Here is a 111987-nt window from a genome sequence, read left to right as displayed (position 1 = left end):
ACTACTACCCGCACAAGAACTTCATCGGCACGCTCAAGCTTTTCGAGCGCATGAAGCGCGAGGGCCTCGTCGACTGGCTGGACATCACCGGCAACGGCGCGGCCGAAGTGAAAAGAATGGTCGCCGCCATGGGGCCCGAGATCAGCAGCTGCGTCCGGCACCGGGGGCTGGTCTCGCGCAAGAAACTGACCCAGCTCTACTGCGGCGCGGCGGCCTTCATTTCGCTCTCCGCGTTCGAGGGCTTCAATCTCTCGGCCGCCGAGGCCGCCACGCTCGGCGTGCCGCTCCTGCTCTCGGACATTCCGGTGCACCGGGAGCTGTTCGGTGGTTACGCTTTCTTCGTCGGCAGCGAGGCCTGCGATCTCGGCGAGCTGTCGCAGTACCTCGCCGACCACCGTGAGACGCAGCCGGCCTGGGTGCATGCCGAGGCCTGCGCGCCGGGCACCGTGGCCCGTCGCTATCTCACGCTGAAGCGAGAGGCCGTTGCGCTCGCCGGGGCCGTGCAATGACGAAAAAACGCGCGCACGTTCTTCGCCGGTTGCTCGCGACATGGCTGCTGCCGTGTTCGGTGCTGGCGGCGTCCGCGGCGTCGGCCGCCACGGCCGGTTTCGGCGTGATGGTGCACTACCTGCCTGACAAGCATTCGATTGCCGATGTCGCCCGCTTCGACGTCGATGCCTTTGCGGAATCGCTCGAGCAGATGCGGGCTTCCCACCTCATCCTGACGCTCGGGCAAAACAACGGCCAGTACATCGCTCCCAATGCCGCGCTGGAGAAGCTGTGCCCCCAAAGCGCAGCGAACCGGCCGCCGCGAGACCTGCCGCTCGAGATCGGCCGCGCGCTGCGCGCCCGCGGCATCGCGCTGGTGCTGTACCTGCCGTTCCGCGCGCCGCAGTCCGACCCATACCTGATGGAGTGCCTGGGCGACATCTCGGAACAACAGCCACCGCCGGCACCGTTCATCGGCCGATGGGCGGCGGTGATCCGCGACTGGTCGGAGCGCTACGGCACGCTGGCCAGCGGCTGGTGGTTCGACGGTGTCTACAACACCACGGGCGTGTCGGCGGAGGGCTGGAACGCGCTGTGCGGCGCTGCGCGCAGCGGTGCCGCAAAACGCTGGCTGGCCTTCAATGCCGGCGAAGGCCCCGAGCGATACAGCGTCAAGGCGGCGCCGTGCCAGAACCTCATGGCCGGCGAGTTCATGCAGCCTCCGGCGCAGCCCGCCGGAACAGAGGCTGGGTTGACCTTTCATGTGTTGACGCCGCTCGGTGCCTCATGGGGCCGGCCGACGCCGCCGCGCTTCACGGCCGACCAGGTGCGCGGCTGGATTGCCGTCGCCAATGCGCGCGGCGGGCTGTTCACGCTCGACCTCCCGCTGGACGCCGATTTCCGCTTTCTTCCCTCGCACGTGGCGTTGATCCGCAACGCCACGGCACCTCGCACCCGGGCCCTCGCATCCATCGCCCATTACAAGCCATGACCATGAACAAGGCCCTCGTCTTCATCGTGGTGGAAGACCGCCAGAACAAGACACTGTTGCTGTGCCGCGAGTCCGCGGCGCAGGCAGAAGAATCGCTCGTCGTGCTGTCCGGCACCGACGGCGGCTCCGGCTACGAGCGGCTGTGCAGCACCTATGTGCACCTGTCGAGCAATACGCCGGAGTTCGAGAAGGTCTGCTTCCGGCGCTACTTCCTACTGGCCGAACACCTCAAGGCCCATCCCGATTGCCAGGAGTTCGTGCTGATCGACAGCGACGTGCTGCTGTTCCGGGGCATCGGCGCGCACATCCGGCGCGTGGCCGGCAAGGCGGATTTCTGCGGCTCGCTCATGCAGCCGGGCGATGGCTGGGATCCGTGCCAGATCTCGCCCCACGTCAGCTACTGGACCGCGGCGGGCTTGCAGCGCTTCATCGCCTTCGTGCTCAACACGTATGCAACGCCAGCCGGCCGCAGGAAGCTGCGCGCCATCGCGGCGCGGTTTGCCAACCGTGGCGAGCGCGGCGGCGTGTCGGACATGACCCTGCTCCATCTCTGGGCGCAGGCCACCGGCAATGCGGCGCCCATCAACCGGGTGTTCGGCGGGCGCGTGATCGACCACAACATCAACGGCGGACGCAACTTCCAGTACAACGAGTTCCAGGTCCGCGGGGGCGCCAAGCGCCTCGAGTTCGTCGACGGACAGCCCTTCCTCATCACGGCCGGGGGCGAGATGGTGACCGCGCTGGCACTGCACTTCCAGGGCAGCGCGAAGATGGCGATGTCGCACGCGCTGCATGGCCGCATAAGGATGGTCGCGCTGCTCACGTATGCGCTGTGTGTGGCGCGCCGCCTCAAGAACTGGGCCTTCGGGCGCGGCTTGATCGCGCAGCGCACGCCGGACGGCGGCCGCCTCGCGGGCGCCTCGGCGCGAGCAACCGACGCACGGCCATGAACCCGCTCCACCGCACCTTCAGCGTCGCCGGAATGCGCACCGTGCAGCTTCGCGGCCTAGGGGCGCTGGCTTCGCGGCTCTACGTCTACCTGTCGGGCTTCCTGGCGGTCTTTCTGATGGCGGCATATGTCTCGCCCGCGGACTTCGGCCAATACTCGATCTACCAGTCGGTGCTGGAGATGGCGCTGGTGGTGGGAATGCTGGGCAGCGCGCTGCTGTTCTCGCGCAATGCGGCCACCGTGCCGCCGGGCGTGCGCCGCGGCGACGTGGTCCGCACGCTGGCCATCGGTCTTCCGCTGGCCGTGCTGCTGATTGCCGCCATCCTGACGCTCCAGCGCACGGGCGTGGGCGACGTGCACTTTGTGCTGATCGTGGCAACGCTCGCGCTCTTCGCGTTCATCAGCCTGCGCCTTTCGTACAGCCGCGGCCTTGGCCGTGCGGGCCTGCTCAACCTGGAGGCCGGTATCCGTTCGACCATCCTGGTGCTGGGGGTCGCGGCCTTCGCCGCGCTGGGCTTCGAGTTGCGCGTCACGCAACTGCTGCTCATCAACCTGCTGGCCTTCGTGGTGGTGGGAGCGGCCTGCATGCACACGGGCTGGGCCGCCGGGCCGCCGCGCGGAAGCGCCGCGCTCAGCCTGTCGTCGCAGGGCAGCGCCACCGTCTATTCGCTCTTGGTGTTCCTGCTTCGCAAGTCGGACCTGCTGGTGGTGGCCTTCTTCATGCCGCTCGGGTACGTGGGCGCATTCAAGATCGCCTTCCTGCTGGCGGAAGCGCCATCGCAGTTCGTGCAGGCCTTTCTCTACACGAAGACGCGCGCCATGCTGGGCAGCGATCCCGGCAATTCCAATCCCGACGGCTCGCAGCTGCAGCTGGCGAAGCACTCGTTCTTGCTGGGCTGCGTTCTGTTTGCGGCGCTCGGGGTGCTGATCACGGTTGCCGCGCCGCTGCTGAAGGTCGGCCCCGAGGCGCTCGAGATCTTCCTGTGCATTGCGCCCTACTTCCTGCTGCGCACTTACACGGTTCACCACGAGATGCTGCTCGCGCTCAAGATGCCGGTGAGCACGCTCGGGTACTGGGCGCTGGCCGAGATGGCGCTGCGGCTGCTGTCGTACGGCGTCGTCGTCGCGATCTTTCCCGGCAAGCCGCACTACGTGTTCTTCATTGCCACCGTCTCCGACCTCGTTCTCTACGAAGTGCGGATGCGTGCGTTGCTCGGCTTCTTTCCGCTCGTGCGGCTGATTCGCGGTTCTTCCACAAAGCAACCATGAAAATTCTTCTCTATTCCATGAACTTCACGCCCGAGCTGGTCGGCATCGGAAAGTATTCGGGTGAGATGGCGCAGTGGCTGCATGCCAAGGGGCACGATGTCCGCGTGATCGCGTCGCCGCCCTTCTTTCCGCACTGGGCGCCGTTCGAAGGACACTCTGCGTGGGCCTACCGCAAGACGGTCTGCGACGGCATCACTGTCTGGCGCGCGCCTACCTGGGTGCCGGCGCGGCCGCGTGCGCTGGCACGCATGGCCCATCTCTTCTCGTTCATGCTGTCGAGCATGCCGCTCCTCTTTGCGCAGATCCGCTGGAGGCCGGACCTGGTCTTCGTGGTCGAGCCGCCGCTCTTCTGCGCGCCGACCGTGCTCTTCTTCTCGCGCATGCTGGGCATCAAGTCGTGGCTGCACATCCAGGACTACGAGGTCGACGCCGCCTTTGGCCTGGGCCTGGTGCGAGGCGCGCGGGTGCGGCGTTTTGCGCTCTCGGTCGAGCGCTGGCTGCTGAGCCGCTTCAGCCGGGTCTCGACCATCTCCGCCGCCATGCTCGACCGAGCCAAGGACAAGGGCATCGACGAGACCCGGCTGGTGCTGCTTCCCAACTGGGTGGACGTGCGCTCGATCTACCCGCACCCGGCAGGCGCCTCGGATACGGGCGAGCCGGTGAACGCCTACCGCACCATGCTCGGCATTCCGGCCGACGCGGTGGTGGTGCTCTATGCGGGCAGCCTGGGCACCAAGCAGGGCATCGAGCTGTTGGCCGATGCGGCACGGCAACTGTCCACTGCCGGGCACATTCACTTCGTGCTCTGCGGCAACGGACCGAGCCGCGAGGCGCTGAAGACCGCCTGCGCCAACCTGGACCGCGTCCATTTTCTCGATCTTCAACCCGCCGAGCGGCTCAACGAATTGCTCGGCATGGCCGACATCCACGTGCTGCCGCAGCGCGCCGATGCGGCCGACCTGGTGATGCCGTCAAAGCTGGGCGGCATGCTCGCCAGCGGCAAGGCGGTGATCGTCACGGCCCACGAGGGCACCGAACTGAGCAACGTGGTGGCCGGCCGCGGACTGGTGGTGGCGCCCGGCGATCCGGATGCGCTTTCCGATGCCATTGCACGGCTCGCCGCGTCGCGCCCTCAACGCGAAGCCATGGGAGCGGCCGGCCGCTCCTTCGCCGAAACCGAGCTGGATCGAAACGCCATCCTGCTGCGCCTGGAGAAGGAGCTGCTGCGCTGTCTCGCGGACTGAGAGCGCACCGCCTCCACACCACACCCAATCGTCACGTCGCGACGCACACGCAACCCTCCCATAACTCCAACCTGGGTACTCACATGTCCGACACCACCTCGAATCCTTCCGGCGTTTCGGATTTCGGCCGTGCGCCCGAGCGGCGCACGAGCTACTCGACGGGCGTCTGTCCGCCGCCCGAGCCCCTGTGGCCGCACTTTCTGACCGGGCAGGAAGATGCGCCGGTGCGCGTGCTGCTCGTCGACGACGATGAGTTCATGCGCCGCGTGATTGCGCAGGAACTGCTGTCCGACCTGCGCATCCAGCTCGAGGGGCAAGCCGGCAGCGTCCGCGACGGCCGCCGCCTCTTGGCCACCCACGAATTCGATGTGCTGATGGTCGACTTGCGGCTGGGCGACGGGTCGGGTTTCGACCTGATCCGAGAGGCCCGCAAGCTGCAGCGCCACTGCGAAATCATCGTCATCTCGGCACTGGAGGACGACGCCCACGTGATTCACGCGCTGGAGCTCGGCGCCACGGGCTACCTGCTCAAGCACGCCTGGCTCCAGAGCTTTGCCCAGGCCGTGCTGCAAGTGGTCAACGGCGGCGCCGCCATCACGCCCAAGCTGGCGCGCCGGCTGCTGACGCGAATGAACCTGCAAAGCGGCGGCGAACCGCCGGCCATGGAGGCGCCGGTGCGCGAGGCGACGCTGACGGCGCGGGAGCGCGAGGTGCTACGCTGCGTGGCGCGCGGCTACGTGTCCAAGGAGATCAGCTTGAGGCTGGGCATCTCGGGGCAGACGGTCAACGCCCATATCAAGAACATCTACAAGAAGCTGCACGTGCATTCGCGCGCCCAGGCGGTGAGCCTGGCCACCCACACCGGGCAGCTCTGACCGGGCACATCGCTTGCAAAACAAGCAACGAAGAAGGAAGGACGGACACCGTGAACACACCCACCATCCATCCCGTGGTGCTCTGCGGCGGCAGCGGCACGCGCCTGTGGCCGCTTTCGCGCAAGACGCTGCCCAAGCAGTTCGCGCCGCTGATCGGCGACAAGAGCCTGCTGCAACTGACGCTGGAGCGCCTCGCCAGCCTGAACAGGAACATCACCTGCATTGCATCGGAAGATCATCGATTCCTGGTGCGCGAGGCGGTGGCCAAGGCCGGTGCCACAGGCCGGCAGATTCTCGAGCCGGTGGCGCGCAACACGGCGGCCGCCATGGCCGCGGCCGCGCTGCTCGCCGGCAAAGATGACCTGCTGCTGTTCGCCCCGGCCGACCATCACATTCCCGATACGGATCTGTTCGCAGAGACCATCCGCAGCGGCGTCGAGGCCGCGCTGGCCGGGCAGATCGTCACCTTCGGCGTGTCGCCCACGTTTGCCAGCACGGCCTACGGCTACATCGAGGTGGGCGCGGTGTCGGCCGACGGCCACAGCCGAGCCGTGGTGCGCTTCGTCGAGAAGCCGACGGCGGACGTGGCCGAAACGCTCATCCTGCACGGCGGCTACTGCTGGAACGCCGGCATCTTCCTGGCCAAGGCCAGCGTGTTCATTGCCGCGCTGCGCGCGCACGCACCCGACATCCTGCAGGCCTGCGAAGGCGCCACCGCCGCTCTTTCAAGCGACGGGAGCTTCGATCGCCTGGACCGCGAGGCCTTCGAGGGCTGCCGCAGCGACAGCATCGACTATGCGGTGCTCGAAAAGCACGAGGGCATCTCGGTCGTGAAGTTCAACGGCAACTGGAGCGACGTCGGCAGCTGGAACGCGGTGGCTGCGCTGCATCCGGCGGACGACACGGGCAACCGGCTGAGCGGCAGGGCCAGCACCCTGCGATCGAGAAATACCTTCATCCACGCGCCGTATCGGCCGGTGGTGGCGCTGGGCACCGACAACCTGATCATCGTGGACACGCCCGATGCCGTGCTGGTGGCCAGCGCCGATTGCGCCCAGCAGGTCGGCGACGTGGTGCGCATGCTCACGCTGGGAGGCCAGGTCGAAGCGACGGAACACAGGCGCGTGGTCAGGCCTTGGGGGGCCTACGACAGGCTCGACTTCGGCGACCGCTTCCAGGTGAAGCGGCTCACCGTCAATCCTGGCGGCAAGCTGTCGCTGCAGATGCACCACCACCGCGCCGAGCACTGGATCGTGGTGAAGGGAACGGCCAAGGCGACCTGCGACGGACAGGTCACCCTGGTGCGGGAGAACGAATCCATCTACCTGCCCCTGGGCGCCATCCACCGACTGGAAAATCCCGGCAAGACGATGCTGGAAGTGATCGAGGTGCAGACCGGCGGCTATCTCGGCGAGGACGACATCGTGCGCTTCGACGACACCTACGACCGCTGCCCCGGAATCAAGACACGCGTCGATGCGGAGCCGGTGCCGTTGCCGTCCATCGCCGCTGCAGCTGCCGGGGTCGGAGCTGGGGCCGAAGCCAAGCAGCCTGCGATAAACGGCACGCCCCATCGCCATCACGTAGCATCCGCGCCATGAGCTACACAGTGAACCTGATCGACTTTCCCGATGCACCGGCCGAAGTCATTTCCGCAGCGGAATCGCGCTTCCGGCGCGAACTCGACAAATTGCTGGGCGATGGCGTAAGGCCGGCCTTGAAAGCTTTCGAAAACGCCAGCGAGTCGAGCGCCAACGAACTCACCAAGGACGAAATCGCTCTGGCGGCAAGCCGGGCCAAGGCCTACGAAGCCGCCAAGACGGCCGGCTTTCGCGCCTTGGGCGAAGCCGACGAAGCGTATTTCGAAGTCCGGCTCGACTGACGGCCGAACGTCCCGCCCCCACCAGGCAGATCTCCATGACGAAGCTCTGGCCTGCCTTGCTGATTGCCGCCCTCCTGGGGGGCTGCACCGCACCGCCCACCACGACCACCACCGAGCCATCGGCCGCGGCGGCGCCACGCACGGGCACGGTGTACTGGCAGTACATGCGCTCGACTTCGTACGAGGCGCGGCAACCGGGACTGGGCATCAGCCATCGCTACGAAAGCCGGGTGGGCTGGGTCGACGTGTATGTGTACGACCTGAAGCAAAGCAACTGGATGCCGGGCGTGGACGACCCGCGCTTCGATGAGCATTTCAAGGCCAGCGTCAACGAGGTCCGGCTCGCCGGCACGAGCGGCGTCTATGCCAAGGTGGAAGTCGGCCCCGTGAGCGACGTGAGGATCGAGGAACAGACCCTTCGCCGCGTGAGCTTTCGCGTGCTGCACGCGGCCACCGGAAAGAGCTACGAGTCGTTCACGTATCTCACGGCGCGCAACGGCCGGCTGCTGAAATACCGCATGTCTTTTGCCACGCCGGCACCGGCCGACGTCGATGCCATTGCGCGCGAGTTCATCGCCCAAAACCTCCGCAGCGGACCCGACATGCCGAGGGCATCGCCACCCTTTCTCAACATCTGACCAGGGCGCAAATAGACTGTACGTTCATACAGTGTTTCCTCTAGAATGACTCGTCTCCAAGAGCAACATTCGAGGCGACACCATGACCACCGCCAGCCCGCCCGCGCCCTCCGCGCGGATCCTGTTTTTTTCGCCGTTGCGGTGTGCGCAACCGCGCCAGCATGCGGGCCGCATTTCGACCTGGCCCTTTCGCGTGGTTTCCGACAAAGACCGCGAGAGCAGCGACATCCGCCTTCAGGCGGCGCGCATCATCCGCACGACGGCCGGGGAATGGTGGCCGCCGGCCGATTGAGCGAAAGCCAAATCCGGCCTTCGGGTTACTGCAAACTCTCCGCCTCCAGCTCGCCGAGCATGTCCTGCGCATCGTCGTCGAAGCCCGCAATGGGCTGGGCCTTGGCAAGCGCCAGCCACACGCCGAACGGAATGCGCTCGAAGGCGCGGTGCACGGCGGCGCGTGCCACCACCAGCCGCTCGCCTTCGAGCACCAGTACGCCGCACTCCGGCGGAATTTCGTCGGGTGATGCAATGCATCGGCCGCGCGCATCGTTGCCCAGCACGTACCAGCACTCGCCGCCCAGGTCGAGATAGGCCGCGCGCTTGTCGGGCTTGCGCAGGTCGCCCAGCAGGTCGGCGCGGCTCACCTTCACCTCGTGCACGATCGGGTGCGCATAGGCTTCGACGCTGGTGTTGCGGATCGAGAACACGTCGGGCCTGGCCATGCACCAGCGCGCCTTGCCGCCTTCTTCGAGCGGCGGCAGGCGTGCCCGCAAGCCGAGGCCGCGCCAGGCGATGCGGCCGCCGCGCGTCATCTCGCGTGCCACGCGTTCGACCAGCGCTTCATGCGGCGAGAGCGCCGCGCGGTTGATGGTGAGCGTGGTGGCGATGCGTGCAATGCCGGCATCGGTCACGCGCAGGGTTTCGTGGCCATGCAAAGTGCGCACGCGTTCGAGGAACCCGCCCGCCAGCAGCTCGACTTCGATGGCGTCGCAGCAGGGCCAGCCTGCCGAGCGGTAGATTTCGCGCAGCCGACGCGCATGCGGCTTTCCGAACGGCACCGCGCCGGCCCGCTGCATGGGCGGCTCCACCACGGGCGGTGGAAAACCCGGGTCAGTGAACGGCGGCTCGACGGGCGGTGGATCGCCCTCGGGCGGAGGGCCGATCGGCGGCGGCGGCGGCATGGGAATCGGCACGTCGGGCGCGGGCGGCGGCGGACCGATCGGACCGGCGGCGACATGATCAACAAGGGCGAGTGCGGACATGGGAGAAACAGGTTAGCGAAAAGTCGTGGTATGCGCGAGACATGGAACGATCGGTTGCATTCGATCCAGTGCCTCAATGGAAGTCGCGGCTGGTGTTGCTCAGCGCCAGCCGCCCCATGAGCGGCGTCAGGTCCTTGAAGCCGGTGGCGATCAGGTGCTGCACCTTGCCGCCGCTGTCGTCGTCGCGCTGCCAGGTGCCTTGCACCGCGAGCAGGTGCGACTTGAGAAGCGGCTCGCGCCAGGCCTCGATGACATGGCTCCAGACAATGACGTTGACGTTGCCGGTCTCGTCCTCGAGCGTGACGAAGATGGTGCCGTTGGCGGTTCCCGGGCGCTGCCGTCCTTTGACGATGCCGCAGGCGCGCACGGTCTGGCCGCTGGGCTGCGCGCGCAACTCTTCAGCACTCATGAGGTTCATGCGCGCGAGGCGCGGGCGCAGCAGCGCGAGCGGATGGCGGCGCAGCGTAAGGCCGAGCGCGGCGTAGTCGCCGACGATCTCCTCGCCTTCGGGCGCGGCCGGCAGTTCCAGGGCCTCTTCGTTGATGGGCACGCCGCGCAGCAAGGCGGGCGCGCGGCGCTGCGCGGTGGCGTCCCACACCTGCTGGCGCCGATGGCCCGAGAGCGACATCAGCGCATCGGCCGCGGCCAGCGCCGCCATGTCCTTGCCGTCGAGCTCGGCGCGAAGGGCGAGGTCTTCGGTGCTGGTGAACGGCGCTTGTGCGCGCGCTTCGAGCAGGCGCTTCGCACCGGCTTCGCTGAGACTCGAAATCCGGCGCAGGCCGAGCCGCACCGCGGGCTGGTTCTCGCTGCCCAGGCGCTGTTCGGCATAGCGCGCATCGGTGCCGGGTGGCACGCGCGGCGCATCGGGGCTGCGGGCTTCGAGTGTGGTGTCCATCTCGCTGCACGTGACGTCGACCGGCCGCACCTCGACACCATGGCGGCGCGCGTCCTGCACCAGTTGCGAGGGGCTGTAGAAACCCATGGGCTGCGAGTCGAGCAGCGCCGCCAGGAAGCAGGCGGGCTCGTAGTTCTTGAGCCAGCTGCTCACGGTGACCAGCAAGGCAAAGCTTGCGGCGTGGCTTTCCGGAAAGCCGTAGTCGCCAAAGCCGAGGATCTGCTTGAAGATGGCTTCGGCGAACGACTCTTTGTAGCCCTTGTGGACCATGCCTTGCACGAGCTTGTCGTGGAACTTGTCGAGGCCGCCCTTGCGCTTCCATGCGGCCATGGCGCGGCGCAGCTGGTCGGCCTCGTCGGCAGTGAAATCGGCCGCGATCATTGCGATCTGCATCACCTGCTCCTGGAAGATCGGCACGCCCAGCGTGCGCTCCAGTGCGGGCCGCAGTTCTTCTTTCTCGTAGTGGATCGGCAAGCCCTTGTCCACGCGCTCGCGCTGCTTGAGATACGGATGCACCATGCCGCCCTGAATGGGCCCCGGCCGCACGATGGCGACCTCGATCACCAGGTCTTCGTAGCAGCGCGGCTTCAGGCGCGGCAGCATCGACATCTGCGCGCGGCTCTCGATCTGGAACACGCCGACGGTGTCGGCATCGCAGATCATGTCGAACACCTTCTGGTCGTCGTTGGGGATGTGGTGCATCTCCACCGCCGAGCCGCGCCAGCGGTTCATGTGGTCGAGCCCGCGGCGGATGGCGCTCAGCATGCCGAGCGCGAGCACGTCGACCTTGAGCATGCCCATGGCTTCGAGATCGTCTTTTTCCCACTGGATGACGGAGCGGTCTTTCATCGACGCCTTCTCGACCGGCACCAGCCGCGTGAGCCTGGTGTGCGTGAGCACGAAGCCACCCACGTGCTGGCTCAGGTGGCGCGGAAAGCCCTTGAGCCGCTGCGTCATCTCGATCCATTGCACCAGCTTGAGCTCGTCTTCTTCCACGCCCACGCGAGCGGCCGCCTTGAACAACTGTTCGCCCAGCACGGTGTCGTCGAACCAGTAGTGGTCCTTGGCGAATTCGTCGATCAGGCGTTCGTCGATGCCCATTGCCTTGCCCACGTCGCGCAATGCGCTGCGTGCGCGGTAGCAGATGACGACGGCCGCGATGGCCGCGCGCTCGCGGCCGTATTTCTGGTAGATGTACTGGATGACCTCCTCGCGCCGCTGGTGCTCGAAATCGACGTCGATGTCGGGCGGCTCGTGGCGGTGGCGGCTGAGGAAACGCTCGAACAGCAGGTGGCCTTTTTCGGGGTCGATGGCGGTGATGCCGAGGCAGAAGCAGACCGCCGAATTGGCCGAGGAGCCGCGGCCCTGGCAGAGGATGTGCTCTGAGCGCGCGAAGCGGACGATGTCTTCCACCGTGAGAAAGAACATCTCGTACTTGAGCTCCAGGATCAGGTCGAGCTCTTTCTGCACCTGCTCGCGCACCTTGGCGGGAACACCGCCCGGATAGCGCTCCTGCGCGCCCTCCCACGTCTTGCGCACCAGCGTCTGGGCCGGCGTCTCGTGGCTCCCCACGGTTTCGAGCGGGTACTGGTAGTTCTCGCGGATCACCTCCGGATCGAAGCTGCAGCGCGCGGCTACCACCAGCGTGTTCGACAGCATGCCGGGAAGATAGAGCTCGGCCAGCCGCACCCGCTGCCGCAGATGGCGCTCGGCATTGGACTGCAGCGCAAAGCCGCATTCGGCCACGGTCTTGCCTTCGCGCACGGCCGTGAGCACGTCGTGCAGCGGCTTGCTCGATCGCGCATGCATGTGCACGTCGCCGGCCGCCACCAGCGGCACGCCGGCCTGCTCGCCCGCTTGCATCAGCGCGGCAAACCACAGGTCGTCGTCGAGCTCGTTGAGCATCTCGACCGCGAGCCACAGGTTCTCTCCGTAGAGCGCCTTGGCGGTCAGCAGGTCTTCATGCAGCGTGGCGGCATCGATGGCGCCGCCTGGCGCCCGATGCGGCACGAAAAGAACCTGGCAGTCCTGCAGCGAAGCGACGTCGCTGCCCTCCCAGCTCACGCGGTATTCGCCCTTGGGCAGCTCGGTGTTGCGCGCGGCGGTGATGAACTCGCAAAGGTTGCCCCAGCCCTCGGTGCCGTTCGCGATCACCACGAGCCTGAAGCGCTCGAAGCGGAACTCGCTGCCGAACAGCAGCCTGAAGCCGGGGTTGCGCGGAATCGGCGGCTCCTCGGGGTGCTTGCGCTCGTATTCGTCGAGCTTGGCCGGCAGCTCGCGCAGGCAGACGTGCGCGCGCACGATGCCTGCCACCGAGCATTCGTCGGTGATGGCCAGGGCCGTGTAGCCGAGCTGGTAGGCGCGCTCGACCACCTCCTCGGGCGTCGAGGCGCCGCGCTGGAAGCTGAAGTTGGTGAGGCAATGCAGCTCCGCGTAGTCCGGCAGGCTTGGCAGCCCCGGTTTGGATCGAGCCCGCTGCGGCAGCGCATGCACCTCGGCAGAGTTGCGCCCGCGCAGCTGCTTTTCGCTCAGGTCAGGCATAGAGCCCCTGCAGGTACCAGCGCACTTCGCCTGGAGAAAACCGCGCGGAGGGCCGCTCGCGAAAGATCCACACCAGGCCGGCCTCGGGGCTTTCGGCGATGTAGTAGTCGCGCATCGCGGGCTGGCCGCCGTCTTGCTTGCCGCCCCACCAGCCTGCCTCGATGCGCTGCGGCCCGACCAGCTTGCTGAGCGGGCCTCGGTAGCAGGGGCGCTCGCCGTCCATCTCGAGCAGCAGGGGTTCGGGCAACAGCCATGGCGGGTAGAGGGCATCGGGCTGCGAAGCCGCGGCCTTCGCTCCCTTGCGGGTCTTGTCCGGCGGTGCCTTGTCCTTCTGCAGCGCGGGGCGCCAGGCCTGCTTGCGCTCGGGCCGGTGGTCGGCCTCGGCGGCGGGCACCACCACCTGCTGCGGTCCGAGCCGCACGCTGAGCCGCTCGACCATTTCGTGCAGCTTGTCGCCCTTGCGGTTGTCCTCTGGCAGGAAGCTGGTGCTGGCGCCGGCCCACGGATCGGTTTCGAGCGTGCGCAGCCGGAGCCAGCTGGCGGGCGCCGCAAGCGTGGTGAGAGCGAGCTTTTCGGACAGCAGCCGGCGCAGGTGCGCCATGTCCTGCGTGGGCTCGGCCGTGCGCACGGTGACCTGCTGGTGCGGCGGCAGGTTCACGCCGTTGAAGCGCTTGAGGTCGAGCGTCCATTGCAGCTCGAGCGCGCGGGCGCCACGCTGCCGCGCGCGCAGCCAGATCTGCAGCGCCGAGAGCAGGCGGTTGGCCGACCACATCAGCTCGGGTGCGGTCTCGGCCAGCGCGGGCAGTTCCAGCTTCTGCTCGAACACATCGGGCAGCGTGAGCCAGCTGTGGCTTTCGGGGCGCAGGCCCCAGGCGGTGTCGAGCGCTTCGCGCAGCACCGCGCCAAAGCGCCGCGTGAGGCCGCCGCGCGGCAGGGCCGCCACCTCGCCCCAGGTGCGGCAGCCGAGCCGCGCGAGCAGGTCGAGGTGATCGCGCGCGGCGCTCAAGGTGTCCAGCGGCAGGCCGGCCGGAATGTCCTTGGGCCGATCTTCGTTGCGCTCGAACAGGCGCAGCCGGGCCAGCGCGACCAGGCTCGTGGCACCCTGCGCGCCCAGCATGCGCACGTCGGGCGCGGGGTTGGAGGCGACAAGCTGGCGCATCAACTGAAGCCGCCCGCCCCACAGGCGCTCGCAGGCCGAGACCTCGAGCATCAGCGCTTCGTCCTGCCAAGCGACGTGCGGCGTGTATTGGAGCGCCCACCAGCCCAGTGCTTCGGGCGTGGGCAGGGCCGGCGCTTCAGGCGCGTCGGATTCAAGCGACCACCGCAATGCGATCCAGTGCATTCCCGTTTCCCTTCCATGCGTCGATGCGCACCACCGTGGCCGACGACGACGCTTCACCCACCGGCACCGTGCCCTGCTGCTGCAGTCGCAGCTTGCGGCGCAGCCGTGCGGCGGCCAGCAAGGCGGCCATGCGCTCGTTGCGCGCGGGCAACATCACCGGCGCGGCCAGCGGCGGGCCGCGGCGCTTCAGGATGCGCAGCTCGATCTGCGAGCTGTCGGCCGCGCAGCCTTCCACCTGAAGCCGCAGCCGGGCCGGCGAAGCGCCCTGCGCGGCCGATTCGGGCCGGCACACGAAAAGCAGCACCTCGTGCTGCGCCGCCGCCAGCTGCAGCCGCCGCAGTTCGCCGACCCGGGCCTGCGGCAGCCAGGCCAGCACGGCCGCCACGTCCGCGCAGCGCAGCGCCTGCTCGCAAGCCCACAGCCGCGCGGCCGCGGCCTCGCTCCGGACCCACATCAGCGCTTCCACCGGCAGGCCTTGCGCCGCCAGCGACGGCCCGCAAGGCTCATAGGGCGCACCGATCAGCACCACCGGCCCGCCGCGCGCCTGGACCGCCTGCCCCAAGGCGGGCAGCAGCAGCCGCCAGACATGCGCCTCGGGCGTGCCTTGCAGCAGTTCCGTCATGGCGCCCACCGGCCAGCCACCGCCCGGCAACTCCGCGTCCAGCGCGGCGTGGCCGGTGGCGACGACCTGCGCGTCGGCCAGGCCGAGCTCGTCGGCGTGCCAGACGCCACGGCCGGCGGCAGCGGAAAAGGAGTCGAGGAAAGGAAGGCCCATGATGCAACAGTTAACTGTACTTTTATACAGTATTTTGTGGGCCACAACAACGCAGAAACCAAATACCGGTTTACCTCATGGGCACCGGCCCCTTAAGATGAGTCATTAACAATTTGTGACTATGAAATACACAAAGATTCACCTGCTGGCTTCTGCCCTGGCCGCCTTCGTCCTCGGACTCTCGCCCGCCGCACAGGCGCAAACCAAACCGCTCGTGATCGGCCAGACCTACGTGCAGACCGGTCCGCTGGCGTCCCTCTCGCCCGAGCCCCTGATGGGCGTGCGCGCCATGCTCAACGCGCTGAATGCGAATGGCGGCGTCAACGGACGGCCGGTCGAACTGCGCCAGCTGGACGATGCCTACGACCCCGCCAAGGGCGCCGAAAACGTCAAGACCTTCGTGAAGGAAGGTGCTGTCGGCATCCTCATGCCCATCGGCACCTCGTCGTCGGTCGGGGCCCTGAAGGCTGCCAACGAACTGAAGATCCCGGTGATCGGCCCCTACACCGGCGCAGGCCCGGTGACCAAGTTTTCCGAATACAACTTCCCGGTACGCATCAGCTTCGACGAGGAGTACAGCCGCATCGTGAACCACCTGTTCACCATCGGCCTCTCGCGCATCGCCTTCGCGCACAACGACAACCCCGGCGCGCGTTCGGCGCTGGAAAGCACGCAGAAGTTCATCGCCGAACGCGGCGAGAAAATGGCGGGCAGCGTGGCCATCAAGAACGACGGCTCCGACGCCGCCGAACGCGCTGTTGAACTGGCCAAGCTCAAGCCCAAGGCGGTGGTGCTGGCGGTCACCAACGACGTGGCGGCCAAGTTCATCTCGGCCTACCGCGCCGCGGGCGGCGAAACGGCCTTCTATTCGTTCTCGTTCCTGAACGGGCAGAAGCTGTTCCAGGACATCAAGAAAGACGCGGCCGGCGTGGTCATTTCGCAGGTCGTGCCCTACCCCTGGAACAGCGCGATGCCGGTGATTGCCGAATACCAGGCGGCCATGAAGAAAATTGGCGCGACCGAGTTCAGCTATGCCAGCCTCGAGGGCTACGTGGCGGCCAAGGTCATGGTCGAGGGACTGAAGCGCGCGGGACCGAACCCCACGCCGGATTCGCTCCAGAAGGGCCTCGAGTCGTTCAAGACGCTCGACATCGGTGGCATTGCCGTGTCGTACCGGCCCGGCGAGCACCGCGGCCTCACGTTCTCCGAACTGTCGATGCTCAAGGCCGACGGGCGCTACCTGCGCTGAGGCCGCTCAGCGCCCGGGCGGCTGCACCGTGTGCGCCACCGCCCGCAGTGCCTGCGAGAACGCGCGGGCCGCGGGCGTGAGCGAGGCGCGGTCACGCATGAGCAGCGAGACATGCGCATTGGGCAGCTTGTCCGCCAGTCGCAGCGCGACCAGCCCCCAGCGCGTCGCCGACCGCGTGAACAGGGACGCCGAGGCGAGCGTCAGCGCATCGGCCTTGCGCACCAGCGTCGCGCCCAGTTGCCACGAATGGCAGATCACGATGTCGCGCGGCGGCGGCATTTCCAGGGCCGCAAAGTTTCTTTTCAGCAGCTCGGCGCCGTACGGCGGCACGACCCACATCGCCCCCTGAAGCCCGGCCATCGATCGCACCCGCGCCAGCGGATGGCCCGCGCGCGCGATGGCGGCCAGCGGAAAGCTGAGCAGCACCTCCCGGTCGAGACCGTCATCGGCCGCGGGCTCCAGCTCGCCGAGGATCGCGAAATCGAAATCGCCGCGGTCCCACAGCCCCTTCACGTCGGCGCCGCTGAGCTCCTGCAGTTCGAGCGCCACGCCCGGCCACTGCCGCCGGAAATCCAGCAGCGCCGTTGGCAGCAGCTGCTCGAGCGCGAACGAACTGAAGGCCACGCGCAGCAGGCCGCCCGCGCGGTCGCGCAGCTGGGCAATCTCTTCCTCGGCACGGCGCACCTCGTTGGACAGGAGGCGCGCCCGCCGCAGGAGCGCCTGCCCGATCTCGGTCGGCACCACGCCCTTGGCGCTGCGCACGAGCAGCTGCGCGCCCACGCTCTGCTCCAGCTCGCGGATGGCGTAGGTCATGGCAGGCTGCGTCAGCGTGGAATCGCGCGCCGCGGCGCGGATGCTGCCGGCCTCGGCCACCGCTTCGAAGATCTTCAGATGCCGCAGGTTCATGAAAAAAGCGTGGCGATCGAGTGATCAGGCATTTTGATCGCTCTGGAGTTTTCCGGATCTTTTCCTTCATCCCGGCTTTCGCTAAGGTGCGCCGCGGTCCTTTCACTTTTCCTTGCACGAGCCATCATGAACATCCGCTCCCCACTCGCCCTGCTGGTGCTGTCCGGCAGCCTGCTGAACACCGGCGCCTTCGCCCAGACCGCAGCGGACAACGGCAATGCCCTGGCCACGCGCGCGCTCGCCCTGGCGGATGCCTCCGAGGCGCAGGTGATCGAATGGCGCCGGCACATCCACCAGCACCCCGAGCTCTCCTACCAGGAGGTGCAGACCGCGGCCTACATCGCAGCCGCACTCGCGAAGATGCCTGGCATCGAGGTGCAGCCCGGCATCGCCAAGACCGGCATCAAGGCCGTGCTGCGCGGCGGCAAGCCGGGGCCGGTGGTCGCCCTGCGCGCCGACATGGACGCACTGCCGGTCGCCGAGCGCAACGAGCTGCCCTTCAGGTCGACCGCCAAGGCGCCCTGGCTCAACAGCGAGGTGCCGGTGTCGCACGCCTGCGGCCACGACACCCATGTCGCCATGCTGCTGGGGGCCGCACAGGCGTTCTCGAAGATGCGTGCGGAATTGCCCGGCACCGTTGTGTTCCTGTTCCAGCCCGCCGAGGAACAAGGCCCGGGCCCCGTGCCGAGCGGCGCGCCCGCCATGGTCAAGGCCGGCGTGCTCGACAACCCGAAGGTCGACATCGTGATGGGCCAGCACATCAACGCGCGCGCACCCTCGGGCACCATCAGCTACCGCCGCGGCGGCATCATGGCCAGCGGCGACGCCTTCAAGATCACGCTCAAGGGCAAGGGCGGCCACGGCTCGTCGCCGTGGACCGCCAAGGAGCCCATCCTTGCGGCTGCCGAGATCGTGCTGGCGCTGCAGAACATCGTGAGCCACCAGATCGACCCGCTCGACGGCCCCACGGTCGTGACGGTGGGGCTGCTGCAAAGCGGCAACCGCGTCAACATCCTGCCCGACACCGCGGAGATCGCCGGCACCGTGCGCTCGCTGTCGCAGAAGAACCAGAAGGTCGCGCACGACAGCATCCGCCTGAAGGCGCAGAAGATCGCCGAAAGCCACGGCCTGACCGCCGAGGTGACCATCGACACCGGCTACGAGGTGCTGGTGAGCGATCCCGCGGCCACGCAGGCGGTGGCGCAGGCGCTCGAAACCGCGGCCGGAGCGGGCAAGGCGCGCGAGTCGCAGCCCAGCATGGGCTCCGAAGACTTCGGCTCGTTCGGCAAGAACATTCCCGTGGTGTTCTGGCAACTCAACGCCTCGCCGTTCGGCGACAGGAGCGGCGCGCCCAACCACTCGCCCGAATTCGTGATCGACGAGTCCACGTTGCGGGTGGGCGTGCGCGCGCTGGTGGGCAGCACGCTCGCCTACATGAACCGGCCCGCCGCCAGCACTGGCGGCGGCAACTGAGTTCTCCGTACGCCCTGAAACGGCGAATCCGGCGGCGCGGTGATATGGTGAACGTTCCGTGCCGTCACCCCGGCGGCGCGGCCGTTCGATGACGTCCACCGGCCCGCCCCCTGCGCACCTCACCCGCGCCTTGTTCCTGCGGCTCCTCGCGGCGCTGCCGGCGGGCGCCGTTCTTCCATCCTTTGCGCAACAGCAGCCCGCCCAGCCCATGCAGCAGACGAAGATGAACACTCGCCCCATTCCCTCCACCCAGGAAGCCCTGCCCGTGATCGGCTGCGGCACCTGGATCGGCTTCGACCAGCGGCCCGGCACCGACGAATACCGGCGCCTGCCCGGCGTGCTCGACGCTCTCTTTGCCGCCGGCGGCAAGGTGATCGACAGCTCGCCGATGTATGGCCGATCCGAGGAAACTACCGGCGAACTGCTGGCCGCATTGAAGCAGCGCGAGAACAGGGAGGCCTTTCTCGCCACCAAGGTCTGGACCTCGGGCCGGGAAGCCGGCGTTGCGCAGATGGAGCAGTCGTTCGCACGGCTGCGCACCCAGCGCATCGACTTGATGCAGGTGCACAACCTCGTCGACTGGAAAACCCATCTCGCCACGCTGCGCGGCTGGAAGGACAAGGGCCGGGTGCGCTACATCGGCATCACGCACTACACCGCCTCGGCCTACGGCGAAGTGGAGGCGGTGCTGCGCGCCGAGAAGCTCGACTTTCTCCAGATCAACTATTCACTGGACGCGCGCGAAGCCGAGCAGCGACTGCTGCCGCTCGCAGCCGAACGCGGCGTGGCGGTGATCGTCAACATGCCCTTTGGCGGCGGCGGACTCCTGCGCCGGCTGCGGGACCAGCCGCTGCCCGCATGGGCCGGCGAGATCGGCTGCGCGAGCTGGGCGCAGGTGCTGCTGAAGTTCGTGCTGAGCCACCCGGCCGTGACCTGCACGATTCCCGGTACCAGCCGCGCCGAACACATGGCCGACAACGCCGCGGCGGGCGCGGGCTCGTTTCCGGATGCGGCATTCTGGCGCAGCCATGCGCCCTCGATCGGGCGCTGAGCCGCCGCTCCGGCTATTCGAACTTTACGTTGTGCTGCCGCACGGTGGCGCCGAAGGCCTCGTACTGCGCGCGGAAGAATTCAGCGAACTTCGCGGGGCTCATGCCGTAACCCTCGAAGCCCTGCTGCACCAGCTGCGCATGCACGTCGGGCCGCTTCAGTGTGTTCTGCAGTTCCTGCGAGAGCTTGTCGGTGATGGCCTGCGGCAGCCCCGGCGGCCCGAAGAAGCCTGCCCATGGCGTGATGGTGAGCTTGCCCAGGCCGAGCTCGCCGCCCGTGGGCACGTCGGGCAGCAAGGCACTGCGCTGCGGCAGCAGCGTGACCAGCGCGCGGATGCGCCCTTCCTTCACGAAGCTCGGCGCCAGGGTGCCGGTGGTGAACATCATGTGGATCTGCCCGCCCAGCAAGTCGGTCATGGCCTGCATGTCGCCCTTGTAGCGCGCGTTGACCACCTTGCGCTCGCCCAGCAGCTGCAGCATGGCCAGCTCCGAGGCGCTGTTGCTCGACGCCGAGTTGTAGGCGCCGGGCTTGGCCGCCACCATGGCCAGCAGCTCGTTCACGCTCTTCGCTGGCAGGCTGGCCGGCACCACCAGGAACATAGAGAACTGGCCGGCCGAGCTGATCGGCGTGAAGGCCTTGAACGGGTCGTAGGGCGGTGTCGGCCGCAGCGTGGGCGCGGCCACCATCGCGGTGTTGGTGCCCATCAGCAGCGTGTAGCCGTCCGGCTTTGCGGACGACGTGGCCTGCGCCGCCAGCACGCCATCGGCGCCGGGTCGGTTCTCCACGATCACCTGCTGGCCGAGCTGCTTCGACAGCCCCTCCGCGATGATGCGCGTGAGCGCGTCGGCGCCGCCGCCGGGTGCAAAGCCCACGATCAGGCGCAGCGGCTTGTCCGGATAGGTTTCGGCGCTCCAGGCCGCCGCGCCGGGCAGCGCTGCCAGCGTGCCGCCCGCCGCGAGGGCCGCCAGGGTGATGAGGTTTCTGCGTCGCATGTCGTTGCTCCTTCTCAAAAGAGATGCCGCACACCAAGCTCCCAGCCCGACGAGCGGCGCCCGCCTGCCGGTGCCACGCCGCCGCTGACGACGTAGCGCGCCTGACCGCTGTTCATGAGCCGCGCATAGGTGCCGTAGAGCGCGGTGCGCTTCGAGAGGTTGTGCACATAGCCGATGCCGAACTGGCGCGCATCGTCGCGGTTGCGCGGCATGCCGTTGGCGTTGCGCAGGCTCTCGTCGCTGCGGTCGTCGAGATAGGCGTAGCTCAACCGGATGCGGCCGACCTCGAAGGCCGGAATGTGTGCGCCGATCTCGGCGGTGTTCTTGCGCACCGTGCCGGCGGCGAGCTTCACGGTCACCTTGTTGTAGAGCGCGAAGAACTTCGCAAAGCCCGCATCCCACGTGCCGCCGATGTTGGCGTGCGTGTAGTTGCCGATGGTGGCGGCGGGGTTGAAATGCGAGCGCGTGACGGCCGCGGCGATGTCGAACGCGCCCGAGGCAAAACCGAAGCGCGCACCGGCAAAGTTGCCGTCGTCGCGGTTCAGCGCGGTGGAGTCGTTCTCCCCGGTGCCGATCATCGCCATGCCGTAGAAGCCGCCGAGCCGGGCCGGCAGCCAGTAGCTCACCGTGTTGCTGCCGGTGATGGCGGTGGGCAACGGCCCGGTGCCCGCGCCCGCGAACGTGAGGTTGCCCGCCCGCGCCACGCCGTTGGCGTTGAAGGGATCGAAGTAGATGCTGTTGTAGTGCGTCGGAATGAAGTCGCGGCCCAGCCGCACTTCGCCCAGGCTATCGGACGAGAGGCTGACGAAGGACATGCGATCGAAGGTGATCGGTCCCGCCGTGCCCGCGCCGCTCGCCTGGTTGTTGCTGTTGCTCGGCCGGCCAGTACCGGTGTCGGGGTTCAGGCTGCCCTCGAGCCAGAAGCCCGCGCGCAGGCCTCCGCCCAGGTCTTCGGTGCCGCGGAATCCGAGCCGGCTGGTCGAGAGTCCGCCGTTCGACAGCGCCTTGATCGAGCCGCCCCCAACGCCGTTCGTGTACTGGATGCCGAGGTCCATCACCCCGAACACGGTGACGCTGGACTGCGCGTGCGTGGCGCTGCCGCCGGCAAGCCCCAGCGCCAACCCCATCAATATTTTCTTCATGCTTTCTTGTCTCCTGCTTCTTCTCTTGGTTAAAAACTCGGGAACGCGCGCAGGGCTGCGCCACCGGGTGCGGACGGGAGTCCGCACCGGTTGGCGAAGGCCGGGGTGAAAAGGTCTTAGCCCGAAGGCTCGGGTCGTTCGGTGCGCACGAGCACGGCGCCCTTCGACAGCGGGCTCACGTTGCGCCGGTACTGCTGCAGCCAGCCGGTGTCGAAGGCCGGCGGCGGCGCCTGCCAGTCGGCGCGGCGCGCCTGGAGTTCGGCATCGGTCAGCGCAACGTCGAGGCGGCGCTGGTCGAGGTCGATGGTGATCACGTCGCCGTCGCGCACCAGCCCGAGCGGTCCGCCGAGCGCGGCTTCGGGCGACACCTCGGCCACCACCAGTCCCTTGCAGACCAGGCCCGAGAGGTGCCCATCGGTCAGGATCGCGACCTGGTCGCCCAGGCCCGCGCCGTCGACGGCAAACACCACGCGCGATGCGCCACCGCCCATGGCCGGGCCGCCACAGGCACCGGCGCCGCGCATCACGACCACCTGGCCCGGCACGATCTCGCCCTTCTTCAGCGCCGCGATGGCCGCGTCCGAGGTCCAGAAGCCGCCGGCCCCGTGAAGCTGCGCACCTTGCGCGGGGCGATGCCGGTCTTGATGAGGCCCGACTCGGGCGCGAGGTTGCCGCGCAGCAGCACGATGGCCGGATGCGGGGCCACCGGGCGGTCGATGGGCCGGATCACCTCGGCGTCGGCGACTTCGACGCCGCGCAGATTGTCGGCCACCGCGGCGCCCGTGACGGTGAGCGCGCCGGTGTCGAGCAAGGGCGCAAGCTGCTTCATGAGCGCGCGGCAACCGCCCGCCGCCTCGAAGGCTTCGATGCTGTGCTCGCCGATCGGCCGCACGCCGGCCAGCACCGGCGTCGTGGGGCCGAGGCTTTCGAACAGGCCGTACACGTCGACGCCGCACTCGCCTTCGGTCGACACCGCCTGCAGGTGCTTGGCCGTGTTGAGCGAGCCGCCGACGGACAGCACCACGCGCACCGCGTTGGCAAAGGCGCCGGGCGTGAGGATGTCGCGTGGCTTCAGGTCGTCCCACACCATCTGCACGATGCGCGTACCCGCGGCGCGCACGTCGGCCATCATCTTCGAGCTCAGCGCCGCGACCGGCGCGCTGCCGGGCAAGGCCATGCCAAGCGCTTCGCAGACGATGTGCATCGAGTTGGCCGTACCCAGGCCCGAACACACGCCCGGCCCGCGGATCGCCTCGCGGCTCATGCCCACGAGCTCTTCCACCGGCAGGTGGCCCGTGACCGCATGCATCGCGCCGATGAACACCTCTTCGATGTCCATGTGCTTGCCGCGGTACTCGCCGCTGGGCTGGTAGCCGCAGGGCACGAGAAGGGTCGGAATGTTGAGCCGCGCCGCCGCCATGAGCTGGCCCGGCACGGTCTTGTCGCACGAAGTGAGGCAGACCATGCCGTCGAGCTGCGCGCCTTCCACGGCCACCTCGATGTCGTTGGTCACCAGGTCGCGCGCACCCAGCATGTAGGCGCCGCGCGCACCCGCACCGGTGATGAAGTCGCTGGGCGCGGCGGTGCGGATTTCGAAAGGCACGCCGCCGGCGGCGCGGATCGCGGCCTTCACCTCCACCGCCACGCGGTCCAGGTGGCTGAAGCAGGCCGCGAGCTCAGAGGAGCTGTTGACGACGGCGATCTTCGGCTTCTCGCAGTCTTCTTCGGGAATGCCGAGTGCGCGCCAGTGTGCATTGCGCACCGACCAGAGATAGGAGCCGCGCGGGAAGTTGCTGCGCAGGGGGCGGGTCATGGGCGGTCTCCGGTTTTCTTCTTGGTGATTTCGATCACGCCGCGGTCGGCGTCCACGCGCACCCAGTCGCCGGTCTCTATGCATTCGAGCGGGTCGCGCTCGAAATCGGTCATCGATGGCGAGTGCGTGACCACGGCGCCGAGCGCCATCTTGGTCGTCATCTCGTTGAACAGAAATGCCGCGGGCGCCGAGTTCATGAGCCGCGTCATGTGGAACATGGCCGACCATCCCGACGAGCCCTTCGCCCCCGGAAACACCAGCACCTTGCCCGCGAAGCTCTGGCCACGCAGCTCGTGCCGCGTCTCGATGACGGTGCCGGTGCGCGGATCGATGCCGCCCCAGCCCGAGATGCGGTCGCGCGTGACCAGGGCCTCGCCCTCCGCGACGCCGCCCACGACCTTGCGGCCGTGGATGACCAGGGTGGATGTGTTGCGTGCAATCGCGCTCATGGTTTTGCTCCTTCCCCTTTCGGGGGAAGGTTGGGATGGGGGCAGGCAGGGCGCTCGATGGATGCGCCGCATGCCCCCACCCCTGCCCTCGCCCAGAGGGGGAGGGAGAAAGTCCGGAGAGCGAGCCTCATTGCATGCCCCCGTTCCACCGCCCGGTGCACGCCGCATCGACGCACTCGGCCGTGCTGCCGAACCAGGCCTGCACGCCGAGGATGGCGGGCAGGTAATGCGCCTGCTTGGCCGAATCGAGCGCGACAGTCTTCGTGCCCTTGGGCACGGCGCGGCTCATGGCCGAGCAGCTGTCGGTCATGAGGATGCCGCCCGCGTCCTCGATGATCTTCGTGTAGCCGTTGCGGTCGGCCAGCGACTTGATGGCGCGCGGCGTGAAGATCCACAGCTCGCAATCGGGGTGCACCTTGCGGCCCTCGATGAGCTGCGCGGCCTCCCAGATCTGCTCGATGGTGTAGTGCGGGCAGCCCAGCATCACGTACTGGACTTCGGCATCCTTGCCGGTGACGTTGATCTTCTCGTAGGTGGCGCGGCGCTCGGCCTCGCCGTAGCGCAGCACCTCGACGGGCGCCCTTCCGCCGAGCGCCTGCTCCAGCGTCAGCGCCTCGGGCGTGATGCCGGCGATGTGGTACATCTCCACGCCGCCCGACGACGAGGCCGCGGCGCCGAAGTGCTTGAGCCGCGGCAGGTTCGGCACGCGGCCGATGCCGCGCCGGCTGTGCACCACCGGCACGCGCTCCTGCACGTGCTCGCCGATGTAGTAGCCGAGCAGGCCCCAGTCCTGCACCGATTCCACTTCGACGTCGAGTTCGATCACATGCGTGGCATGGCGGTTCTCGTCGAGGTGGTAGCCCCAGTACGGAATGCGGCCGGTGAGCATGGCCGCGCCGGTGCTTTCACGGCCTTCGGTATTGGTGCGCGCACCGAGCACCGAGTTGCAATACACCACGGCCGACGATTCCATCCACGCACAGTGCTCGCCGCGCGTCGGGATATTGCCCACCTGATACGGCGTGCAGGTGTTCATGATCTGCGCGCCCAGGGCCGCCGCATGGCGCTCGCTCTTGTTGTAGAACTGCACGATCTCCTCGCTCACGCCCATGCGCTCGGGCTGGCCGGGGTCGAAGCCCAGCTGCAGGTGGCTCGTGAAGACCTTGAACTTCGGGATCTCGACGGTCTCCTGGCTGTCGAGGCTGAATTCGGAGAACACCGCGTCCATGCCGCCGCCCTTGGCGAGCGCGAAGTCGCGCTGGAAGGGCGTGGTCGAGGTGATGGTGGCGCAGACGTTGCGCGTCTCGACCAGGCGCTCGGCGCCCAGGGCTTCGCCGTAGCGCATCAGGAGGTCCATCGCCTTCTGCACGGCCGGCCCGTCGCGGCCGTCCATCATGGCTTTTTCTTCATCGCTCAGGTGCATGACCTGTGTCTCCGTTTTTCTGTTGTCGTGGGGGTTGGCCCCGGCCGGGCCTGCTAGCCCGGCAGGGGTGTCGGCACATGGCCGCCGATGTCGCGCGCAATGGTCAGTGCGATGTCGTGCAGGCGCGGTGCAAGTTCGTTGCGCAATCTGTCTTCTGTGAAGACGAAGGCGGCGCCGCCGCCGTTGAGCGCCATCACCTCGCCGTCCGGTCCGATGAGCGGCACCGACACCGAGTTGATCTCGCGGTGGAATTCGCCGATCGACAGGCAGTAGCCGAGCTTCCTGGCTTCGCCGATGGCGCGCGTCATGGGCGGCGCGATGCTGTCCCACTCGGGGCCGCGCAAGAGGCGCATCGAGTCGATCAACTGGTTGCGCTGGGCCTCGGGCAAGGCCGAGAGGTAGGCGCGGCCCAGGGCCGAATTCGGCAGCGGCGCGCGCGAGCCCACATCGAGCCGCGCGGAAAGCATCGACGAGCGCGGCCGGCAGGCCTCGATCAGCACCATCTCCATGCCGTCGCGCACCGCGAGGTAGACCGAGGCACCCACCTCCTCCGCCATCGCCTGCATGCTGGGTCGCGCGGCGGCCCGCACGTCGAGGCTGCCGAGGAACACGCGCGACAGCGACACCACGCCCGGCCCGAGCATGAAGCGGTCGGCCGCCTGCGCGGCCTTGAGCATGCCCATCGAGAGCAGCGTGGCGACGAGCCGGTTGACGGTCGGCCGCGGGATGCCGGTCATGCGCGCGATGTCGGCGTGGCCCAGCACGGGACGCTCTTCGCTGAAGCACCGCAGCACCGAGATGCCGCGCTCCAGCGCGCTGACGGTGTCGGAGCGTTCGCCGCGCGACTCGGCCGCTTCGGCCGCGGAAAGAGAGCTGTCGTTTTTGTCAGTGGACATGGAAGAACCCTTTGCAAGACTCTGCAATGTAGAGGCTGGCGAAACAGGGTCGGCCGGGTTCATCGCAGGGCATTCAGACGCCGGCTTCGGCCGTGGCGGGTGCCTTGGCGTCCTGCCCGGCACCGGCGCGCAGGTACACGCCCTGCGCCAGCAGCTCGGACTGCAGCGCGCCCACGTCGACGAAGCGCGGTTCGATACCGCCCTGCGATGCCAGGGCCGCCGCCACGCCAGCGGCCTGCCCGGTGATCCAGCATTGCGGGATCTCGCGCATGAAGCCGTGCGAGTTGCGGTCGCACGAGATGTGGCGCCCGCAGGCCAGGAGCCCGTCGAGCTGCTGCGGCACCAGCGCGCCGTAGGGAATGGAGATGTTCGGAAACTTGGGCGACACCGCGGGCGTCACGCCCACCTCGTCGGCCAGCGCCACGCCGTCGGGCCACTGGCTGCGCAGCACCGCGCCCACACCACTCAGGCGCCGCGCATGGCGCACGCCGATCTGCGGTGCGCTCAGCATCAGGTAGGCATCCTCGAAGCCCGGCGCATGCGCCTTGAAGTAGTCCAGGTGCGCAGCCATCGCGCGGTGCGAGCGCACCTCCACGGCCGTGAGGTCGTCCACGTCGAGCGCCGAATAGCCCGACTGCCGCGGCCCCATGAACAGCGCCACGTCGTTGCGCCACGAGACGAAGGGCCGCTCGAACAGGCCGCACACCTCGCGCCCGCGCGCCATGAAGGCGGTGAACGACTCGGGCTGGCCGGCCTTGAATTCGATCCAGCGGTTCATGTCCACCCCGCCGAACAGCCACGAGGTGTTCATGCAGTGGTGCACGTCGGCCTCCTCGATGTCGTTCACATAGGCGGCGCCGGCGCGGGCGAACAGGTCGCCGTCGCCGGTGGCGTCGACCACCACGTCGGCCATGATGGCCATGCGGCCTTCCTTGCTCTCGAACACCACGCCCTTCACGGCGCCGTCCTGCACGATCGGAATCGCGGCCCACGAGTGATAGATGAGCTTGACCTTGCGCTCCAGCACGATCTCTTGCGAGAGCAGCTTGAGCCGCTCGGGGTCGATGGTGGGCGACCAGGTGACCACGCCGTGATAGGCGGCCGTGCGCTGCGACCAGTGCGCGGCCTTGGCCGTGTCCTGCGAGCCCCAGTCTTCGCGCGCCGGGCCGGCGATGGCGTCGGCGGGCAGGCGATCGAACAGCTCTTCGGCAAAGCCCCGGATCACGAGCTTGCCTTCCCAGTCGGTCATGCGGTCGATCCAGATCACGAGGCCGCCGGTCGAAAGGCCACCCAGGTGGTTGTAGCGTTCGAGCAGCGCCACGTCGGCGCCCGCGCGGGCCGCGGCGGCCGCGGCCGCCGTGCCCGAAGGACCGCCGCCGACCACCAGCACGCCGCAACGGTGGTAAACCGGGATGTTCTTGCCGGGCTCGGCCCAGCTCCCGTGGTCAGGGCGCTTGACGCGGCCGTCGCGGTCGAAGATGTCGGAGGACAGGATGCGCTCGTCGGTGCGGACGACAGTTTTCATGGATGGGTGTCTTGGATGGGCTGTTTCGTCGTATTTTGATTTTCATGTTCATTTTGTCAAACACAAAAGCCGATAAATCTCATTTATTCAGGGTATTCCCTAGTCAATGTGGATTTTTATGACTTTCTAAATCAATATAAGAAGAACATTCCAACGGAGACATCGATGAAGAAACTTGACGGCAGGACCCGCCGTGCATTCGGCTCGGCCCTCGGCGCCGCCGCCTTGCTGGGCCTGGCGCCGCTGGCCTTTGCGCAGGACTTTCCGGCGCGCAGCAAACCGATCCGCATCGTCGTGGGCTTCACGGCCGGCGGCGGCACCGACGCGCAGGCGCGCATCGTGGCGCAGAAGCTCGGCGAGGTGCTGGGGACCAGCGTGATCGTCGACAACAAGCCCGGAGCCAGCACCATGCTCGCGGCCAGCGAGGTGGGGCGCGCGCTGCCCGACGGCTACACGCTGCTCTACGCGCCCTCCTCGACGATGGCGCAGAACCCGCACACCTTCTCGCAGGTGCCCTACGACCCGTTCAAAGACTTCACCGCGATCTCGATGGGCGGCCGCGGCCCGCTGGTGTTGTCGGTCAGCACCACCGTGCCCGCCAACAACGTGAAGGAGCTCGTGGCCTACGTGAAGGCGAACCCCGGCAAGGTGAGCTACGCCTCGTTCGGCGCGGGCACCTCGTCGCACATCTACGGCGAAGCCTTCGTGAAGAAGACCGGCGTCGATGCGGTGCACATTCCCTACAAGGGCGGCTCGGACGCGGCCAAGGACCTGATCGGCGGGCGCGTGCAGTACATGTTCGACTCGGCCTCGTCGGCGGTCATCACCTCGGCCTCGGGCAAGGTGAAGATCCTCGCGATCGCGGCGAATGCGCGCATCTCCGCGCTGCCCGACGTTCCCACCTTCGCCGAACAGGGCGTGACCGGGCTCGACCTGCCGAGCTGGCTCGGCTTCTACGGGCCGGCGCACATGCCCGCGCCGGTGGTCGCCAGGCTCAACGCGGCGCTCACGCAGGTGCTGGCCATGCCGCAGGTGCGCGAGTTCTACCGCACCGGTGGCTACGAAGCCGGCGCAACGACGCCGGAAGAATTCGCCAGCATCACGCGCTCAACCTACGAGCGCTGGGGTGCGATGGTGCAGCAGGTAGGCTTGGCCAAGCAATGAGCAGCGACGCCCCGTCCTTCATCATCTCCCGACGCCGCGCCGCCGCCTGGCTCGCACTCGGCGCGGCGGCCCTGTCGCTGTCTGCGCTCGCAGCCGAGCCTGCGCCCTTTCCCGAGAAGGGGCGCCCGATCCGCATCGTGCTCGGCCTCGCGGCGGGCGGCGCCTCGGATGCGCAGGCGCGCTTCGTCGCCAACAAGCTCGGCGAGGTGCTGCAGACGCCGGTGATCGTCGAGAACCGGCCGGGCGCGAGCTTCATCCTCGCAACGGAAGAAGTGATTCGCGCCGCGCCCGACGGCTACACCTTCATGTACGCGCCGTCGTCCGTGGTGGCGCAGAACCCGCAGACGCTGGCGCAGGTGCGATACGACCCGTTCAAGGACCTCACGCCCATCTCGCTCGGCGCGCGCGGGCCGCTCGTGCTGACGGTGCACGCCAGCGTGCCGGCGCGCAACGTGCAGGAGTTGGTGGCCTACATCAAGGCCAACCCCGGAAAGATGAGCTATGCCTCTTTCGGCACCGGCACCTCGTCGCACATCTACGGCGAAGCCTTTGCACGACAGGCAGGGCTGGACGTGGTGCACGTGCCGTACAAGGGCGGCGCCGATGCCGCGAAGGACTTTCTCGCGGGCCGCGTGCAGTACTACTTCGATGCGGCGCCCAACGCCATCCAGAACACCGCCACCGGCAAGGTCCGCATGCTGGCGGTGGCGGCGCCGAAACGCAGCGCGATGCTGCCCGAGGTGCCTACGATGACCGAGCAAGGCGTGACCGGGGTCGACATGGCGAGCTGGCTGGGCTTCTACGGACCGGCGCGCATGCCGGCGCCGGTGGTCGCCAGGCTCAACGGCGCGCTCGCGCAGGTGCTGGCGATGCCCGCCACGCGCGACTTCTTCCGCCAGGGCGCCTACGAGGCCGAATCGTCGACCCCACAGCAACTGGCCGACCTGACGCGCACGACCTACGACCAGTGGGCCGAAACCATCCGCAAGCTCGGCCTCACGAAGCAGTAGCTGCGAACGAAGTTCAGCCGAAGAACTTCAGCAGGTGCGCGTTGGCCTCGGCGGCGCGCTCGTACTGCACCCAGTGCCCCGCACCGTCGATCACCACGCCCTCGCGCTCCGGGCCTTCGCTCGCGAGCTGCGCAACAAGCGGACGCGGATCGGCCGTGACGTCGTACTCGCCCCAGAGCAGCAGCGTCGGCACGGCCAGCGTGTCGATCGCCTTCCGGAGCCCGCCGGCCTGAGACACCTCCTTGCTGCGAAAGCGCGTGCCATGGCAGGAGATGTCGTGGATCTCGAAGGCCAGCGCGTCGATGGCCGAGGTGTCGTGCAGCATCAGTGCGCCGAGGTTGTGCAGCAGTGCGGCGCGCTCGGCTTCGCGGTCGGGTGCGGAGCGCCAGTTGATCATCTTTGCCGTCATGCGGCGCAGCGTGCCGTGGCCACCGCTGCCCAGCAGCGCGAGCTTGCGCACCGCGCCACGCTGCACCGCAAACCGCGCTGCGGTGAGGCCGCCAAAGGAAAAACCGCCGAGGTCGATGGGCGTGCCCGCGCCGATCAACGTATCGAGCGTTCCGCCGAGCGCCTTCAGCAAGGGCGGCAGCGAATCTTCACCGGGCGCCACGCGCGGCAGCGCATCGGAATCGTGAAAGCCAGGCATGTCGGGTAGGAGCAGCGTGCGTTCGGCGGACAAGGCCTCGGCATTGCGCAGCCAGTGCATCCAACTGCCGTGGCCGCCGTGCAGCAGCACGATGGGCGGCTGCGTGGTGTCTGTGCCGAAGCGGCGCCAGCGCACGCGCACGCCGTCGTTCACCGGGTCGTGATGGGTCGCGAGCGCGTCGATGCGCTCGATCTCGCTGCGCGCCGCAAGCGCATCGGGGCTGTCGGGGGTCAGGGGCATCGCCCGATTTTGCCGCGGGACCCTTTCACGCTGCAGCGCGAGGGTCAGCCGAAGCGGTAGCTCGACACCACGAGCCCACCCATGAAGGCGTCCTCGTGGTAGACGCGCTCACCGGCCTCGGACTCGGCCGCGCCGACCGCGACCATCAGCGGAATCAGGTGCTCTTCGCGCGGATGCGCCATGCGCGCGGCTGGTGCGGCCTCCCAGTTCCGCAAGTGCGCGGCCCGCTCGCCGGGTGCGCCCTGTACCACAGCCGCGTCGAGCCAGTCGTCGAAAGCCTTCGACACCCCATGCGCCTGCGGCCCGAAGTTGCGCAGGTTGTGATAGCTCAGGCCGCTACCCACGATGAGCACGTTCTCGTCCCGCAGGGGCGCGAGCGCGCGGCCGAGCGCCAGGTGTTCCGCCGGATCGAGACCGCGCCTGAGCGACAGCTGCACCACCGGCACGTTCGCATCGGGATACATCGCCTTCATGGGCGAGAACATGCCGTGGTCGAAGCCGCGTTCGGCGTCGATGGTCGCGGGCAGCCCGGCGGCGGCAAGGAGCGACTGCACGCGCTGCGCCAGTTCGGGCGAGCCGGGCGCGTCGTAGCGCACTTCGTAGGTGTGGGCGGGAAAGCCGCCGTAGTCGTAGATCATGGGCGGGCGCGGATTGCCCTGCACCGTGAAGACCGGTGCCTCCCAATGGGCCGACACCATGAGGATGGCACCCGGTGTGCGGCCGATCTGGCGCGGCATGTCGGCCAGCGCCGCGGCCAGCTGGTCGTAGACGCCGCCCATCTCCTTCTTCATCCAGGGCCAGGGGCCGCCGCCGTGGGAGATGAAATACGTGGGCAGGCGCGCGGTGTTGTCGTCGTGGGTCAAGTCGATGCTCCTTGAAAGCGTTGCATCGACTGTAGACATTTCCCACCAGGAAATCGACAGGCTAGGATGCATCGATTCATTTCTCCACAGGAAAGCTTCCATGGACCGCCTGACCAGCCTGCGCGTGTTTCGAGAGGTCGTCGAATCAGGCAGCTTCGTGGCCGCGGCGGAGCGCCTGTCGATGTCGCCGCCGATGGCCAGCAAGCACGTGGCGCAGCTCGAAAAATCGCTGGGTGCGCGTTTGCTGCACCGCTCGAGCCGCCACTTGAGCCTGACCGAGGCCGGCACCGCCTGGTACGACCAGAGCCGGCGAGCGCTCGACCTGCTCGATGCCGCCGAGGCGGCCATCGGCCAGAAGAGCGAGGCGCCGCGCGGCCAGCTCAAGGTGAGCGCGCCGGTGTGGTGTGCCACGCCGCGCTTTGCGCGCGTGCTGGCCGACTACCGTGAGCGCTTCCCCGAAGTGCTGATCGACATCCACCTGGAGAACCGCAAAGTCGACCTCGCGGCGGACGGCTATGACCTGGCGCTGCGCGCCACCCAGGAGCCCTCCCCGGCGCTCATCGCGCGGCCGCTGTGCCGCGTGCCCTTTCATCTGGCGGGCACGCCCGCCTACCTGCGCCGCATGGGCAGCCCCACGCTGCCGGCCGACGTGGGACGGCTCGGCGCCATCGTGCCGAGCTACGTGAACCTCGACAACCTCTCGCTCAAGGGACCGGGCGGGCGGATGTTTCCGCTGCGGCTCACACCCGCGATGCGGTCGGACGACACCACGCTCACCCTGCATGCGGTGCGCGCGGACATGGGCATTGCCTTCTTGCCCGAATGGCTGATCGACGACGATCTGGCAGCGGGCCGGCTGGTGCGGCTGCTGCCCGACCACGCTCCGCATCCGGTCACGCTGTTTGCGGTGTACACCAGCCGCCAGTACATGGCGCCCAAGCTGCGCAGCTTCATCGACTTCCTCGGCGAGCGGCTGGGCGGCCAGCCTCCGGCCGCTGCGAAACGCACCCTTTCGGGGCAAGGACATGCCAGCCCGGGCTAAAGTCGCAAATCCGCCTGGAGACCGCCCGCCTTGTTCCGCTTCTTCGAAAAACTGCTTCATCCCTACCCGGCTGCCGAGCCGGCGCCGCCACCGACGGGGTTCTTCGCATTCCTGTGGGCCTGCACCCAGGGCCTGCGTCTCAAGATGGCCGCCATGGCGGCGCTCACGGCCGCCATCTCGACCTTCGAGGCGCTGCTGTTCGCGGTGCTCGGACGCATCGTCGACTGGCTAGGCGGCCAGGTGCCGTCGAAGCTGTGGGCGGAGCGCGGCGACACGCTGATGTGGCTGGCCGCACTGCTGGTGCTCAGCATCGGCGTGGTCGCACTGCAGACCATCGTCAAGCACCAGACGCTGGCGGTGAACCTGCCGATGCGCCTGCGCTGGAACTTTCACCGGGTGATGCTGGGCCAGAGCATGGCTTTCTACCAGGACGAGTTCGCGGGCCGCATCACGGCCAAGGTGATGCAGCCCGCGCTCGCGGTGCGCGACACCCTCTTCGTGCTGGCCGACGTGGTCGTGGCCATGGGCGTTTACGTGGCAACAATCATCGTGCTGGTGAGCGTTCTCGATGTCCAGCTTGTGCTGCCCTTCATCGTCTGGCTGGTGCTGTATGCCGCCTCGCTGATGTACTTCGTGCCGCGCCTGGGCAAGGTGGGCAAGGCGCAGGCCGATGCGCGCGCGCTGATGACCGGCCGCGTGACCGACGCCTACACCAACATCGCCACCGTCAAGCTGTTCTCGCACACGCAGCGCGAGGCCGGCTTTGCGCGCGAGGCGATGCGCGAGTTCATGTACACGGGCTACGGGCAGATGCGGCTGGTGAGCGCCTTCGAGATCGTCAACCACACGCTCAGCATGGGCCTGACCGCGGGCATGGCCGGCACCGCGCTGTGGCTCTGGTCGAACGGCACGGTGGGCGTGGGCGCGGTGGCCGCGGCCACCGCCATGGCGCTGCGCCTGCAGGGCATGTCGCACTGGATCATGTGGGAGATGACCAGCCTGTTCGAGAACATCGGCACCGTGCAGGACGGCATGAAGACGCTGTCGCGCCCGCGCACCGTGCTCGACGCGCCCGATGCCGGCGTGCTCGAGGTGCCGCGCGGCGAGGTGCGCTTCGAGCACGCGAGCTTCCGCTATGCGGATGCGGGCCGCCGCGTCATCGACGACCTGAACCTGGTGGTGCGGCCCGGGGAAAAGATCGGTCTGGTCGGCCGCTCGGGCGCGGGCAAGTCGACGCTGGTCAACCTGCTGCTGCGCTTTCATGACCTGGAGAGCGGCCGCATCCTGATCGATGGGCGCGACATCGCCCACGTGACGCAGGACTCGCTGCGCAGCCACATCGGCATGGTCACGCAGGACACCTCGCTCATGCACCGATCGGTGGCCGACAACATCGCCTACGGCCGGCCCGACGCCACGGCGGCGCAGATCGAAGCCGCCGCCAAACGCGCCGAAGCGCACGACTTCATCCAGACGCTGGGCGATGCCAGCGGCCGGCATGGCTACGAAGCGCATGTGGGCGAGCGCGGCGTCAAGCTCTCGGGCGGCCAGCGCCAGCGCGTGGCCATTGCGCGCGTGATGCTGAAGGACGCGCCGATCCTGCTGCTCGACGAGGCCACCAGCGCGCTCGACTCCGAGGTAGAAGCCGCCATCCAGCAGAGCCTCTACCGGCTGATGGAAGGCAAGACCGTGATTGCGATCGCGCACCGCCTGTCGACCATCGCCGCGATGGACCGGCTCATCGTGCTCGACGAAGGCCGCGTGGTGGAAGAAGGCGACCATCGTTCGCTGATGGCCCAAGGCGGGCTCTATGCGCGGCTGTGGGCGCACCAGAGCGGCGGCTTTCTGGGCGATTCGCTCGAAGAAGAAGACGAGGCGCTGCGGGCCTGAACGCGGCCTATTTGTCAGCAAGCGTTACGGCACCACGGCAAGCCGGCCCCCGTGCACGGGCACGGCGAAAGCGCTCGGACGGGTCTTCGCGAGTCCTACAGCACAGGCCGCCCCTCGCCGACAGCAACCCGCCCAGCCGGGCGCGATGCTGAAGCTGTCGTCAACAACGAGGAGTCCTCGCGTGAATTCCATCATCTACATCGTCGGTCTGATCGTGGTTGTCGTGGCCGTGCTTTCGTTCTTCGGCCTTCGCTGAGACCGGGCACGCGTTTTCGACTCGCACGCTGAACAAAAGCGGGGCCGTGTTTGCGGCCCCGTTTCTCATGGGGCCTTCGCAGCAGCGCGCCGGGCATAATTCGCGCGCCCCGCTACCGCGGAGCGCCACTTGCGAAGGGACCCTGTTGACCAACACCGCGTTGCGCGAATCTGCTTTTCCGGACGCGGTCATTACCGAGGCGATCCGATGGACCGAGGAGAAAGGTCCACTCGACGATGCACAAGCCATGCGCATCGCCGCCTCGCGCGCACCTGACGAACACACACGCATCACGGCGCGGGCGCTTCAGTTGGGCGAACGCATCGGGCTGCAATCCGAACTGGCTCGCACGCGCCAATGGGGCCCATGGGTGCTTCTCGGCCTGGTCGCGCTCGTCGTCGTTGCCGGCCTGGGGCTCGCGGGCAACGTGGTCGGCGGCGGGGACCGGCACATCAATGTGATCGTCGCGCTTGTGAGCCTGCTGGGCATTCACCTGCTCACGCTGTTGTTCTGGCTGGTCGGCCTTTGGCTGCCGCTCGGTTCCTTCAATACCAGCTCGCTCGGCTGGATCTGGCTGTCGCTCACCGCGCGCGTCGCCGGCGGCAAGCGCGGCCAGGCACCGGTGCTGGTGCGCGCCGCCACCGGGCTCCTGGCGCGCGCCAGGCTGCTGCCCTGGGCCTTTGGGCTCGTGAGCCACGGCATCTGGTCGCTCTCTTTTGCGGTGGTACTGGCCGCGCTGCTGTTCGCGCTGGCGTTCCGCAGCTACACGCTGAGCTGGGAAACGACGATCCTCGACCCGGCCTTTTTCGTGCGCGGCGTGCAGGTGCTGGGCTGGGCCCCGGCGCAGATGGGCTTTCCGGTTCCCGATGCACAGGCCGTGCTCTCGGCCACTCCAAACGCCGGGGGCCAGCGCACGTGGGCGCTGTGGCTCACCGGCTGCATCGTCGTGTACGGCCTGCTGCCGCGGCTGGCGCTCGTATTGCTGAGCGCTGTGGTGTGGCACCGGCGCCGGGCTGCGCTCCAGCCCGACTGGAGCGAACCCTACTACCGCAAGTTGAAGGCGCGCTTTGCCGCACTCGCGCCGCCCGCCATCGTCGATGCCGACCCGGGACGGGCACCAGGCATCACGCCTGACGGGCTGACGCCCTCGGACCTGCGGGACACCCTGTTCGTCATCGGCTTCGAACTGCCACCGGATGCGCCATGGCCACCCGAAGGCCTGCAAGCCACCGCGACCACCGAGATGCAGCGGATCGACGGCAGCGCACTCGCGCGCCGCGCCCTGCTCGACCGGTTGGCAGCGGTCCGCCCGCGTGCCGTGCTGCTGGTGTGCCATGCGGCATCGAGCCCCGACCGTGGCACCGAACGCTTCCTGCGCGACCTGCTGGCCCATTGCGGCGAATGCCGGCTGTGGCTGGCCGATGCCACCAGGGACGCAGCGAACACCGGCGCATCGCAACGCTGGATCGACTGGCTGCAGGGCACCGGCCTGCCGCGCGTGGCGGCCACGCACAAGCTCGAAGACGCATTGCAGGGCCTGGGCGCAGCCACACCATGACGACGACACAGCACGCCATCCGCATCGCCGTTGTCGGCCACACCAACGCGGGCAAGACCTCTTTGCTACGCACGCTGACGCGGCACGCGAGCTTCGGCGAGGTGTCGCAGCGCCCCGGCACCACGCGCCACGTGGAGTCGGTCGATCTCGAAGTGAACGGCCAGCCTGCGGTGCGCTTCTTCGACACGCCGGGGCTCGAAGACGCGGTGGCGCTCCGCGAGCACCTGGCGGGCCTGGACCCGCAGGCCACGCCGCCCGAGCGCATCCGGCTGTTCCTGCAAGGCCCTGAAGCCCACGGCGTGTTCGAGCAGGAGGCCAAGGTGCTGCGCACCATGCTCGACATCGATGCGGCGTTTCTCGTCATCGACGTGCGCGAGCCGGTGCTGCCCAAGTTCCGCGACGAGATCGAACTGCTCAACTCCTGCGCCCGGCCCGTGATGCCGGTGCTGAACTTCGTGCGCGACGGGGCCAGCCGCGAGCCGGCCTGGAAGGAACTGCTCTCGGCCTACGGCCTGCACGTGCAGGTGAGCTTCGATGCCGCCGCGCCTTTCGTGGGGGCGGAGCGCGAGTTGTACAACGATCTCTCCACCCTGCTGCGCGACCGGCGCGAGCTGCTGCGCGGCGTGGTGGATTCATTGACCGCCGAGGCCGCCGAGCGCCGCCGCGCGGCTTGCACGCGCATTGCCGGGTTGTTGATCGACGCTGCCGCGTTGCGCCGCAGCATGCCTGCCGAAGAGTTCGCCGACACGACACGCCGAAAAGCGTTCATCGCAGCGCTGCAGAAAGACGTGTTCGACAAGGCGCAGCGCTGCACCGACGACCTGCTCGCGCTCTACGGCTTCCGCCAGAACGATGCCGGCGAGGCGCCGCTGCCGCTCATCGAAGGCCGCTGGACGCTGGATTTCTTCAGCCCGGAAGCCATGAAGGAAGCCGGCCTGCGGCTCGGCAAGGGCGCGGTCATCGGCGCGGCCGTGGGCGTGGTGGCGGACCTGGCGGTGGCCGGCATTTCGCTCGGCACCGGTGCCGCGGTGGGCGGCGCCATCGGCGGCGCGGTGTCGCAGGGCTGGGGCCCCTTCGGGCGCAAGCTGGCGAACAGGCTGCGCAACGTGCACGAGCTCACGGTCGAAGACGGCGTGCTCTTTGCGCTGGTGGCATGGCAGCTGAAACTCGCGCGGGCACTGGAGCGCCGCGGGCATGCAGCCACCGGCCGCATCGCAGCCGAGACGAGCGCGACGCAGGACGCGCCGACGCGCGCCACTGCCGCCGCCGTGCGGGCGGCACGGCCCGCGCGCAGCCATCCGGAGTGGGAATCGGCCGGCGTGGCAGCGCGCACCTTCTGGCGCCCCGCGCCGCAGCGCGATGCGCTCGCGGCCGATATCGCGCAGACGCTGCAGGACGCCTTCGGGGCCTGAGCGCTCCGGCGTGCTGCGCCGGCGGGTCGAGCAACCCGGGCTGCGGTCACCGCGCCGTCATGAGGCAAACCTAGCATCCGCTGGCCTTTGCCCTCCATAACCAAGACTGCACTCCCGACTCGATGTACCCCGGCGAACGGCTCAACGGCTACACCCATCTGCTCGGTCTGGTGCTCGCCCTGGTGGCCACGGCCCTGCTGCTTGCCAAGACCGTGCCCACCGGCGACCCCGCGCGGATTGCCGGCGCACTGGTGTTCTCGCTTTCGGCGGTGGCGCTGTATGCGGCGTCCACGCTGTTCCACAGCACGCGGGGGCCTCGCAAGCGCCTTTGGGAAAAGGCCGACCACTGCGCCATCTACCTGCTGATCGGGGGTACCTACACGCCGTTCGCACTGGTCACTTTGAATGGCTTGTGGGGCTGGCTGCTGCTTGCCGCCGTATGGAGCGCCGCGCTTTTCGGCATAAGCCGCGAGCTGTTGCAGGGCAAGGGCGCGGCAACCAAGCCGGCGTTGACGCTCTACATCGGCATGGGCTGGCTCGGCGTGCTGGCGGCCGTGCCACTGGCCGCCCGGCTCGAGAGCGGCGGACTGGCCTGGCTTTTGGCCGGCAGCGTGCTCTACACCGTGGGCACGGTGTTCTACCGGAACCGGCGGGGCTTCAGGCATGCGCATGGCACCTGGCACCTGTTCGTTCTTGCGGGCACCGCGAGCCACTTCGTGTCCGTGGGCTGCTTCGTGCTCTGACGACAGGCCGCCGGCCCGGCCTTCAAGGGCCGCAGGCGCGTGTTGCCGTATCTCCCAAGGCAACACGTCCCAAGAGATGTGCAAAATGCGCCCATGCCAAATATCGCCTCCATCCTCAAAGCCGAGATTTCCCGTGTTGCCCGCAAGGAGGTGCGCACAGAGATCGAAACGCTGAAAAAAGCATCCACGCACCATCGTGCCTCCATCGCCGCATTGCGCCGGCAGGTCGAGAAACTGGAAAAGGAACTGCGACGCACCACCAAGGTGTCCGCGCGCGTCTCCCCCGAAGGCGATGCCGACGAAGCAGGCGACTCCGGACCGGCCCGCCGCTTCAGCGCCAGCCGCCTGGCCACGCACCGCGAGAAGCTCGGCCTTTCGGCCGCGGCCTACGGCAAGCTGGTGGGCGTTACCGGCCAGACCATCTACAAATGGGAACAGGGCAAGGCCCGTCCCCGCAAGGCGCAGCTCGAAGGCCTGGCATCGGTGCGCGGACTGCGGCCGCGTGAAGCCGCGGAGCAACTGGGCGCGGACTAAATCGCTCCAGGCCCCGCATTCCCATGTCCAACCTCATCGTGCATGGCGGCACGCCGCTTCGCGGCCGCATCACCCCTTCCGCCAACAAGAACGCCGTGCTGCCCGTGCTGTGCGCCACGCTGCTCACGAACGAGCCGCTGCGCCTGCATGGCGTGCCGGACATCACCGACGTACGCAAGATCCTCGACATCTTTCGCAGCCTGGGCAGCGAGGCGCGCATGGACCACGCCACCGGCACGCTCGATCTGCACCACCGCGAAACGGCTTTTGACGCCGCGCGCGACCGCCTGCCGGAGGAAATGCGCTCGTCGATCATGCTGGTGCCCCCGCTGCTCGCGCGCTTTGGTATTGCGCGGCTCGAGGACAACGTCAAGGGCTGCACGCTGGGGGTGCGCGAGATCGATCCGCACGTCGACGTGTTCCGCCGCTTCGGCGGCCAGGTGGAGCGCGCCAGCGGCTCGCTCCTGGTTCGGTGCGACGGACCGCTCACGCCCACCGAGCACTGGCTCGACTATGCGTCCGTCACGACGACCGAGAACTTCGTGCTGTGCGCGGCGGCGGCCAAAGGCACATCCACGCTCACCAACGCGGCGTCCGAGCCGCACGTGCAGGAGTTCTGCCGCTTCATGGCCATGCTGGGCGTGCGCATCGAAGGCATCGGCACCTCGCGGCTCACGGTGCATGGCGGCAACGCCTTGCGTGGCGGAGAGTTCCGCTTCGACGAAGACTTCCACGAAATCACCACCTTCCTGGCGCTGGGTGCCATCACGGGCGGCGACGTGGTCGTGCGCAACAGCGCGCCCGATAATTTTCCGCTGATCGACCGCACCTTCGCCAAGTTCGGCGTCACCATCGCGCACGAAGACGGCTGGTCGCGCGCCAGCTGCGCCGGTCCGCTGAAGGTGCAGACGCCTTTCACCAGCAACGTGCTCACCAAGGTGGAGGCTGCGCCCTGGCCCTACTTTCCGGTCGACCTGCTTCCCATCTTCATTGCGCTGGGCGTACGTGCCCATGGCAATGCGATGTTCTGGAACAAGGTTTACGACGGCGCACTGGGGTGGACCGGTGAACTCTCGAAGTTCGGCGCCCATGTTTTTTCCTCGGACCCGCACCGGCTCATCAGCTTCGGCGGCAGCCCCCTGACGCCCGCCGTGGTCGAGAGCCCCTACATCATCCGGGTGGCAATTGCGCTCTTCATGGTCGCGGCCAGCATCGAGGGCCGCTCCGAAATCCGCAATGCCACACCGATCCGCCGGGCCCATCCCCGCTTCGCCGAAAACCTGCGCAGCCTCGGCGCGCAGGTGGAGTGGACCAGCGAAGAGTAATGCGTAGGCGCTGGGCTCAGGCCCGCAGTGCGTTCGCGACGATGCGCGCCGCCGACGCGATGACGTCGTTGCGGCCCTCCGCATCCTTGCGCGTCGGAAACGTCAGGTAGACCGCCAGCACCAGCGGCGCGCCAACTGGCGGCCACAGCACGCCCGTGTCGTTCACGGTGCCGTACGAGCCAGCGCCGGTCTTGTCGCCCACCTTCCAGTCGGCCGGCACGCCGGCGCGAATGCGCGTGGCGCCGGTGGTATTGCCCAGCAGCCAGTTCTGGAGCTGGCCGCGTTGCGTCGCCCCGAGCCCGTCGCCCAGCACCAGCCGCTGCAGGCTTGCGGCCATGGCCTCAGGCGTCGTGGTGTCGCGCGGATCGCCCGGAATGGCACTGTTGAGTTCGGTCTCCCAACGATCGAGCCTGAACGCCTGGTCGCCGATGGAGCGCGCGAACGCGGTCACTGCAGAAGGCCCGCCGAGAATTTTCATCAGCAGATTGGCCGCGGCGTTGTCGCTGTATTGAATGGTGGCGGCGCACATCGCGGAGACCGCCATGCCCTGCTCCAGGTATTTTTCGGTGATGGGCGAATGGGGCAGGATGTCGCTCTTGCCGTAGCTCACGCGGCGCTCGAGCAGGGCGCTGTCGCGGGCGCTGCGCTCGAGGATGGCCGCGGCCAGCATCGTCTTGAAAGTGCTGCACAGCGGGAAGCGTTCGGTTGCCCGGTGCTGTACGCGCGCGCCGGTAGCCGTGTCGAACGCGGCCACGCCGAGCCGGCCGCCCACGGAGCTTTCGAGCGCCGCAAGCTGCGCCTCGGCCGATGTGGCCTGCAGCTCTTTCGCGGACCACGCGGTACAGGCGCTGGCCAGCGGCAGAGCGGAGGCGGCAAGCAGGAAGGTACGGCGATTGGCAAAGGATTTCATTTGTTTGTCAGCGAGTGGATGGAACGAGAGAAATCGTAGGAGCGGCATCGCGCAGGCTCCAGCGCCAGGGAGCGCAACCGCGTCTCGCCTGTATCGGGTGTAACCGCGCAACTCATTCAACTATCTGGTTGAATAACTGCCGGGCGCATCGAAGCATGGCAAGGCGCTGGAGCGCGCGGGCCTGGTTTCTCGCAACGTGCAGGGCCGCGCGCATGTCTGCCGGCTGGAACCGGTGGCGCTCGCATCGGCCAACGAATGGCTGCGCCACTATGAAAGCTTCTGGAACAACCTTCTGGACGCGCTGGAGCTTGAGTTGCGGCGCGATTCGCCCGCCAATGAAGACCTTCCCTTCTTCAAGGAGCAAGCCATGACCAAGACCAGCCTCGGAACCCTCATCGAACCCGGCACCCTGCGCATGGAACGCACCCTGCCCGCGCCCATCGAGCGCGTGTGGGCCTATTTCGTCGAGCCCGACAAGCGCGCGGCCTGGCTGGCCGGCGGCACCATGGCGCATGAGATCGGCGGCGTATTCGAGCTGCGTTTCGATCACACCCGTCTTTCCGGCGAAGTGGCACCCGACCGCTTCAGTGCCTGCCGCAGCCCCATCTCCCAGACATCGCGGGTCATCCAGATCGAACCGCTGAAGCGCCTGACCATCAGCTGGGGCAGCGAGAGCCCCAATGCTTCCGAGGTGAGCTTCGAGTTCACGCCTGAGGGCGATTCGACCCGTCTCGTGCTCACGTACCGCCGCCTGCCTGACCGCAAGGAAACGCTCAGTGTCGCCAGTGGCTGGCATGCCCACCTGGATGTGCTCGACGACGTGCTGCACCAGCGCAAGCCCAGGGGGTTCTGGACCCGCCACGCGGAGCTCGAAAAGGCTTACGAGGCCCAGCTTCCGGCCTGAGCCGCCAGACCCGCTTTGCCGACCGCTTCCGGAGTCGGATGGCGACTACAGGCAAGCGGCCTGGCTTGCGTTAAGGTGCGGAGCATTCGCCGACTCCGAAGCACGCCCATGACCACCCCTCCCCCCGCACCGGCCCGCAAGCATTTCTCGATGATCCGGGGCTTTCACCTGGCCGACGTATTCACGCTCGGCAACGCGGCTTGCGGCGTGGGGGCGGTGTTCCTTGCCATGGCGTTCATGGCCAGCCAGTCGATCGGGCAATTCTTCTGGGCGGCGGCGCTCGCACCGGCGGCCTTCGTGTTCGACGTGTTCGACGGCCGCATCGCGCGCTGGCGGCAAACGCACTCCGCCCTGGGGCGCGAGCTCGATTCGCTGGCCGACGTGATTTCCTTCGGCGTGGCGCCCGCCGCCCTCGCCTTTGCCGCGGGCCTGGACGGCGGCTGGGACTGCGTGCTGCTGATCTATTTCGTCTGCTGCGGCGTGAGCCGGCTCGCGCGCTACAACGTCACGGCCGAGGCGCTTTCCGCAGGCGCCGACAAGGTGAAGTACTTCGAAGGTACGCCCATCCCGACCAGTGTGGTGCTGGTGGGCGTGCTGGCCCTTGCAGCCTGGCAGGGCCGTATCGGCGACGCGGTGTGGGGCGGCGCCTTGGCGATCGGTCCGTGGCTGCTGCATCCACTCACCCTGCTCTTTGCGCTGTCGGGCACGCTGATGATCAGCAAGACGCTGCGCATTCCCAAGTTCTGACAGGGCCAAGGTGCCGGTGCCGCTGCCGGTCCAATGAAAGGAGACCTCCTGATGAAGTTGTATTTCGATCCGCACAGCCGCGCACAGGTCGCGAAATGGATGCTCGACGAAGCCGGCGTTGACTACGAAATCGTGCCCACCCTCATCCGGGAAAAAGCGCACAAGAAACCCGAGTACCTGAAGATCAATCCCGCCGGCAAGCTGCCGGCGCTGGTCGACGGCCGCACCCGCGTCTTCGAGAACGCGGCCATCTGCATGTACGTGGCCGAGAAGTTTCCAGAGGCCAGGCTGGCGCCGTCCGTTGGCTCGCCCGACCGCGGCCGCTACCTGTCGCTGATGGTCTATTCGACGGCGCAGCTTGAGCCTTCGATGGGCGACAGCCTGCTGGGGCTGCACAGCAACAACAGCGCGCGCGGCTGGACCGATTTCGAGCACGCCAAGGACGCGGTGGAGCGCGAGCTGGGCTACGGCCCCTATCTCTTCGGCGCGCAGTTCACCGCGGCCGACGTGATGATCGGCTCCATGTTCATCTGGCACCGCGCATTCGGCGGACGCTCCAACCGGGCCAAGATCGATGCCTACATCGACCGCCTGCAGGCACGCCCCAAGGGCATGAAGTTCGGTTGAAGCACACCCCCATGTCACAGGCACCTTTTCCCCACGGCGCGACCGCCGGCCTCGACCAGCTGGTCCGCATCGCCGCCGAGCAGCCGCTGGCACCGGCCTGCGACCACTTCTACTTTCTGCGCCACGGCCAGACCGGCCGCAACGCGCAGCGCATCTTCCAGGCCGTGGACGAGCCGCTGAGCGAGCTCGGGTTGCAGCAGGCGGCCCGCGCCGCCCAGCTGCTGGCGGGGGAGCCGATCCGCACCATCGTCTGCAGCGACGCACGGCGCGCGCACGACACGGCGCATACCGTGGCCGCAGTGCTTCGCCTCGCACCAACGCCCCAGGCCGCGCTGCGCGAACGCAACTTCGGCGCGCTCATCGGCACCTCGTCGGCCAATATCGACTGGGCTTGCGAACCCGAAGGCGGCGAAACCCTCGCGCAGTTCGTGGCCCGCAAGCGGCTTGCACTCGATGCGGCACTGGCAGAGCCGGCACCGGTGCTGGTGGTGGCCCATGGCGGCACTCTTTATGCACTGGCCGCGCTGATCGGTGTGCCCATCGACCTCGATCTGCTCGGCAATGCGCAGCCATTGCGTTTTTCGCGGAGCGGCCCCACATGGACCGTAACGCCGCTGCTGCGGCATGCCGACGGCGATTCAGCCCTGGCCTGACAGCTCGGGCGCGTACTGTTCGGCGTTCACCCACAACCGACCGCCATGGAATTCAAGGACTACTACAGCGCCCTGGGCATCGACCGCACCGCGTCCGACGACGACGTGCGCAAGGCCTACCGCAAGCTTGCGCGCAAGTACCACCCCGACGTCAGCAAGGAGCCCGACGCCGAGAAGCGCATGCGCGACGTCAACGAAGCCAACGACGTGCTGCGCGACAAGGAAAAGCGCGCCGCCTACGACGCGCTGGCCGACCGCGTGGCGCGCGGTGGCCATCCCGAGGGCGACTTCCAGCCGCCGCCGGGTTGGGACACGGGTTTCGAATTTCACCGAGGCCCGAACCAGGGCCCGGCCGACCACGCGGATTTCAGCGAGTTCTTTTCGTCGCTCTTCGGCGAGGCCGAACGGCGCGGCGCGGCAAGGCGCAACTACCGCGCACGCGGCGAAGACCATCATGCGGCCATCGAGATCTCGCTCGAAGACGCGCTCAACGGCGCCGAGCGCGAGATCACGCTGCGTTCGCAAGAAATCGACGCGCAGGGCCGTCCCGCGTTCAAGACGCGCACGCTCAGCGTCAAGATCCCGCCCGGCATGCATCCGGGGCAGTTCATCCGGCTGGCCGGACAGGGCATGCCCGGTCACGGCGGCGAGCCCTCCGGCGATCTCTACCTGGAGGTGCGCATCGCGCCGCACAGGCTCTATCGCCTGGAGGAACGCGACATCTACATGACGCTGCCCGTCACACCGACCGAGGCAGCGCTCGGCGCGCAGGTGACGGTGCCCGTGCCCACCGGGGGCGCGGTCGAGGTGACCGTGCCGCCCAATGCGCGCAGCGGCCTCAAGCTCAGGCTCAAGGGCCGCGGGCTTGGCGGCAAGCAGCCCGGCGACCTGTACCTGCTGCTGGAAATTGCCCTGCCCCCCGCCATCGCGGAGGCCACGCGCAAGGCCTACGAGCAGCTCGCGCAAGCGTCGACTTCGTTCAACCCACGCCAGCATCTGGGAGTGTGAGCATGGCGACCGTTTCCGTCACAACAGCCATCAGCGCGTCGCAGCCGCTTGCCGCGAGCGAGCTGGCCCACGCCTGCGGCGCCGACACCGAATGGGTGGTGCAACTCGTCGAAGTCGGCATCGTGCAGGTCACCACCGCCGAAGCGCCACCCGAGCGGTGGCAGTTTTCGAGCGCCGACCTGCAATGCGCCCTGGAGGCGCGCAGGCTCGAGCGCGACTTCGGCGTGGGCCTCGATGCGGCCGCGCTGATTCTCGACTTGCAGCACGAGGTGCGGCGGCTGAAAGCGATGATCCGCGCGCACGGCTTGCGCTGACCGGCCCGGCCTCAGCCGGATTTGCCGCGCGCCGTCTTCTTCTGGCTTTCGGCGCGGGAGGTGTTTGCCGCGGCCGGGGCATTGGTGCCGTTCAACTGGTCGACCCACAACAGCGTGTCGACGTACGACATGAACCGATTCAGATATTCGGGCGAGAGCTCGTGCATCAGCATCAGCGACCGGTGCACCAGGTGATGCGAGTTGAGCGGCCCGGCGTTGTCCGGCACCTTCGCCAATGATTGCGTCAGTCGCCGGTCGGCGCTGAGCCGCGACCAGGTGCTCCTGAAATACCGGAGCGTCTTCAGTTCGGGAGCGGGCACGGCATCGGTGGTCGCAGTCAGCCCTTCGGCTTGCAGCGGCGACTGCCGCGCAATGTGCTCGACGAGTTCGGCGAGCGGCCCGCGAGCGGGCGGTGCAGCCTGCTTGGAACCTGCATTTCGCGGCGCCGCGGGAACAACGCCCGCGTTCTTTTCAAGACTCTCGCGATACGCCGCGAGCAGACCTTCCAACTTGTCATCGAGGATGCGCCGCGTATCGCCCTGGTGCTCGGCCGCGCGTCTGGCCATCGCCTCGATGAAACGAAAGCGCACCGGGTCCACGCGATGCTCGCCGCGCGCACGCCACGCATCAAGTATCGCCACGGGGTCGTCCATGACGCTACTCACGGGCCTTCGCGCTGGCGCCGGTCTGCTGGCGAGGCGTGGGTGCCATTTCGACGCGCCGGTTCTTTGCCCGTCCTTCGGCATCAGCATTGGACGCCACCGCCTGCTCGGACCCGAAGGCCGCGGCAAACACCGATGACGAGGGAATGCCTTCTTCGATCAATGCGCGCGTTACCGTCAAGGCGCGCTGGGCGGACAGCTCCCAGTTGTCCGTGAACGGCCGGTTGCCCTCTTTCGTCTGCCGCATCTGCCGGTCGTCGGTGAAGCCGCTCACCATCAGCACCTCGTCACGCGCGCGGAGGTAGGCGGCCACGGGCGCGGCCAGGCTCTTGAGCACTTGCCGGCCCTCGGGCTGCAGATCGGCCGAGTTGAAGGCAAACAGCACGTTGCCGCTGATGCCGATGCGCCCGTTGGTGAGCGTGACCCTGCCAGCCGCAAGCGGCCCTGCCAACGCCTGCTCGAGCGCCTCCCGGCGCTGCGTCTCGGCCTGGCGCTGCTGCACCTCGGCCTGCAGCTTTGCCGCAAGGTCCAGCTGCATGCCGAGCGCGCCCACCAGGATCAGCACGAAGGCGCCGACGAGCCCCGACATCAGGTCGCCGAAGACCGCCCACACCGGCACGCTCGGCTCCAGGCCGGCGTCGAGATCGTCGCGCATCACGCTTCGCTCGCCACGGCCTGCTGCCGGCCGGCAATCTGCTGCAGGTCTTCGACGATCTGCTTCTGCGACATGATGCTGAGGTCGATGACTTCCCTCGCCTGCGCCACGTAGTAGGCCAGCTGCTCGTCGCTGCGCGCAATGGACTTGCCGAGCGCACCTTCGACGCGCTGCAGATGGGTCACCAGCTTGTCGTTCGATTCGCTGAACAGTTGCACGGCAAGACCGAAGGCTTCGCCGAGGCTGGCCACTTCGACGGCGCTGCCGGTGATCTGCGCGGCGACACCGGCCATCTTTCCGGTTTCCGCCTCGACCTTGTCGGTGAAGCGGCTGCCAACACGCTCCAGCACATCCGCCGACGCGCCGACCAGCGCATCGACCGCCGAGCGCTGCTCGGTGGAGGCATGGTTCACGGCGTCGAGCAGGGTTCCCAGCGTTTCCATGATGCGGCTGCGTTCTTCCAGCATCGCGTTGTCGCGCGCCATGCTGTCGGAAAGCTTCTGGCGCAGTTCGGCCACCACTTCGGCAGCGACGCGCGGCGCGTCGGACGCGGCTTGCAGGAGCTGGGCGATTTCGGCCACCGTGGTCTTCGCGTGGGCTTCGGCCTGGGCCGACATGTCGCGAGCGGTTTGCGCCAGGGTCTCGAAAAGTTGTTGCTGCTGGCCCTCCGCGTGCGCACCCGCCTGCCGCCACTCTTGCTGCAGCGACGTGGCCATGGCCGCCAGTGCTTGCGTCCAGGCCGACAGGCGCTGCTCGTCGCGCGCCGCCATCTGCGTCTGAAGATCGGCGTGCGCCTGGTCCACGGTGCGCAGCAGCGATGCCGCGTGCTGCTCGAAGCCTGCGGCTGCGGAGGCGAAGGACTGGTGCGTGTCTTCCGACAGTTTTTCGCTGACGCGCTGATGCTGTGCGAGCGCGCTGCCCCAGGTTTCGGACACGCTGCCTACCGTGCCCTCGAGGCGGGCGGAAACGGCTTCGACCAGCGATGCCGAACGTTGCTCGAAGGTCGCGGCAAAGCGCTCATGCGATGCGCTCAAGTCTTTGGCCAGCGCGCCGGAGGTGCGCTCATGCTCGGCGAGCGCGGTCTTCCAGGTGTCGGCCACGCTGGTCGTCGCGAGCTCGAAGCGGCCCGAGAGCCCGTCGAGTTGCTGCTGCACGGTGCGTGCGACCGTGTCGTGCAACGAAGCCGTCTCGCGCGCGATGCTGGCCATGGTGGCTTCGACGACCGGCTGGATCGTGGCGCCGGCGATGCGGGCGCTTTCGGTCAGGCTTTGCTTCAGCGACTGGTCGACCGACGAGGCGAGCCCGGCATACACGGCCTCGGCCTGGGTGTGGAAGTGCGCTTGGCCGGTGACGAGCCGCTCGTTCAAGGCCTGGGCCTGGCGCTCCATCGTGGCCATCATCGCCTGCAGCTGGTCGACCAGCCGGGGCATCAGCTGCGCCTGCTGCTCCAGCAACTGGAACGACGCCTCTCTCCGATGGGTCTCCGAGTAGATGCGCAACGTAGTCGCGATCTTGCTGTCGAGCATCTGCCCGGCCTGCAGCCGTTCGCGCCGGCACAGGGCCGAGGCAAGGCCGAGCATCGCCGAGGCGGCCACGCCAGCCACCGAGGTGCCGAATGCCAACCCCAAGCCCTTGACCGGCGCCGACAGCGAGGCACGGATGGCCGGCAGGTCGGTCGCCGTTTCCAGCGCCAGTCCGGTGCCGTTGAGCGTCACCACCATGCCGAGGAATGTGCCAAGCATGCCCAGCAGTACCAGCAGCCCGGCCAGGTAGGGCGTGAGCGCGGGGCCGGGCAAGCCGACACGCTCGCCTTCGATGCGCAGACGCACCGCATTGCGCAGCGTCGGATGAAGTTGGCCGAGCCATGCGCCGAGGTCTGCCGGAGCGGCCGACAAGTCGGCCACGGCGCGGTTCAAGGTGAACGTTGCCTGCTGAAACCGGTGCAGCTCCACCGCACCCATGATGTAGAACGCGCCGACGATCATCGTGACAATGAGCGCCAATGGGTGCGAACCGACGTAGCCGGCGCCAACCCAGCACACGACGGCCAGGCCCGCGGCAAAAACAGCGTAGTGAAGAAATCTATTCATGGCACTCTGGTTGCCTCATGCGAAGGGCTTCGAGCAGCCCTTCGATCGGTTGAAATCGGAAATCCAGTTCGGCGAGCAGCACGTTCTTCATGTCCTTGCGGAACACATGCAGCCACTCGCCGGCCTGGGGTTCGCCGGAGGATTCGGCTGTCGTCGACGACGCGCCGTTCCCGCTCAAGCGGTTGAAATGCTTTTCGAGCAGCGCGGGCACGCCTGCCAGCAGGCTGTGCTCGCGCGCAGCCAGTACCTGCTCCATGACCACGTCCACTGCAGCCAGCCTTGCCATGGCCGGGGATCTGGCCGCCAGCGTGGTCCGCAGGCGCCCGCGCAGGGGGCCGATGCCCGCCTCCATGGCCTGCTGCAGTGCGAGGTAGCGGCGGCGGAACGGCGCGAAGTCGGCCGCTGCCGCGGCAGCGCCGTCTTCCGCGATGACATTGGCCAGCGCGGTACGCGCACGGGCGCATTCCCGCTCCTCGGTGTTCGCGAAAGCCCGTTGCCGGGAAGAAGCAGCCGCCGGAACCCCCTCCAGGGCCGCGGACAACGAAATGGCATCGGTCCAGCCGAACCACTGGCTCAATCGATCCGCGGTGGCTTGCCGGGGTTCGCGGACTTCCGTGTCGGCCAGTCGGGAAAGCAAGCGAACGAGCGCCGAACCATTGAAAACTGTGCGCTGTGAAACTTGCGCCATACCGCCAGAACGAAAAACCTGGCAGTCTACACTGGCCACCCCTCCCCGAAGCCCTGCCCGGCGGCCCCGCCCCGGTGAAACTTCAGGTAACGCGCCAGTCGGTAACCAGGCGTTTTTCCGTTCAGGCCGCCGCGTCGGCCGGCCAGCCCGCTCGCGCCGCGCGTTCGAGTGCTGAACGCACCACCAGCCGATGGAACGGCGCGATCAGACGGATGTAGTTGCGGCCGAACAGGTTGTGGCAGTGCACCACCGTGACCGCCGTGAGCGAATCGCCCGCCGACGAGCGCATCACCGAGACGCGGAAGTCCAGGTGCCGGTCGTCCTCGCCCAGCACGATCTCGTCCACATGCGTCTCGTAGATGCGGAAGATGCCGATACGCGGTGCACCGACCGCCCGGGGTGCCGACGCGCAAGGCGCTGGCGGTCTTGATGCCGAAGCCGCCGACCAGCCGGTCACGCAGCGCCATCAGCCTGTCGACCCAGGGTGCAGGGCGTTCGAACGCGAAGCGCGCGAGCGCCAGGATGTCGCGGGTAGCGTCCGGTGGCAGGTCGATGGCGTAGGCGTCGGCCAGAAAGGCGCCGCGATAAAGGCCTGCGACGCGCGCTCCGACAGGCAGTGCCTCGCGGCGAGCGTGGCTGGGCGAAACGGGAGGTCGGTCGGGTGCCATGCGGGGCTCGTGGTGTTGATTCATTGGCTCACTGGCACCCATCATCGCCGCAAACGAACGTGCGGTGCCCGTTCAGCCGGGCGGCTGGACTCCCCGCTGAGGCGTGGCGTAAGTCCTAAGCCCTACAAGCGCTGACCGCGCGCAGACTCGTTCCATGCCGGCCCCATGGGCCGGAAAAGCTCGAGGAGCGGCATGGCCATGCAGGATCGGATCGTTTGTCATCGCTGCGGGCGCGTTTGCCTGCACGCCGACGCGCCATGCCCGGCCTGCGGTGCCGCGCCGGTGGCGAGCCCCGCGGTGGCGGGCGCGACCGAGCCCTTCGTGGGACGCCGCGGCGAACTGCAGCTGGCGCACGATGCGCTCGGCGGCGCACTGGCCGGGCGCGGCCGTGTGATCATGGTCAGCGGAGAGGCCGGCATCGGCAAGACCCGGCTGGCACAAGAGGTGGCAACGCTGGCCGTGCGGCGCGGCATGCTGACCCTGTGGGGCCGCTGCCTCGAGGAGCCCGGCGCACCGCCCTTCCTGCCCTGGACGCGCGCCATGCAGGCCTGCCTGCGGGCCTGCCGCGACGAGCGCCTGCCGGCGCTGCTCGGTCGGGACGCCGCCGCTGCGGTCGAGATTGCACCCGAACTCGCCGAGCGCCTGCCGCCAGGCACCGCGGTACCGGCCATCGGCGAAGGCGACCAGGCGCGCTTTCGCCTGTTTGCCGCGGTGGCGCATTTCTGGCGACAGGTAGCAACGCTGCGGCCGCTGCTCCTGATCCTGGACAACCTGCACTGGGCCGATGCCTCGTCGCTGCGGCTCCTGGCCTTCATTGCGCAAGAGCTCGGCGAGAGCCGCATCGTGCTGCTCGGCTCGTACCGCGAAGCGGATCTGTCTCGCCAGCACCCCTTGGCCGCAACGCTGGCCGAACTGTTGAACACGCGGCAGTTCTGCCGGCTGCCGCTTCCGGGCCTGAGCCTGGAGGAAACCGAGCGGATGGTCGCCGCGGCAAGCGCCGTGACGCCGCCGCCCGCGGTGATTGCGACCATGCATCGCCGCACCGAAGGCAATCCGCTGTACCTGGTGGAGACGCTGCGCTTCTTGCTGCAGGGCCCGTACGGAACCGACCCGCATGCTGCCGCGGCGCTGGTCGAAACCGTGCCCGGCGGCATTCGCGCGGTGATCGGCCAGCGGCTCAATCGGCTTTCGGCGCCCTGCTGCGCGCTGCTCGCGATTGCCGCCTGCATCGGCCGCGACTTCGACCTGCCGCTCCTGGCCGAACTGGCCGGCGCCGACAGCGACGCCGAGCTGCTGGCCAGGCTCGACGAGGCGCTGTCGCACCGGATCATCGAGATATTGCCGCCCGGACCGCAATACCAGTTCAGCCATGTGCTGATTCGCGAAGTGCTTTACGACGAGCTGCCCGCGGCACGGCGCGTCGCGCTGCACGGGCGCATCGCCGAGTCGCTCGAGGCGCGCCATGCCGCCGATCCCGACGCGGTGCTCGCGCAGCTGGCCTACCACGCGGCCGCGGCATTGCCCGTGGGCAGCCCGTCGCGCGCGCTGGACATTGCGCAGCGCGCCGCCGCGCGGGCCGTCGCGGTGATGGCGTACGAAGAGGCCTTGCGCTGCTACCGGCTCGCGCTGCAGCTGCAAGAGCGGTGGCTGCCCGCCGAGCGCGCGCGGCACGGTGCTTTGCTGCTGGCGCTTGGCGCGGTGCAGACGCATGCCGGCGAGAACGATGCCGCCGCCGCCACCTTTCTGGAGGCCGCCTCGCTGACGCGCGCGCTCGGCGATGCCGGGCTGTTTGCGCAGGCCGCGCTCGGCTTCGAGAACAACGGCTGGCGCATCAGCGGCCCGGGCGAACAGGCGGCGGCCTTGCTCGAAGAGGCGCTCGCGGCGGCCGACCGCTTCGATGCCGCGCTGCGCGTCGACCTGCTCGCCGCCCTGTGCCGCGCCTGCATCTTCTGCGGTCGCCAGCCTGAGGCCAATGCGGCGCATCGCAGCGCGGTAGCACTGTCGCGCGAACTGGCGATGCCGCGGCCGCTGTTCAAAGCCCTGGCCGCGATCCTGCCCGCACGCGGCGATCCCGCACAGCTCGACGAGCGACTGCGCTGCGCGCGCGAAGCCTTCGACGTGGCGGAACGCGCCGGACATCTCGAATGGGTCGACTCGCTCACCGGCTGGTACTTTGGCGACCTGGTCGAGAAAGGCGCGCTCGACGCGGCGCGCTCACTGGCGCAGGTGCACGCGCGGGTGGCGGACGCGATCCGCCAGCCCTTCATGCAGGCCATGGGCCTGGCCAGCCTCACCCTGCTTGCCGCGTACGAAGGCCGCTTCGCGGATTCCGAACGGCTGGCCGGCGAGACCTTCACGCTCGGGCAGCGCTTCTTGTCCGGCAATGCGCAGGGTGCCTACAGCCTGCAGATCTTCGTGCTGCGGCGCCAGCAGGGCCGGCTCGGCGAGGTGCTGCCGGTGCTGCGCGGGCTGGTCGGCCGCGTGCCGCGCAACAGCCTGTGGCAACCCGGCCTCGCGCTGATCTGCGCCGAGCTCGATCTGCACGAGCCCGCCCGCGAAGCCTACGAAGCGCTGGCGGTCGACGGCTTCGCGGGCATTGCGCGCGACGGCATGTGGCTGACCAACATCGTCTTTGCCGCCGAGGTCTGCGCCCGCCTGGGCGACCTGCCACGCGCGGCCACGCTCTACCGGCTGCTCGAGCCCTATGCCGGGCGCAACGTGGTCACCGGCACCAACATTACCTGTTTCGGCGCCGTGGACCGTTACCGCGGCATGCTGGCCGCACTGGCGGAAGACGACGAGAGCGCCGCGCTTCATTTCGCGTCCGCGGCCGCACTCGACGAGCAAGGCGGCAGCCGGCCCTGGCTCGCGCACAGCCGCTTCGAATGGGCACGGTGGCTGGCCCGGCGCGGCGGCGACCAGGCCGCCGCAAGGTCGCAGCTCGACGCGGCGCTCGCGATAGTCCGCGAACTCGGCATGGCCGGCCTCGCCCGCCGCTGCGAGGCGCTGCAGCGCGAGCTCGAAGGCGCCGCTCAATCACCTGCGGCGCCGGAGGGCCTGAGCCCGCGCGAAGTCGACGTGCTGCGGCTGCTCATCGCCGGGCACAGCAACCAGGCGATCGCGCAGCGGCTGTTCATCAGCCCGCACACAGTGGCCCACCATGTGCGCCACATCCTCTCCAAGACCGATTGCCGAAGCCGCACCGAAGCCGCGGCCTGGGCGCACCGCCACCGCGTGGCGTCCGAAGGCTCGACGGTGTCCGCTGCTGGCCGGTAGCCACTGGCCGCACGCGGCCCAAATGGTCAATTCGGGCGATGTGCGGCAACGCGGGCCGTCCTATGGTCTGTCCCAGGCCCGGCGCCGCCGGGTCGGCAAACCAGAAGGAGTGTCTCGTATGCCCGCAACCCTCTATGAACGGCTCGGCGGCGAGGAGCGCATCCAGCGGCTCGTGACCGACGTGGTCGAGAACCACTACAACAACCCGCTGATTCGTGCCCGCTTTGCGAACAGCAACCGCCCCGAAGTGGAGCGCCACGTGGTCGAGTTTCTCTGCGCCGGCAGCGGCGGCCCGCAGTGCTACACCGGCAAGGACCTGGTGACCGCGCACAAGGGCATGAACATCAACGAGCAGGAACTGGTCGCCGCAATCGACGACATCCTCGCGGCGATGTCCAAGAACGGCTACGACCAGGCCGAAAAGAACGAGGTGGTCGCCATTCTTTATTCATTGAAGGGCGATGTAGTGCGGCTGTAGACGACTGCCGCGCTCTTGTCCGCGCCCCGGCGGCGTTCGCCGGTGACACCGAAAGGAAAGACCATGACACGCCAACCATTTGTTGCCTGGGCGATCGGCGCCGCACTGCTCGCGGCCCTTGCGACGAGCTGGGCCCAGACCGCCGACCACCGGATGATTTCGCCCGCCGACTTGAAATGGGCTGACGTTCCCTCGCTGCCACCCGGTGCAAAACTCGCGGTGCTCGAAGGGCCGATGAGCGAAGCCGTACCCTTCACGGTGCGCATCAGGGTGCCAGCCAACTACCGGATCCCGTCGCACTGGCATCCGGCCGTCGAGCGGGTGACCGTGCTCTCGGGCACCTTCCACATGGGACTGGGCGACAAGCTCGACATGCAGAAGTCAATGCCGGTGACCGCGGGCGGCATGATGATCCTGCAGGCCAAGACGCCGCACTTCGCATGGACCCAGGAGGAAACCGTGGTGCAGCTTCACGGCACCGGGCCCTGGGGCGTCACCTACGTCAATCCGGCAGACGACCCGCGGTCGAAGTAAGCCGACGGGAGCGAAGAACGAGCGGCGCAATGCCGCTCGCTGCACGTTCAGGCCGTCGCGACGGCCTCGGCCTGCACCGCTGGCGGGCGCAGCTCGTCGACCTCGATCACCACATCGGCCGGCAACCCGTTGCGCTGCGCTGCCTCGCGGATCATCTCGGCGCTGGGCGCCTCGTACAGGCAGTAGGTCTTCTTCTTGTCGGCGCTCAAGAACGAATACAGCCAGCGGACTCCGACGTCGTCGTTGATGCGCATGATGCTGGCCGCGCCCTCGGGCGAGACCTCGAGTGCATCGGCAAAGGTGCGTTCGATCAGATAGAGAGGCATGGCAACTCCTTCGTTCGGATGAGGCTGCCATCGTAGGACGCGCAGGCGCAGAGCGGCCCCGAGTGTTTCCCCCGCCTGGCCGTTCGTACTAACCAGCCGCCTACCCACCCCGTCGCGCCAAAAGCAAAAAGCCCGACGGTGCTTTGGCACCGTCGGGCTTTTTGTTTGTTGCCGGGAGCAAGCGGCCGTTGCCGCTCTTCCCTGCCTGGATTACAGGCCGGCTTGGCGCGTGAAGCTGCGAGCTTGCGAAGGGATCACGCTGTCTGCGAAGGCTTCGCGACGCAGGTTCTGGCCGGGTGCGTGCGCGGCGGCAACGGCTTCGTTGCGAACTTCAGCGCGGTCGGACGAAGCCAGCACGGGAGCCACTACGGCCGAAGCAGCGTCGCTGTAGGCGTTGCCTTCGCGGGCGGCGGCTGCGGCTTGGGGGGCCACGTCGGCGCGGCTGTAGCCGGCGCTGAGGGGCTGCACGCCTTCATAGGTTTCTGCGTGGGCGCCAGCGGCGGCGAGCAGGGAGAGAGCGGCGGCGGCGAGGATGTTCGAGGTCTTCATTTCAATTTCCTTCTTGATCGGGCTTTGGATGCCTCGAAGTTTGCACCTCAATTACCAGGGAAAACCCTAGCCAATCGAATCGCAGTGTTCATGAAATTGAAACAATGGCGGGGAACTTTCTCGACGGGAGGGCGAAAGTGCTCATCACGAGCGATGGGGCTTCGTCCAGGAGGCGAGTATCGCGCAGCATGGCCAATGCACATTACATGCCAGCAACCGCGCCCTGCATTGCGGCGTTCGCCCTATGCCGTGTCACCCAACAAGACCGCCACCGCACCTGCAGCGGTCAAGAACGCGACCAGCCGCGCACCACCGTCCGGATCGCCACGGCGCCGCTCGCCTTGACCTCCGCGCGATAGGTGCCCACCAGCGCTTCACGCTCGGCCGCGGCCTGCGGGTCGTTGCGCCAGGCCAGCAAAGCGGCCACGTCCGCATCCGGCAGGGCAGCGATCAGCGCTTGCGTGACCTGCTTTTCGAACTCGCGCGCCACGATCAGCAGGTTGCGCGGACGCGGCGACGTGATGCCGCGCGACCACAGCGTGTCGACGGCCATGTCGAGCGTGCGGTCCGGCAACGAAGTGAACTGGCTCGCATTGCCGCGCGCCAGTTGCTTGACCACGGAGCTCAACAGCAGCTGGCTCGAAAAATCGACTTCGCGCACGTCGGCCACGGCCATGCGCTCGAGCAGTTCCGTGCGTGCGGGATCGGCCGGCTTCGCGCGCTCGCGATTGAAGAACTCCAGCTTGCCCGCGTCGTCCATCGCGGCGTAGTCGGCGCGCAGTTTCGAGAAGCGGGCCACCGCGGCCTGCACCTGCGGTCCCGGCGCCGCACCGCCTTTGCCGGCAGCAGCCACCTCCTGCTGGATTGCAGCCACTGAAGCCGCCACGTCGAAGGACCGAGCAGCTGCTGCATCCAATGCCTGGAGAGCCTTGTCTGCAATGGCTTGGTCAGGAGGCTCCAGCAACTGGCGCGCATCGCGCGACACGGCGCCCGGCGCATAGGCCGTCTGGTAGCGCGCCTGCACGCCTTCGAACTGCAGCAGGGCCTGGGCACGGTCTTGAGCCAAGGCCATGGCCGGCGCGAGCAACAACGCGAGGAGAAGAACGGGTGCGAGAAAGAAGCGTCTCGGTGAAACTGAAAGGGGAACCATGCGCCATTATTGATTGGCGCTTGCCATGGCCGCCCTCTCCCACCCCTCAGCTTCAGGCGGCTGCCAGTTCCTTGCGCAGCTGCTTGGCGGCGGCCACCATGTTCGACAGCGCGGCCTCCGTCTCGGACCAGCCGCGGGTCTTCAGGCCGCAATCAGGGTTGATCCAGAGGTTCTCGAGCGGCACCACACCAGCGGCCTTGCGCATGAGACGCACGATCTCGTCGACCGAGGGAACGCGCGGCGAGTGGATGTCGTACACACCGGGGCCGATCTCGTTCGGGTAGCGGAAGCCGCCCGCATCGTTCTCGCCACCCAATCCGCCGAACGCACGCAGCAACTCCATGTCGGAGCGGCTGGTCTCGATGGTGATCACGTCGGCATCCATGGCCGCGATCTCCGGCAGGATGTCGTTGAACTCCGAATAGCACATGTGGGTGTGGATCTGCGTCTCGTCGTGGACGCCCGATGCGCTGATGCGAAAGGCGCGCGTGGCCGACTTCAGGTAAGCCGGCCAGCCGGCACGGCGCAGCGGCAAGCCTTCGCGGATCGCGGGCTCGTCGATCTGGATGATGCCGATACCGGCGGCCTCCAGGTCCACCACCTCGTCGCGGATCGCCCAGGCAATCTGCTCGCAGGTGGTGCTGCGCGGCTGGTCGTTGCGAACGAACGACCATTGCAGGATGGTGACCGGCCCGGTCAGCATGCCCTTCATCGGCCGTTGGGTGAGGCTCTGCGCATAGGCGGTCCACTCGACGGTCATGGGCGCGGGGCGTGCCACGTCGCCGAAAATGACCGGCGGCTTGACGCAGCGCGAGCCGTACGACTGCACCCAGCCGTTGGCGGTGAAGGCAAAGCCGTCGAGCTGTTCGCCGAAGTATTCGACCATGTCGTTGCGCTCGGCTTCGCCGTGCACCAGCACGTCGATGCCCAGTTCTTCCTGCTTGCGCACGGCCAGTGCAATTTCAGCGCGCATCTTCTCGCTGTAGCCTGCGGCATCGAGCTCGCCGCGCTTGAAGGCGGCGCGCGCCGCGCGGATCTCCTTGGTCTGCGGGAACGAGCCGATGGTGGTGGTAGGCAGCGCGGGGAATGCGAAGCGCGCGCGCTGCACCAACTGCCGCTGACCGAATGTGGACCTGCGCTGGTCGTCCCCGGCCACGCTGCGTGCCAGCCGCAGCGCCACGTCGGCGCGGTGCACGCGCGGGCTGCTGCGCCGTGCGGCCACGGCGGCGCGCGCGGCCTTGAGCTCTTCGGCCACCGAGCCTTCGCGGCCGTCGAGCACGGCACGCAGCACGCGCAGCTCGCCCAACTTCTCAACCGCAAAGGCGAGCCATGACTTGAGCTCCGCATCGAGCTTGTTTTCAGCGGCGAGGCTGAACGGCACATGCAACAGCGAGCATGAAGGCGCGATCCACAGTTCGCCGCGGTTCTTGTCGACCACGGGGCGCAAGGTGGCCAGCGCCGCGTCGGGGTCGGTGCGCCAGATGTTGCGGCCATCGACGATGCCGACGGACAGCACCTTGTGGGCCGAGAGCCAGTCGGCCACGCCGGTCAGATCCTGCGGCGCGCGCACGGCGTCCACGTGCAGGCCGGCCACGGGCAGCTGGCAGGCCAGGCGCAGGTTGTCAGAAAGCGGCGAGAAGTACGTGGCCAGCAGCAGCTTGGGCGCGCTGCGAGCCAGCTGCCAGTAGGCGCGCTCGAAGGCGTTGCGCCAGGCATCGGGCAAGTCCAGGCCGAGGATGGGCTCGTCGATCTGCACCCATTCCACGCCCTGCTGCTTGAGGCGGTTCAGCACCTCTTCATACACGGGCAGCAATGCGTCGAGCAGCGAGAAGCGGTCGAACCCGGCTTCTTTTTCCTTGCCGAGGTACAGGAAACTCAGCGGACCGAGCAACACGGCCTTGACCGGATGCCCGGCCTGCTGCGCCTGTGCCACTTCGTCGAACAGCCGCGTCGACGCGAGCTTGAACTGCGTGGCCGCGGTGTACTCCGGCACGAGGTAGTGATAGTTGGTGTCGAACCACTTGGTCATCTCGAGCGCGAAGGTGCCTTCGTTGCCGTGGTTGCAGCTGGCATCGTGCACGTGGCCGGCCTCGTCTTCCACGCCGCGCGCCATCTTGAAGTAGCGCGACAGCTCGGGCTCGTCGCCCTTGAAGCCGAAGCGCTCCGGTTCGCAGCCCAGCAGCTGGATGTGATTGGCCACGTGGTCGTAGCAGGCAAAGTCGCCCACGGTCACGTAGTCGAGCCCCGCGTCGCGCTGGGCCTGCCAGCGGCGCTCGCGCAGCTGTTCGCCCACGGCTTCGAGCGCAGCGCGGTCAATCTCGCCGCGCCAGTGCTTTTCGAGTGCGAACTTCAGTTCCCGGTTGGCGCCCATGCGCGGAAAGCCGAGGGTGTGGATGCGGGTGGTCATTGCAGGTATTCCGGTCGCTGTATCTTGAGAATCCGCAATGGTCGGGCTTTGAGGCATATGATTCAAACGAAACCTTTTACCCTTTCACTTGAAATTCATTCATGTTGCAGTCGATCCTCGAGATGCGCCACCTGCGCACGCTCGTCGCGCTGCGCGACACCGGCAGCCTGGTGCGCGCGGCGCAGTTGCTCAACCTCACGCAATCGGCGCTGTCGCACCAGATCAAGCTGCTCGAAGACCGCTACGGTGCTCAGCTCTTCGAGCGCAAGTCGGTGCCGCCGCAGTTCAGCACCACCGGGCTGCGGCTCTTGCAGCTGGCCGATACCGCGCTGCCGCTGGTCGAAGAAGCCGAGCGCGACGTGGCGCGGCTTGCCTTGGGGCGCAGCGGGCAGCTGCGCATCGTGGTCGAGTGCCACACCTGCTTCGACTGGCTGATGCCGGCCATGGACGCCTTTCGCCAGCGCTGGCCAGAGATCGAGCTCGACATCGTCTCGGGCTTCCACCCCGACCCGATCGCGCTGGTGATGCAGAACCGCGCCGAGGTGGCGATCGTCTCCGAAGAGGACCCGGACGAGACGGTGGACTATCACGCCCTGTTCCGCTTCGAGATCGTCGCGCTGCTTGCCAACGACCACGCGCTCGCGGCCAAGACACATCTCACGGCACGTCACTTTGCCGACCAGACGCTCATCACCTACCCCGTGCCCGACGAGATGCTCGACATCGTGCGTCAGGTGCTGGCGCCGGCCGGCGTGGAGCCCGCGCACCGGCGCACGACAGAGCTCACGGTGGCGATGCTGCAGCTGGTGGCAAGCGGCCGCGGCGTCGCGACCCTGCCGCTCTGGGCAGTGCAGAACTACCTGGACCGCGGCTACGTGACGGCGCGGCGCGTGGGCAGCAAGGGGCTGACGGGGCGGCTCTACATGGCCTGCACGCAGGGCACCTCCGGCCAGCCGTGGCTTGCAGATTTCGTGCGCATCACGCGAGAGAGCTGCTTCAAGAGCTTGCCCGGCATCGAGCTGCTTTGAGCGGAGGCTTCCTGCGGGGCCTGGCCGCGCTCTTGTTCGCCTCGCCAACAATCCAATCGCGAAAGGCCGCGATCTTCGGCCGGTCGCGGCTCGTTTCCGGGTAGACGAGGTAGTAGGCAAAGTCTTCGAGCCAGCTCACGTCCGAAAGCCGGACCAAACGGCTCTCGGCAATGTCGTCGGCCACAACGGCCGAAGGCAGCAAGGCGGCGCCCTGCCCAGTGAGCACGGCCTTCAGCAGCAGGCTCGAATCGTCGAAAGACGGACCGCGCGCCGGCCCCGCGTCTTCGATGCCTTGCGCCTGGAACCACAGTTGCCAGGCTTTGCGCTCGGCATCGTTCACGCGCGGCCAGCGCCGGAGTTCGGCCGGTGCCGCTGGCATGCCAAGGCGGTCGACCAGCGTGGGCGCAGCGACGGGAACGATCTCCACCGCCAACACGCGCTGGCTGCTCAAGCCCGGGTAGCGGCCAAGGCCATGGCGAATAGCAACGTCCACGCCATCGCGCGAAAAATCGGCCAGCGCGCCGCTGGTCAACACCTGCAGATCGATGTCGGGATGCGCATCCTGAAAACTCTTGAGGCGCGGCACCAGCCATGCGGAGGCGAAGAACGGAGTGGCGCTCACCGTGAGGATGCCGGTCTCCGCAGGCACGGCGACGCGGCGCGTGGCATCGCTGATCTGCCGGAACGCATTGCGCACCGGCGGCAGATACGCCTGGCCCGCATCGCTGAGAAAAATGCCACGGTTCGCACGGCGAAAAAGCGGAATGCCGAGATGCAGCTCCAGCGACTTGATCAACTGGCTCACGGCACCGGCGGTCACGCACAGCTCGTTGGCCGCGTTTTTTACCGACAGGTGGCGGGCGGTCGCCTCGAAGGCGCGGAGTGCATTGAGCGGTGGAAGCTGATGCTCCATGGTTTAGCCTATCTGATCTGAATGCCTCAGAAAATCTGGTTTGCCGGGCCGCGCACGAATGACGATCATTCCCATTCAAACGATTAAGAGATCATGTCGTTGCGCTGAAGCCGATTCTCTATCCATTAGATATTCTGAGCAAACCATGTCCAATCGACTCTCCACACCCATCTTCCGCGGCTGGTTCGTGGTCGCAGGCGCTTTCGCCGTCACTCTCGTCGGCTTCGGCAGCGCCTACACCATCGGCGCCTTCCTCGAATCGCTGCAGAAGGATTTCGGCGCCTCGCGCGGATCGGCATCGCTGGTGTTCTCGATCGCGGGCTTTCTTTATTTCGGACTGGGCGTGGTCAGCGGCCCGCTGGCGGACCGATGGGGCTCGCGGCGGCTGGCGGTCGCGGGCATGCTGATGCTCGGCCTGGGACTGGTGGCGGCGGGACGAGCACAAAGCCTCACGCAGATCTACCTCGCGTATGGGATCGGCGTCGGTCTTGGGGTCGGCGCATCCTACGTGCCAGTGCTGGGTGCGGTGCAACGCTGGTTCTTGAAGCGCCGCGGGTTCGCCTCGGGGCTGGCGGTGAGCGGCATCGGCGTGGGCACGCTGCTGATGCCGCCGCTCGCATCGTTCCTCGTCGAGACCTTCGGATGGCGCGATGCCTATCTGGCGCTCGGTGCGCTGGTCGTGGTGGTGGGCGTGGGCATGGCGCTGCTGATCGAGAACGATCCGCGCGACCGTGGGCTCGGCCCCGATGGCGATCCGCCGCAGCCGCAGGCTTCGTCGGCCGTGCCCGCAGGCTCCACGTTGCGCGAAGCAGTCAGGTCACGCCGGTTCGCCGGTCTCTATGCGGCGTGCCTGATCAGTTCGTTCGGCCTCTTCGTACCCTTTGTCCACCTGGTTCCCTACGCACTCGACCATGGCCTGCCAACCAGTTCGGCGGTGCTGTTGCTCGGAGCGATTGGCATCGGCAGCACGGCGGGGCGCTTTTTCCTGGGCGACTTGGCCGATCGACTGAGTCGACAGCTTGCGCTGCCGCTGATGTCCACGGGCATGGCGCTTTCACTGGTCGTATGGGCAGCCTCAAGCCAGTTCTGGGGGCTGGCGGCCTTCGCGTTTGCCTATGGTGTGTTCTACGGCGGGTTCGTCGCGTTGCTGCCCGCACTGGTCATGGACTATTTCGGCGGCCGCAACATCGGCGCGATTCTGGGCGTGCTGTACACCAGCGTCGCCTTCGGCACCCTGGTCGGCCCGAGCGCGGCGGGCTTTGCCTTCGACATCAGCCGCAGCTACACGCTTCCGATACTCGCCAGCATCGCTGCCAACCTGGTCGCAGCGGGAGTCCTGGTCGCCATGTCGAAGGTGCGCACGGCGGCGGCAAGGCCGCGGCCGCAGGGTACAGTCGGGAATGAACCCACACACGCCCAGCGCCCCTAATCCGCCCGAAACGGCTCCCGCCGATATCACGGAGACGCAGGCTTTCACGCGCGCATGGGTCGTGTTTCTGCTGCTGTTCGTGGGCGTGCTGGCCCTTCTGTGGGCCAACAACGCGCTGTTTGGCTAGGCGCTACGACGACGACTTCTGCACCAGCTTCAGCACGCTTGAAAAATCCAGTGCGCCATGGCCCGCGAGGCTGTGCGCCGCATACAGGCTGCGCGCCAGCCCGCCGAGCGGCGTGGCGGCGCGAACCGCCGTGGCATTTTCTTGCGCGAGGCCCAGGTCCTTGAGCATCAGGTCGGTGCCGAATCCGCCCGCATAGTTCTTCGATGCCGGTGCTGCTTCCATGACGCCGGGCATCGGGTTGTACTTTTCGAGCACCCAGTTGCCGCCGGAACTGCGCCGCATGATTTCGGACAGCACCTTGGGGTCGAGCCCGTTGGCAACGCCCAGCGCCAGCGCTTCGGAAGTGCCGATCATCAGGATGCCGAGCAGCATGTTGTTGCAGATCTTCGCGGTCTGGCCCGCACCGATGCCGCCCGCGTGGAAGATGTTGGCACCCATCTTCTCGAGCACCGGACGCGCGCGGTCGAGGTCGTCGGTTTCGCCGCCGACCATGAAGGTCAGCGTGCCAGCGATGGCGCCGCCGGTGCCGCCGGAAACCGGCGCATCGATCATCGCAATGCCCTTGGCAGCGGCCGCTTCGGCCACCTTGCGCGACGTGGCGGCCGCGATGGTGCTGCTGTCGATCACGAGCGCGCCGGCGCGAATGCTGTCGAGCAGCGCCGGCCTGCCAGCGCTGCCGAGAAACAGGCCTTCCACGTGCACGCTGGCCGGGAGCATGCTGATGACCACGTCCGCATCGGTCACCGATTCGGCAGCCGATGCGGCAATGGGCAGGCCTTCAGCATCGTATTTCTTGCAGGCCTCTTCCGAGAGGTCGAACGCCTTGAGCGTGTAGCCTGCCTTCCGCAGGTTCATTGCCATGGGGCCGCCCATGTGGCCGAGGCCGATGAATGCGATTTTCATTTGCTTGTCTCCGTTGTATTTGTAGAAGAACTCAGACCAGCGCAGCCAGTTCCACCGGCATCTCGCCGCGCGGACGCAGGTGGTCTTCGATGAACGCGGGCGTGATCTCTTCGATGGTGGCGGGGTTCCAGCGTGGATTGCGGTCCTTGTCGATCAGCACCGCGCGGATGCCCTCGGCAAAGTCCTTGTGCGCGCAGAAGCCCAGCGAGGCCCAGTATTCGAGCCGGAACACCTCGGCCAGCGACATGCGGTGCACGCGCTGCCAAAGCTCGAAGCTCAGCGCAGCCGAGCTCGGGGCGCCCTTCATGAATGTCTTGGAAGCGGACTGCAGCCACGGGTCGTCGCTCTGCAGGTTGCGCAGGCGCTTCGCGATGTCGAGCAAGTCGTCACCGGCCATCAGCGCATTGATGGTGTCGTAGTGCTCGCGCACTTTGGATGGCGGCAACTGCGCGCCCTCGCCCGCCCGCGCGAGGATTCGCGAAAGCTCGGCGCGGTCGGCCTTCTGCTCGCCGTGCCAGCGCGTTGCGGCAATTGCCTCGAGTACCTGGCCCTTGTGCTCATGCGGCACCAGCACGTCGGCCAGCCCGCAGAAGATGGCGTCGGCCGCATTGAGGTTGGCGGCCGTGAGCGCCAGGAACAGACCCGTGCGCCCCGGCGCGCGCCGGAGGAACCAACTGCCACCCACATCGGGATAGAGCCCGATGCTGATCTCAGGCATGGCGATGCGGCTCTGCACAGTGACCACGCGGTGCGAACAGCCCGACATCAGACCCACGCCACCGCCCATCACGATGCCGTGGCCCCAGCAGAGGAAGGGCTTGGGAAAGGTGTGGATCAGGTAGTCGACCTCGTATTCCTCGCGGAAGAAATCTTCGGCATAGGTGTTGCGCGCGGGGCCGCATTCGAGCAGGGTTTGATACAGCTGGCGCAGGTCGCCACCGGCGCAAAAGGCTTTCTCGCCCGCGGCCTGCAGCAGCACGCCGACGATGCCGTCGTCGGCCGCCCATTCGCGCAGCTTGGGCGTGAGCAGGCGCACCATGTCCACGGAAAGCGCGTTGAGCGATGCCGGTGCGTTGAGCGTTGCCACGCCGAAGCGCTGGCCGCCGGCGGTCTTAATTTCATCGAAGAGAACTACGGAGTCGGTCATTGTCTTGAAAGAGGTTCTGGGTGCGAGGCTTTAGCGGATGTCGCTGTCCCCTTCCAGCAATTTTCGCGCAACGATCACGCGCATGATCTCGTTGGTGCCTTCGAGGATCTGGTGCACGCGGGTATCGCGCACCAGTCGCTCCAGCGGGAACTCGCTCAGGTAGCCGTAGCCGCCGTGCAGCTGCAGTGCGTCGTTGCAGATGTTGAAGCCCGCATCGGTCGCAAAGCGCTTGGCCATGGCGCAATAGGTGCTGGCATCGGCATGGCCCGCATCGAGCTTGCTTGCCGCGAGCCGCACCATCTGCCGCGCCGCGACCAGCTCGGTTGCCATGTCGGCCAGCTTGAACTGCAAGGCCTGGAAGCTCGCGATCGGCTTGCCGAACTGCTGGCGCTCGTGCAGATAGCGGCGCGCCGCATCGAGCGCGCCCTGCGCCGCGCCCACCGAGCAGGTCGCGATGTTGATGCGCCCGCCGTCGAGCCCCTTCATGGCAATGCGAAAGCCCTCGCCTTCCTTGCCCAGCAGGTTCTCGGCCGGCACGCGCACGTTGTCGAAGTTGATGGTGCGCGTGGGCTGGCTGTTCCAGCCCATCTTGTGCTCCTTCTTGCCGTAGCTCACGCCCGGCGCGTCGGCCGGCACCGCAAAGGCCGAGATGCCGCCCGCGCCGCCGCCGCCCGTGCGCGCCATGAGCACCAGCACGTCGGTCGCGCCCGCACCCGAGATGAAGGCCTTGCCGCCGTTGATGACGTATTCATGGCCCTGCAACTCGGCGCGCGTCTTGAGCGAGCCCGCATCCGATCCGGCGCCTGGTTCGGTGAGGCAGTAGGAAGCGAGCTTGCGGCCGCTCGTCAAGTCTTCGCCCCACTGCTTTGCGACCGCATCGGTCGCCCAGGTGCCAAGCATCCACGTGGCCATGTTGTGGATCGTGATGAAGGCCGTGGTCGACGGATCGACCGCGGCCATCTCCTCGAACACCAGCGCGGAATCGAGCCGCGGCAGCCCGAGGCCGCCGATGCGCTCTGGCGCGTAGAGCCCGCAGAAGCCCAGCTCGCCGGCCTTGGCGATGGCCTCTTTCGGAAAGATGGCCTCCGCATCCCACAGGGCCGCATGGGGCGCGAACTCAGCCTGTGCAAAGTCGCGCGCACTCTGCGCGAAGGCGCGCTGCTCTTCGGAAAGTTCGAAGTCCATTCGCCCGGTTTCTTACTTGAGGCTGATGGTGGTATTCACACCGTGCGAGACGGTGCTGTCGTCGAACCAGCGTGCCGTCACGGTCTTGGTCTGCGTGTAGAACATGATGACCTGCTTGCCGTAGGGGCCCAGGTCGCCCAGCTTGGAAGCACGCGAACCGGTGAACGAGAACATCGGAACCGGCACCGGAATCGGCACGTTGATGCCGACCTGGCCGACGTCGATGTCTTCCTGGAAGCGGCGTGCCGCGGCACCCGACTGCGTGAAGATCGCCGTGCCGTTGCCGTTCGGGTTGCTGTTGATCAGCTCGATCGCCTCGTCGATGTTCTCGGCGTCGGCCACGCAGAGCACGGGCCCGAACACTTCCTGGTCATAGATCGTCATGCCGGGCTTCACGCCCGAGAAGATCGTCGGGCCCACGAAGTTGCCCTTCTCGTAGCCGGGCACGGTGGGCTTGCGGCCATCAAGCTCCAGCTTGGCGCCATCGGCCACGCCGCGTTCGATGAGGCCGTTGACGCGCTCAAAAGCAGCGCACGAAACCAGCGGGCCCACGTCCACACCTTTCTCGGTGCCGGCGCCGATCTTCAGCGTCTTGGCTTTTTCGATGAGCTCGGGCACCCAGTTGCGCGCCTCGCCCACCAGCACCGCCACCGAGACTGCCATGCAGCGCTGGCCTGCCGCTCCGAAGCTCGCGCCCGCCAGCGCGTTGAGCGTCTGCTCCTTGTTGGCGTCAGGCATCACGATGGCGTGGTTCTTCGCGCCCATCATGCATTGCACGCGCTTGCCGGCCAGCGTGGCGCGGTTGTAGACGTGCGTGCCGACCTTGGTCGAGCCGACGAAGCTGATGGCCTTGATGTCCTTGTGGTCGCAGATGCCGTTGACCACGGCCTCGCCGCCATGCACCACGTTCAGCACGCCGGGCGGAATGCCGGCTTCGAGCGCCAGCTCGGCAAGGCGCATGGTCACCATCGGGTCTTGCTCCGAAGGCTTCAGCACGAAGGTGTTGCCGGTGACGATGGCCATCGGGAACATCCACAGCGGGATCATGGCCGGGAAGTTGAACGGCGTGATGCCGGCGCACACGCCCAGCGGCTGCAGCAGCGTGTAGGTGTCGACCCCGTTGGCCACGTTGTTGGCCAGCTCGCCCAATTGCAGGTTGCCGATGTTCGATGCGTGCTCGACCACTTCGAGGCCGCGGAACACATCACCCTCTGCGTCAGGCAGCGTCTTGCCCTGCTCGGCCGTGAGGATGGCGGCCAGCTCGGACATGTTCTCGCGGATGAGCTGCTGGTACTTGAGGAAGATGCGGGCGCGCGCGCCGATCGGTGTCTTGCGCCAGGTCTTGAAGGCGTCCTTGGCGGAAGCCACGGCGGCGTCGAGTTCGGCCTGCGTGGCAAAGGGCACGCGGGCCAGCACTTCCTGCGTGGCCGGGTTGACGATGTCGCGCCATTCGGTGGTCTTCGATTCGACGAACTTGCCGCCGATCAACAGCTTGACGGTGGCGACCTGGGTCTTGGGGGCGGTGGTGGCGTCCATGGGGTTTTGTCTCCTGTGAATACGGGCCTGGCTGGCAGGTTCAAGCCGCATCCTAGCTTTGCAGATTTGCCATGACAATAGACAAATATGCGCTATCGCTTTGCAAAAATGCAGAGTCAGCGCCACGAGACGCAAGCACATGGACTGGGACAACCTTCGCTACTTTCTGGAACTGGCCCGCTCGGGCACGCTGATGAGCGCGGCGCGCCGGCTGGAGGTGGACCACACCACGGTGGCGCGGCGCATCCAGGCACTCGAAAAGGAAGTGGGCGCGCCGCTTTTCTCGCGCGAGGCGGGCGGCCATCGGCTCACCGAAGCGGGCCGCAAGCTGCAGCCGCAGGTCGAGGCCATGGAGAGCGCGTTCCGGGCGGTGGAAAGCACCGCGCCGGCCTCGCAGGAGGGCCTGTCGGGGCTGATCCGCATCGGAGCGACCGAAGGCTTCGGCACCGTGGTGCTGGCGCCGCAGCTCGCACGGTTTGCGCAGCAGCACCCCAAGCTCACCATCGACCTGCTGGCGATGCCGCGGCTGGTGCATCTGTCGCGCCGCGAGGCCGACATCGTGATCTCGCTGGAGCGGCCGGCGCGCGGCGCCGTGGTCGTGACCAAGCTCACCGACTACACGCTGCGGCTCTACGCCGCCAAGCAGTACCTCGCCGCCCACAAGCCCATCAAGACGCGCGAAGACTTGCGCGGCCACACCTTCATCAGCTACGTGGACGACCTGCTCTTCAGCAAGGAACTGCAGTACCTCGACGAGCTGCACCGGCCCGACGCCTTTGCGCTGCGCAGCACCAGCGTGCTCGCGCAGCACCAGGCGGTGGCGGCAGGCGCGGGCATCGCGGTGCTTCCGGCCTTCGTCGCTGAGCGGGACCCGACCTTGCGCCCGGTGCTGGAGGGCCAGGCGAATTTCACGCGCACGTTCTGGATGTCAATGCCGGTAGAGACCAAGCACCTGGTGCGCATGCAGGCCGTGTGGAGCTTCCTGCGCGAGACGGCCGAGGCGCAGCGCGAGGTGCTGCTGCTGCCGCAGGGCATGGACAACAACAGCAACGGCGCACCGGCCAGGGCCGCACGCTCCACCAAACCTTCGTCGAAGGCCGCTCCATAAAAAAAAGCAGGGCCGCGCGTTGCAGCCCTGCTCTTTGCCGGCAAATGCGCACCCGCGGCCTATGGGATCAGCTTGGCGCCGGTCTTGGCTTGTAGCGTATCGAAGCTCACGCCCGGTGCAAGCTCGACCACCTTGAGGCCTTCAGGCACAACATCCATCACGGCCAGGTCGGTGATGATGCGGTCGACCACGCCCACGCCCGTCAGCGGCAGCGTGCACTTCTCGAGGATCTTGAGGTCCTCGGTGCCGTCCTTCTTTTTCGCGACGTGCTCCATCAGCACGATGACGCGCTTCACGCCGGCCACGAGGTCCATGGCGCCGCCCATGCCCTTCACCATCTTGCCGGGGATCATCCAGTTGGCGAGGTCGCCCTTCAGGCTGACCTGCATCGCGCCGAGGATCGAGAGGTTGATCTTGCCGCCGCGGATCATCGCGAAGCTGTCGTGGCTGCCGAAGATGGCCGAGCCCGGCAGCGTGGTGACGGTCTGCTTGCCGGCGTTGATCAGGTCGGCGTCGACCTGGTCCTCGGTCGGGAACGGGCCGATGCCCAGCATGCCGTTCTCGCTCTGCAGCCACACTTCCTTGTCGCCGACAAAGTTGGCCACGAGCGTGGGAATGCCGATGCCCAGGTTCACGTAGAAGCCGTCTTCGAGCTCTTGCGCCGCGCGCGCGGCCATTTGGTCTTGGGTCCAGGGCATCTCAGGCTCCTTTGTTGTTCTTGACGGGGACGGGCACTTCGCTGCCGGCGGCGGCCTGCGCAATGGCGGCCTGCGCTTCGACCTTGGCGGCCGCTGCGTCGGTGGGCGCGGCCGCGCTCACGGTGCGCTTTTCGATGCGCTTCTCGGGCTTGGCATTGAGCACGATGCGGTGCACGTAGATGCCCGGCAGGTGAATGTCGTCAGGGGCCAGCTCGCCCACTTCGACGATCTTCTCGACTTCGACGATGCAGATCTTGCCGGCCATGGCAGCAGCGGGGTTGAAGTTGCGCGCCGTCAGACGGAAGCGCAGGTTGCCCGACTTGTCGGCCACGTCGGCCTTGACCAGCGCCACATCGGGTACCAGCGAGCGTTCCATCACGTAGGTTTCGCCGTCGAACTCGCGCAGCTCTTTGCCCTCGGCCACTTGCGTGCCGACACCGGTCTTGGTGAAGAAGGCCGGAATGCCCGCGCCGCCCGCGCGCAGCTTTTCCGCCAGCGTGCCCTGGGGCGTGAACTCCAGCGCGAGCTCGCCCGCGAGGTACTGGCGCTCGAACTCCTTGTTCTCGCCCACGTACGACGCGATCATCTTCTTGATCTGCCGCGTCTCGAGCAGCTTGCCGAGGCCGAAGCCGTCGACGCCCGCGTTGTTCGAGATGACGGTGAGGTTCTGCACGCCGGTGTCCTTGAGCGCATCGATCAGCGCCTCGGGAATGCCGCACAGGCCGAAGCCGCCGACCGCGAGCGTCTGCCCGTCGGCCACGACCCCCTTGAGTGCCGCGTCTGCGGAGGGATAAATCTTGTTCACTCGGGCTCCTTGATGGATGGTGGAGAGTTGGCGAAAGCGTTGCGAAACAGCCTTGAACGATACTACGTAGTCGTATACGTAGTATTTCGTAATGGTGACCCCCGATGCAGGAGATCGATTACCGCCTGGCCTTCGAGCATGCCCCCGTGGGCATGGTGGTTTCGCGCAACCGCACCATCGTGGCCTGCAACGAGCGGGTGTGCGAGATTTTTGGTGCAACGCCCTCTGCATTGGTCGGGCATTCGTTCAGCATTCTCTACCCGAGCGTGGCCGAGTTCGAGCGTATCGGCAAGCGCATGGAGCCCTTTCTCAACGCCAGCGGCCGCTATGCCGACAACCGCATGATGAAGCGCCTGGGCGGCCTGCACGGTGCCATTGCCGGCGAAACCTTCTGGTGCCACGTCACCGGCCACGCCATGAACCGGGCCGCGCCGCACGAGGCCGGCATCTGGACCTTCGAAGACCTGGGATCGCGCCGCGCGGTCAAGGCCGAGCTCACGCCGCGCGAGCGCGAGGTGGCGGCGCAGGTGATGCGCGGGCTCACGTCCAAGGAGATCGGCAAGGCGCTGGGCATCAGCCACCGCACTGTCGAGCTGCACCGGGCGCGGCTGATGCGCAAGTACGCGGCGGGGACCACGGCGGAGCTGGTGCAGAAGCTGATCGCGGGCTGATCGCCCGTCCGCCGCCAAAGAAGTCGCTCAGTCTGGCTTGATGTCCGCCGCCTTGATCACCTTCGCCCAGGCCGCCAATTCCTGGTCGACGAACTTGCCCAATGCCGCTGGGTCCATGTAGGTGGCGAAGGCGCCCTGCTCGTCCACCTTCTTGCGGAACGACTCGCTCTCGACGATCTTCTTGATCTCTGCGCTGAGCTTGGCGACGACGTCCGGCGGCGTCTTGGCCGGTGCGAACACCGCGAACCACGATTCGACCTCGTAGCCCGGCAGCCCGGCCTCGGCCGAGGTCGGCACGTCGGGCATGGACGGATGGCGCTTGCTGCCGGTGTAGGCCAGCGGCTTGATGCGCCCGCCCGCGAAGTGGCCGATGACCGAGGGCGGCGTGGTGATGAACATGTCGACATTGCCCGCGATCAGGTCGTTGATGGCCGGTCCGGAGCCCTTGTAGGGCACGTGCGTCATCAGCTGCTTTGCCTGCCGCGACAGCAGCTCGCCCGCGATGTGCTGGATGGAGCCGTTGCCCGAAGAAGCGTAGAAAAGGCCGCCCTCCTTTTTCTTCTTGCCGTATTCGATCAGCTCCTTCATCGAGTTGACCGGCAGCTTGCCGCTCACTGCGACGACGTGCGGTGCGCGCATCACCAGTGCAACGGGCACGAAGTCCTTGGTCGGGTTCCACTTGATCTGCGGAAAGAGCGCGGGGTTGCCGACGTGGTAGCCCGAATATTGCATCAGCAGCGTGTAGCCATCGGGCGCCGCGCGCGCCACGGCCTCGGTGCCGATGTTGCCGCTGGCGCCAGGTTTGTTGTCGACCACGATGGGCTGGCCCAAGGCGCGCTGCAGCGGGTCGGCCACCATGCGCGCAATGATGTCGGTGGACCCCGCGGGTGCAGTGGGCACGATGAAGGTGATCGGCTTGGCGGGCCATGTGTCGGCGCCGGCCGCGGAGGCCGTCGAAGCCGCCGAAGCGGCAAGTGCGAGGCCAAGGCTTGCGGTGGCCAGAATGCGATGAGTGGGTTTCATGGTTTTGTCTCCGATGTTTTTGCAGCTTGTCTTCCCGGCCGGCCTGTCAGGGCACCAGCTCGGATATCTCGATGAGATTCAGGTCGGGGTCGCGCACGTAGACCGAGCGGATGCGCGAGGTGGCGCCGGTTCGCATCACCGGGCCTTCGAGGATCGGCACGCCCTTGTCCTTCAGCCGCGCGATCACGTCCTCGAGCGGCACGCTCGCAATGAAGCACAGGTCCAGCGAGCCCGGCGTCGGCAGCTGCGCCTTGGGCTCGAACTCGTGGCCCTTCACGTGCAGGTTGATCTTCTGGTTGCCGAAGCGGAAGGCCTTGCGACTGGCGCCGAAAGTCTCCAGCGCCATGCCCATCACATCGACATAGAAGCGGGTGCAAGCCTCTTCGTCGGTAGTGGTCAGCACCAGGTGATCCAGATGGTCGATCATGGGTGCAGCTCCTTGCCGCGGCGCGCATGCGCACGCGCCGCGATGTCGTTGAAATCCGCCGGCGGCGCATGCCGCGTGAGCCGATGCCCGGCGCGGGCGACCTGGCTCGGCAAGTCGTGCTGCACCAGGGCCTCGAGCTCCGACGCGGCGCCGATCAGGCCTTCGAGATCCATGCCGGTGTCGTAGCCCATGCATTGCAGCATGTGCACCACGTCCTCGGTGGCCACATTGCCGGTAGCGCCGGGCGCGTACGGGCAGCCGCCGATACCGCCCAGCGACATGTCGAGCCGCTCGATGCCCGCCTCGACCGCGGCCACCGTGTTCGCTTGCCCCATGCCGCGCGTGTTGTGAAAGTGCGCCGTCCATTGCAGGCCGGGGTGCCTTGCCATCACCGCCTCGCACAGGGCCTGCACCTGCGTGGGAAAGGCCATGCCCGTGGTGTCGCACAGCGTGATGCCCTGCACCTGCAGCGCCGCGAAGCGGTCGATCCATTCCAGCACGGTGGCCAGCGGCACTTCGCCTTCCATGGGACAGCCGAACACGCATGAGAGCGAGACGTTCACGGGCACGCCGGCCTGCCTTGCCAAAGCGATAACCTCGGCCAGCTGCGCAAACGACTGCTCGCGCGTCATGCGCAGGTTGCTGAGGTTGTGGGTTTCGCTCACGGACATGACGATGTTGAATTCGCCGATGCGACTCTCCAGCGCACGCTCGGCTCCGCGCAGGTTCGGCACCAGCGCGGTATAGACCACGCCGGGGCGGCGCGCGATGCGCTGCATCACCTCTTCGCCGTCGCGCAACGCCGGTATCGCCTTGGCCGAAGTGAACGAGGTCACCTCGATCTTCGCGTAGCCCAGCATGCTCAAACGGTCGACAAGCGCGATCTTGTCGTCGGTCGGAATGAAGCGGCTTTCCATCTGGAAGCCGTCGCGCGTGGCCACTTCGTTGATGAAGAGCCGCTTGCCCTTGCCTTCCTTCATACGGCCTCGCTTTCTTGGGCGCGGCGCAATGGCCAGCCCGCGCCCTGCAGGTCGCCCGTGTGTTCGCCGAGCCGCGGTGCGGGATGCGCGATGCGCCCCGGCGTGGCGCTGAGCTTGGGCACGACGCCCGGCACCTTGAGCATTTCTCCATCGGCGGTGCTCGTCTCCACGATCATCTGCCGCGCCAGGTATTGCGGATCGGCGGCGATGTCGGCCACCGAGTAGATGCGCCCCACCGGCACGCCGGCCGCATCGAGCACCGCCAGCACGTCGTCGCGGCTGCGCTGCAGCGTCCAGGCTTCGATGGCGGCGTCGATCTCTTCAACCCGCCGCACCCGGCCATCGTTGTGCACGAGCTGCGGATCGTTCTCCAGGTCTGTGCGGCCGATGGCCCGCATCAACCGGCGGAAGATACTGTCGCCGTTGCCCGCCACCAGCACGTAGTGGCCGTCGCTGCACTTGTAGGCATTGGTGGGTGCGATACCCGGCAGCGCGCTGCCCGCCCGCTCCCGCACCGCACCGAAGGCGTCGTACTCGGGCAGCAGGCTTTCCATCACGTTGAAGACCGACTCGTAGAGCGCCACGTCGATGAACTGCCCTTGCCCGCCATGCGCCGTGCGATGGTGCAATGCCGTGAGCACGCCAATCACGCCATGCAGCGCGGCCAGCGTGTCGCCGAGCGAAACGCCCACGCGCACCGGCACCCGGCCCGGCTCGCCGCTCAGGTAGCGCAGCCCGCCCATCGATTCGCCGAGCACGCCGAAGCCCGGCTTGTCGCGGTAGGGGCCGGTCTGGCCGTAGCCCGAGATGCGCAGCATGATTAGCCGGGGGTTGAGCGCATGCAGCTGTTCCCAGCCCAGGCCCCAGCCTTCGAGCGTGCCGGGCTTGAAGTTCTCGATCAGCACGTCGGCCTCGAGCGCAAGCGCGCGCACCGCCTCTTGCCCTTCGGTGTTGCGCAGGTCCAGGCACACCGAGCGCTTGTTGCGCGACTGCACCTCCCACCACACCGAAGTGCCTTCGCGCAGCAGCCGCCACTTGCGCAGCGGATCGCCGACGCCCGCGGGTTCGACCTTGATCACGTCGGCGCCGAACTCCGCCAGCGTCTTGCCGGCGAACGGTCCGGCAATGAGCTGGCCGAGCTCCAACACCTTGAGGCCTTCGAGTGCGTTCATCTGCGTCTGTCTCCTGTGGGAATGCCCCAACTCTAAGAACAGATCGCGTTCGCCGGAATTGCTCTGACGGCAGCAGGCCTTCGCAAAACGCGAAGGCCGAGAGCTTACTTTCTTTTTGCCGCTGCGGACTTGGCGGCAGGCAGCGGCGGCGCCTCCGGCGCCTTGACCCAGCCGCGCAGCAAGACACCAAGGAAGAGACCGCCCGCGAAGATGGCCCAGTACATCCAGACTGGCATGTTCTCCATGCCGCTGTGCAGGTTCATGCCGAATGCGGCGCCGACGGCCATGAGCGGAAAGGTCAGCGCGGCAATGGTGTTGAGCTTGTGCTGCGCGCGGCTGACTTCGCGGGTCGAGCGTGCCTGCGCCTCGGCTGCGTGCGCGAGCCGGTAGTCGAGCGACATGCGGGTGTCGGCCAGCAGCAACTCCAGGCCGCGCGTGATCTCTACCGCCAGATCGCGCAGGTCGATCAGCATGAGGTCTTCCTTGGCGGCATCGCGCGCCGCCTGCAACGCGGCCTGCATGTTCATGGCGGCGCGGGTCAGCGGAATGAGCGGACCGAGAACCTGGAACAGATCCTCGGAAGTTTCAGCAGCCGCGTGCCTGGCCTCGAAGGTGCCGAGCGCCGCGCGATAGCTTTCGAGCAGCTTGGCGAACGCCCGCTCGCCGGGGTTGTTGCCCTTGTGGAACCATGCGCCGTCCGGCTTGCGCAGGAACACCGCGGGCTTGCGCTCCGAACCGGGGCCGGCGGGCGGCTCATGCAGGATCACCATCAGATGGCCCTGCTCGTGAATGATGCGCTGCGCACCGTAGCTCGCGCCTCCCAGCCGCTGCTGTATTTCAGTCGGCAGCTCCCAGTCGTAGTCGATTCTTCTTGGCATCAGGCGGCCTGCAGTTCTTTCCACAAGGTGTCGAACTCGTCCGCAAAGCGGCGAACGAGCGAAGGGTCATTGCTCAGCACCAGGTTTTCCTCGTTGAAGTCGCAGGCGCTGCGGGTCCAGTTGTAGCTGCCGTTGAGCAGCCTCGCGCCGTCGAAGATCGCGAACTTGTGATGCATGTGGGCTTCGGTGCGGTCCACCGCGACCGGGATGCCGGCCGCGCGCAGCTGGCCCACGTCGCTGCCCCGGTCGAATTCCTTGTCGTTGTCGGTAATGAAGCGCACCGCCACCCCGCGCCGGTATGCGGCCAGCACCTCGGCGGTGATGCGGTCGTCCGACAGCGTGAAGACACACAGGTCGACCGACCGCTTCGCGGCCTTCAGCTGCTGGTTGATCGCCTGCAGGCAGCCCGTTCCCGGGCTGAAGAAGGCCTGCGAACGCACTGCGACGGAATCGGGCGAACGGCCGGTGTCGATCGCGCGGACCACGCCTTCGAGCCATTTGAGCAGGGCCAGCTGCTCGGGGTCGGTGGTGCGCGATCGCACCAGGTCGAACGCACGGTTGCGCAATTGGCGCAACCCGTCCTCGGGCGGCGAGGCTTCGCGCAGGGTATGGACCAGCACGCGGCGCTCGTCGTCGCTGAGGCGCGCATCGGCCATGGTGGCATCGAGCTGGGCGAGCAGCTCGGGCAGCGCCGCCTGCGGCTCGAGAACGGAAGATGAAGATGCCTGCATGTCTCAGTGGTCCTGCTCGGGTTTGGGCGTGCGCCTGGGCGCCGCGCGGGTCGCCTGCACCTCGGCGGCCAGGCGCTCCATGTCCTGCCGTATTGAACGGTCGAGTTCGAGCCGGCGTTCGGTGGCGGTCACCAGCGGCAGGATCAGTTCGCGGTAGGTCACGGCTATCTGCAGCATGGCATCGGCCAGCCGCTGGCCTTCGTTCGGCCCTTCGGCGGGCAGCTCGGGCTTGGGCTTGAGCGCATCGACTGCGCGCGCCACGTCGAGCATGCTGCTGGCGATTCGCTGACTGCCGTCGACGTCGTCGCCGCCGAGCTTTTTCTTTCGCACGAACTCTTCGCAGATGGACGTCCAGCGCGCGCTTTCCTCGGGCGTCGGGCTGCCCAGCAGCCGTGCGAGCCGCAAGAGGTTTTCTTCCGCGCCGGTGGTCAGGGTTTGCGCCTCGCCGCGGTAGTGGTCGCGCAGCAAAGCATCGAGCTCGTCGTCGCGCATCAGCGCGGTGATCTTGCCCGCAAGCTTGGTCATGTTGCGGTAGCTGCCCTGCAACTTGAACGGCGGCGCGGTGCGGTAGGCCTCCTGCTGCGCGGCCGACTCGATGTATGCGAGGTTGACCTTGAGCAGCAGGTCGCGCGCACGGAAGAGCCGGTGCAACAGCGCTTTGATTTCCTCCAGCTCGACCGCGCTGTAGGCGTGCGAGAGCGCGCTGCTCGGCACCTCGTGTCCCTGCGCCATCTTGACCAGCAGCTGCACGTCCTTGGGATCACGCGAGGCCAGCGGCATCAGCGTGGGATTGGAGGTCAGGCTGTTCTCGATGTAGGAGAGCGCAAACGCCGCCTCGCGGCCCGACAGCACGTCGCCGAGGTTGTAGATGTCCGCCCGGTTGGCCAGCATGTCCGGAATCTTGAACACGTCGCCCGACTCGGTATACGGGTTGCCCGCCATCACGATCGCGAAGCGCTTGCCGCGCATGTCGTAGCTGCGCGGCTCGCCGTTCCACACGCCTTCGATGCGCCGCGTGCCGTCCGCCAGCGCAATGAACTTCTGCAGGAACTCGGGGCTGGTGTGCTGGATGTCGTCCAGGTACAGCATCACGTTGCTGCCCATCGCGAGACCGAGGTTGAGCTTCTCCAGCTCTTGCCGCGCCGCGCTGTTGGGCGCGTTGGCGGGGTCGATGGCGGTCACGCCATGGCCCAGCGCCGGACAGTTGATGCGCACGAAGATCAGGCCGAGCCGGTCTGCCACATATTCCATCAGCGTGGTCTTGCCGTAGCCGGGCGGCGAGATCAGCAGCAGCAAACCCATGCGGTCGGTGCGACTGCCCTCGCCCGCCGAGCCGATCTGCTTGGCAAGGTTGTCGCCAATGATGGGCAGGTAGAGCTCGTCGATCAGCTGGTTGCGCACGAAGGTCGAGAGCGGCTTGGCCTGGAACTGGCTGAGCTTGAGGCGAGCCCGCTCCCGTTCGAGCAGTTCGTGGCGCAGGCTGTGCAGCGCCTCGTAGCCCGGCACGGCGTGCGCGGCATGAAACAGGAAGCGGCGCCAGAAGTCGTTAAGGTTCAGCGTCACGCGGCCCTCGGCCACGCGCGGATGCTCGCCGCGAAGGCCCTCCACCGTGCGGTCGAGCGCCGCATTGACGCGGGTGCGCTGCAACGGCATGGCCAGCACGCTGGCCGCGTCGTCCACCCAGTCGATCGATTGCGGTGCCTGGTGGATGGCGTAGGCGCGCACCCAGTCGCGCGCCAGGCGCCATCGCTCCGCGGGCGGCGCGGCGTCGAGGTCGTGCTGCCAGGCGTCGCGCCGGCCGCCGCGCTCGAGCTCGCGCAGCAATGCGGCCGCAAGGTCTTCGCCCGCACCCGAAACGACCCAGGTTTCCCCGCCGTGGTCGCCGGCCAGTTCGCGCACGAGGTATGCGGCGGCTTGGTCGCACAGCGTGGCCACGCGGCCCTCATGAGCGTCACGCTCTTCCTCGCTCGCACTCTCCGCGAGCGGCAGCAGGTCGGGCACGACGTCGCGCGCGAAGTGCTTCAGCGCTCGCGACGTATCGGCTTCGAGCTGCTCCAGCGCATCGCGCCGGCCAAATAGGACCTGCATCTGCAGCGCGGCCCGTGCGCGCCGCAGCAGCGATTCGCGGTGCGCAATCAGGTGGCCGTGCTGCCAGTAGAGCAAGGCCAGCGCGCGTTCGGTCGGACCCCAGGCGAGCAGCCCTGCCTGGTCCTGCATGGCGACGAGCGCACCCAACAGGCGCAGCGCATCGTCGTCGTGAATGCCCTTCTGGTAGCCCTCCTGGTAGCGCGCGGCTGCAAAGCGGCGAACCATGTCGAGCAGCTGCGGATGCAGCGGGTCCTCAGCCAGCAGCGTGAGCACGTCGACCCAGCTGCGCTCGGACTTGCCGTCGAGCAATGCCTCCAGCAAGCGGCCTGCAAGGTATTCGGCGCGCGACAGTTCGGAAGTTTCCGACACCAGTGACTGGTTCCAGTAGCGCTGCAGCGGCAGCAGCCGGGGCTCGTCGACAGGGCTCTGGTAGTCGGTGCCCGTTACCTGGTAGGCCATGCCTTCGTTGCGGGCGACCAGCGTCAGGTCGATCGGTTGGCGATGCACCGTGAAGGCATGGCGGCCCAGGCGAAGCGTGTCCCCGCCTTCGCTCACGAGCTCCCGCTTGTCACGAATCGAACGCAGGGCCTGGTCGCGTGCGGTCTTCAGGCGCGTGTCGAGTTCGTCGGCAGGCACCGCCGCGCCCAGCGTGCGCAAATCCGCTATCAGCGCGTGCAGCTTGCCGATCATCGGATCGGCGGCGAAGTAGCTGTGGACTTGCGTGAGGTCGCCGAACTGCGCAATGCGGCGCGGGATGCCGTCCAGGATGCGGCCCGCCGCATCGATCAACCCCTGCGCGCGGCGCTGGCGGGCTTCCACCAGGCTCTGGCGGCGGGCAGACAGCGCCTCGTAGACGGTCTCGCGTTTTTCGGCGATGTCGGCCAGGAAATCTTCCTGCTCGGCGAATCGGCCTTCGACTTCTTCGAGCTGGGCGAGCAGGCGCGTAAGTGCATCGTCGCATTTCTCGGGCGTGTCCGCGAACTCCAGCGCGTTTTCCACCGCTTGGCTGAAGAGCTTGAACTGGGCTCCGAACTCGGCGCGCGCCTCGGTCGCGCCCAACGACTTGCGCCGCGCGCGCGCATCGGCGCGCATGCGGTTGATGTCGGCGTAGATCAGCGAGATGCGGTCGAGAATCGAGGTTCGGATCACCGCATCGCCGCCCGGCAGGCTGCCGAGCTGCTCGGTCAGCAGGTCGAGGCCGGCGGCCTGCTCGTCGAGCGTCGCCAGCATCTGGCCGAGGGCGGGCGAGGTGGAAAGATTGGGCAGGTCGAGCGCCAGCTTGTCGAGCGCCTGGCGTTGGCCGTTGAAGGCCGTGTCGGCCGCCAGGAACTGCATCGCGCGCTCGCCGATGCGCTGCTGCTCGGTCTCCAGCGCCGCGTCCATGGCGGCGATACGCGGCAGGTCGGCGTAGCGCAGCTCCTTGAGCATCTGCAGCGCGCCGCGCCGTTCGCGCAGCCGGCCCAGTGCCTTCACGAAATCGTCGGGTGCGCGCCAGAGGGTGCTGGCAATGTCGACCAGCAGCGCGTGCTGCTCGTCCTCGGCCCGGGCCAGCGCGCGGGCGGTTTCGCGGCGGATGGTGTCGACCTTCTCGAACTCCGCCAGCGTGCTGCGTGCCACGTCGGCAATGCTGCGCAGCTCGGCCATGAGCCCGGCGGCGTCGGGCGCGTCGAGCCAGAAGTAGGCGTCGCTCACGCGGGAGCATTGGCGAATCAGGTCGTCGTAGGCGGCGCGCGTGGGCGCCTGTTCGCGCACCGCGCGGGCAATGCCCATCAGGTCGGACACGCCGCGCACCAGCTCGGCGTTGCCGATCTTGCCGAAGAAGCCGGTCGCCGGCGGCTGCGCGCTCACATGCTCTTCGCTGGCAAACGGCGTCTGCCAGAGCTGCATCTGGTGAACGCGCGCAGGCTCGCCCTGGTCTCCGTGAAACACCAGCATGCGGCCGTCGGCAAAGCGCGCATACCCGTTGGCGATGATCGGCGTCGCGAGCTTCTTGTCGATCAGGTTGTAGTTGAAGAAGGCATAGCGTCCTGGCTTCGGGTCGTAGAAGACGTAGGCCACGTCTTCGCCGTTGGGCGAGCGCAGCATGCGCTTGAAGCGCAGGCTTTCCACCACCTCGCCCGGCAGGTCGAAGCGCTTGTATTCGCCCGACTGCAGGTAGTAGCCGCCCGGAAAGATGATGCCGTGGTCTTCCGGCAGCTGCACGCACGAGCCGCCGATGGCGTCGATGCGCTCGACCTGCTGCGTACGGATGTTGAACACCAGGTAGCGCGTGACCTGCTCGCGGTAGGGCTTCACGCGCAGCAGGATCAGCATGCCGAGCTTGGCCCAGGCGACTTCGGCGTCGGCAAGCGACTGGTTCTTTTCCTCCACCGGCTCGCTGTAGATGCCGAGCCCGGTTTCCGTGTTGTTCTCGATCTTGACGGTCAGGTCGCCGCCCAGCGTTTCGACGAACACCGTGTCGAGCACGTTCACATGAGGATGCTTGCCTCCCACATGGTCTTCGCGCGTGGCGACGGTCCATTCGAAGTCGTGGCTCGCGGGCAGCGCGATGTCGCGCTCTCCGCGGTTGTCGATGTAATGGATGCCGCCATTGCGCTCGATGGCCCAGCGGAACACGCGCACGTCGTGCAACTGCTGGCCAATCTGGAAGGATGCCAGCAGCTTGTCTTGCGTGACACGCAGCTGCAGCAGCGTGGCCTGCTTGTAGTAGGCGTACAGCTCGCGAAAGTCGGAGGCGAAGCGCGTGTCCTCGAGAAAGGTGCCGGCCAGGGGCACCGCCTGCAGCTCGTCGTTCTCGGTGGCGGCCTCCCCCGGCACCGCCAGCCGGTACAGGCCGAACACGTCGCCCACCGCCGTCTCCTTGCGCAGGCCGATGAAGACGTTGTAGCCGAACAGCAGCAAATCGCCGATGCGCACGATGTCGCGCGCCACGGCATTGTTCTCGGTGCGCGCGCGGGTACGCAGCACCAGGGTCTGCTCGGAGCGGCCGAACTCGGTGAGGCGCCGCTCGTTGAGAGCCTGCGTCTTCTTCAGCAAGCCCTCGCCCTGGGTTTCAAGCCGCTTCTTCAGCAGGTCATAGCTGCCGCTGCCGGACACCAGGGCCTCGGTCGGGTCGGTCTGGGCCTGGGCGCCGGCCGGCGCTCCCGATTCATCCGTGAGTTGCATAGATCGGCGCGGTCAGTCCGCGCGCAGCAATGCGAGCAATTCGTCGCGGTGGGGCTGGGTGTCGAGCCAGGCGCGGATGCGGTCCAGCTCGTCGATGCAGTCATTGCCGTAGCGGCGGCGCAGTGCGGCAAGCCGCACCTCGCGCACTTCTTCGGTCTGGAGGCGTCGCTGCCAGCCGTCGGACAGCAATTCGTCCAGCCGGCCAGCCAATCCGCGGCTCACCAGGGCACGCCATTCGCCCTGGTCGAACCAGAGGTTCTGGCATGCGATGCAGCGGTCGATGCGAAAGTCGGGTCCGGCACTCACGCGCAGGCGCTGCATGAGCCGGTCGCATTCCGGGCAGGGCCGCACGGCTGCGGCGTCGAACACCTCGATGACCTCATCGTCGACCGGATGGGGATTTCGCGCGAGATCGGCCGCCTTCCAGGCGCGCCAGTCGTCCATGTCCATGACCATGCCGCCGCAGTCGGTGCAGTGCACCGCCAGCAGCGCTTCGGCCAATGCCACGGCTTGCATGGGGGCGTGTGCGGAGCAACCGCATTTCAGGTTCGGATTCATCGCGCGCCCACTCAGTTGCGGAAGGTGGAGATCAGGTTGTGGAGCGCGGTCTTCTGGCTTTCGCTTCCGTCGCTGCTGATGCGGCTCATCAGCGCGGCAACGCTGAGGTTTTGCATCTCGCCAGACGAGGTGCCAAGTGCGCCGACAAGCTCGCGCAGGTCTTTCACCACGTCGCGGTCACCAGACAGCTGGTCCTTGAAGGCGACCTTCAGCGTGTTGCTCTTGGAGATGACGCCATCGATGCCCTTGCCCACGGAAAGCGAGCGCACGAAGCTGTCGAAGTAATCGCCCTGCCCGCCCACGATGTCGATCTTGGCATTGGCCAGCGCGGTGCCCAGCACCTCGGCCTGCTCCTTCGCGATGGAGGTCTGCGCGTCGATGCCCTTCATGGTTTCGGCGTGCGACTTTTCGAGGCGCATGCGGAACTCCTCGTGGTCCCGCGTGTCCGGGCTCATCGCCTTCATGGCTTCGAACTTTTCATGCAGCCCCTTTGCCTCGGCGCTGAAGCGGGCTTCGATCACCTGCGCATCGGCCTGGCCCGCCTTCAGGGTGGCTTCGGCATCGGCTGTGCGCACGTTCACTTCGGCCAAGCCGAGCTTTTCCTTGCCCGAGGCCTCGGCGTCGAACTTGGCGCGCATGCCGGCGGCTTCGGCCTGCGACCGCGCTTCGATCACTTGTGCATCGGCCTGCCCAGCCTTGAGGATGGCGTCCGCATCGGCCTGACGAACGTGCACATCCGCAAGACCCAGCTTTTCCTTGCCCGAGGCTTCGGCCTCGAAGGTGGCGAGCCGGGCTTGCGCGGTGGCGATCTCGACCTTGGCGGCGGCCAGGCCCGGTGCGGCGGAGAGGGCCTCCATGCCTTCGGCTTCGCGCTTCTTCGACTCGGCATCGCGCTCGGCCACCTTCAGCTTGGCATCGGCCAGCGTGAGTTCTTCTGCCGCCTTGTGGCGCGCGCGCTTTTCCTGCGTTTCGGCCGCTTTCACGTCGATCACCATCTTCTCGTCGGCCTGGCCCTCGGCCATGATCACGACCGACTTCTTGGTGCGCTCCGCCTCGGCCACCACGCGCAGTTCCTTGATGGCTTCTTCCTGCTCGGCGACGGTGCGCTCGACCACGATGCGCTCCCGGATCACGTCGGCAATGGCCTTTTTCTGCACTTCGACGGCCTTGTCCTTCTCGATGCGCTGCAGCGTCACTTCCTTCTCGCGGTCGACAATTTCGAGATCGCGGGCGCGCGTGACTTTTTCTTCCTCGATGGCCACCGCGCGCTTGCGGTTGTTCTCGGCCACTTCCTTCTCACGCTGCACGTTCTCCTGCTGCACCGAGATGGATTGCTCGGAGACGAGGCGTGCAGTTTCCGACTTGGTGCGCTCTTCAGCCTGGATCTTGGCGGTTTCGGCCTCTTCGCGGGCGCGCACGCTGGCAATTTCGCGCTGCTGGCGCGCGGTGGCATCGGCCTGCTGGCGCTCGAGCTCGAGCAACGCTTCCTGCGTTTCGACGTTCTTCTTCTTGATCTGCATTTCCTCGTTGCGGCGCAGCTCGTTGGTGCGCACATGCTCGACCGCCGTCAACTCGGTGATCTTCTTGATGCCCTGCGCATCGAGGATGTTGTTGGTGTCGAGCTCCGACAGCGGCGTTTGCTCGAGGTAGTCGATGGCCGCGTCTTCGAGCACGTAGCCCGAGAGGTCGTTGCCGATCTGGCTGATGATCTGGTCGCGAAAGCCGTCGCGCGCCTGGTACAGGTCGACAAAATCCATCGACTTGCCGACGGTCTTGAGCGCTTCGGAGAACTTGGCCGAGAACAGCTCCTCGAGCGTTTCATGGTTCGACGCCCGCGCGCAGCCGATGCCTTGCGCCACCTTGAGCACGTCGTCCGCAGTCTTGTTGACGCGCACGAAGAACTTCACCTTGATGTCCGCGCGGATGTTGTCGCGGCAGATGAGGCCCTCGTTGCCGGAGCGGTCGATCTCGATGGTCTTGACCGAGATGTCCATCAGTTCGGCCTTGTGGATGATCGGGTAGACCATCCGCCCCGTGAAGGTGACGTCGGGCTCGGCGCGCAGCGTGTTCACGATGAGCGCGTGGCCCTGTTCGATCTTTCGATAGAACTTTGCGAACATCGCGAACAGGCCGAGGATGACGACGGCCAGGATGGCCACGGCAAAGAGGATGGGCTCCATTTTTTCTCCAGAGATGCTTTGAGAGCGAAACAGTTGATCGGGTAGGCCGCGCTCAGACGGCGTCGTCGTGCGCCGCGATGAGGTAGCGGCCGGCCACCTCGTCGTATTCGAGAATCAGCGCGTGCGATCCGCGCGTCAGGCTGTTGGGCGTCGGCGCCCAGACGCGGATGTTCAGGCTGGCACCGCGGCGGGCCACTTCGGCACGACCGTCTTTCTCGTTCACCACGCCGGTGACGACGCGGCAGGCCTGCCCGACCAGTGCCGCATTGCTCACGGCTGTGTGACTCACGAACAAGCCGCGCAGGGGGCGGATGGCCACGGCCGTCACGGGTATGGCGATGGCGGCGCTCGCGACCAGCAGCACCGTGCCGGCCAAGAGCTTGAGCGGCAGCGTGGGCACCAGCGGCAGCAGCCACTCTCCGCCAAGGCAGGACAGCGTCCACGACACCAGCACCAGCAAGCTCACCGCCACCGAGAACGGCACGCCATTGAGGCCGAACGCAACGACATAGCTCGCGAGCTGCCCCACGTCGCTGGTGTCGCCATCGGCATGGGTCTGCACATCGACATCGATGCCGCTGTGCTCGATGTCGACCATGCCGGCCACGGCAAGCACCCAGTAGATCACCACGACGCCCAGCAGCACCGTGTAGATCGCGGTGGGGTACCCCGTCACCGCATCCATGAAATTTCCCATTGACCCTCCCGCGTGCGGGTTGTGTTTTTATCTTCGGCCCGGCTTCGCTGCGCCAGTGCCCTTTTTCTTTCCACCACTTGCAAAAGCAATCAGATCGCGCGTGGCCCTCTCCTTGATGGCCAGGCGGTCGTCCGGGGCGAGCCCATATCTCGCCGCAAGAAACTCGTAGTCTGCCGCATTCAACGACACCGTCAGCCGCGGCCGCTTGGGTTTGGCCGTTGTCGCGAGCCCCAGCACCTGCCGGATCTGGTCGGAGGTGGACACGTGCTGCTCGAAGGCCGCCGTGCGCACCGCCTCCAGCACGGCCTCTTCCACGTCGAACGCCACCTGAACAGCGCGTATCGCCTCGTCCGAGCCTTGCCAGCGAACCGGCTTGACCCGCACGGTCATTGGGCGCGGGGCTCCGTCGGCTTGGCCTGGCGGGCGCGGATGCGTTCCATCACCTTGCCGGTACGGTCGACATCGCTGCCGATGCCCGCCGCCGCCAGCTTCTTCTCGAGCGCGCTGTGGCCGAGTTCGTTTTCGAGCGCCTGGCCCGCGGCCATCCGGTCGGCCAGGTCTTCGTGCCGCTTGCGGATGCGCTCGAGCGATTCACGCGCATTGGACAGGCGCGACCCGCCCGCGCCGATGTTCTCGGAGATCGACTGCGTGGCGCGGTAGACGCTCTCGGTCGTCTTGGCGATGCCGATCTCGCGTTCATGCTCGCGAATGCGCGCTTCGGCCGTCTTGATGAGGTCCTTGAGCTTGGACACCTGCAGCGCGTAGGAGGCATGCGCCTTGGCCTGCTCCTCAAGTTCTTTTTCGACTGTGCCGACCTTGGCCGCGACGTCGAGCGCCAGGCCTTCCTGCGTTTTGTTGAGCGCCTCGAGTGCCAGGCCTTCGTAACGCGTGACTTCGTTCTTGAGGCGTTCGATTTCGCGGGCCGATTGCATCTCCTTGGCCATGACGCCAGTGAGATCGCCCTTGGCCTTTTCGATGCTGTGCTTGGCATCGATGATTTCCTGCTCGTAGATGCGCGTGGCATTGCTGTCGACCACGCTCTCGCCGATTTCGCGGGCACTGCCGCGCAGCAAGGTGACCAGCTTCTTGATGACCGTCATGATGATCTCCGCTTCTTAGTTCAGGAATTCCGACAGGGCGTCCAGCGCATCGAGCGCGTTGTCGCTGAGTACCGCCACTTCGCGTGCGACGTCTTCCACGCCTGCATTGCGCCCGAGCGCGCCGGTGAGAACGTAGCGGCCATCAACCCGGCCGAAGGACGATAGCGGCACCGAAGGGTTCAGGTCGAGCAGCGATTCGAGCAGTTCGGTGCGGCGCTCGGCCTTCACTTCTTCCTCCGTCCAGAGATAGCAGATGCAGATGACCTGCATGTCCGAACTGGTGATGAAGATGGGCAGCTCGTCACGGCCTTCGATGCTCACCTGGATCACGGGCGTCTGGCCCGGAATCGGCTGCAACTGCACGGCCAGCCCGCCCATCGCGGCGCCGGCCAGGACGTCCAGTCCCTTCAGTTGATCGAGCAGTGATTGCATACCTCTCCTTGGAGTTGATACCGACGGAAGCGAACGATGCTTCGATGAGCTCACTATAGGCCTACCGACATAACATGTCAAAAATCTTTTGGCCTATCCCCATGGCTTTCGGCGCTCGCGCGATCTCTAGAATCCGGCGATGGCCAGCCTTATCAACCCCGCACGTGTCGATTTCGTCACGCTGCGCCTCTTCTGCGCCGTGGCCCAGTCGGGCAGCATCACCAAGGGCGCGGAGGCGTGCCACCTGGCCCTCTCGGCGGCCAGCCGGCGACTGTCGGACTTCGAGGCGGCAACCGGATCGAAACTGCTCGAACGCAGCTCGCAAGGCATTGCTCTCACGCCCGCCGGCCACGTGGCGATGCAGCATGCGATGCGGCTCTTCCAGGGCTTCGAGCAGTTCAGCAACGAGCTCGGCGACTACTCGAGTGGCGTGCGCGGCCATGTGCGGCTGTGGGCCAACATGTCGGCGCTCACCGAGTTCCTGCCGGCCACGCTGGCCGCCTTTCTGGGCCAGCACCCGGACATCCGCGTCGAGGTCGAGGAGCAACTGAGCGGGGACATCGTGCGCGCCCTGGTCGACGGACTGGCCGACGTCGGCGTGTTCGCCGAGAACACGCCGGCCTACGGGCTCGATGTCGCGCAGTTCCAGACCGACGAGCTGGTGGTGCTGTGCGCCAGGCAGCACCCGCTTGCGCGCACACGCCGGACGGATTTCAAGACCTGCCTCGCGCACGAGTTCGTGGGCCTGAACCGCAGCAGCTCGCTGCTCGAACTCACCTCGCGCGCGGCCGAGCAGGCGGGCATTCCGATGCGCCTGCGCGTGCAGGTGCGCAGCTTCGATGCAATGTGCCACATGATCGCGGCCAACCTCGGCATTGGCGTGGTGCCGCTCGCGGCCTGCAAGGCGCAGGTGAGCGCGCTGGATCTGAAAGTGGTGCGACTCAAGGACGCCTGGGCCGTTCGCCGCCTGCTCATGGCCACCAAGACCGGCGAGACCTTGTCGCCTGCGGCGCAGCTGCTGGTGGCGCAGCTGCTCGCATCGTCAACCTGAAGCGAAGCCGGGTCAGGCCATCCGCTTCACCGAGCCGATCCACTTCTCGAACGACTTCATCTGGTCGCCGACGAACTTGCGGGTGGTCTCATCGGTGCAGTTGCCTTCCGCATCGAACTTGCCGCCCGCGCCGCCGATGAAGATCTCGGGCTTGACCAGCACCATCGCATTCACGAACAGCATCACGCGGCGCAAATCGTACTGAACGCGTGCGCCGCCCAGCGGGCCCGGCGTGGCCGAAAGAATGGCCACGGGCTTGTTCGCGAAGGGCTGGTCTTCGCCGCGGCTGACCCAGTCGATCACGTTCTTGAACACGCCCGGAATCGAGAAGTTGTATTCGGGCGTGGCAATCAGCAGCGCATCGGCGCGGCGGATCCGATCGCGCAATGCCTGCACGGGCGCGGGAAGTCCGTGGGCCAGAAGGTCGGCGTCGAACGGCGGCACCTCGCGCCATTCGACGACCTCCATGCGCACGGAATCAGGCATCAGCGAACCGGCGAGGTTCAGTGCCGCGCGGTTGATGGAACCGCTGCGAAGGCTGCCACAGAGGCCGACGATGTCGAGTGTGCTCATTGCTTTCCTTTTACTGGATCATTTGAACGTGAAGAAGAGGGCCGGGGGCGCGTGGCGTCAGGGCAGCTGGAATCCGGCCTTGAGAGTTTCCCTCAGGTGGCTTACGAACAGATTCACCGCGCGCGGTATGTGCAGCGAGTATGGGCGTATGGCGTAGATCTGGTCCGCGAACGCGCCCGTCGGCTGCCAGTCGGGCAGCACCTCGACCAGCTTGCCCGCCTGCAGCGCCGACTGGGCGCTGAAATCGGGCAGCAGCGCAATGCCCAGCCCGGCCTGGGCCGCATCGCGCAATGCTTCGCTGTTGTTGGCCGCCAGCGGGCCGGCAATGGGCACGGTGACCCGCTCCCCAAGGCGCGTGCGGCCCGTGCGATGCTCGAACGACCAGACGTTGGTTTCCTGCCCGCGCGGATAGTGCAGGCAGTCGTGGTCGGCCAGCATGGGCGGAGCCAGCGGCGTGCCCTTGCGGCGCAGGTAAGCACGGCTGGCCACCAGCACCGATCGGGTGTCGCACAGCCGCCAAGCCACGTGCGTGTCGGGCGGTGAAGCCGCGTGCCGCACCGCCAGGTCGAAGCCCTCCGTCGCGAGCGAACTCAGCCGGTCGGAGAGCTCCATCTCGACGCGGATCGACGGATGCGCCAGCAGAAAGTCCGCCAGCCTTGGCAGCAACTGCTGCCGCCCCAGCGCCACCGGCGCAGTGACCCGGACCAGGCCGCGCGGTTCGCCCGCATGGTCCTGCGCCTGCAGGAAACTGTGGGCGATCTGCTCGAAGGGTTCGCGGGTCTGGTCGACCAGTTGCTGCCCGGCCTCGGTCAGCCGCATGCTGCGGGTGGTGCGGCGCACGAGAGTGACACCCACCGCCCGTTCGAGCTCGGCAATGCGCTGGCTCATGGCGGCCTTGCTCACGCCCAGGCGCGCCGCGGCGGCGGTGTAGCTGCCCTGCTGGCCGAGCACGATCAGCCAGTGCAGGTGCGCCCAGAGAGACTCTGCTTTTTGCAAATCCATAGATGCATTGTTCACCATAGCGAACAAACAGTTCAAGTTTCGAGTCTAGGCAGGCGGCCCTCCCTTTCCTAGACTGTCGCATCACTTCACTCTTGGCGGTATCCATGACCCAGCAGATTGCCCATTTCATCGGCGGCCAGCACGCCGCCGGTAGCTCCACCCGCACGCAGGACGTCACCAATCCGGCGACCGGCAAGGTCACGGGCAAGGTGGCGCTCGCCGCCCAGTCCGACGTGGATGCCGCGGTGGCCGCCGCGCAGGCCGCCTTTCCCAAGTGGGCCGACACGCCGCCGATCCGCCGCGCGCGCGTCATGTTCAAGTTTCTGGAGCTGCTCAACCTGCACAAGGACGAGTTGGCTCACATGATCACCGCCGAGCACGGCAAGGTGTTCACCGATGCGCAGGGCGAGGTCTCGCGCGGCATCGACATCGTCGAGTTCGCCTGCGGCATCCCGCAGCTGCTCAAGGGCGACTTCACCGACCAGGTTTCCACCGGCATCGACAACTGGACGCTGCGCCAACCGCTCGGCGTGGTGGCGGGCATCACGCCCTTCAACTTCCCGGTGATGGTGCCGATGTGGATGTTCCCGGTGGCCATTGCCGCGGGCAACACCTTCATTCTCAAGCCCAGCCCGACCGACCCGACCCCTTCGCTGCGCATGGCCGAGCTGCTCAAGGAAGCGGGCTTGCCCGACGGTGTTTTCAACGTGGTTCAGGGCGACAAGGCCGCGGTCGATGCGCTGCTCGAGCATCCCAACGTCAAGGCCGTGAGCTTCGTGGGCTCCACGCCCATCGCCAACTACATCTATGAAACCGGCGCCCGCAACGGCAAGCGCGTGCAGGCGCTCGGCGGTGCGAAGAACCACATGGTGGTCATGCCCGACGCCGACATCGACCAGACGGTGGACGCGCTGATCGGCGCCGGCTACGGCTCGGCCGGCGAGCGCTGCATGGCGATCAGCGTCGCGGTGCTGGTGGGCGACGTGGCCGACAAGATCATTCCGAAGCTTGTCGAACGCACGAAGACGCTCCAGGTGCTCGACGGCGAGAACCTCGCGGCCGAGATGGGCCCGATCGTCACGCGCGCGGCGCACGAGCGCATCACGGGCTACATCGCCCAGGGCGAGAAAGAAGGCGCGAAGCTGCTGGTCGATGGCCGCCAGTTCGACGCCAGCAAGGCCGGCGAGGGTTGCGGCGACGGCTTCTGGATGGGCGGCACGCTGTTCGACCATGTCACGCCCGAGATGCGCATCTACAAGGAAGAGATCTTCGGCCCCGTGCTCTCTTGCGTGCGCGTGGCCAACTTCAAGGACGCGGTCGACCTGGTCAACGACCATGAGTTCGGCAACGGCGTGAGCTGCTTCACGCGCGACGGCAACGTGGCACGCGAGTTCAGCCGCCGCATCCAGGTGGGCATGGTCGGCATCAACGTGCCGATCCCGGTGCCGATGGCATGGCACGGCTTCGGCGGCTGGAAGCGTTCGCTCTTCGGCGACATGCATGCCTACGGCGAGGAAGGCGTGCGCTTCTACACCAAGCAGAAGTCGATCATGCAGCGCTGGCCCGAAAGCATCGGCAAGGGTGCCGAGTTCGTGATGCCGACCGCGAAGTAGGCGTCGATTGCAGGTGGCGACGACAGGCGCCGCCGGAGCACATGGACATGGGCGCGTCCAGGGTTAACGAAAAGCTGACTTGCTCCCCGCGCAGGGAGCAGCCAGACTTGCGCATGCCCCTGTGCCAGCGCCCATGACAACAAACAAGAAGCCCGCGCGAAGCCTGTCGGCCGTGCCCTCCACCCTGCGGATTCCCCTCGCCGCGCGCGCATCGGGCGATGCGATGTTTCCGCAGCTGGCGGTACGGGACGCTTACGCCGCATCCATCCTCGAAAAGATCCGCGACGACGGGCAGGCCCTTCCCGAAGACCGGACGACCATCTACGGCATCCTGAACCGCACGCGGCGCTTCCGCAGCCTGGCGCAAGAGTTCCTCAAGCAGCACCCCGGAGCGCGCGTGGTGAACATGGGCTGCGGACTCAGCCATTACTTTCAATGGCTGGATGACGGAAAGTGCCGCATGACCGATGCGGACCTGCCCGAGGTGCTCGCGCTGCGCCGCGAGCTCATTCCCGACACCAACACGCGCCACGATGCGCGCGCGCTTGACCTCACCTCGCCGCATTGGTGGGGCCACCTCGACCTGCCGCGCAAGCGCGAGGGGCAGCCGGTGTTCCTATTTGCCGAAGGCGTGCTGATGTATCTGGAGCCGCAGCAGGTGCAGGCCGTGCTCGCGACCTTCAACGAGCGCGCGCCCGCAGGCTCGGTGCTGGCCTTCGATGCGATGTGCTGGCTCGGGGTGGGCCGCGCCGCGCAGCATCCATCGGTGCGACCCACCGGCGCCGAGTTTCGATGGGGGCTGCGCAGCGCCGCCGAGTTGACGCAAGGCCATCCGCGCCTGCGCCTGGACTCTACCTACCGGGTGTTAGAAGGCTTCGGCCTGCCCTACACCTTGTTCGCACCGCTGATCTTGATGCTGCTTGGCGTGTCGCTCTATGCCGTCTATGCGCTGAGCGCGGCGGACAACGCCGATACATAAACGCACAAATTTTTCCTCGGATGCGCAATTCCCGGCCTTGTCCGGCCCGGATTGCGCAGGTTGGCTGACGCGGAATGCGCGGCCACCCGGGCATGCTCGACGCTCTTCGCCGCGAAATCCCCGCGCGGGCTGCGCTAGGATGGTTTTCTTCCGAAGCAACCGACCGGCACCCGCCGACGATGCCGCATCGCCCCTTGCATCCCCTCGCGTCTTTCCCAACGTATTTTCAAGACTCGCAACCCTCAAGAAACACATGCTTGATCGCCGATCCTTCCTTGCCGCAGGTGGTGCCGCCGCCGCACTCGCCGCCCTTGGACTGCCTGAAGAGGCGTTGGCCGCCAACGGCCTGCAGCTGAGCCAGCCTTCGCCCTTCTCGTTCGACCGCCTGGTCGCACAGGCCAAGCGACTGGCATCGCAGCCGTATGCCGCCGCAGCGCCGCTCGCGCCCGACGTGTTGGAGCGCATCGACTACGACGCGCACGGCAAGATCAAGTTCGACCCGGCCAATGCACTCTTCCGCGAGGGGCCGGGCGCCTTTCCCGTCACCTTCTTTCACCTCGGCCGTTTCTTCCAGACGCCGGTGCGCATGCACGTGCTGGAAAATTCCGACGGCGATGCCTTTGCGCGCGAGGTGCTCTACAGCCCTTCCTACTTCTCGATGCCGCCCGACAGCCCCGCGCGCGCGCTGCCGCCGGGCGCGGGCTTTGCGGGCTTCCGCCTGCAGGAGAGCCGGCTGGGCGATCAGGGCAAGCTCGATTGGCAGAAGAACGACTGGGTCGCTTTCCTCGGCGCTTCATACTTCCGCGCCATCGGCGAGCTGTACCAGTACGGCCTGTCGGCGCGCGGCCTCGCGCTCGACGTGGCGGTGCCCGACAAGCCTGAAGAATTTCCGACCTTCACGCGCTACTACTTCGAAACGCCGGCCGCCAACAACACCACCTCGATGACGGTCTACGCGCTGCTCGAAGGGCCGAGCGTGACGGGCGTGTTCAAGTTCGTGATGCAGCGCGGCAAGGCCGTCATCATGGACATCGACGCGCGCCTGTTCCTGCGCCGCGACGTGTCGCGCCTCGGGCTGGTGCCGCTCACCTCGATGTACTGGTATTCGGAAACCATCAAGCCCACCGCCATCGACTGGCGGCCCGAAGTCCACGACTCCGACGGCCTGGCCATCTGGAACGGCGCGGGCGAGCGCATCTGGCGCCCGCTCAACAACCCGACGCAAACACGCGCCTCGGCATTTGCCGACACCCGGCCGCGCGGCTTCGGTCTGCTGCAGCGCGATCGATCGTTCGACCACTACCAGGACGGCGTCAACTACGAGAAGCGTCCGAGCCTCTGGATCGAGCCGCTGGGCGATTGGGGCGAAGGCTCGGTGCAGCTGATCGAGATTCCGACCGACGACGAGATCCACGACAACATCGTCGCCTTCTGGGTGCCCAAAGCCGATGCCAAGGCGGGTGCGAGCTACAGCCTGCAGTACCGCCTGCACTGGACCGACCAGGAGCCGTTTCCGTCGCCGCTCGCGCGCTGCGTGGGCACGCGCATCGGGCGCGGCGGACAGCCGGGCCAGCCGCGCCCGCCGGGTGTGCGCAAGTTCATGGTCGAATTCATCGGCCAGCCGCTCACCACCGTACCCTTCGGCGTGAAGCCCGAGCTGGTGCTGACCGCGCCACGCGGCAAGTTCTCCTACGTCTTTGCCGAAGCCGTGCCCAACGGCGTGCCCGGCCACTGGCGCGCGCAGTTCGACTTCACGCCCGAAGGCAACGAGCCCATCGACATGCGGCTCTACCTGAAGACGGGCGAAAAGACGCTCACCGAGACTTGGCTGTTTCAGTACCAGCCAGGTTGATCGTCATCAGCGAGCGAGGAGCGCTCAGCGCTTCTTGACCGACACCAGCTCGACTTCGAAGTTGAGCGTGGCGTTCGGCGGAATCACGCCGCCCGCGCCGCGCGAGCCGTAGGCAATGGCCGGCGGGCAGGTCAGCTTGGCCTTGCCGCCCGGCTTCATCTTCTGCACGCCTTCAGTCCAGCACGGGATCACGCCGTTGAGCGGAAACTCGGTCGGTTCGCCGCGGCTGTAGGAGCTGTCGAATTCCTTGCCGCTTTCCGGGAAGGTACCGCGGTAGTGCACCTTGACCACGTCGGTCGCCGCGGGCGATGCGCCGGTTCCTTCCTTCAGCGACTGGTAGACGAGGCCGCTCGGCGTGGTGACGGGCGTGGATTGCGCCCACGCAGCGGACACGGCACACAGAGACACGAAAGCGGCGCAGAAGAACGACGAAGAAGACTTCACTGGAATACCTCGAAGGATGGGGAAAGCATGATTATGGCCAGCGGTGGAACAGCCCTTGCTTTGCTGCATGTGCACTGTCAACATCCGCCAAAAGAGGAAGCCCCATGCAGTCCATCGAAGCCACACCGGCCGCCACCATCGCCGTTCCGGCCGGCACCGGCCACCTGAAGAAGGTGCTCGGCCCCATCCAGCTCTGGGGCATTGCAGTGGGCCTGGTCATATCGGGTGAATACTTTGGTTGGAGCTACGGCTGGAACACCGCCGGCACGCTCGGCTTCCTGGTCGCCACGGTGCTGGTGGCCACCATGTACACCACCTTCATCTTCAGCTTCACCGAGCTCTCGACCGCCATTCCGCATGCGGGTGGCCCCTTCGCCTATGCGCGGCGCGCCTTCGGTCCCACCGGTGGCTTCGTGGCGGGCTTTGCGACGCTCATCGAATTCGTCTTTGCGCCGCCGGCCATCGCGCTGGCCATCGGGGCGTATCTCAACGTGCAGTTTCCGGGCATCAATCCGAAGTGGTTCGCGCTGGGTGCCTACGTGATCTTCATCGGGCTCAACTGGATCGGCGTCGGAATTGCGGCGGCCTTCGAACTCTTCGTGACGGTGCTGGCCATTGTCGAACTGCTGGTGTTCATGGGCGTGGTCACGCCGGGCTGGACCCTGGCCAACTTCGTGGCCAACGGCTGGGCCGGGGGCAGCGTGCTCGACGGCGCGGCCATCTCCGGCATCTTTGCGTCGATACCTTTCGCGATCTGGTTCTTCCTGGCCATCGAGGGCGCGGCCATGGCGGCCGAGGAAGCGCGCGATCCGCACCGCACCATTCCCATCGCCTACACCACGGGCATCGTCACGCTGGTGGTGCTGGCCTTCGGCGTGATGATCTTCGCGGGCGGCGTGGGCGACTGGCGCAAGCTCGCCAACATCAACGACCCGCTGCCCCAGGCCATGAAGGCCGTGGTGGGCGACAACAGCGGCTGGCTGCACATGCTGGTGTGGATCGGCCTGTTCGGGCTGATTGCCTCGTTCCACGGCATCATCATGGGCTACTCGCGGCAGATCTTCGCGCTGGCGCGCGCAGGCTACCTGCCGCGCTACTTCGCCGGCCTGAGCCCGCGCTTCGACACGCCGCACCGCGCACTGCTGGCCGGCGGCGTGATCGGCGTGGTGGCCATCTTCAGCGACGAGTGGGTGCAGTTCGGCGGCCAGACGCTCACCGCCAACATCGTGACCATGGCCGTGCTCGGCGCGATCGTGATGTACCTGATCTCGATGGCCGCGCTCTTCAAGCTGCGCAAGAGCGAGCCCGACCTGCTGCGAACCTACCGCGCGCCGTTCTACCCGGTGTTTCCGGCCATCGCGCTCGGGCTTGGCGTGGTCTGCCTCGGTGCCATGGTGTGGTTCAACGCCATGCTCACGCTGCTGTTCATCGTGCTGATGGCGGCAGCGTACGGCTACTTCCTCTTGACCTCGGCGCAGCGCAAGGCAGCGGCGCCCGACGAGATGCTTTCCTCGAGCACCATTGCGTGAAGAAAGAAAGATGCGCTATCGCACCACCATCGCCGGCCAGGTCTTCGCCTTCGACGACCTGAAGCAGGTCATGGCCGTGGCCAGCCCGGCGCGCTCGGGCGACTACCTGGCGGAAATCGGCGCGGCCACTGCGCAGCAGCGCATGGCGGCGCGCCACGTGCTGGCCGAGACGCCACTCAAGCAGTTCCTGACCGAAGCGCTGATTCCCTACGAGAGCGACAACATCACGCGGCTCATCATCGACAGCCATGACGCACAGGCTTTTGCGCCGGTGTCGCACCTCACGGTGGGCGACTTCCGCAATTGGCTGCTGTCGGAGCAGGCCACCACCAAAACGCTGACAGCCTTGGCGCCGGGCCTCACGCCCGAGATGGTGGCGGCTGTGTCCAAGCTCATGCGCAACCAGGACCTGGTGTCGGTCGCCAAAAAATGCAGCGTGGTCACGCGGTTTCGCGACACCATCGGCCTGCCCGGCCACCTGGCCGTGCGCCTGCAACCCAACCACCCGACCGACGACCTGCGCGGCGTGGCGGCCTCCACGCTCGACGGGCTGCTTTATGGCGCGGGCGATGCGGTAATCGGCCTCAACCCGGTGTCCGACAGCATGCAGGTGTTGGGCCGGCTGCTGCACATGCTCGACGAAGTGATTCAGCGCTTCGAGATTCCCACGCAAAGCTGCGTGCTCACGCATGTGACCAACACGCTCAAGCTCGCCGAAGCGGGCGCGCCGGTCGACTTGGTGTTCCAGTCGATCGCGGGCACCGAGAAGGCGAACCTCTCTTTCGGCATCACGCCCGAGCTGCTCGACGAGGCCTATGCCGCGGCGCTCGCGCTGAACCGCGGCACCGTTGGCAACAACGTGATGTATTTCGAGACCGGCCAGGGCAGCGCGCTCTCGGCCAACGCCAACTTCGGTGTCGACCAGCAGACCTGCGAGGTGCGCGCCTATGCATTGGCCCGCCGCTACAAGCCGCTGCTCATCAACACGGTGGTCGGCTTCATCGGGCCCGAATATCTTTTCGACGGCAAGCAGATCATCCGCGCCGGGCTCGAAGACCATTGCTGCGGCAAGCTGCTGGGCCTGCCTCTCGGTTGCGACATCTGCTACACCAACCATGCCGAGGCCGACCAGGACGACATGGACAACCTGCTCGTGCTGCTCGGCACTGCGGGCATCAACTTCATCATGGGCGTTCCGGGCGCCGACGACGTGATGCTCAACTACCAGAGCACCTCGTTCCACGACGCGCTGTTCTTGCGCCAGACGCTGGGCCTGAAGCGCGCACCCGAATTCGAGGCCTGGCTGCAGCGCATGCAGATCACCGGTGCGGCGGGACAGCTTGCGCCACCCTCGGCCAACCGCCTGCTGGCGGACATGAGCGGGCTGACCGCACTCGGGCAATGAGCAGCGACAACAACCCCGTCACGCCGAACCCTTGGGCGCAGTGGCGTGCGGCCACTCCCGCACGGCTGGCGCTGGGCCGCGCCGGTGCGGGCATGCCGACCGACGAGACGCTGCGCTTCGGCTGGGCGCATGCCATGGCGCGCGACGCCATTCATGCGGCACTCGACGTCGACGCGCTCGAGGCCGCGCTGCAAGCACAGAATTGGCAGGTGATGCGGGCGCGCAGCCGCGCCGAGGACCGCACTACCTACCTGCGGCGCCCCGACCTTGGCCGCCAACTCGACCCCGCCGACGCGGAGCGCCTGCGAGCGATTGGGAGCCCCGGTTGCGACGTCTGCCTCGTCATCGGCGATGGCCTGTCCTCGCTGGCCGTGGCACGCCATGCCGCCCCCCTGCTGGCTGCGCTGCGCTCGCATCTGCCGGCCGAGACTCGCTTTGCCCCCGTCGTCATCGCCACGCAGGCGCGTGTAGCGTTGGCCGACGAGGTGGGCGAACTGTTCGGCACGGCTCTCTCGGTCATGCTGATCGGCGAACGCCCGGGGCTCAGTTCGCCCGACAGCCTCGGCATCTATCTGACCCATTCGCCCAAGCGTGGTCGGCACGACGCCGAGCGCAACTGCATCTCCAACGTTCGCCCCGAAGGCCTGCCCTGCGAAGCCGCCGCGTTCAAGCTGGCGTGGCTGATGCGGGAGGCGCTGCAAAGGGGGCTCACCGGGGTCGGACTCAAGGACGAGAGCGATCTCGCGGTGCTCGAGACGGGCCGCCCGGCGCCCTCCTTGCCCGAATAGGCGGGCTTTGCTTCGCGAATTTGGGACGGCAGCCGGCGGGCTTCGACACGCCGTCCCATTGGGCTGGCATGGCTGATGCGTAGGTCCCTGTCGAAGTGTCACGAGCGTTCTCTACGCTCGGGCTTCCATCAACGCCGCACAACAACAGGAAACCCATGCAACGACGCCTGCTTCTTCTCACGCCGCTCGCCGCCGCGCTCGCCGCCACGGGCTGCGCCAGCCTGGCCCCCAACGCGTCCACCACGCTGTCGCCCGGCCACTGGGATGCCTTCAACCGCGCGCAGATCGAAGGCCTGATCGCCAGCCTTGGCAAGCAAAGCTCCGGCTACAGCGCCGCAAAGCCACCTTACGTGGTCTTTGACTGGGACAACACCAGCGTGTTTCTCGACATCGAGGAAGCCTCGCTGATCTACCAGCTCGAAAACCTGGCGTTCGGCGCCACCCCTGCGCAGCTCGAAGTGGCGCTGCGCAAGAACATCCCGAAGAAAGACTTCCTGCCCGCGCACAACAACGCGGCAGGCAAGCCCGTCAACATCGACCTCCTGGTGCCCGACATCGTGGCCAGCTACACCTGGCTCTACCAGAACTACAGCGGCCTCAAGGGCAGCCAACCGCTGGCCGCGGTGAAGCTGAGCCCGCACTACATCGCCTTCACCACCAAGGTGCGCTACCTGTACGAAGCGATCGGCGATACCTTCGACCACGACACGGCCTACCCGTGGGTGACCTACCTCTTCGTCGGAATGACCGAAGCGCAGGTGCGCAAGCTCACGGCGGACACGGTGGCGTGGCAATTGAAGGAGCCCGTGGCCAAGGTCAAGTGGACCTCGCCGGCCGCGCTGCCGGGCCAGGCGGGCGTGGTCTCGGTCAGCTGGAAGAACGGCCTGCGGCTGCAGCCCGAGATGCAGGAGCTGTACGCCGCCTTCCGGAGCGCAGGCTTCGATGTGTGGGTGTGCTCGGCATCCTTCGTCGACGTGATCAAGGAGATTTCGTCGAACCCCGCCTTCGGCTACAACAACCCGCCCGAACGCGTGCTGGCCATGGAACTGGAGCGCGACGCCAACGGCGTGATCCAGCCTGAGTTCCGCCGCGGCTACGACCAGACCCAGGGCCCCGGCAAGACCAAGAACATCCAGCGCTTCCTGGTCAGCAAATATGGCTATGGCCCGTGCTTCATTGCCGGCGACAGCGAGGGTGACCAGAACATGATGGCCGACTTCGCCGACACGAAGAAAGTGCTGATCGTGAACCGCCTGCGCGACCCGAAGACCGACATCGGCAAGTTCTCGGCGATGGCGGTGCAGAACTACGGCAAGCCCGACACGCGCTACCTGCTGCAGGGCCGCGACGACAACCTCGGCCAGTGGGTGGCTTCGCAGCTGCACACGCCGCTGGGCGCTACGCAGGGCAAGGCGCTGAAGTAGGCGCAGAAGCCCGGGTCGGGGCAAGGAGCGGCGGTTGCCTATGATCGATCCTGGCATTCCACCCAGGAGACGAAAAATGGCCGACCGCTACCCTCTCGCCGAGCTGAAAGACCTGCCGGAAGACATCCGCACCGCGATTCTTGCGGTGCAGGAAAAAGCCGGCTTCGTGCCCAACGTTTTCCTCGCGCTCGCGCGCCGTCCGGCCGAGTGGCGCGCCTTCTTCGCATACCACGACGCGCTGATGCTGAAAGAGGAAGGTTCGCTCACCAAGGGCGACCGCGAGATGATCGTTACCACCACCAGCGCGGCCAACCAGTGCCTCTACTGCGTGGTGGCGCACGGCGCGCTGCTGCGCATCTACGAGAAGAAGCCGCTGGTGGCCGACCAGGTGGCGGTGAACTACCGCAAGGCCGACATCACGCCGCGCCAGCGCGCGATGCTCGACTTTGCGATGAAGGTCTGCGAACGCTCGCACGAGATCGACGATGCGGACTTCACCGCATTGCATGTCCACGGCTTCGACGATGAAGACGTCTGGGACATTGCCTCGATCACCGCCTTCTTCGGCCTCAGCAACCGGCTTGCGAGCTTCAGCGGCATGCAGCCGAACCCCGAGTTCTTCCTGATGGGGCGGCTGCCCCGCGAGAAGAAATAGCGGGCCGCGGCTTCAGGTCTTGTTGCGGCAGGACGCGAGCGCGTCCAGGGCGGGCTTGTAGGTGGAGTTGCCCACGTCCATCAGCCCCAGCACGGTGTGAAAGAGGTTGTCGTGCGTCAGCGGCGCATCGAGCCCCGCTTCCATGCACGGGCGCGAGAGCTTGCGGCGCTGGCTCATGCCGTCGCTGAACCAGGTGACCATGGGCACGTGCTTCTGTGCCTCCGGCGCAAAGCTGTAGGGCACGCCGTGCAGGAACAGGCCGTACTCGCCAAGCGATTCGCCGTGGTCGCTCACGTAGAGCAAGGCCGGGTCGTACTGGTTCGACTGCGCTTTGAGCCAGTCGATGGTCTGGGCGAGGAAACGGTCGGTCTGGGCAATCGAGTTGTCATAGACGTTCTGCAGCTCCGCATGCCCGCACTCGGCCAGCGCGTTGGTCTTGCACTCGGGCAGGAAGCGCTTCACCTCCGGCGCCGAACGCTTGTAGTAGGCCGGCCCGTGGCTGCCCATCTGGTGCATGACCAGCACCACGCCCTTGGCGCGGCGCTCGGCCGGCAGCGCCGCAATGCGCTCGTCGAGCCCCTTGAGCATCACGTCGTCCAAGCATTCCTCCCCATCGCACAGCGCACTCTTCAGAGCCGGCGAAAGGCTGTCGAACGCGGAGGCGTTCGGAATGCGCGCGCAGACATCCTTGCAGCCGGCCTGGTTGTCGAGCCACAGCACCGCCAGTCCCGCGGCCTGGAGCACGTCGACCAGGTTCTCGTAGTCGTCGTCGCGCGATTCGTAGCCCTGCTTGCCGAGCGGCGAGAACATGCACGGCACCGAAGCAAGCGTGTTGGTACCGCACGAATGCACGTCGCGATAGCTCAGCACGCCGCGCGCGGCCAGTTCGGGCGTGGTGTCGCGCGCATAGCCGTTGAGGCCGAAGTGGTCGGCCCGGGCCGTCTCGCCCACCACCAGCACGAACATCGGCGGCCGCGACTGGCCGGCATAGCTCGCGCCCAGCGTCGTTCCGGCAGTGATGGGAATCAGCTTGCGGCTGCGCTTGAACATCGGCCTGAAGACCACCGCGCCGGCCGAATAGAGGCTCGCCACCGGGTTCATCATGTAGCGCAGGTGAACGTTGTTGCGCATCAGCGGCGCCAGCTGCCGGTTCATCGACACGGCGGCCACCAGGGCCACCGCCACCGCCAGCAGGAGCAGCGCCGCGTTGCGCCAGAGCTTGGAGACGAAGCGCATCGGCACGATACGCACGCGCCAGAGCGCCAGGGCCGGCAGCAGGACCACCAGCAGCACGTGGTACGCCATGCGCCAGCTCATGAGGTCGCGTGCCTCGTTCGGGTCGGTCTGCAGCACGTTGGCGACCATGGTCGGGTCCATCACCACGCGGTACTCGAGCATGTAGTGCTGGACGAACGCGGCCAGCAGCACCACCGCGAACCACAGCGGCTTCATCCAGCGCGACCACGCGGTGAAGGACAGCAGCGCCACGGTGGCGCACATCATGAGCACCGCCATGGCGGCGATGGTGGGCAGGTAGGTGCTGGGCGCACCGCCGATGCGCGCCAGTTCGTTCCACAGCGGCCAGTTGGCGGCCGCGGCCAGGTAGATGCCCAGCCACACGACGAGCTTTTGCGCCGAGCGCGGCTCGGCAAGCCACCGATCGAAGCGCCCCCAGAGCGCGCCTGCAGGCGCGAGGTACGGCAAACCGGCCGCGGACGGGCCAATGCTCCGCGCGGGCGCGGGTTCGATTCGCGAAAATGACATGCGCCGACTGTAGGAAGCGCAACTGAAGGAAGCCTGAATTGCGCGTTCAGCCGGCGTTCAGACTCGGGCCCTTCTTGCTCTCAGCCTGGGCCGCATGTAGGCCCTGAGCGCCAGGTTCAGCGGCCGGCTGACGCCGCGCTCCACCACGATCGACACCAGGGCGGCGAGCATGACGCCGACCACCACGTCGAACGGAAAGTGCAGTCCCAGGAATATCCGGCTCCACCCGACCACCGCGGCCACTGCCAGCGCGGCGAACATGGGCGCGCGCCAGGGCAGACACCAGAGGGAAAATGCCGCCGCGAAGGTGCATGCGGCATGCAGGCTGGGAAACCCCGGCCGTGCGCCCTGCGGCGCCCACTGGATGCCCAGCCCATAGAAAGCGGGCCGCTGGAACGGGATGGCCGAACGGAACACGTTCACGAAGAGCCATACCGCCAGCACGCTGACCAGCGCGGTAAAGCAGGCATAGCGCAAGCGCCGGTCGAGAGCCGCCCCGCCGATGATCGCGACAGCCAGCAAAGCCGGCAGCACATCGGAGGCAAAGCGCGCGAAATAGATGCTCCACGCAGGTGCCGCGGCGCCAGCGTTGATCAGCGCGAACAGGGCGACATCAAGATCCTGCATGCAGGACGGCAGGCTGGGCTGCTGGCAGTCGAGGGGCCCGGGGTGCGGCGACGAGGTCGATGGCAAAGCCCACCACCCAGCAGATCCACGCCGTCCACAGCGTGTGGCTCATGTAGTGCGCGCCTCGCAGCTGCTGCGACAGCCCCAGCGCAAGGCCCGCGGCCAGCGACACGCCGAGCCACACGAGCGCGGAGCGCGGCGACACCCGGCGCAGCACGAAATAGCCGCCCAGGTACGCGAAGGCCGCAGAGGCATGGCCGGCTGGAAAACACCCGCCCGGGCCGCCGTCATAGACCTTCCATGCCCAATGCGACACGTGGCTTGCCACACCGCCGAATTCCTTCAGATCCCAGGGGCAGCTCGTATGGCTTGCGTGCTTGAGCAGGCTGACCGCAACCACCGAAAGCAGCACGGTGAAAGCCAACTGCGCCCGGGCGCGAACCGGCAGCCGCCGCAGGATGCCCAGCGGCCAGCGGATGCCAGCGAACAGCGCAATCACGAGCAGCCAGCTCAGGTTCTTGGCGCTTTCGTGCATCACATGGACGAGAAAGGCGTTGTCGCGCAGCGGAAACCCCATGGGCGTGCCCGCGAGCCGCGCGAGGACGAGGTCGCCGCCGGTGGCGTCCCAGCCCAGCAGGAGCACCAGCGCCAGAAGGGACATGCCCCCCAGACGAAGATTATTGGAAACAGTCGGCAGATTCAGCACACGCGTCATGAGCAGAGAAGCAAGCAGCAGAAAAACAAGTCCGGGAAACCCCATGAGCCTACGTTCCTGGTCTGAACCAATCCTGAAGCAGTCTGAACGAAAGCTGACGTGCTCCCGGTCCGCCCGGCGGTCGGCGCTAGACTCGGTTTTTTGAAAGAAAGAGTGACCTCGCGTGCGCATATTGCTCGTCGAAGATGACAGTGCGTTGGCAGACGCCGTTTGCAGCTACCTGATTGCGAAGGCTTTCGTGGTCGATGTGGCGTCCAGCCTCGCCGAGGCCCGGGGCGCCCTGCATTCGGTGCAATACGCCGCCGTGCTGCTCGACCTGCACCTGGGCGACGGCGACGGCCTTTCGCTGCTGCCGCAGGTGCGCGCGCTGCGGGAGCCGCCCATCGTCATCGTGCTGACCGCGCGCGACCAGGTCACCGACCGCATCCGCGGGCTCGATGCCGGCGCCGACGACTACCTCATCAAGCCCTACGATCCAGCCGAGCTGCTGGCGCGGCTGCGCGCGGTCGAGCGGCGGCGCAGCGCCGGCAGTTCGCCGGTGCTCCACCTCGGCACGCTGGAGATCGATCTGGCTCAAGACCGGGTCCGCAAGGACGGGAATCCCGTCGTCCTGACCCAGAAGGAATGGGCGCTGCTGCGCGTCATGGCCACGCGGCCCGAACGCATCCACACCCGCGAGAACCTCGCCGATGCGCTCTACGGCTTCGGCGACGAGGCCGACAGCAACACGCTCGAGGTGTTCATCAGCCGGTTGCGGCGCAAGCTCGGCAAGAGCCATATCCAGACACTGCGCGGCCTCGGCTATCGCCTGTCGACTTCGGCAGACGACGACGAATGAACGCAATTCTCCCCCCCACCGGCCCCGACACGCTGGCCGGCCGCCTGACTCGCACGCTGATCGTCTGGGTGGGCGGCGTGTGGATGCTGTGCGTGCTGGCCGTGGTCTGGTATGTGGACCGCGAGATCAACCACAACTTCGACAACGAACTGGTCGAGGTGTCGCACCGCATGTTCGACATGGCGGTGCAGGAACTCGACAAGCTGCAGCAGGGGAACACCCCAGCCACCATGCCGATGGTCGCGCCCAAGCAGCTGTTCTCGGAAGACGCCGTGAACTACCAGATCGTGGACATCCACGAGCATGTGCTGCTGCGCTCGGCCGAGTCACCCAACGATGCTTTCGACGTTCCGCTGGCAGCGGGCTTTGCGAACAACCAGACCTGGCGCATCTATACCGTGCGGCACCCCACGCGAGGCCTCTACTTCCAGGTGGCCGATCCGCTCGACGAGCGTCGCACGGCGCTGAACCGCACGCTCTACGGCCTGATCATTCCGCTGGGCGCCGTGCTGCCGCTGCTGGCGCTGGTGCTGCGCAACGTGGCGCGCACCGAGCTGCGCGTGCTGCAGCAGCTTGCGGGCGAGATCGAAAAGCGCAGCGGCTCCGACCTGCGGCCCATCACCCTGCCCGGCCTGCCGCGGGAACTGCGCTCGGTGGGCGACCACGTCAACAGCCTGCTGGAGCGCCTGTCGCAGTCGCTCGACGTCGAGCGCGCGCTGGCGGCCAACGCGGCCCACGAGCTGCGAACGCCCCTGGCCGCTGCGCGGCTGCGGCTGCAGACCGCGCTCGAGCACGACCTGCAGCGCAACGATGTCCAGGCCGCGCTCGATGCGCTGCAGATACTCAGCCACCGCACCGAGAAGCTGCTCCAGCTCTCGCGCGCCGAATCCGGCGCGTCGCTTGCGCGCTCACGGGTCAACCTGGTCCAGCTTGCAGGCGCGGTGGTGCAGGAATTCTGGAAAGACCCACAGATCAGCGAACGCCTGGCACTCAAGGTGCCTGACACCGTGGCGCCCGCCGCCTCGGGCGACGTCGACGCGCTGGCCATTGCGCTGCGCAACCTGGTGGAAAACGCGCTTCGCTACAGCGGCAGCGGCCGCGTGGTGATCGAGGTGATGGCGCCCTGCACGCTCGCGGTGCGCGACTTCGGCCCGGGCGTCAGCGCGGAACAGCTCGCCACGCTGCAGCAGCGCCACGTGCGGCACAGCTCCGACCGTGCGGGTTACGGGCTGGGCCTGTCGATCGTGGGCACCATCGTCGAGAAGCACAACGCGAAGCTCGAACTCGCCTCGCCGCCGGCGGGCGCCGCCAGCGGGTTCGAGGCACGCATCGTGCTGCGGCCGGCCTGAGGACGGCGCGTCCGGTCACAGGCGCGGCAACTCAGTCGCTCACCAGCGTGCGCAGCCAGTCGGGCAGGGCCAGCGCCTTCTGCTTCGGAAAATCGACCCAGATCGTGGTCGCTCCACCCGCCGCGCAGACCACGTCGGGCGCATCGACGCGCGCCATGGTGGCCCAGCTCTCGAAGGTGGTGCGGCCCGGGTCGCTCACGTACATCTTGAGCAGCACGTCGCCCGGGTATTCGATCTGGCGGTAGAAATTGCAGAAGGCATTGACGATCACCATGCCCTCGCCGCCCGGCTCGGGCTCGAAGCCGATGGAGTGCATCCAGTCGATGCGCGCGGTTTCCAGGTAGCGAAAGTAGGTGCCGTTGTTGAGGTGGCCCATGGCATCCATGTCGCCCCAGCGGATGGGGATGGACATTTCGTACACGAGCTTCTTCTTTTCGGGGATTTCGATTCTCATCGGCGGATCTGGTGAGATGGAAGGATCAAAGCGCGAACCCGTCGTCCGCGGCAATCACCGCGCCGTTCACGAAGTGGCTCTGCCCGCTGGCCAGCAGCACGATCAGGCCGTCGAGGTCTTCGGGCTTGCCCACGCGCTTGCGCGGCAGCATGTTCACGAGCTTGGCGCCCCCTTCGGAAAGCCAGTGGTCCTCGTTGAGTTCGGTCGTGATGTAGCCGGGGCACAGCGCGTTCACGTTGATGCCGAAGCGGCCCCACTCGAGCGCCATGGCCTTGGTCATCTGCACCACCGCGGCCTTGCTCATGCAATAGGTGCCGATCTGCGGCATGACCTTGAGCGCCGCCACCGAGGCGATGTTGATGATGCGTCCGCCGATGTAGGTGCCCGGCGCCGAGCCGTCGGCGCGCGCCAGCATGCGCTTGCCCACCTCCTGCGCGACGAAGAACGAGCCCTTCACGTTGGTGTCGAAGATGTAGTCGTAGTCGTCGGGGGTCACGTCCTGCAGGCGCTGGGTGGTGCTCACGCCCGAGTTGTTGACCAGGATGTCGATGGGGCCCACTTCGGTTTCGGCGCGCGCCACGGCGGCCCTGATGCTGCCGATGTCGGTCACGTCGAGCTCGACCACGTGGGCGTCTCCGCTCTCGCCCTCGATGCGCGCGCGCAGCTCCTTGAGTTTCTCGACCCGGCGGCTTGCCAGCACCACCGCCGCACCAGCGCGCGCCAGCGTCTTGGCAAACTGCGCGCCCAGGCCGCTGGAAGCGCCGGTGACAAAGGCCACGCGGCCCGAAAGGTCGATGCTGTAAGCCATGAAAAGAGGGTCCTGTTGAGCCGTTGCGGAGTCGCCGAGGCGACGTCCCGCACTCCACATAAAATGTTTCGCGCCCTCGAAGCGTCCGAGCCTCAAATCATTATCGACGAGACCCACATGACCCACGACGAAATCCTCGCCCAGTTCGGCCCCCGCGAATCCATGGAATATGACGTGGTGGTCGTCGGCGGCGGCCCGGCCGGCCTCTCGACCGCCATCCGGCTCAAGCAGCTGGCCGCCCACCACGAAAAGGAAATCTCGGTCGTGGTGCTCGAGAAGGGCTCCGAGCCCGGCGCGCACATTCTCTCGGGCGCCATCATGGACCCGCGCGCCCTCAACGAGCTGCTGCCCGACTGGAAGGAACAGGGCGCCCCGCTGAACCAGCCCGTCACCGACGACGCGATGGTGTTCCTCGGCGAGAAGTCGGGCCTGCGCACGCCCAATGCCTTTTTGCCGGCCTGCTTCCAGAACCACGGCAACTACATCGTCAGCCTGAGCGACTTCACCAAGTGGCTGGCGCAGCAGGCCGAGAACCTGGGCGTGGAGATCTTCCCCGGCTTCCCGGCGGCCGAAGTGCTCTACAACGAGAACGGCTCGGTGCGCGGCGTTGCCACCGGCAACCTGGGCGTGGGCAAGGACGGCGAACCCACCGAGAACTTCCAGCTCGGCATGGAGCTCCTGGGCAAGTACACCGTGTTCGCCGAAGGCGCGCGCGGCCACCTGGGCCGCCAGCTGATCGCCAGGTTCAAGCTGGACGAAGGCAAGGACCCGCAGACCTACGGCCTTGGCGTGAAGGAAGTGTGGGAAATCGACCCCAAGCGGCACCAGCCCGGCTTCGTGCTGCACACCGCAGGCTGGCCGATGAAGAGCGACACCTACGGCGGCGCCTTCCTCTATCACATGGAAGACAACAAGATCTCCATGGGCTTCATCACCGGTCTGGACTACAGCAACCCGTACCTGAGCCCGTTCGAGGAAATGCAGCGCTGGAAGCTGCACCCCAACATCCGCTGGTACCTGGAAGGCGACGAGGCCAAAGGCATCAAGCCGGCCAAGCGCATCGGCTACGGCGCGCGCGCCATCACGGCCGGCGGCCTGATGTCGCTGCCCAAGACTGTGTTCCCGGGCGGCGCGCTGGTCGGCTGCGAGGCCGGCTATCTCAACGTGAGCCGCATCAAGGGCAGCCACGCCGCCATCAAGACCGGCATGCTGGCCGCCGAAGCCGCGTACGACGCCGTGCAGGCCGGCCGCCAGCACGACGAGCTCACGGCCTACCCGGCCGCCTTCGAGAAGAGCTGGCTCTACACGGAACTGAACAAGGCACGCAACTTCAAGGCCTGGTTCAAGAAGGGCCTGGGCGTTGCCACCTTCATGAACGGCATCGAGCAGTGGCTGCTCAAGGGCCACATTCCATGGACGCTGCACCGCCACAAGCCCGACCACCTGTACCTCAAGCCCGCGGCGGAGTGCAAGCCCATCGTCTATCCGAAGCCGGACGGCAAGCTCACCTTCGACCGCCTCTCTAGCGTGTTCATCAGCAACACCAACCACGAGGAACAGCAGCCGGCACACCTGACGCTCAAGGATGCGTCGGTGCCGGTGAACATCAACCTGTCGAAGTTCGCGGGCCCTGAAAGCCGCTACTGCCCGGCCGGTGTGTACGAGTTCGTAGGCACCGACGACGGCAAACAGCGCCTGCAGATCAACGCGCAGAACTGCGTGCACTGCAAGACTTGCGACATCAAGGACCCGACGCAGAACATCGTGTGGGTTACGCCTGAAGGGGGCGGCGGGCCTAACTACGTGGGGATGTAATTCGCGGTCTGTGCTCTTGTTCAGGGCTCTTGTTCAGGGCGCGTGCACAGGCCACCGGGTACTCCCCTCCGCGAATGTCCCCCGGCTTCGCCTCCTCCTTTATTTCGCTGCGGGGAGTACCCGGCGCCCTGCGCCCACTGGGCGCTGCGGTTGTTCCGCTCGATCAACCACCGCTCTGAACAACGATCCCGTCGATGGGGTGCCTTGCGCAGCGAAATAAAGGAGGAGGCCGCAGGCCGGGGGACATTCGCGGAGAAAGGTACCCCGTCGGCGGGAGCGCCGCCCTGAACACAGAGCGCAAACTTCAGACCGCGCCTTCGCCCCACCCGCCTCCACCAGGCGTCTCGATCACGAACACGTCCCCCGGTGCCATCTGCACTTGCCCGATGTGCTCCAACGATTCCACCGTGCCGTCAGACCGCTCAACGCGGTTGATCCCCACTGCACCGGCCTCGCCACCTGCTCCGCCGAACGCACCGTAGAGCCGGCCGTTGCTGAGGATGGACGCCGTCATCGGCGCCAGGAAGCGAACACGCCGCACGCCGCCGTCGCCGCCTCGCCAGCGCCCTGCCCCGCCCGAACCTGTGCGCAGACGATAGCTATCGAGCCGCACCGGGTAGCGGAATTCGAGCACCTCGGGGTCGGTCAGGCGCGAATTGGTCATGTGCGTCTGCACCACGCTCGTGCCGTCGAAACCGGGGCCGGCGCCAGAGCCGCCCGAGATGGTCTCGTAGTACTGGTGCTCGCCGTCGCCGAAGGTGAAGTTGTTCATCGTGCACTGGCTGGCAGCCATCACGCCCAGCGCGCCATAGAGCGCATTGGTCACGCAGCTCGACGTTTCGACGTTGCCCGCCACCACCGCGGCCGGCGGCAGCGGGTTGAGCATGCAGCCATTCGGCACGATCACCTCGATGGGTTTCAGGCAGCCCGCGTTGAGCGGAATGTCGTCGTCCACCAGCGTGCGGAACACGTACAGCACGGCCGCCATCGTGATGGCGCGCGGCGCATTGAAGTTGTTGGCCAATTGCGCGCTGGTGCCGGTGAAATCCACCGTGGCCGAGCGCGCGACCGCATCGACCGTGACCCGCACGCGAATCTGTGCGCCGTTGTCCAGCGGCAGCGTGAACTCGCCATTCTTCAGCGCCGTGATGACGCGGCGCACCGACTCCTCGGCGTTGTCCTGCACGTGGCCCATGTAGGCGGCCACGGTCTCGCGGCCGAACTGCGCGACCATGGCCTGCAGCTCCTGCACGCCCTTCTCGTTGGCGGCAATCTGCGCACGCAGGTCGGCCAGGTTCTGCTCTATGTTGCGCGACGGATGCGCCCCGCTCCCCAGCAGCGCGCGCAGCTCGGCCTCGCGCAATCGACCGCCCTCCACCAGCTTGAAGTTGTCGATCAGCACGCCTTCGTCGCCGATGGAGCTGGAGAACGGCGGCATCGAGCCCGGCGTGATGCCGCCCACGTCGGCGTGGTGGCCGCGCGAAGCCACGTAGAACGAAGGCCGCGCATCGCCCGCGTCCAGGTACACCGGCGTCACCACCGTGATGTCGGGCAGGTGCGTACCGCCGTGGTAGGGGTCGTTCAGCACGAAGACGTCGCCGGGCTTCATGCCGGGATTGCCGTCGATCACGGTCTTGATCGACTCGCTCATCGAACCCAGGTGCACCGGCATGTGCGGCGCATTGGCGATGAGGTTGCCTTGCACGTCAAACAGCGCGCAAGAAAAGTCGAGCCGCTCCTTGATGTTGACCGAATAGGCCGTGTTCTGCAGCCGCAGCCCCATCTGCTCGGCGATGTTCATGAAGAGGTTGTTGAACACCTCCAGCATCACCGGGTCTGCGCTGGTGCCCATGGCCTGCGTGGCCACACGCGGGCGCACCCGGTGCAGCTCGATGCCGGCAGCGGTGGCGCGCGCCTGCCAGCCGGGCTCGATCACCGTGGTGGCATTGCGGCCCGCGAGGATGGCGGGGCCGTCGATGGTCGCGCCGGGCGTGAGGGCCGCCTCGTCGAACAGCGCGGCGTCGCGCCAGCCGGCGGCTTTCTCGTCGGCCTCGCAGTACATCCGCACGGCCGCCAGCGGCTCGGGTGAACTAAGGGAAACGTCGGCCTGCGCGGCCGGTGGCGCGCCACGCTCGCCGGCCCCCACGGCTTCGACCGTCACCGCCTCGATCACAAGTGCGCGCTCGGCCATCAGGAAGGCGAAGCGGCGTCGGTAGCCGGTTTCGAATTCGTCGCGCATCGCGGCAATGGCCTCGTTGATCGTGCCCGCCATGGGCAGCGTGCAGGCCAGTGCGGTGTCGGTGCCTTCGTAGCGAAGCTGCACGCGGTGCACCAAGGCGATGACCGCATCCGCCACGCCCTGCTCGCGCAGCTCGCCCTTCGCCTGCGCGGCGAGCATGCCGGCGGCCTCGCGTGCCGCGGCCAACCCTTCTGCGTCGAGCTTGCGCTCGAGCGCCAGCTCGCGCATCGCGAGCTGGTCGGCCAGACCCATGCCGAAGGCGGAGAGCACGCCCGCCAGCGGATGCAGGTAGATGCTGCCCATGCCCAGCGCATCGGCCACCAGGCACGCGTGCTGGCCGCCCGCGCCGCCGAAGCACTGCAGCGTGTACTGCGTGACGTCGTAGCCGCGCGCCACCGAAATGCGCTTGATGGCATTGGCCATGCTGGCGACTGCGATGCGCAGCGCCCCGCTCGCCACTTCTTCCGCGCTCACGCGTCGGCTTGTCGCTTCGGACATGCGGCGCGCCATGGCATCGAAGCCGCTCCGTGCCGCTGCCAGGTCGAGCGGCTCATCGGCGTTCGCCCCGAACACACGTGGAAAGTGCGAAGGCTGGATCTTGCCGAGCAGCACGTTCGCATCGGTGGTGGTGAGCGGACCGCCACGGCGGTAGCTGGCCGGCCCCGGGTTGGCGCCCGCCGACTCGGGCCCCACGCGCAGCCGCGCGCCGTCGAACGCGATGACCGAGCCGCCGCCCGCGGCCACGGTGTGAATACTCATCATCGGCGCGCGCATGCGCACGCCGGCCACCTGGGTCTCGAACGAACGCTCGAACTCGCCGGCGTAATGCGACACGTCGGTGGAGGTGCCGCCCATGTCGAATCCGATCACGCGCGCATGGCCGGCGTCGAGCGCGGTGCGCACCATGCCGACGATACCGCCCGCCGGGCCGGAAAGAATCGCGTCCTTGCCCTGGAAGCGGTCGGCCTGCGTGAGCCCACCCGAGCTCTGCATGAAGAACAGCGGCACGCCCGGCATCTGCCGCGACACCTGTTCCACGTAGCGCCGCAGAATCGGGCTCAGGTAGGCATCGACCACCGTGGTGTCGCCGCGCGGCACCAGCTTCATGAGCGGGCTGGTCTTGTGCGACACCGACACCTGCGTGAAGCCGATGGCGCGCGCAATGCGCTCGGCCGCGAGTTCGTGCGCGGTGTAGCGCCAGCCGTGCATGAAGACGATGGCACAGGCGCGCAGGCCGGCATCGAAGGCTTCTTGCAGCGCGGTGCGCAAGGCGCCCTCGTCCAGCGGCTGCACGACGCCGCCTTGCGCGTCCATGCGCTCGCCGGCCTCGATCACGCGCTCATAGAGCAGCTCGGGCAGCACGATGCGGCGGTCGAACAGCCGCGGCCGCGCCTGCGTGGCAATGCGCAGCGCATCGCGAAAGCCCGCCGTGGTGACCAGCACCGTGGGCTCGCCCTTGCGCTCCAGCAGCGCGTTGGTGGCCACCGTGGTGCCCATCTTCACGCACTCGACGCGCTCGGGCGCGACGGGTTCGCCGGGCTTTAGGTTCAGCAGGCGGCGGATGCCCTCTACGGCGGCGTCCTTGTATTGCTCGGGGTTCTCGGACAGCAGCTTGAGCGTGTGCAGCCTGCCCTCAGGATCGCGGCCGACCAGGTCGGTGAATGTGCCTCCGCGGTCGATCCAGAA

Annotated in this window: 99 protein-coding genes and 3 pseudogenes (2 of these 102 only partly in view); 49 read left to right on the top strand and 53 right to left on the bottom strand. The window is 67.2% G+C overall.

Annotated features, from left to right (window positions below; genetic code table 11):
- From BLR24_RS14390 to BLR24_RS14345, 10 genes are all read left to right on the top strand, one after another.
- Nucleotides 1-509, top strand: partial view of a glycosyltransferase gene (locus tag BLR24_RS14390; RefSeq protein WP_093017928.1) — the 3' end only. Its footprint begins 598 nt before the window's first position; the window shows 509 of its 1107 coding nt (coding positions 599-1107); its start codon lies beyond the left edge, outside the window; it ends in the stop codon at nt 507-509.
- Nucleotides 506-1480: a hypothetical protein gene (locus BLR24_RS14385; RefSeq protein WP_093017926.1), complete on the top strand. Its 975-nt coding sequence runs from the start codon at nt 506-508 to the stop codon at nt 1478-1480. The genes BLR24_RS14390 and BLR24_RS14385 overlap by 4 nt, the downstream gene beginning before the upstream one ends.
- 2 nt (nt 1481-1482) lie before the next feature.
- Nucleotides 1483-2430: a hypothetical protein gene (locus tag BLR24_RS14380; protein WP_254787299.1), complete on the top strand. Its 948-nt coding sequence runs from the start codon at nt 1483-1485 to the stop codon at nt 2428-2430.
- Nucleotides 2427-3698: a lipopolysaccharide biosynthesis protein gene (locus BLR24_RS14375; RefSeq protein WP_093017921.1), complete on the top strand. Its 1272-nt coding sequence runs from the start codon at nt 2427-2429 to the stop codon at nt 3696-3698. Before BLR24_RS14380 ends, BLR24_RS14375 begins: the two co-directional genes overlap by 4 nt.
- Complete coding sequence (locus tag BLR24_RS14370; protein WP_093017919.1) at nt 3695-4942, top strand: glycosyltransferase WbuB; 1248 nt, start codon at nt 3695-3697, stop codon at nt 4940-4942. Before BLR24_RS14375 ends, BLR24_RS14370 begins: the two co-directional genes overlap by 4 nt.
- Nucleotides 4943-5025: 83 nt before the next feature.
- Nucleotides 5026-5817: a LuxR C-terminal-related transcriptional regulator gene (locus tag BLR24_RS14365; protein WP_093017917.1), complete on the top strand. Its 792-nt coding sequence runs from the start codon at nt 5026-5028 to the stop codon at nt 5815-5817.
- A gap of 50 nt (nt 5818-5867) precedes the next feature.
- Nucleotides 5868-7418: a mannose-1-phosphate guanylyltransferase/mannose-6-phosphate isomerase gene (locus BLR24_RS14360; protein WP_093017915.1), complete on the top strand. Its 1551-nt coding sequence runs from the start codon at nt 5868-5870 to the stop codon at nt 7416-7418.
- On the top strand, nt 7415-7699 hold the full coding sequence (locus BLR24_RS14355) for a hypothetical protein (RefSeq protein WP_093017913.1): 285 nt from the start codon (nt 7415-7417) through the stop codon (nt 7697-7699). Before BLR24_RS14360 ends, BLR24_RS14355 begins: the two co-directional genes overlap by 4 nt.
- A gap of 35 nt (nt 7700-7734) precedes the next feature.
- Nucleotides 7735-8337, top strand: coding sequence for a hypothetical protein (locus BLR24_RS14350; RefSeq protein ID WP_093017911.1), 603 nt, complete (start codon nt 7735-7737; stop codon nt 8335-8337).
- An 82-nt stretch (nt 8338-8419) separates the two neighbouring features.
- Entirely contained in the window at nt 8420-8629 is a 210-nt protein-coding gene (locus BLR24_RS14345; protein WP_093017909.1) for a hypothetical protein, read from the top strand.
- A 25-nt stretch (nt 8630-8654) separates the two neighbouring features.
- On the opposite strand, the gene BLR24_RS14340 is transcribed toward BLR24_RS14345, so the two are convergent.
- From BLR24_RS14340 to imuA, 4 genes are all read right to left on the bottom strand, one after another.
- Nucleotides 8655-9596, bottom strand: a complete 942-nt coding sequence (locus BLR24_RS14340; RefSeq protein WP_093017907.1) for a hypothetical protein — start codon at nt 9594-9596, stop codon at nt 8655-8657.
- A 73-nt stretch (nt 9597-9669) separates the two neighbouring features.
- Nucleotides 9670-13032 carry an error-prone DNA polymerase gene (locus tag BLR24_RS14335; RefSeq protein WP_093017905.1) on the bottom strand — a complete coding sequence of 1121 codons (3363 nt, stop codon included), beginning with the start codon at nt 13030-13032 and terminating at the stop codon, nt 9670-9672.
- Nucleotides 13025-14374: a Y-family DNA polymerase gene (locus tag BLR24_RS14330; protein ID WP_093017903.1), complete on the bottom strand. Its 1350-nt coding sequence runs from the start codon at nt 14372-14374 to the stop codon at nt 13025-13027. Before BLR24_RS14330 ends, BLR24_RS14335 begins: the two co-directional genes overlap by 8 nt.
- Nucleotides 14343-15149, bottom strand: coding sequence for a translesion DNA synthesis-associated protein ImuA (imuA, locus tag BLR24_RS14325; RefSeq protein WP_093017901.1), 807 nt, complete (start codon nt 15147-15149; stop codon nt 14343-14345). Before imuA ends, BLR24_RS14330 begins: the two co-directional genes overlap by 32 nt.
- Nucleotides 15150-15270: 121 nt before the next feature.
- Between imuA and BLR24_RS14320 the strand changes: the two genes are divergently transcribed.
- Entirely contained in the window at nt 15271-16398 is a 1128-nt protein-coding gene (locus BLR24_RS14320) for an ABC transporter substrate-binding protein (RefSeq protein ID WP_093017899.1), read from the top strand.
- A 6-nt stretch (nt 16399-16404) separates the two neighbouring features.
- Here the strand turns inward: BLR24_RS14320 and BLR24_RS14315 are convergent, their stop codons facing one another.
- Nucleotides 16405-17304, bottom strand: a complete 900-nt coding sequence (locus BLR24_RS14315) for a LysR family transcriptional regulator (protein WP_093017897.1) — start codon at nt 17302-17304, stop codon at nt 16405-16407.
- A gap of 126 nt (nt 17305-17430) precedes the next feature.
- Here BLR24_RS14315 and BLR24_RS14310 point away from each other — a divergent pair, with 126 nt between their 5' ends.
- Together BLR24_RS14310 and BLR24_RS14305 are read left to right on the top strand one after the other, a co-directional pair.
- Nucleotides 17431-18777 carry a M20 metallopeptidase family protein gene (locus BLR24_RS14310; protein WP_093017896.1) on the top strand — a complete coding sequence of 449 codons (1347 nt, stop codon included), beginning with the start codon at nt 17431-17433 and terminating at the stop codon, nt 18775-18777.
- Between the two features lie 208 nt (nt 18778-18985).
- The gene (locus BLR24_RS14305) at nt 18986-19828 is read left to right on the top strand and encodes an aldo/keto reductase (protein WP_254787313.1); all 843 of its coding nucleotides are present in this window, start codon (nt 18986-18988) and stop codon (nt 19826-19828) included.
- A gap of 13 nt (nt 19829-19841) precedes the next feature.
- On the opposite strand, the gene BLR24_RS14300 is transcribed toward BLR24_RS14305, so the two are convergent.
- The 7 genes and pseudogenes from BLR24_RS14300 to BLR24_RS14270 all read right to left on the bottom strand — a co-directional run bounded on the left by BLR24_RS14300 (nt 19842) and on the right by BLR24_RS14270 (nt 28067).
- Nucleotides 19842-20819, bottom strand: a complete 978-nt coding sequence (locus tag BLR24_RS14300; protein WP_093017892.1) for a Bug family tripartite tricarboxylate transporter substrate binding protein — start codon at nt 20817-20819, stop codon at nt 19842-19844.
- Between the two features lie 14 nt (nt 20820-20833).
- Nucleotides 20834-21961, bottom strand: a complete 1128-nt coding sequence (locus BLR24_RS14295; protein ID WP_093017890.1) for a porin — start codon at nt 21959-21961, stop codon at nt 20834-20836.
- Nucleotides 21962-22077: 116 nt separating this feature from the next.
- Nucleotides 22078-23774, bottom strand: a pseudogene (locus BLR24_RS14290) (dihydroxy-acid dehydratase).
- On the bottom strand, nt 23771-24223 hold the full coding sequence (locus BLR24_RS14285) for an aconitase X swivel domain-containing protein (protein ID WP_093017888.1): 453 nt from the start codon (nt 24221-24223) through the stop codon (nt 23771-23773). The pseudogene BLR24_RS14290 and the gene BLR24_RS14285 overlap by 4 nt, the downstream one beginning before the upstream one ends.
- 127 nt (nt 24224-24350) lie before the next feature.
- Complete coding sequence (locus tag BLR24_RS14280) at nt 24351-25646, bottom strand: aconitase X (protein WP_093017886.1); 1296 nt, start codon at nt 25644-25646, stop codon at nt 24351-24353.
- Between the two features lie 53 nt (nt 25647-25699).
- Nucleotides 25700-26542, bottom strand: coding sequence for an IclR family transcriptional regulator (locus BLR24_RS14275; protein WP_093017884.1), 843 nt, complete (start codon nt 26540-26542; stop codon nt 25700-25702).
- Nucleotides 26543-26615: 73 nt separating this feature from the next.
- Nucleotides 26616-28067, bottom strand: coding sequence for an FAD-dependent oxidoreductase (locus tag BLR24_RS14270; protein ID WP_093017882.1), 1452 nt, complete (start codon nt 28065-28067; stop codon nt 26616-26618).
- Between the two features lie 165 nt (nt 28068-28232).
- On the opposite strand from BLR24_RS14270, the gene BLR24_RS14265 reads away from it, so the two are divergent.
- Nucleotides 28233-29231 (top strand): Bug family tripartite tricarboxylate transporter substrate binding protein, encoded by a 999-nt coding sequence (locus BLR24_RS14265; RefSeq protein ID WP_093017880.1) that lies wholly within the window; start codon nt 28233-28235, stop codon nt 29229-29231.
- Nucleotides 29228-30241 (top strand): Bug family tripartite tricarboxylate transporter substrate binding protein, encoded by a 1014-nt coding sequence (locus BLR24_RS14260; RefSeq protein ID WP_093017878.1) that lies wholly within the window; start codon nt 29228-29230, stop codon nt 30239-30241. Before BLR24_RS14265 ends, BLR24_RS14260 begins: the two co-directional genes overlap by 4 nt.
- Nucleotides 30242-30254: 13 nt before the next feature.
- Here BLR24_RS14260 and BLR24_RS14255 read toward each other — a convergent pair whose 3' ends face one another.
- Both BLR24_RS14255 and BLR24_RS14250 read right to left on the bottom strand, forming a co-directional pair.
- A complete protein-coding gene (locus tag BLR24_RS14255; protein WP_093017876.1) occupies nt 30255-31127 on the bottom strand; it encodes an alpha/beta fold hydrolase in 873 nt (290 codons plus the stop codon).
- A 44-nt stretch (nt 31128-31171) separates the two neighbouring features.
- A complete protein-coding gene (locus tag BLR24_RS14250) occupies nt 31172-31990 on the bottom strand; it encodes a DODA-type extradiol aromatic ring-opening family dioxygenase (RefSeq protein ID WP_093017874.1) in 819 nt (272 codons plus the stop codon).
- Between the two features lie 100 nt (nt 31991-32090).
- Between BLR24_RS14250 and BLR24_RS14245 the strand changes: the two genes are divergently transcribed.
- From BLR24_RS14245 to BLR24_RS14215, 7 genes are all read left to right on the top strand, one after another.
- Nucleotides 32091-33032 (top strand): LysR family transcriptional regulator, encoded by a 942-nt coding sequence (locus BLR24_RS14245; RefSeq protein ID WP_093017872.1) that lies wholly within the window; start codon nt 32091-32093, stop codon nt 33030-33032.
- A 30-nt stretch (nt 33033-33062) separates the two neighbouring features.
- Complete coding sequence (locus tag BLR24_RS14240; RefSeq protein WP_093017870.1) at nt 33063-34922, top strand: ABC transporter ATP-binding protein; 1860 nt, start codon at nt 33063-33065, stop codon at nt 34920-34922.
- 401 nt (nt 34923-35323) lie between these two features.
- A complete protein-coding gene (locus tag BLR24_RS14235; protein ID WP_093017868.1) occupies nt 35324-36736 on the top strand; it encodes a DUF2868 domain-containing protein in 1413 nt (470 codons plus the stop codon).
- Complete coding sequence (locus BLR24_RS14230) at nt 36733-38148, top strand: GTPase/DUF3482 domain-containing protein (protein WP_093017866.1); 1416 nt, start codon at nt 36733-36735, stop codon at nt 38146-38148. Before BLR24_RS14235 ends, BLR24_RS14230 begins: the two co-directional genes overlap by 4 nt.
- Nucleotides 38149-38270: 122 nt before the next feature.
- A complete protein-coding gene (locus BLR24_RS14225; protein WP_093017864.1) occupies nt 38271-38891 on the top strand; it encodes a PAQR family membrane homeostasis protein TrhA in 621 nt (206 codons plus the stop codon).
- Nucleotides 38892-38984: 93 nt separating this feature from the next.
- On the top strand, nt 38985-39425 hold the full coding sequence (locus tag BLR24_RS14220; protein WP_093018247.1) for a helix-turn-helix domain-containing protein: 441 nt from the start codon (nt 38985-38987) through the stop codon (nt 39423-39425).
- Between the two features lie 23 nt (nt 39426-39448).
- Nucleotides 39449-40750 (top strand): UDP-N-acetylglucosamine 1-carboxyvinyltransferase, encoded by a 1302-nt coding sequence (locus BLR24_RS14215; protein ID WP_093017862.1) that lies wholly within the window; start codon nt 39449-39451, stop codon nt 40748-40750.
- 16 nt (nt 40751-40766) lie between these two features.
- Here the strand turns inward: BLR24_RS14215 and bla are convergent, their stop codons facing one another.
- Nucleotides 40767-41660 carry a class A beta-lactamase gene (bla, locus tag BLR24_RS14210; RefSeq protein WP_093017860.1) on the bottom strand — a complete coding sequence of 298 codons (894 nt, stop codon included), beginning with the start codon at nt 41658-41660 and terminating at the stop codon, nt 40767-40769.
- 145 nt (nt 41661-41805) lie between these two features.
- On the opposite strand from bla, the pseudogene BLR24_RS30710 reads away from it, so the two are divergent.
- From BLR24_RS30710 to BLR24_RS14180, 7 genes and pseudogenes are all read left to right on the top strand, one after another.
- A pseudogene (locus BLR24_RS30710) lies at nt 41806-41985 on the top strand (transcriptional regulator); the annotation flags it as partial.
- Nucleotides 41986-42027: 42 nt separating this feature from the next.
- Nucleotides 42028-42564 carry an SRPBCC family protein gene (locus tag BLR24_RS14205; protein WP_093018245.1) on the top strand — a complete coding sequence of 179 codons (537 nt, stop codon included), beginning with the start codon at nt 42028-42030 and terminating at the stop codon, nt 42562-42564.
- Between the two features lie 108 nt (nt 42565-42672).
- Nucleotides 42673-43311 carry a CDP-alcohol phosphatidyltransferase family protein gene (locus BLR24_RS14200; RefSeq protein WP_093017858.1) on the top strand — a complete coding sequence of 213 codons (639 nt, stop codon included), beginning with the start codon at nt 42673-42675 and terminating at the stop codon, nt 43309-43311.
- 51 nt (nt 43312-43362) lie between these two features.
- Nucleotides 43363-43938: a glutathione S-transferase family protein gene (locus BLR24_RS14195; protein ID WP_093017856.1), complete on the top strand. Its 576-nt coding sequence runs from the start codon at nt 43363-43365 to the stop codon at nt 43936-43938.
- Between the two features lie 11 nt (nt 43939-43949).
- Complete coding sequence (locus BLR24_RS14190) at nt 43950-44591, top strand: histidine phosphatase family protein (protein WP_093017854.1); 642 nt, start codon at nt 43950-43952, stop codon at nt 44589-44591.
- Between the two features lie 45 nt (nt 44592-44636).
- The gene (locus BLR24_RS14185; RefSeq protein ID WP_093017852.1) at nt 44637-45599 is read left to right on the top strand and encodes a DnaJ C-terminal domain-containing protein; all 963 of its coding nucleotides are present in this window, start codon (nt 44637-44639) and stop codon (nt 45597-45599) included.
- 2 nt (nt 45600-45601) lie between these two features.
- On the top strand, nt 45602-45913 hold the full coding sequence (locus BLR24_RS14180; protein WP_175543271.1) for a chaperone modulator CbpM: 312 nt from the start codon (nt 45602-45604) through the stop codon (nt 45911-45913).
- 11 nt (nt 45914-45924) lie between these two features.
- Here the strand turns inward: BLR24_RS14180 and BLR24_RS14175 are convergent, their stop codons facing one another.
- The 5 genes and pseudogenes from BLR24_RS14175 to BLR24_RS31265 all read right to left on the bottom strand — a co-directional run bounded on the left by BLR24_RS14175 (nt 45925) and on the right by BLR24_RS31265 (nt 50676).
- Nucleotides 45925-46566: a DUF2894 domain-containing protein gene (locus BLR24_RS14175; protein WP_093017848.1), complete on the bottom strand. Its 642-nt coding sequence runs from the start codon at nt 46564-46566 to the stop codon at nt 45925-45927.
- Nucleotides 46567-46570: 4 nt separating this feature from the next.
- Entirely contained in the window at nt 46571-47230 is a 660-nt protein-coding gene (locus tag BLR24_RS14170; RefSeq protein ID WP_093017846.1) for an OmpA family protein, read from the bottom strand.
- Nucleotides 47230-49320 carry a DUF802 domain-containing protein gene (locus tag BLR24_RS14165; RefSeq protein WP_093017844.1) on the bottom strand — a complete coding sequence of 697 codons (2091 nt, stop codon included), beginning with the start codon at nt 49318-49320 and terminating at the stop codon, nt 47230-47232. The genes BLR24_RS14170 and BLR24_RS14165 overlap by 1 nt, the downstream gene beginning before the upstream one ends.
- Nucleotides 49313-50008, bottom strand: a complete 696-nt coding sequence (locus BLR24_RS14160; protein ID WP_093017842.1) for a DUF3348 domain-containing protein — start codon at nt 50006-50008, stop codon at nt 49313-49315. The genes BLR24_RS14165 and BLR24_RS14160 overlap by 8 nt, the downstream gene beginning before the upstream one ends.
- A 121-nt stretch (nt 50009-50129) precedes the next feature.
- A pseudogene (locus BLR24_RS31265) lies at nt 50130-50676 on the bottom strand (DUF2867 domain-containing protein).
- A 192-nt stretch (nt 50677-50868) separates the two neighbouring features.
- On the opposite strand from BLR24_RS31265, the gene BLR24_RS14150 reads away from it, so the two are divergent.
- The 3 genes from BLR24_RS14150 (at nt 50869) to BLR24_RS14140 (ending at nt 54964) form a co-directional block, all read left to right on the top strand.
- The gene (locus tag BLR24_RS14150) at nt 50869-53952 is read left to right on the top strand and encodes a helix-turn-helix transcriptional regulator (RefSeq protein ID WP_093017840.1); all 3084 of its coding nucleotides are present in this window, start codon (nt 50869-50871) and stop codon (nt 53950-53952) included.
- A gap of 118 nt (nt 53953-54070) precedes the next feature.
- Nucleotides 54071-54430 carry a group I truncated hemoglobin gene (locus BLR24_RS14145; RefSeq protein ID WP_093017838.1) on the top strand — a complete coding sequence of 120 codons (360 nt, stop codon included), beginning with the start codon at nt 54071-54073 and terminating at the stop codon, nt 54428-54430.
- 63 nt (nt 54431-54493) lie between these two features.
- A complete protein-coding gene (locus tag BLR24_RS14140) occupies nt 54494-54964 on the top strand; it encodes a cupin domain-containing protein (protein ID WP_093017836.1) in 471 nt (156 codons plus the stop codon).
- 47 nt (nt 54965-55011) lie between these two features.
- Here the strand turns inward: BLR24_RS14140 and BLR24_RS14135 are convergent, their stop codons facing one another.
- From BLR24_RS14135 to metE, 4 genes are all read right to left on the bottom strand, one after another.
- Nucleotides 55012-55290: a DUF4242 domain-containing protein gene (locus tag BLR24_RS14135; RefSeq protein ID WP_093017834.1), complete on the bottom strand. Its 279-nt coding sequence runs from the start codon at nt 55288-55290 to the stop codon at nt 55012-55014.
- Nucleotides 55291-55500: 210 nt separating this feature from the next.
- Nucleotides 55501-55839: an alpha/beta hydrolase gene (locus BLR24_RS14130; protein WP_093017832.1), complete on the bottom strand. Its 339-nt coding sequence runs from the start codon at nt 55837-55839 to the stop codon at nt 55501-55503.
- A 286-nt stretch (nt 55840-56125) separates the two neighbouring features.
- Entirely contained in the window at nt 56126-56911 is a 786-nt protein-coding gene (locus BLR24_RS14125; protein ID WP_254787292.1) for a hypothetical protein, read from the bottom strand.
- Between the two features lie 130 nt (nt 56912-57041).
- Nucleotides 57042-59396, bottom strand: a complete 2355-nt coding sequence (metE, locus tag BLR24_RS14120; protein WP_093017829.1) for a 5-methyltetrahydropteroyltriglutamate--homocysteine S-methyltransferase — start codon at nt 59394-59396, stop codon at nt 57042-57044.
- A 101-nt stretch (nt 59397-59497) separates the two neighbouring features.
- On the opposite strand from metE, the gene BLR24_RS14115 reads away from it, so the two are divergent.
- Nucleotides 59498-60424, top strand: a complete 927-nt coding sequence (locus tag BLR24_RS14115) for a LysR family transcriptional regulator (RefSeq protein WP_093017827.1) — start codon at nt 59498-59500, stop codon at nt 60422-60424.
- Here BLR24_RS14115 and gcvA read toward each other — a convergent pair.
- Nucleotides 60393-61337, bottom strand: coding sequence for a transcriptional regulator GcvA (gene gcvA, locus BLR24_RS14110; protein ID WP_093017825.1), 945 nt, complete (start codon nt 61335-61337; stop codon nt 60393-60395). The genes BLR24_RS14115 and gcvA overlap by 32 nt on opposite strands.
- Before the next feature lie 145 nt (nt 61338-61482).
- Between gcvA and BLR24_RS14105 the strand changes: the two genes are divergently transcribed.
- Both BLR24_RS14105 and BLR24_RS30705 read left to right on the top strand, forming a co-directional pair.
- A complete protein-coding gene (locus BLR24_RS14105) occupies nt 61483-62766 on the top strand; it encodes an MFS transporter (protein WP_093017823.1) in 1284 nt (427 codons plus the stop codon).
- The gene (locus tag BLR24_RS30705) at nt 62738-62893 is read left to right on the top strand and encodes a hypothetical protein (RefSeq protein WP_175543270.1); all 156 of its coding nucleotides are present in this window, start codon (nt 62738-62740) and stop codon (nt 62891-62893) included. Before BLR24_RS14105 ends, BLR24_RS30705 begins: the two co-directional genes overlap by 29 nt.
- Before the next feature lie 3 nt (nt 62894-62896).
- Here BLR24_RS30705 and mmsB read toward each other — a convergent pair whose 3' ends face one another.
- From mmsB to BLR24_RS14085, 4 genes are read right to left on the bottom strand one after another with little or no spacing between them, the layout of a single operon-like run.
- Nucleotides 62897-63796 carry a 3-hydroxyisobutyrate dehydrogenase gene (mmsB, locus tag BLR24_RS14100; RefSeq protein WP_093017821.1) on the bottom strand — a complete coding sequence of 300 codons (900 nt, stop codon included), beginning with the start codon at nt 63794-63796 and terminating at the stop codon, nt 62897-62899.
- A gap of 31 nt (nt 63797-63827) precedes the next feature.
- Nucleotides 63828-64943, bottom strand: a complete 1116-nt coding sequence (locus tag BLR24_RS14095; protein ID WP_093017819.1) for an enoyl-CoA hydratase/isomerase family protein — start codon at nt 64941-64943, stop codon at nt 63828-63830.
- Nucleotides 64944-64973: 30 nt separating this feature from the next.
- On the bottom strand, nt 64974-66128 hold the full coding sequence (locus tag BLR24_RS14090) for an acyl-CoA dehydrogenase family protein (RefSeq protein WP_093017817.1): 1155 nt from the start codon (nt 66126-66128) through the stop codon (nt 64974-64976).
- A 12-nt stretch (nt 66129-66140) separates the two neighbouring features.
- Entirely contained in the window at nt 66141-67664 is a 1524-nt protein-coding gene (locus BLR24_RS14085) for a CoA-acylating methylmalonate-semialdehyde dehydrogenase (RefSeq protein WP_093017815.1), read from the bottom strand.
- 139 nt (nt 67665-67803) lie between these two features.
- Between BLR24_RS14085 and BLR24_RS14080 the strand changes: the two genes are divergently transcribed.
- Nucleotides 67804-68772, top strand: a complete 969-nt coding sequence (locus tag BLR24_RS14080) for a LysR family transcriptional regulator (protein WP_093017813.1) — start codon at nt 67804-67806, stop codon at nt 68770-68772.
- A gap of 59 nt (nt 68773-68831) precedes the next feature.
- On the opposite strand, the gene BLR24_RS14075 is transcribed toward BLR24_RS14080, so the two are convergent.
- Complete coding sequence (locus tag BLR24_RS14075) at nt 68832-69470, bottom strand: 3-oxoacid CoA-transferase subunit B (protein ID WP_093017811.1); 639 nt, start codon at nt 69468-69470, stop codon at nt 68832-68834.
- A gap of 1 nt (nt 69471) precedes the next feature.
- On the bottom strand, nt 69472-70275 hold the full coding sequence (locus tag BLR24_RS14070; protein WP_093017809.1) for a CoA transferase subunit A: 804 nt from the start codon (nt 70273-70275) through the stop codon (nt 69472-69474).
- Between the two features lie 104 nt (nt 70276-70379).
- On the opposite strand from BLR24_RS14070, the gene BLR24_RS14065 reads away from it, so the two are divergent.
- Nucleotides 70380-70946: a LuxR C-terminal-related transcriptional regulator gene (locus BLR24_RS14065; protein WP_093017807.1), complete on the top strand. Its 567-nt coding sequence runs from the start codon at nt 70380-70382 to the stop codon at nt 70944-70946.
- A 27-nt stretch (nt 70947-70973) separates the two neighbouring features.
- Here the strand turns inward: BLR24_RS14065 and BLR24_RS14060 are convergent, their stop codons facing one another.
- The 13 genes from BLR24_RS14060 to BLR24_RS14000 form a co-directional block, all read right to left on the bottom strand.
- Nucleotides 70974-71969 carry a Bug family tripartite tricarboxylate transporter substrate binding protein gene (locus BLR24_RS14060; RefSeq protein ID WP_093017805.1) on the bottom strand — a complete coding sequence of 332 codons (996 nt, stop codon included), beginning with the start codon at nt 71967-71969 and terminating at the stop codon, nt 70974-70976.
- Between the two features lie 46 nt (nt 71970-72015).
- Complete coding sequence (locus tag BLR24_RS14055; RefSeq protein ID WP_093017803.1) at nt 72016-72396, bottom strand: VOC family protein; 381 nt, start codon at nt 72394-72396, stop codon at nt 72016-72018.
- Nucleotides 72393-73376, bottom strand: a complete 984-nt coding sequence (locus BLR24_RS14050; RefSeq protein WP_093017801.1) for a hydroxymethylglutaryl-CoA lyase — start codon at nt 73374-73376, stop codon at nt 72393-72395. Before BLR24_RS14050 ends, BLR24_RS14055 begins: the two co-directional genes overlap by 4 nt.
- Nucleotides 73373-74548, bottom strand: coding sequence for a CaiB/BaiF CoA transferase family protein (locus BLR24_RS14045; protein WP_093017799.1), 1176 nt, complete (start codon nt 74546-74548; stop codon nt 73373-73375). The genes BLR24_RS14050 and BLR24_RS14045 overlap by 4 nt, the downstream gene beginning before the upstream one ends.
- A gap of 104 nt (nt 74549-74652) precedes the next feature.
- Nucleotides 74653-75426 carry a hypothetical protein gene (locus tag BLR24_RS14040; protein ID WP_093017797.1) on the bottom strand — a complete coding sequence of 258 codons (774 nt, stop codon included), beginning with the start codon at nt 75424-75426 and terminating at the stop codon, nt 74653-74655.
- Nucleotides 75426-76157 carry a phospholipase D-like domain-containing protein gene (locus BLR24_RS14035; protein ID WP_093017795.1) on the bottom strand — a complete coding sequence of 244 codons (732 nt, stop codon included), beginning with the start codon at nt 76155-76157 and terminating at the stop codon, nt 75426-75428. Before BLR24_RS14035 ends, BLR24_RS14040 begins: the two co-directional genes overlap by 1 nt.
- A 3-nt stretch (nt 76158-76160) precedes the next feature.
- Nucleotides 76161-81410, bottom strand: coding sequence for a DNA repair ATPase (locus tag BLR24_RS14030; protein WP_093017793.1), 5250 nt, complete (start codon nt 81408-81410; stop codon nt 76161-76163).
- A 12-nt stretch (nt 81411-81422) separates the two neighbouring features.
- Nucleotides 81423-81926 (bottom strand): TFIIB-type zinc ribbon-containing protein, encoded by a 504-nt coding sequence (locus BLR24_RS14025; RefSeq protein WP_254787288.1) that lies wholly within the window; start codon nt 81924-81926, stop codon nt 81423-81425.
- Nucleotides 81927-81979: 53 nt separating this feature from the next.
- On the bottom strand, nt 81980-84148 hold the full coding sequence (locus tag BLR24_RS14020; protein ID WP_093017789.1) for a hypothetical protein: 2169 nt from the start codon (nt 84146-84148) through the stop codon (nt 81980-81982).
- A gap of 52 nt (nt 84149-84200) precedes the next feature.
- On the bottom strand, nt 84201-84845 hold the full coding sequence (locus BLR24_RS14015; protein ID WP_093017787.1) for an OB-fold-containig protein: 645 nt from the start codon (nt 84843-84845) through the stop codon (nt 84201-84203).
- 27 nt (nt 84846-84872) lie between these two features.
- Nucleotides 84873-85235, bottom strand: a complete 363-nt coding sequence (locus BLR24_RS14010; protein ID WP_093017785.1) for a hypothetical protein — start codon at nt 85233-85235, stop codon at nt 84873-84875.
- On the bottom strand, nt 85232-85945 hold the full coding sequence (locus BLR24_RS14005) for a PspA/IM30 family protein (protein WP_093017783.1): 714 nt from the start codon (nt 85943-85945) through the stop codon (nt 85232-85234). The genes BLR24_RS14010 and BLR24_RS14005 overlap by 4 nt, the downstream gene beginning before the upstream one ends.
- Nucleotides 85946-85960: 15 nt before the next feature.
- Complete coding sequence (locus BLR24_RS14000) at nt 85961-86377, bottom strand: YjfI family protein (RefSeq protein ID WP_093017781.1); 417 nt, start codon at nt 86375-86377, stop codon at nt 85961-85963.
- Between the two features lie 139 nt (nt 86378-86516).
- Here BLR24_RS14000 and BLR24_RS13995 point away from each other — a divergent pair, with 139 nt between their 5' ends.
- Nucleotides 86517-87428 carry a LysR family transcriptional regulator gene (locus BLR24_RS13995; RefSeq protein ID WP_093017779.1) on the top strand — a complete coding sequence of 304 codons (912 nt, stop codon included), beginning with the start codon at nt 86517-86519 and terminating at the stop codon, nt 87426-87428.
- A gap of 12 nt (nt 87429-87440) precedes the next feature.
- Here the strand turns inward: BLR24_RS13995 and BLR24_RS13990 are convergent, their stop codons facing one another.
- Together BLR24_RS13990 and BLR24_RS13985 are read right to left on the bottom strand one after the other, a co-directional pair.
- Nucleotides 87441-88001: an NADPH-dependent FMN reductase gene (locus tag BLR24_RS13990; protein ID WP_093017777.1), complete on the bottom strand. Its 561-nt coding sequence runs from the start codon at nt 87999-88001 to the stop codon at nt 87441-87443.
- 57 nt (nt 88002-88058) lie between these two features.
- Nucleotides 88059-89003: a LysR family transcriptional regulator gene (locus BLR24_RS13985; protein ID WP_093017775.1), complete on the bottom strand. Its 945-nt coding sequence runs from the start codon at nt 89001-89003 to the stop codon at nt 88059-88061.
- Nucleotides 89004-89107: 104 nt separating this feature from the next.
- Between BLR24_RS13985 and BLR24_RS13980 the strand changes: the two genes are divergently transcribed.
- The 3 genes from BLR24_RS13980 (at nt 89108) to BLR24_RS13970 (ending at nt 93447) form a co-directional block, all read left to right on the top strand.
- Complete coding sequence (locus BLR24_RS13980) at nt 89108-90616, top strand: CoA-acylating methylmalonate-semialdehyde dehydrogenase (protein ID WP_093017773.1); 1509 nt, start codon at nt 89108-89110, stop codon at nt 90614-90616.
- Between the two features lie 133 nt (nt 90617-90749).
- Nucleotides 90750-91595, top strand: a complete 846-nt coding sequence (locus tag BLR24_RS13975; protein WP_175543269.1) for a class I SAM-dependent methyltransferase — start codon at nt 90750-90752, stop codon at nt 91593-91595.
- 253 nt (nt 91596-91848) lie between these two features.
- Nucleotides 91849-93447 carry an OpgD/OpgG family glucan biosynthesis protein gene (locus BLR24_RS13970; protein WP_093017771.1) on the top strand — a complete coding sequence of 533 codons (1599 nt, stop codon included), beginning with the start codon at nt 91849-91851 and terminating at the stop codon, nt 93445-93447.
- A gap of 24 nt (nt 93448-93471) precedes the next feature.
- Here the strand turns inward: BLR24_RS13970 and BLR24_RS13965 are convergent, their stop codons facing one another.
- Entirely contained in the window at nt 93472-93891 is a 420-nt protein-coding gene (locus tag BLR24_RS13965; RefSeq protein WP_093017769.1) for an FKBP-type peptidyl-prolyl cis-trans isomerase, read from the bottom strand.
- Nucleotides 93892-93995: 104 nt separating this feature from the next.
- Here BLR24_RS13965 and eat point away from each other — a divergent pair, with 104 nt between their 5' ends.
- The 5 genes from eat to BLR24_RS13940 all read left to right on the top strand — a co-directional run bounded on the left by eat (nt 93996) and on the right by BLR24_RS13940 (nt 99692).
- Entirely contained in the window at nt 93996-95420 is a 1425-nt protein-coding gene (eat, locus tag BLR24_RS13960; RefSeq protein WP_093017767.1) for an ethanolamine permease, read from the top strand.
- A 10-nt stretch (nt 95421-95430) separates the two neighbouring features.
- Complete coding sequence (locus BLR24_RS13955) at nt 95431-96825, top strand: ethanolamine ammonia-lyase subunit EutB (RefSeq protein ID WP_093017765.1); 1395 nt, start codon at nt 95431-95433, stop codon at nt 96823-96825.
- Nucleotides 96822-97613 (top strand): ethanolamine ammonia-lyase subunit EutC, encoded by a 792-nt coding sequence (eutC, locus tag BLR24_RS13950; protein WP_093017763.1) that lies wholly within the window; start codon nt 96822-96824, stop codon nt 97611-97613. Before BLR24_RS13955 ends, eutC begins: the two co-directional genes overlap by 4 nt.
- 155 nt (nt 97614-97768) lie before the next feature.
- Nucleotides 97769-99037 carry an HAD family hydrolase gene (locus tag BLR24_RS13945; protein WP_093017761.1) on the top strand — a complete coding sequence of 423 codons (1269 nt, stop codon included), beginning with the start codon at nt 97769-97771 and terminating at the stop codon, nt 99035-99037.
- A 76-nt stretch (nt 99038-99113) separates the two neighbouring features.
- Nucleotides 99114-99692 (top strand): peroxidase-related enzyme, encoded by a 579-nt coding sequence (locus BLR24_RS13940; RefSeq protein WP_093017759.1) that lies wholly within the window; start codon nt 99114-99116, stop codon nt 99690-99692.
- 12 nt (nt 99693-99704) lie between these two features.
- On the opposite strand, the gene BLR24_RS13935 is transcribed toward BLR24_RS13940, so the two are convergent.
- From BLR24_RS13935 to BLR24_RS13925, 3 genes are read right to left on the bottom strand one after another with little or no spacing between them, the layout of a single operon-like run.
- A complete protein-coding gene (locus BLR24_RS13935; RefSeq protein WP_093017757.1) occupies nt 99705-101456 on the bottom strand; it encodes a phosphoethanolamine transferase in 1752 nt (583 codons plus the stop codon).
- Nucleotides 101457-101513: 57 nt separating this feature from the next.
- A complete protein-coding gene (locus tag BLR24_RS13930; protein WP_093017755.1) occupies nt 101514-102083 on the bottom strand; it encodes a phosphatase PAP2 family protein in 570 nt (189 codons plus the stop codon).
- Nucleotides 102070-102744 (bottom strand): phosphatase PAP2 family protein, encoded by a 675-nt coding sequence (locus tag BLR24_RS13925; RefSeq protein ID WP_254787285.1) that lies wholly within the window; start codon nt 102742-102744, stop codon nt 102070-102072. The genes BLR24_RS13930 and BLR24_RS13925 overlap by 14 nt, the downstream gene beginning before the upstream one ends.
- Nucleotides 102745-102961: 217 nt before the next feature.
- Here BLR24_RS13925 and BLR24_RS13920 point away from each other — a divergent pair, with 217 nt between their 5' ends.
- Nucleotides 102962-103636, top strand: a complete 675-nt coding sequence (locus BLR24_RS13920) for a response regulator (RefSeq protein WP_093017753.1) — start codon at nt 102962-102964, stop codon at nt 103634-103636.
- A complete protein-coding gene (locus BLR24_RS13915) occupies nt 103633-104985 on the top strand; it encodes a sensor histidine kinase (RefSeq protein ID WP_093017751.1) in 1353 nt (450 codons plus the stop codon). Before BLR24_RS13920 ends, BLR24_RS13915 begins: the two co-directional genes overlap by 4 nt.
- Nucleotides 104986-105016: 31 nt before the next feature.
- On the opposite strand, the gene BLR24_RS13910 is transcribed toward BLR24_RS13915, so the two are convergent.
- Together BLR24_RS13910 and BLR24_RS13905 are read right to left on the bottom strand one after the other, a co-directional pair.
- Nucleotides 105017-105439 carry an acyl-CoA thioesterase gene (locus tag BLR24_RS13910; protein WP_093017749.1) on the bottom strand — a complete coding sequence of 141 codons (423 nt, stop codon included), beginning with the start codon at nt 105437-105439 and terminating at the stop codon, nt 105017-105019.
- A 25-nt stretch (nt 105440-105464) separates the two neighbouring features.
- Nucleotides 105465-106247: an SDR family oxidoreductase gene (locus BLR24_RS13905; protein ID WP_093017747.1), complete on the bottom strand. Its 783-nt coding sequence runs from the start codon at nt 106245-106247 to the stop codon at nt 105465-105467.
- Between the two features lie 117 nt (nt 106248-106364).
- Here BLR24_RS13905 and BLR24_RS13900 point away from each other — a divergent pair, with 117 nt between their 5' ends.
- Nucleotides 106365-108062 carry an electron transfer flavoprotein-ubiquinone oxidoreductase gene (locus BLR24_RS13900; RefSeq protein ID WP_093017745.1) on the top strand — a complete coding sequence of 566 codons (1698 nt, stop codon included), beginning with the start codon at nt 106365-106367 and terminating at the stop codon, nt 108060-108062.
- A gap of 304 nt (nt 108063-108366) precedes the next feature.
- Here BLR24_RS13900 and BLR24_RS13895 read toward each other — a convergent pair whose 3' ends face one another.
- Nucleotides 108367-111987, bottom strand: the 3' portion of a protein-coding gene (locus BLR24_RS13895) for a hydantoinase B/oxoprolinase family protein (RefSeq protein WP_093017743.1). 33 nt of this gene lie beyond the right edge of the window; 3621 of the gene's 3654 nt are visible here — the last part of the coding sequence; its start codon lies off the right edge, out of view — the gene reads right to left on this strand; it ends in the stop codon at nt 108367-108369.

The organism is Variovorax sp. OV700, from assembly GCF_900099805.1.
Lineage (GTDB): Bacteria > Pseudomonadota > Gammaproteobacteria > Burkholderiales > Burkholderiaceae_C > Variovorax.
This window is presented reverse-complemented; position numbering and strand designations above follow the sequence as displayed.

What these genes read in the sequence shown, in the direction of transcription:
- BLR24_RS14075 (WP_093017811.1), bottom strand. Translation starts at nt 69,470, where the DNA reads ATGCCCTGGACCCAAGACCAAATGGCCGCGCGCGCGGCGCAAGAGCTC.
- BLR24_RS14385 (WP_093017926.1), top strand. Translation starts at nt 506, where the DNA reads ATGACGAAAAAACGCGCGCACGTTCTTCGCCGGTTGCTCGCGACATGG.
- BLR24_RS13990 (WP_093017777.1), bottom strand. Translation starts at nt 88,001, where the DNA reads ATGAGCACACTCGACATCGTCGGCCTCTGTGGCAGCCTTCGCAGCGGT.
- BLR24_RS14355 (WP_093017913.1), top strand. Translation starts at nt 7,415, where the DNA reads ATGAGCTACACAGTGAACCTGATCGACTTTCCCGATGCACCGGCCGAA.
- BLR24_RS14190 (WP_093017854.1), top strand. Translation starts at nt 43,950, where the DNA reads ATGTCACAGGCACCTTTTCCCCACGGCGCGACCGCCGGCCTCGACCAG.
- BLR24_RS14025 (WP_254787288.1), bottom strand. Translation starts at nt 81,926, where the DNA reads ATGCAAGCCGTGGCATTGGCCGAAGCGCTGCTGGCGGTGCACTGCACC.
- metE (WP_093017829.1), bottom strand. Translation starts at nt 59,396, where the DNA reads ATGACCACCCGCATCCACACCCTCGGCTTTCCGCGCATGGGCGCCAAC.
- BLR24_RS14095 (WP_093017819.1), bottom strand. Translation starts at nt 64,943, where the DNA reads ATGACCGACTCCGTAGTTCTCTTCGATGAAATTAAGACCGCCGGCGGC.
- BLR24_RS14160 (WP_093017842.1), bottom strand. Translation starts at nt 50,008, where the DNA reads ATGGCGCAAGTTTCACAGCGCACAGTTTTCAATGGTTCGGCGCTCGTT.
- BLR24_RS14380 (WP_254787299.1), top strand. Translation starts at nt 1,483, where the DNA reads ATGAACAAGGCCCTCGTCTTCATCGTGGTGGAAGACCGCCAGAACAAG.
- BLR24_RS14330 (WP_093017903.1), bottom strand. Translation starts at nt 14,374, where the DNA reads ATGCACTGGATCGCATTGCGGTGGTCGCTTGAATCCGACGCGCCTGAA.
- BLR24_RS14090 (WP_093017817.1), bottom strand. Translation starts at nt 66,128, where the DNA reads ATGGACTTCGAACTTTCCGAAGAGCAGCGCGCCTTCGCGCAGAGTGCG.
- BLR24_RS14345 (WP_093017909.1), top strand. Translation starts at nt 8,420, where the DNA reads ATGACCACCGCCAGCCCGCCCGCGCCCTCCGCGCGGATCCTGTTTTTT.
- BLR24_RS14140 (WP_093017836.1), top strand. Translation starts at nt 54,494, where the DNA reads ATGACACGCCAACCATTTGTTGCCTGGGCGATCGGCGCCGCACTGCTC.
- BLR24_RS14045 (WP_093017799.1), bottom strand. Translation starts at nt 74,548, where the DNA reads ATGAACGCACTCGAAGGCCTCAAGGTGTTGGAGCTCGGCCAGCTCATT.
- BLR24_RS14035 (WP_093017795.1), bottom strand. Translation starts at nt 76,157, where the DNA reads ATGCAGGCATCTTCATCTTCCGTTCTCGAGCCGCAGGCGGCGCTGCCC.
- BLR24_RS13900 (WP_093017745.1), top strand. Translation starts at nt 106,365, where the DNA reads ATGACCCACGACGAAATCCTCGCCCAGTTCGGCCCCCGCGAATCCATG.
- BLR24_RS13995 (WP_093017779.1), top strand. Translation starts at nt 86,517, where the DNA reads ATGGCCAGCCTTATCAACCCCGCACGTGTCGATTTCGTCACGCTGCGC.
- BLR24_RS14335 (WP_093017905.1), bottom strand. Translation starts at nt 13,032, where the DNA reads ATGCCTGACCTGAGCGAAAAGCAGCTGCGCGGGCGCAACTCTGCCGAG.
- mmsB (WP_093017821.1), bottom strand. Translation starts at nt 63,796, where the DNA reads ATGAAAATCGCATTCATCGGCCTCGGCCACATGGGCGGCCCCATGGCA.
- BLR24_RS14350 (WP_093017911.1), top strand. Translation starts at nt 7,735, where the DNA reads ATGACGAAGCTCTGGCCTGCCTTGCTGATTGCCGCCCTCCTGGGGGGC.
- BLR24_RS14260 (WP_093017878.1), top strand. Translation starts at nt 29,228, where the DNA reads ATGAGCAGCGACGCCCCGTCCTTCATCATCTCCCGACGCCGCGCCGCC.
- BLR24_RS14130 (WP_093017832.1), bottom strand. Translation starts at nt 55,839, where the DNA reads ATGAAGACCTCGAACATCCTCGCCGCCGCCGCTCTCTCCCTGCTCGCC.
- BLR24_RS13975 (WP_175543269.1), top strand. Translation starts at nt 90,750, where the DNA reads ATGACAACAAACAAGAAGCCCGCGCGAAGCCTGTCGGCCGTGCCCTCC.
- BLR24_RS13980 (WP_093017773.1), top strand. Translation starts at nt 89,108, where the DNA reads ATGACCCAGCAGATTGCCCATTTCATCGGCGGCCAGCACGCCGCCGGT.
- BLR24_RS14050 (WP_093017801.1), bottom strand. Translation starts at nt 73,376, where the DNA reads ATGAAGGAAGGCAAGGGCAAGCGGCTCTTCATCAACGAAGTGGCCACG.
- BLR24_RS14315 (WP_093017897.1), bottom strand. Translation starts at nt 17,304, where the DNA reads ATGAACCTGCGGCATCTGAAGATCTTCGAAGCGGTGGCCGAGGCCGGC.
- BLR24_RS14065 (WP_093017807.1), top strand. Translation starts at nt 70,380, where the DNA reads ATGCAGGAGATCGATTACCGCCTGGCCTTCGAGCATGCCCCCGTGGGC.
- BLR24_RS13940 (WP_093017759.1), top strand. Translation starts at nt 99,114, where the DNA reads ATGGCCGACCGCTACCCTCTCGCCGAGCTGAAAGACCTGCCGGAAGAC.
- BLR24_RS14310 (WP_093017896.1), top strand. Translation starts at nt 17,431, where the DNA reads ATGAACATCCGCTCCCCACTCGCCCTGCTGGTGCTGTCCGGCAGCCTG.
- BLR24_RS13955 (WP_093017765.1), top strand. Translation starts at nt 95,431, where the DNA reads ATGCGCTATCGCACCACCATCGCCGGCCAGGTCTTCGCCTTCGACGAC.
- BLR24_RS13910 (WP_093017749.1), bottom strand. Translation starts at nt 105,439, where the DNA reads ATGAGAATCGAAATCCCCGAAAAGAAGAAGCTCGTGTACGAAATGTCC.
- BLR24_RS14170 (WP_093017846.1), bottom strand. Translation starts at nt 47,230, where the DNA reads ATGCGCGACGATCTCGACGCCGGCCTGGAGCCGAGCGTGCCGGTGTGG.
- BLR24_RS13905 (WP_093017747.1), bottom strand. Translation starts at nt 106,247, where the DNA reads ATGGCTTACAGCATCGACCTTTCGGGCCGCGTGGCCTTTGTCACCGGC.
- BLR24_RS14230 (WP_093017866.1), top strand. Translation starts at nt 36,733, where the DNA reads ATGACGACGACACAGCACGCCATCCGCATCGCCGTTGTCGGCCACACC.
- BLR24_RS13925 (WP_254787285.1), bottom strand. Translation starts at nt 102,744, where the DNA reads ATGTCCCTTCTGGCGCTGGTGCTCCTGCTGGGCTGGGACGCCACCGGC.
- BLR24_RS14215 (WP_093017862.1), top strand. Translation starts at nt 39,449, where the DNA reads ATGTCCAACCTCATCGTGCATGGCGGCACGCCGCTTCGCGGCCGCATC.
- BLR24_RS14375 (WP_093017921.1), top strand. Translation starts at nt 2,427, where the DNA reads ATGAACCCGCTCCACCGCACCTTCAGCGTCGCCGGAATGCGCACCGTG.
- BLR24_RS14115 (WP_093017827.1), top strand. Translation starts at nt 59,498, where the DNA reads ATGTTGCAGTCGATCCTCGAGATGCGCCACCTGCGCACGCTCGTCGCG.
- BLR24_RS14275 (WP_093017884.1), bottom strand. Translation starts at nt 26,542, where the DNA reads ATGTCCACTGACAAAAACGACAGCTCTCTTTCCGCGGCCGAAGCGGCC.
- BLR24_RS14020 (WP_093017789.1), bottom strand. Translation starts at nt 84,148, where the DNA reads ATGGAGCCCATCCTCTTTGCCGTGGCCATCCTGGCCGTCGTCATCCTC.
- imuA (WP_093017901.1), bottom strand. Translation starts at nt 15,149, where the DNA reads ATGGGCCTTCCTTTCCTCGACTCCTTTTCCGCTGCCGCCGGCCGTGGC.
- BLR24_RS14205 (WP_093018245.1), top strand. Translation starts at nt 42,028, where the DNA reads ATGACCAAGACCAGCCTCGGAACCCTCATCGAACCCGGCACCCTGCGC.
- BLR24_RS14220 (WP_093018247.1), top strand. Translation starts at nt 38,985, where the DNA reads ATGCCAAATATCGCCTCCATCCTCAAAGCCGAGATTTCCCGTGTTGCC.
- BLR24_RS14015 (WP_093017787.1), bottom strand. Translation starts at nt 84,845, where the DNA reads ATGGGAAATTTCATGGATGCGGTGACGGGGTACCCCACCGCGATCTAC.
- eutC (WP_093017763.1), top strand. Translation starts at nt 96,822, where the DNA reads ATGAGCAGCGACAACAACCCCGTCACGCCGAACCCTTGGGCGCAGTGG.
- BLR24_RS14145 (WP_093017838.1), top strand. Translation starts at nt 54,071, where the DNA reads ATGCCCGCAACCCTCTATGAACGGCTCGGCGGCGAGGAGCGCATCCAG.
- BLR24_RS14265 (WP_093017880.1), top strand. Translation starts at nt 28,233, where the DNA reads ATGAAGAAACTTGACGGCAGGACCCGCCGTGCATTCGGCTCGGCCCTC.
- BLR24_RS13930 (WP_093017755.1), bottom strand. Translation starts at nt 102,083, where the DNA reads ATGCAGGATCTTGATGTCGCCCTGTTCGCGCTGATCAACGCTGGCGCC.
- BLR24_RS14165 (WP_093017844.1), bottom strand. Translation starts at nt 49,320, where the DNA reads ATGAATAGATTTCTTCACTACGCTGTTTTTGCCGCGGGCCTGGCCGTC.
- BLR24_RS14135 (WP_093017834.1), bottom strand. Translation starts at nt 55,290, where the DNA reads ATGCCTCTCTATCTGATCGAACGCACCTTTGCCGATGCACTCGAGGTC.
- BLR24_RS14320 (WP_093017899.1), top strand. Translation starts at nt 15,271, where the DNA reads ATGAAATACACAAAGATTCACCTGCTGGCTTCTGCCCTGGCCGCCTTC.
- BLR24_RS14365 (WP_093017917.1), top strand. Translation starts at nt 5,026, where the DNA reads ATGTCCGACACCACCTCGAATCCTTCCGGCGTTTCGGATTTCGGCCGT.
- BLR24_RS14000 (WP_093017781.1), bottom strand. Translation starts at nt 86,377, where the DNA reads ATGCAATCACTGCTCGATCAACTGAAGGGACTGGACGTCCTGGCCGGC.
- BLR24_RS13985 (WP_093017775.1), bottom strand. Translation starts at nt 89,003, where the DNA reads ATGGATTTGCAAAAAGCAGAGTCTCTCTGGGCGCACCTGCACTGGCTG.
- BLR24_RS14340 (WP_093017907.1), bottom strand. Translation starts at nt 9,596, where the DNA reads ATGTCCGCACTCGCCCTTGTTGATCATGTCGCCGCCGGTCCGATCGGT.
- BLR24_RS14200 (WP_093017858.1), top strand. Translation starts at nt 42,673, where the DNA reads ATGACCACCCCTCCCCCCGCACCGGCCCGCAAGCATTTCTCGATGATC.
- BLR24_RS14105 (WP_093017823.1), top strand. Translation starts at nt 61,483, where the DNA reads ATGTCCAATCGACTCTCCACACCCATCTTCCGCGGCTGGTTCGTGGTC.
- BLR24_RS14245 (WP_093017872.1), top strand. Translation starts at nt 32,091, where the DNA reads ATGGACCGCCTGACCAGCCTGCGCGTGTTTCGAGAGGTCGTCGAATCA.
- BLR24_RS13915 (WP_093017751.1), top strand. Translation starts at nt 103,633, where the DNA reads ATGAACGCAATTCTCCCCCCCACCGGCCCCGACACGCTGGCCGGCCGC.
- gcvA (WP_093017825.1), bottom strand. Translation starts at nt 61,337, where the DNA reads ATGGAGCATCAGCTTCCACCGCTCAATGCACTCCGCGCCTTCGAGGCG.
- BLR24_RS14305 (WP_254787313.1), top strand. Translation starts at nt 18,986, where the DNA reads ATGCAGCAGACGAAGATGAACACTCGCCCCATTCCCTCCACCCAGGAA.
- BLR24_RS14150 (WP_093017840.1), top strand. Translation starts at nt 50,869, where the DNA reads ATGGCCATGCAGGATCGGATCGTTTGTCATCGCTGCGGGCGCGTTTGC.
- BLR24_RS14255 (WP_093017876.1), bottom strand. Translation starts at nt 31,127, where the DNA reads ATGCCCCTGACCCCCGACAGCCCCGATGCGCTTGCGGCGCGCAGCGAG.
- BLR24_RS14125 (WP_254787292.1), bottom strand. Translation starts at nt 56,911, where the DNA reads ATGGCCTTGGCTCAAGACCGTGCCCAGGCCCTGCTGCAGTTCGAAGGC.
- BLR24_RS14300 (WP_093017892.1), bottom strand. Translation starts at nt 20,819, where the DNA reads ATGCGACGCAGAAACCTCATCACCCTGGCGGCCCTCGCGGCGGGCGGC.
- BLR24_RS14185 (WP_093017852.1), top strand. Translation starts at nt 44,637, where the DNA reads ATGGAATTCAAGGACTACTACAGCGCCCTGGGCATCGACCGCACCGCG.
- bla (WP_093017860.1), bottom strand. Translation starts at nt 41,660, where the DNA reads ATGAAATCCTTTGCCAATCGCCGTACCTTCCTGCTTGCCGCCTCCGCT.
- BLR24_RS14040 (WP_093017797.1), bottom strand. Translation starts at nt 75,426, where the DNA reads ATGCCAAGAAGAATCGACTACGACTGGGAGCTGCCGACTGAAATACAG.
- BLR24_RS14175 (WP_093017848.1), bottom strand. Translation starts at nt 46,566, where the DNA reads ATGGACGACCCCGTGGCGATACTTGATGCGTGGCGTGCGCGCGGCGAG.
- BLR24_RS13970 (WP_093017771.1), top strand. Translation starts at nt 91,849, where the DNA reads ATGCTTGATCGCCGATCCTTCCTTGCCGCAGGTGGTGCCGCCGCCGCA.
- BLR24_RS14195 (WP_093017856.1), top strand. Translation starts at nt 43,363, where the DNA reads ATGAAGTTGTATTTCGATCCGCACAGCCGCGCACAGGTCGCGAAATGG.
- BLR24_RS14010 (WP_093017785.1), bottom strand. Translation starts at nt 85,235, where the DNA reads ATGACCGTGCGGGTCAAGCCGGTTCGCTGGCAAGGCTCGGACGAGGCG.
- BLR24_RS14225 (WP_093017864.1), top strand. Translation starts at nt 38,271, where the DNA reads ATGTACCCCGGCGAACGGCTCAACGGCTACACCCATCTGCTCGGTCTG.
- BLR24_RS14285 (WP_093017888.1), bottom strand. Translation starts at nt 24,223, where the DNA reads ATGAGCGCGATTGCACGCAACACATCCACCCTGGTCATCCACGGCCGC.
- BLR24_RS14055 (WP_093017803.1), bottom strand. Translation starts at nt 72,396, where the DNA reads ATGATCGACCATCTGGATCACCTGGTGCTGACCACTACCGACGAAGAG.
- BLR24_RS14370 (WP_093017919.1), top strand. Translation starts at nt 3,695, where the DNA reads ATGAAAATTCTTCTCTATTCCATGAACTTCACGCCCGAGCTGGTCGGC.
- BLR24_RS14270 (WP_093017882.1), bottom strand. Translation starts at nt 28,067, where the DNA reads ATGAAAACTGTCGTCCGCACCGACGAGCGCATCCTGTCCTCCGACATC.
- BLR24_RS14060 (WP_093017805.1), bottom strand. Translation starts at nt 71,969, where the DNA reads ATGAAACCCACTCATCGCATTCTGGCCACCGCAAGCCTTGGCCTCGCA.
- BLR24_RS13935 (WP_093017757.1), bottom strand. Translation starts at nt 101,456, where the DNA reads ATGTCATTTTCGCGAATCGAACCCGCGCCCGCGCGGAGCATTGGCCCG.
- BLR24_RS14030 (WP_093017793.1), bottom strand. Translation starts at nt 81,410, where the DNA reads ATGCAACTCACGGATGAATCGGGAGCGCCGGCCGGCGCCCAGGCCCAG.
- BLR24_RS14280 (WP_093017886.1), bottom strand. Translation starts at nt 25,646, where the DNA reads ATGCACCTGAGCGATGAAGAAAAAGCCATGATGGACGGCCGCGACGGG.
- eat (WP_093017767.1), top strand. Translation starts at nt 93,996, where the DNA reads ATGCAGTCCATCGAAGCCACACCGGCCGCCACCATCGCCGTTCCGGCC.
- BLR24_RS14180 (WP_175543271.1), top strand. Translation starts at nt 45,602, where the DNA reads ATGGCGACCGTTTCCGTCACAACAGCCATCAGCGCGTCGCAGCCGCTT.
- BLR24_RS13945 (WP_093017761.1), top strand. Translation starts at nt 97,769, where the DNA reads ATGCAACGACGCCTGCTTCTTCTCACGCCGCTCGCCGCCGCGCTCGCC.
- BLR24_RS14080 (WP_093017813.1), top strand. Translation starts at nt 67,804, where the DNA reads ATGGACTGGGACAACCTTCGCTACTTTCTGGAACTGGCCCGCTCGGGC.
- BLR24_RS14085 (WP_093017815.1), bottom strand. Translation starts at nt 67,664, where the DNA reads ATGGACGCCACCACCGCCCCCAAGACCCAGGTCGCCACCGTCAAGCTG.
- BLR24_RS14295 (WP_093017890.1), bottom strand. Translation starts at nt 21,961, where the DNA reads ATGAAGAAAATATTGATGGGGTTGGCGCTGGGGCTTGCCGGCGGCAGC.
- BLR24_RS30705 (WP_175543270.1), top strand. Translation starts at nt 62,738, where the DNA reads ATGAACCCACACACGCCCAGCGCCCCTAATCCGCCCGAAACGGCTCCC.
- BLR24_RS14005 (WP_093017783.1), bottom strand. Translation starts at nt 85,945, where the DNA reads ATGACGGTCATCAAGAAGCTGGTCACCTTGCTGCGCGGCAGTGCCCGC.